Here is a 113,754-nt window from a genome sequence, read left to right as displayed (position 1 = left end):
CCGGCAAGCTATAGCAGCGCCGCCAGAGCTCCAGGTAGGTGCGCTCTTCTTCATGCCAGCGCCCATCGTCCCAGCCCAGTCGCGCCTGGCACAGCGCGCTGATGGCCGGCAGTTCGCCGGCGCCGCCGTTCGCCAGCAGCAGGCCCAGGCGCGTGCGGCGCAGCAGTAGGTCGTCCAGGTGCAGCACCAGCTCGCCTTCGGCGGCCCAGGCCAGTTCGGCCCACAGGCAGTCGCTGTCGCCCACTCGCCCGCTGCCGACTTCCGCCAGCAACCTGGCCAGTTGCGGCAGGTTGCGGCCGTGGCGGCCGGCCAGGCGCCGCCGCTGCTGCGGGCCCAGGCCGGGCAGGTCGACCTCGGGCACTGCGGCAAAAATTGCTGAGCCGCTATCCTCCAGCGTCTTGCCGAGCATGGGCGCGCAGGCCTGCAGCACCTCCAGGGCCAGGAGACGGAAGGTGGTCAGCTTGCCGCCGGCCAGGGTCACGCAGCCGGGCTCCTGCCACAGGGCGTGCTCGCGCTTTTCGTCCGAGGGTTTCTTCCGCGCCGCGCCGCTGCTGACCACCGGGCGCACCCCGGCCCAGGTCGAACGGATGTCGGCCCGGCCGATGCGTGCGGCGGGGAACTGCTGCGCGCAGGCGGCCAACAGATAGTCGACCTCTTCGTCGCTGATGCGGGCATCGCTGTCCAGGCCGTCGCCATGGTCCAGGTCGGTGGTGCCGACCACGCTGGCGCCTTCCCAGGGGAAGACGAACACCGGGCGCCGGTCCGCCGCGTGCATGAAGCTGAAGGCGTGGGCCACCGGCAGGCGCCAGGCTGGCAGCAACAGGTGGCTGCCGCGCAGGGGGCGGATGTGCTCGTCGCCTTCCCTGCGGCGCAGGCCGTCGGCCCAGGCGCCGGTGGCCAGGGCCACCACGCCGGCGCGCAAGGCGAAGCGCTCGCCGCTTTCCCGGTCCTCGGCCAGCAGGCCGGTCACCCGGCCGCCTTCCCGGCTCAGTTCCAGCACGCGCAGGCCGTTGAGCGCCTCGCCGCCGTCGGCGCGGGCCTCGTCCAGCACGCGCATGACCAGGCGGGCGTCGTCCACCACCGCATCGGCGAAGCGCGTGCCGCCCAGCAGGCCGTCCTCCTTCAGCCCCGGCGCCAGGTAGCGCAGTTGCTGCAACGGGTAATAGAGGTGGTTGCGCTTGCCGGCCAGGGCGTCGTACACGGCCAGCAGGCCGCCGAACACCTTCGGCCCGGGGAAGCCGCCGCGGTAGTGCGGCATGATGAAGCTCAACGGCTCCACCAGCCCCGCCGCCTCGCCGAGCAGGCGCTGGCGCTCGCGCACCGAGTCGCGGGTCAGGCCGAACTGGCCCTTGGCGATGTAGCGCAGGCCGCCGTGGACCATCTTCGAGGAACGGCTGGAGGTGCCCCAGGCGAAGTCGCGCTGCTCCAGCAGCAGGCAGCGCCATCCTCGCCGGGCCGCCTCACGGAGGATGCCGGCGCCGGTGATGCCGCCGCCGACCACGATCAGGTCCCAGTCGCGCCCGGCCAGTTCGGCCAGCGCCTGCCGACGCCAGGCGGCGTTCCACATGGCGTCAGTCCTGCAGCAGGGTGCCGGGGTTGAGCCGGCCCGCGGGGTCGAAATGGCCGGCCAGGGCGCGCAGGGTGGCCATGCCCAGTTCGCCCTTCTCCAGCGCCAGGTACGGCGCGTGGTCGCGGCCCACGCCGTGCTGGTGGCTGATGGTGCCGCGGTTCTCGACGATCGTCCGGCTGGCGGCCTGCTTGAGTCGGCGCCAGCGCTCATGGGTGGCGGCATAGCTGGACGCCGGGCGGAACACGTAGGTGGTGTAGATGCTGGAGCCTTCGCCATAGACGTGGGACAGGTGGCTGAACACGTGCACCCGCTCGCCTTCCGCCGCCAGGCCGTCGCGCAGGCTGGCCTCGATGCGCTGCATCAGGTTGTCGACGTTGCTCCAGTCGGTGGCGGTCTCCAGGGTGTCCACCACGTAGCCGGCCTGCCAGAGCGTCTCGCGCAGGTAGGGCGAGCGGAAGCGGCTGGCTTCCCACTTGCGCCCCAGCAGGGTGCCGGTGAACACCCCGCCGAAGCCCTTCAGCTGACGCCGCGCGAGCTTCAGCGAAGCGGCGTTCTGCGCGCGGCTGCCGGTGACGCCGAAGGTCAGCATGCACTTGCCCTCGCCCGCCCCGCGCCACTTCAGGTAGCGCTCCAACCAGGCGATCTGCCCGGGATGGCCGGCCAGGGTCAGCTGGGTGCGGGTTTCCACCGCGTTGGACAGGCGCAGCATGGACAGCTGCACCCGCGCCTGGGCCAGGCTGCGGATGGCCGCCAGGCCCTGTTCCCAGGACGGCAGGAAGACCACGTAGAAGCGCTCCTGCTCGGCCAGCCGCGAGACGCGCACCTTGACCGAGGATATGACGCCGAAGCGGCCCTCCGAGCCCAGCACCAGCTCGCGCAGGTCGGGACCGGCGGAGGATGCCGGGAAGGTGGGGATTTCCAGTGGCCCGGCGAAGGTCTCCAGGGTGCCGCCGGCGAACAGCTGCTCGATGCGCCCGTAGCGCAGCGACTGCTGGCCGCTGGAACGGCTGGCCACCCAGCCGCCGAGGGTCGACAGTTCCCAGGACTGCGGGAAGTGGCCGAGGGTGTAGCCGCGGGCGCGCAATTGGCTTTCCACCTGCGGGCCGTTGGCGCCGGGGCCGAAGGTGGCCACCAGGCTTTCCTCGTCCAGCTCCAGCAGGCGGTTCATGTGCGCCAGGGAAACGGTCAACACCGGCTTGTCGGAGGCCGGCGGGTTGATGTGCCCGGCCACCGAGGTGCCGCCGCCGTAGGGGATCAGCAGGCAATCGGTGCGTTCGGCATAGCGCAGCAGTTCGCGGATCTGCTCGGCGCTCTGCGGGTAGGCCACGCCGTCGGGGAAGCGGCCGAACTCGCCCTCGCGCATGGCCAGCCAGTCCGGCAGGCTCTGGCCGCGGGCGTGCAGCAGGCGGTCCATGGGCTCGCGCAGCAGCAGCGGGTGCTCGGCCAGGCGCGAGGCCGGCACCTTGGCCAGCACGGCGTCGAGGCTGGCATCGGGCAGCGCGAGGCCAGGGCCGATCTGCTCGGCGAGAAAGGTCCGGCCCGAGCCGGGCAGTTCCATCGAAGTGCTTTCCTCACCCCAGCCATTCCAGCGTCGCATGCCTGCCGTGCTCCTGTTCCGGTCGCTCGCAATGGCTGCCTATACTAGTCGGCCGCTCGGGCCTGTCACTGTCGGATCGGGCCAGCGCCAGTCGCCAATAGAGCCACCAGAACAAGAGCGCACCATGCACGCCCTCGGCTATACCTCCGTACCCGCCCTGCTCAAGTACCTGCGCCAGGCCGAGCACCTCGGCCTGGACGTCGACGCCGCCCTGCGGGCCGCCGACCTCACCCGCGCACAGCTGGCCGACAACAGCCAGCGCCTGCCCAGCGAAGCCCACGAACGCCTGCTGGGGTATTTCTGCGAACACGCCAATGATCCGCTGTTCGGCCTGCACGCCGCGCGCTTCGTGCAGCCGGGCTCGTGGAGCGTGCTCGGCTACATCACCATGAACTGCGCCACCCTGGGCGAGGCGATGAACCGCATCATTCCCTACGAGAAGCTGGTGGGGGACATGGGCGTGAGTCGCGTCGAGCCGGGCGACGGCCATGTGCGCCTGGTCTGGAACTGCCGCCACCAGGCCGCCGACATCCGCCGCCACATGGTGGAGAACGTGCTGGCCTCGTGGCTGCTCTATGCGCGCTGGATCGCCGATTTCGAAGGTTCGCCCGAGGAAGTCTGGTTCGAGCACGCACAGCCGGCCGGCACCGAGCTGGCCGAGTACGAGCGGCTGTTCGGCTGCCCGGTGCGCTTCGAAAAGCCCTGCAGCGCCCTGCTGGTGCCGCTGCCCCTGCTGGCCTTCCCGCTGCGCCAGGCCGACGCCAACCTCCTGCGCACCCTGGAAGAACACGCCCTGGCCATGATGGCCGAACTGGACGACGACGAACCGCTGCCGCTACGGGTGAAGAACGCCCTGCGCCTGCTGATGAAGGACGGCCTGCCGCGCAAGGAGCGCGTCGCCGAGCGCTTCGACATGACCGTGCGCACCCTGCAGCGCCACCTGCAGCAGGCCGGCACCAGCTACCAGCAGATCCTCGACACCCTGCGCCAGGAACTGGCCGAGCACTACCTGCTGCACAGCGACCTGCAGATCCAGGACATCGCCCAGTACCTGGGTTTCACCGAATCGCGCTCCTTCCACCGCAGCTTCAGGGCTGGACCGGGGAGACGCCGGGGGAATACCGCCAGCGCCATCGGCCGGCGGCGGGGTGAGTAGATTCGCGGGCAAATGCCGGGAGGCACGGCATGTCCCCTGTAGGAGCAACTGTCTTGCCGGCCGCGCCGGGGTGCTCTTCGTAGGATGGGTCGAGCTTGCGAAACCCATGCGGTGGCGGTGATGGGTATCGCTTCGCTCAACCCATCCTACGGGGCCTTGTGTTTACCGGAGGTGTAGGAGCGGGCCCTGCCCGCGATTCGCGCGCAGGGCGCGCTCCTACATGGAATGGTGCGGGTGGGGCGGCGTAGGAGCGGATCTTATCCGCGAATCGCGCCGGGGGTTCCGGCTATCGCGGACAAGGTCCGCTCCTACATTACCGGCGAGCACGGCGCAGCCGGCAAGACAGTTGCACCTACAACAGCACTTCGCTCAGGGGAATGAAGGGCACCGTCTCGCCCTCTTCCAGCGTCCGCCCTTCGCGCACTTCCACCAGGCCGTCGGCCCAGGCGGCGCTGCGCAGCACGCCGGAGCTCTGGTTCGGGTAGATCAGCGCGCGGCCGTTCTCCAGGCGCGCGCGCAGGTATTCGCGGCGGTTGCCGGCGTGCTTCCAGGCGAAGCCGGCGGGCACCTCGAAGCGCAGCGGCGTCACCGCGTCCACGCCCAGGCGGCGCAGCAGGTAGGGGCGCGCCAGCAGGGCGAAGGTGACCAGGGTGGAGGCCGGGTTGCCCGGCAGACCGATCACCGGCGTCCCCTGGTAGTGGCCCAGGGTCAGCGGCTTGCCCGGCTTGATCGCCAGCTTCCACAGCGCCAGCTCGCCGGCCTCGCGCAGGGCCGCGCCGAGGAAATCGGCCTCGCCCACGGAGACGCCGCCGGTGGTCAGGATCAGGTCGGCGCCGCCCAGCGAGCCAAGCACTTCGCGGGTCTTCGCCAGGTCGTCGGGGAGGATGCCGGCATCCCGCACCTCGCAACCGGAGCGCAGCAGCCAGGCCTTCAGCAAGGCGCGGTTGCTGTTGTAGATCTGCCCGGTGCGCAGCGGCTGGCCCGGCTCCACCAGCTCGTCGCCGGTGGACAGCAGCGCCACCCGCGGCTTGCGCCGCACGTTCAGCATGGCCTGGCCGAGCGAAGCGGCCAGGCCAAGCTCGATGGCGCCCAGGCGCGTGCCGGCCGGCAGCACCTGGTCGCCCTGGCGGGTCTCCTGGCCCTGCGGGCGGATGTGCTGGCCGAAGCGCAGCGCTTCGAGGAAGCGCACGCGGCCGTCCGCCAGCACCTCGACGTTTTCCTGCATCTCCACGCAATCCGCGCCATGGGGCACCGGCGCGCCGGTGAAAATGCGCGCGCAGGTGCCGGGTTGCAGCGGCGCGGGGGCGACGCCGGCGAAAATCTTCTGGCTCACAACCAGCGGCTCGCCCTGCCAGTCGGCCAGGCGCAGCGCGTAGCCGTCCATGGCGCTGTTGTCCCAGGGCGGCAGGTCGAAGCCGGCCTGCAGCGGCGCGGCCAGCACGCGGCCCTCGGCCTCGGCCAGGGGAACCTGTTCGACTTCCTCGATCGGCGCCTGGGCCGCCAGCGCCATCAGCCGCGCCAGGGCCTCCTCGACCGGCAGCAGGCCGGGCTTGCCGGGGCCGCTCATCCGCGGCTCTCGCAGGGCGCGGCCTGCTTCAGGTGCGGCACGAAGTTGCACGGGCGGTGACGGGCGTCCAGCTGCTCGGCGAGGATGCCGTCCCAGGCGGTGCGGCAGGCATTGGTGGAGCCCGGCAGGCAGCACACCAGGGTGCCGTTGGCCAGCCCGGCCAGGGCGCGGGACTGCACGGTGGAAGTGCCGATGTCGGCCACCGAGATCTGCCGGAACAGCTCGCCGAAGCCGTCCACCAGCTTGTCCAGCAGGCAGATGACCGCCTCCGGAGTGCTGTCGCGGCCGGTGAAGCCGGTGCCGCCGGTGACCAGCACCACCTGCACCTGTTCCTCGGCGATCCAGGCGGCGACCTGGGCGCGGATGCGATAGAGATCGTCCTTCAGCAGCACCCGCGCGGCCAGGTTGTGCCCGGCGGCGGTCAGGCGGTCGACGAACAGCTGGCCGGAGGTGTCGGTCTCCAGCGTGCGGGTGTCGCTGACGGTGAGCACGGCGATGTTCAGCGGCACGAATGCGGGCGTGGCCAAATGGCTCATGGACGGTGTCCTTGCTTGAGAGACGGGGATGCCGGTGTTATATCACAGGCCCGTTCCGGAGACCTCGCCATGCCTGACGCCACCCTGCCGCCCTGTTCCGTCCTGTTGCTCGCCGGGGGGCGCGGCCAGCGCATGGGCGGGCGCGACAAGGGCCTGCTGGAATGGCGCGGGCGGCCCTTGATCAGCTACCTGCACGAACGCGTGCGCCCGCTGAGCGACGACCTGATCATCTCCTGCAACCGCAACGCCGACATCTACCGGGCCTACGCCGACCAGCTGGTGCACGACGACACCCCGGACTACCCCGGCCCGCTCGCCGGCATCCGCGCCGGCCTCCAGGCCGCCCGCCACCCCTGGCTACTGGTGCTGCCCTGCGACGCCCCGCTGTTCGACGAAGACCTCATCGAACGCCTGCGCCAGGCCGCCGCGGCGCAGCCACAGGCGCCGCACATGCTGCACGACGGCGACCACTGGGAACCGCTGTTCTGCATCCTGCCCAAGGCCCTGGCGCCGCAGCTGGAAGCCGCCTGGCGGCGCGGCGAGCGCAGCCCGCGCCAGGTCCTGCTGCCCCTGGGCGCGCGTCCGGTGGCCTGCGCCAAGGGGGATCCCCGCCTGGCCAACCTGAACTCCCCCGAACTGCTGAACGGCCCGGGCTAGGCAGCCGATACACTGTCTTCCGAGAATTTCCCGGGAACTTTGCCACTACCCTCCCAGTCGGAAACTCCGAACAAACTTCGATTCGTACAGGAGATATACGAATGATCAATCGCGCGCTCCCAGCTTTCCTGCTCGTCCTGGGCCTTGGCGCACTCGCTGGCTGCTCCAGCCCCAGCGTCATCACCCTGAACGACGGCCGCGAGATCCAGTCCGTCGACACGCCCAAGTACGACGACGACACCGGTTTCTATGAATTCGAACAACTGGACGGCAAACGCGTACGCGTGAACAAGGACCAGGTGCGTACCGTCAAGGATCTCTGATCCCCGACCGCCAGCACCCGGGCGCCCCGCCGGACTCAGAGTCCCGCGGGGCGTCGGCTTTTTCGGGGGGCGGAAAATATTTCTGAAAAAATTTTCGCTAACCCCTTGTGCATCAAAAGTTTTTCGGTAGAATGCGCGCCATCAAACGGAGCGTAGCGCAGCTTGGTAGCGCGTCTCGTTCGGGACGAGAAGGTCGCTGGTTCGAATCCAGTCGCTCCGACCAAATCCCGAAAAACCCGCCTTAACCGGCGGGTTTTTTATTGCCTGCGATTTTTCCCGGCAGGCATTTCCCCACCCGCGAATCACGCACTGGGCGCGCTCCTACATGCTGTCCGGGAGAGCGTAGGAGCGGATTTATCCGCGATTCCACCGGCAAGGCCGGCGTTCATGCCATCGCGGACGGAGTCCGCTCCTACACGTGTCTGGCTTCAGGCCTGCCCCGAACGGCGCATCGCCACCTGCGCCAGCGCCGCCCAATCCCGTTCGCCGTCGCCCTGGGCCACCGCTTCCAGCAGGTTGTCGCGCAGCACGCTGGCGAACGGCAGCGGCACGTGGCGGCTCTGCCCCGCCGCCAGGGCCAGGCCCACGTCCTTCAGGCCGAGCACCAGGCGGAACGCCGCCGGCTCATAGCGCTGCTCGGCGATCAGCGCGCCATAGTTGCGGTACACCGGCGCGTTGAACAGGGTGCTGCCCATGATCTCCAGCAACTGCGCCGGCTCCACCCCGAAGCCCTTGGCCAGAGCCGAGGCCTCGCCCATGGCCTCGATGGCGCTGGCGATCATGAAGTTGCCGGCGATCTTCACCGCCGCCGCGCTCAGCGGGTCGTCGCCCAGCGGCCAGGTCTTCTGCCCCATCAGGTCGAGCAGCGGCTGCACTTCGGCGATGGCCTCGGCGGGCCCGGCGGCGAGGATGTTGAGCTTGCCGGCCGCGGCCACGTCGGTGCGGCCGAACACCGGCGCGGCGATGAAGGCGACGTCGCGCTGGCGATGGCGCTCGGCCAGCTCGCCCACCAGGGCCACCGACAGCGTGGCCATGCTCAGGTGGATCAGCCCCGGCCGCGCCGAGTCCAGGGCGCCGCTGTCGAGGAGCACCGCACGGGTCGCGGTGTCGTCGGCGAGCATGGAAATCACCACGTCGGCATCGAAGGCCGCGACCGGGTCGGCCGCCGCCAGGCCGCCCAAGGCCAGCAATGGCTCCAGCGCCGCCGGCGAGCGGTTCCACAGGTGCACCTGGTGGCCGCCGCGGATGAGGTTCGCGGCCATGCCGGCGCCCATGCCGCCAAGGCCGAGGAATCCGATTTTCATAGTGCTGTCTCCAACGAAAGGGTACGACAGCGCAAGACTGACACAGGGCAGCGCCAGGCGCAGAAACGTCGGAGGAAAAATCAGCAGCGCAAGAAAGCAGCTACCTGTTCGGCGTCGAACGGCCAGTTCAGCTCCGCCCCCGTGTCGCAACGACGCAGCACCGGGATGCTGAGGCCGTAGCGCTCGACCCAGTCCTCGCGGTCGGCGATGTCGACCAGTTCCACCAGCAGGCCGTGCTCGACGAAAGGCATCAGCACCGCCTCAGCCACCTCGCACAGGTGGCAGCCCAGGGTTCCGAACAGTTGGCATTCAGGGCCCATCGTCTCCTCCCCCGTCAATGGCCGGCCTGGCGCAGCAAGGTTTCCGCCACCTCGCGCGCTTCCAGGGCCTGGTCGGCCGGACCGTGCATGTGCGCCATGACCAGCACCCCTTCCAGCAAATATTGCAGCTGCCGCGCCAGCTTGCCCGGTTCGTGCACGCCGAGGTCCTCCAGTTGGCGACGGAAGAACGCTTCGACGAAGCCCTTGTGCTCGGCGGCCTGGCGGTGGATCGGGTGGCCGCGGTCATGGAACTCGGCGGCCGCGTGGATGAAGGCGCAACCGCTGAAGCCGTCCTCGTGCAGGTAGCCGTGCAGGTTGTCGAAGACCGCCAGGATGGCCTCGCGCGGCGCCCGCCGCGGCGCATCGCCGAAACGCCGCAAGGTGCGCGCATGGCGTTCCTCCAGGGCGGCCATGATCAGCTCGTCCTTGGACTTGAAGTGCTTGTACAGGGTCATCTTGGCCACCCCGGACTCGGCCAGGATGCGGTCGATGCCCGTGGCGTGGTAGCCCTCGCGGTAGAACAGCTCGAGGGCGGTATTGAGCAACTGCTCGCGCTTGCTGGAAGCCTTGCTGGACGTCATGGGCACCTCCTGGGCGGTCATTATGCGCGAGGCGTCGGCGCTCTTGAACCGGCGGGCACGGGATGGCCGTATTTCGAGCTTGAACTATACAGACTTGTCTGTCTAATATTTGCCGAAGCCGTTCCCGACAACGACACCCAGCAGGAACACCGCCATGAAACTGCACGACATCCCGCTCTCCGGAAATGCCTACAAGGTCCGCCTGTTCCTCAGCCTGATCGGCCAGAGCGCCGAACTGGTCAACGTCGACCTGCGCAGCGGCGTGCACAAGCGCCCCGCCTTCCTCGCCATCAACCCGCGCGGCCAGGTGCCGGCCCTGGAGGACGGCGATTTCGGCCTGGGCGACTCCCAGGCCATCCTGGTCTACCTGGCGCGCCGCTACGCCGAGCCGTCCTGGTACCCGCTGGACGCCGAGCCCCAGGGGCGCATCGCCCACTGGCTGAGCTTCGCCGCCAACGAGATCCAGCACGGGCCGGCCCAGGCGCGGGTCATCCAGCTGTTCAAGCGCCCCGGCGACCTCGGCGCAGCCCAGGCCAAGGCGCGCCAGGCCCTGGAACTGCTCGACGGAGAACTGTCGCGGCAACCCTGGCTGGCCCGTACGGCCGGGCCGAGCATCGCCGACATCGCGGTCTACCCCTACGTCGCCCTGGCCCCCGAAGGCGGCCTGGACACCACCGCCTACCCCCACGTGCAGGCCTGGCAGGAACGCATCCGCGCCCTCCCCGGCTACCTCCCCCTGCCCACGCTCTGAGCCGTCGAAAAGGATGCCGAACATGCGCCTCGCCAGATGCTTCCTCGCCCTGCTGCTGGGGTTGGCCAGCCTGCCCGGCCACGCCGACGGACTGCGCTTCGCCCTGGTGCGCACCTCCGGGCTCACCACCCTCGACGCCCTGACCCTCGCCGACGGCGACTGGACGCGAAAGGTGCGCGTCAACCACACCGCGCTGCTCATCCAGCACCACGCGGCCACGCTGCTGTTCGACACCGGCCTGGGCAGCCAGGCGCAGGCGCAGTTCGCCCGGGACATGCCCTGGTGGGACAAGCCGCTGTTCCGCTTCGGCGAGGTGCATCCGGTGCGCGAGCAACTGGCCGGCAGCGGCATCCACATCGACCGCATCTACCTGTCCCATGCCCACTGGGACCATGCCTCGGCACTGGTGGACTTCCCCGAGGTGCCGGTATGGGCGCCCTATGCGGAGATCGACTATGCCCACATCGCCACGCCGCCGGCGGTGTTCCCCAGCCAGTTCAGCGCGGCGACGCCCTGGCGGCCCTACGCGTTCTCGCCCACGCCCTTCCTGGCCTTCGACGAGAGCCTGGACCTGTTCGGCGACGGCAGCCTGGTGCTGGTGCCGATGCCCGGCCACACGCCCGGCTCGGTCGGCCTGTTCCTCACGCTGGAGGATGGCCGCCGGTTCTTCTTCAGCGGCGATACCAGTTGGCGCCTGGAAGGCTTCACCGGCCCGCGGCAGAAGTTCTGGGTCAGCAGCCGCCTGGTGGACCGCGACCGCGGGCAGACCCTGGCGCAACTGGCGAAGGTCCACGAAATGCTCCTGGCACACCCGGAAATCATCGTGGTCCCGGCCCACGACGCGCAGGTACAGGACCGCCTCGGCTACTACCCGCACTGGGTGCAATGAAAGGCCCTCCTTTGGTGCAGAGCGCAGGGGGTAGGCCAATTCCAGGCAAATCAGCGGGATAACTCGGAGAACAGCGACTAAGGTCTAAGAGTCGGAAAAAGCCTGTAATGATTTAGTAGGCAGGCTGTAACAGATCGACATGCCGGCGTAGTCCAGGCATCACCGAACTGCTCAAAGCGCTCGAGGAGACAATAACAATGAGCAAGACTCCGATCGCCCGCGCCGTGGCCATGGCCACGCTGGGTTCCACCTGCATCATCCCCGCCCTGGCTCACGCCGACTTCATCTCGGACAGCAAGGCCAGCGTCGAACTGCGCAACTTCTACTTCAACCGCGATTTCCGCACCTCCACTCCGGCCCAGCAGAGCAAGGCCGAAGAGTGGGCGCAGGGCTTCATCCTGCGTTACGAGTCCGGCTATACCGAGGGCACCATTGGCGTGGGGGTAGACGCCATCGGCATGCTCGGCCTGAAGCTGGATTCCAGCGCGGACCGCACCGGCACCGGCCTGCTGCCCAAGACCGCCAGCGGCGATGCCGCCGACGACTACAGCAAGCTGGGCATGACCGCCAAGCTGCGCTACGAGAAGAACACCCTGAAGGTCGGCACCCTGATCCCGAAACTGCCGGTCATCATGCCCAACGACAGCCGCCTGCTGCCGCAGGTGTTCCTGGGCGGCGCCTTCAACTCCACCCAGCTCGACGGCCTGACCTTCGACGCCGGCCGCCTGAACCAGACCAACCTGCGTGACTCCTCCGACTACCAGGAGATGACCATCACCGGCGGCGGCAAGAAGAACATCAACGTCCGCACCGGCACCACCACCAACGAATTCGACTTCGCCGGCGGCACCTACGCCTGGACCAAGAACTTCAGCACCGGTTACCACTACGGCCAGTTGGAGGACTTCTACAAGCAGCACTTCCTGACCGCGACCTACGTCCTGCCGATCACCGAGGGCCAGTCGCTGAAGACCGACCTGCGCTGGGCCAAGTCCAACGACGACGGCACCAGCAACGTCGACAACAAGGCGCTCAACGCCATGTTCACCTACAGCCTGGGCTACCACGCCTTCGGCCTCGGCTACCAGAAGATGAGCGGCGACACCGGCTTCGCCTACATCAACGGCACCGATCCCTACCTGGTGAACTTCGTACAGATCAACGACTTCGCCAACAAGGACGAGAAGTCCTGGCAGGCCCGCTACGACTACAACTTCGCCGGCATCGGCATCCCCGGCCTGACCTTCATGACCCGCTACGTCAAGGGTGACAACATCGACCTGCTGACCACCAGCGGTGAAGGCAAGGAATGGGAACGCGATACCGACATCGCCTACGTGTTCCAGGACGGTGCGCTGAAGGGCTTTGGCGTGAAATGGCGTAACGCGACCACCCGCAGCAACTTCAGCCGGAACTCTGCTGCCGGCAATGCCGCGGACGAGAACCGTCTGATCCTCAGCTACACCATGCCGCTCTGGTAGCGGACTGCCGGCGGGGGCCATGCGTAGTGGCCTTCCGGCCTGGTGCCAGTGGCCTTGGCGGTAATCTTGGCCACTCATGAAAATGCCGTTTCTCTCCCTGGGGGAAACGGCATTTTCATGTGGGCTATACGAGTTTGCTCTGTGGCGCCCAACTCATCCCCGCCATTCCCGCGAACGCGGGACGCGGCTCCATCGCGAACAGCGCTTGCGCTGGCCCGAAGGGGAATAACCCAGTGGCGTGGGGGCTTGGTGTAGCGCGCCGCTCCGAGTCTGCCCGACCGTCTTGTTTCGCCCCCTCGGGCGAGTCCCTTTTGTCAGTCGGTGGAAGGCCACCCCCGCAAAAAGGAACCAAAAAGGCTTGCCCCGCCATACGGGCCCGATGGAGCCGGGCTACCCTCGCGAATTCCCCCGCCACGGAGGCCCGCCCCGAGGGTACGTCCCTGTAGCCCATCGGGGCTCTCGCGACATCCATGTCGCATGACCTCCTGAGCGCCGGTTTCGCTCGGCCTTCTGAAGGGGCGTTTCGGTGCGCTCGGACGTTTCTCTGGAAGTCCAAGAGCAAACGCGCTTTTGCTTTTGCTCTTCGTAGGAGCGAGCTTGCTCGCGAACTGGCCGGTGACATCCGCGCACGGGTTCAACTCCGCCCCTCTCCCTAACCCTCGGCTGCGCGCCCCGCCCTGAAGGGAGAGGGAACCGTTGGGCAGGGCTTGATGTTATGGCGTTAGCCGGCAGCCTCGGTGATGCCCGGCTGGAGCCAATTCTTTTCTCGGCACGGACTGCCCCCCTCTCCCGCTTGCGGGAGAGGGTTGGGGAGAGGGCACTCTTGAACCCCAACACCTGCACCAAGGCGTTTTTCGTAGGATGGGTTGAGCACGGTCGCAGGAGCGCATTCACCGGCCACGCCGGACGCCCCCGTGGCACGGACAGCGCTCAGTCTTGACTGATCGCCCCGATCTTGTGGATCGACAGGTCCGCGCCGTAGTACTCCTCCTCCTGGCTCAGGCGAATGCCCACCACCGCCTTGATCCCGCCGTAGACCAGCAGCCCGCCGGCGAAGGCGATGACCACGCCCAGCAGAGTGCCCAACACCTGGCTGACCAGGCTCACCCCTCCCAAACCGCCCAGCGCCTGCTGACCGAAGATGCCACAGGCAATACCGCCCCAGGCGCCGCACAGGCCGTGCAGCGGCCACACGCCGAGCACGTCGTCGAGCCTCCAGCGCGTCTGCGCCGCGGTGAACACCCAGACGAACAGCGCGCCGGCTACAAGGCCGGTGGCCAGGGCGCCCACTGGGTGCATCAGGTCGGAACCGGCGCATACCGCCACCAGCCCGGCCAGCGGGCCGTTGTGCAGGAAGCCGGGGTCGTTGCGCCCCACCAGCAGCGAGGCGATGGTGCCGCCGACCATGGCCAGCAACGAGTTCACCGCCACCAGGCCGCTGGCGTGGTCCAGGGTCTGCGCGCTCATCACGTTGAAGCCGAACCAGCCGACCACCAGGATCCAGGCGCCCAGGGCCAGGAACGGGATGTTCGACGGCGCGAAGGCCACCAGCCGGCCCTCGCGGTAGCGGCCGTTGCGCGGGCCCAGCAGCAGCACCGCGGCCAGCGCCAGCCAGCCGCCGAAGGCGTGCACCACGACGGAGCCGGCGAAGTCATGGAAAGGCGCGCCGAACTTCAGCGCCAGCCAGGCCTGCAGGCCATGGTTGCCGTTCCACGCCATGCCCTCGAAGAAGGGGTAGACGAAGGCCACGATCAGCGCCGTGGCGCACAGCTGCGGGGCGAATCTGGCGCGCTCGGCGATGCCCCCGGAAATGATCGCGGGGATGGCGGCGGCGAAGGTCAGCAGGAAGAAGAACTTGACCAGCGCGTAGCCGTTCTCCGCGCTCAGCTCACTGGCCGGCTTGAGGAAATCCACGCCGTAGGCGATCCAGTAGCCAATGAAGAAATACGCCAGGCTGGACACGGCGAAGTCCGAAAGAATCTTCGACAGCGCGTTGACCTGGTTCTTCAGGCGCACCGTGCCGACCTCGAGGAAGGCGAAGCCGGCATGCATGGCCAGCACCATCACGGCGCCCAGCAGGATGAACAGGGTGTTGGAACCGTGGATCAGGGTTTCCACGGCACTGTTGAGGTTTTCCATGAATCAGGCAGCCCCGGCTCAGACCGAAAAAGCACCAAAACAGCTCATCGCCCCGGCGTGCCGCACCAGCATGAAGCGCAGACGCACCGATAAGGTCCACCCCACTGCTCCACACAGCACACGAGGATGCGCGGGGGCACCTCTGTTTTTTTGATTTTTCTTTTGTCTTTCATATGGTTAATGGATTTTCCGGCGGTCTTCGGACGTCCCTGAACGCCCCTCTCTGGGGCACTCGCACCGGATGACGCACCATGGCGTTGCAAGCGGCATACCATGCGTGAAACGGGCGAAGCGGCGCGGACTGGTCTTCAATGAACGGGCCTGGGCCCTGCTCTGCATCGCCGCTTCGCCGGCGATTTATGGGAAACTTCCCAACGCCACGGGGCTCAGAAACCAGTGAACCCCTCGCAAACACAAGGAGCCTCACAATGCCCCGCAAGAGCACCGCGAATACCACCAAGGACGAACTGCTGGCCGAATTCCAGGCCCTGGTGGCCGATACCGAGAAACTCCTGCAGACCTCCGCGGAACTGGCCGGCGAGGAAGCCGACGCCCTGCGCGAGCAACTGCGCTCCGGCCTTGGCCGGGCCCGCGAACGCATCGATGCGGCGCAGAGCGCCGTGCGCGACCAGGGCCGCGCCGCGGTGGACGCCACCGAGGACTACGTCGGCGAACATCCCTGGCAGGCCGTGGGCGTGGCTGCCGGCGTCGGCTTCCTGCTCGGCCTGCTGGTCGGACGGCGCTGACCGATGAGCGACGCCACGGACGCCCCGCAACACCATGGCCCTTCCGTGCGGCGCTTCGGCGCCGCACTGCTGGGCCTGCTGCATGGCCATGTCGAACTCTTCGGCCTGGAACTGCAGGAACAGAAGAGCCGTACCCTGGCGCTGCTGCTGTTCGCCGGGCTGGCGTTGCTGTTCGCCCTGCTGCTGATACTGGGCCTGTCGCTGCTGGTGCTGGTGCTGTTCTGGGACAGCGACCGGCTGGCCGCGGTGCTCGGCCTGTGCGCCTTCTATGCACTGGGCGGCGGGCTGTGCGCCTGGCGCCTGTACCAGTTGGTGGACGACGACAGCTCGCCGTTCAGCGCCACCCTGGAAGAACTGGCCCGCGACCGGGAGCAACTGCTGCCATGAGTGAACTGCCGCAACTCTCCCCCCGCCCCTCGCGGCGGGAACTGCGCAAGGCGGTGCTGCGCCTGCGCCTGGAAGTCCAGCGCCAGCAACTGCGCCAGGAAAGCGAGAAGCTCCTGCAGCCGCTGCGCCAGGCCCGCGACCTGGGCCAGGGCGTGCGCCAGCAGTTTAGCGGCGGCGCCTCCCTGTGGGCCGCCGGCGGCGCAGCAGCCGCGGCCGCCCTGATGCTGCGTCGCAAACGCGGCCTGGTGCGTCTGCTGCGCCTGGCCGTGGTGCTGGCGCCCCTGCTGCTCAAGCTGCGGCAGACGGCGGGCAAACCGGCGAAACCGACTGCGGACCAGGGCGGCTGAGCGCCCTGGCTGCATTCTTGCTAGGAGGCAATCCCGGGCCGGCGGCAACGCCTTCCTTTTCCTCCCACTAAGGATGTGTCCCTTGATCGACGGGCAACCGATCGCCTGCTTCCAGCCCTTCATCGATACCGCCACCGGCCTCATCGCCGGGGTCGAAGCCCTCGGCCGCATGCGCCAGGCCGACGGCCAGTTGCTCTCGGTGGGCCCGCTGTTCGTCGATCCGAAGATTCCCCCGGCCACCTTGCGCCGCCTCGACCGGCAGATCCGCGACGACGCCCTGGCGCGCCTGCCGGAAGCGCCGGCGGACTGGTTCCTCAGCCTGAACATCTCGCCGCGCTGGATCAGCCGGCTGCGCCCCAACCAGCCGCTGCCCAGCCTCAAGCAACTGCAACAGCACGGCGTCGACCCGCACCGGGTGGTCTTCGAGATCACCGAGCTGGGCGGCGGCAACCAGCGCCTGCCCGAGGTGGTGGCGCGCTACCGCGACGCCGGCGCGCGCATCGCCATCGACGATTTCGGCGCCGGCTACTCCCAGCTCGACCGCGTGCTGGCGCTGCAGCCGGACATCCTCAAGCTGGACATGCGCCTGTTCCAGCAGGCCGCCCGCGGCGGCCCCAGCGGCGAGGTGGTCAAGGCGCTGGCGCAGATGGCCGAGAAGACCGGCTGCTGGATCATCGCCGAAGGCGTGGAGACCGAGGCGGAACTGGACTTCGCCCTGGAATGCGGCGCGCGCTTCGTCCAGGGCTACCTGTTCGCCCGCCCGGCGCTGGACTTCCCCGCCAGCGACGCCTATCTGGACGCCTTCGGCCAGTGGCGCGACCGCTACGTGCAGCGCAAGCTGAGCGAACGCGCCCGGCTGGTGCAACTGCGCCAGCAACTGGCCGAGCTGGTCGCCAACCTGCGCCCCTGGGCCGAGGGCGGCGCGCGCCTGGCCAGCCTGCCCACGCCCGACGGCTTCCCGCGCCTGCTGCGCGTCTACCAGTGCGACCGCCACGGCACGCAGATCTCGCCCAACCTGGAATGGAACGGCCTGTTCTGGAAGGAGGACCGGCGCTACGTCGGGCACAACTGGTCCTGGCGCCCCTACTTCTACCAACTGCTCGCCGAGGGCTGGGAAGAACGCCGATTGACGCTGTCCAACACCTACCGCGACGCCACCTCCAACCAGTACTGCATGACCGCCGGGCAGTTCATCGACCAGGGCCGCCGCCTGCTGCTGATCGACATCGACGCAGAAGGCCTGTAGGCCGCGATTGAGATTGCCGCGGGCAAGGGGTAGCGTTGGCTGCACCACGAGCAATCGGACGAGCGAATGGACTGGCATACCCTGCTCCCCCGCGAGCGCCTCGGCAAACCCGTGCACAGCAGCGCGGAACTCGGCCGCAGCGCTTTCCACAAGGACCACGACCGCATCATCTTCTCCGGCGCCTTCCGCCGCCTGGGGCGCAAGACCCAGGTCCACCCGGTGTCGAGCAACGACCACATCCACACGCGCCTGACCCACTCCCTGGAGGTCGGCTGCGTCGGCCGTTCGCTGGGCATGCGCGTCGGCGAGATGCTGCGCGGCGAACTGCCGGAATGGTGCGACCCGAGCGACCTCGGGGTGATCGTGCAGTCGGCCTGCCTGGCCCACGACATCGGCAACCCGCCCTTCGGCCATTCCGGCGAGGACGCCATCCGCCACTGGTTCCAGCAGGCCGCCGCGCGCGGCTGGCTGGACGCCATGGACGCCGACGAGCGCGCCGACTTCCTCAATTTCGAGGGCAACGCCCAGGGCTTCCGGGTGCTCACCCAGCTGGAGTACCACCAGTTCGACGGCGGCATGCGCCTGACCTACGCCACCCTGGGCAGCTACCTGAAGTACCCCTGGACCGCGCGCCACGCCGACTCCCTCGGCTACAAGAAGCACAAGTTCGGCTGCTACCAGAGCGAGCTGCCGCTGCTGGAACAGATCACCGAGAAGCTGGGCATGCCCAAGCTCGACGACGAGCGCTGGGCGCGCCACCCGCTGGTCTACCTGATGGAGGCGGCGGACGACATCTGCTACGGCCTGATCGACCTGGAAGACGGCCTGGAAATGGAATTGCTCGACTACCCCGAGGTGGAAGCCCTGCTGCTCGACCTGGTCGGCGACGACATCCCCGAGACCTACCGCCAGCTCGGCCCCAGCGATTCCCGCCGGCGGCGCCTGGCGATCCTCCGCGGCAAGGCCATCGAGCACCTGAGCAATGCCGCCGCACGAGCCTTCGTCGAGCAGAAGCAGGCCCTGCTGGACGGACGCCTGGGCGGCGACCTGGTCGAGCACATGAGCGGCCCGGCCAAGCGCTGCGTGCAGCAGGCCAAGGCCCTGGCGCGGCAGAAAATCTTCCAGGACAAGCGCAAGACGCTGCACGAGATCGGCGCCTACACCACCCTGGAAATCCTCCTCAATTCCTTCTGCGGCGCGGCCCTGGAACAGCATGGCGGGCGCAGCCCGTCGTTCAAGAACCAGCGCATCCTCGACCTGCTCGGGCACAACGCACCGGATCCCGACTGGCCGCTGCACAAGGCCTTCCTGCGCGTCATCGACTTCATCGCCGGGATGACCGACAGCTACGCCACCGAAATGGCGCGGGAGATGACCGGGCGCTCCAGCCCGGTGTGAGGCCCAATGCCGTTCATTTAAGCGATGCTTTGAGTTGGCGAAGGCAGGAGCGTAGGGCGCATGACCTCCACCGCCATCCGTGCCGCCGGGATTTCCGGCGTGGCCGGTGAGCCCAATCGCGGACGGAGTCCTACGTCCGTGCCTTCCTGGAACTGTAGGAGCGGGCCCTGCCCGCGATTTCGCGCGCAGGGCGCGCTCCTACATGGGAATGGTGCGGGTGGGCGGCGTAGGAGCGGCTCTCATCCGCGAATCGCGCCGATATATCCGGCTATCGCGGACAGGGTCCGCTCCTACGAAGAGCCCCACGGCGTGGCCGGCAAGGCAGCCCCGTAGGATGGGTTGAGCCTGCGAAACCCATGCGGTGGTGGCACGGGGTGTGGTGTTTACCGGGGGTAGGAGCGAACTCTGTCCGCGATTCGGCTGGGCTCCCGAACCACGCCATGAGCCCAAATGAAAAATGCCGTTTCTCCCAGACGGAGAAACGGCATCCTTACGGCGCTAGGCCGGATCGTCCTCGGTGGCCGACTGCGCCGGGCGGATCTGGCCTTCCTCGTCCAGTCGCTTCAGGTGGCCATGCAGGCTGGCCTGCAGCGCATCCAGCGCCCTGCGCAGTTGCTCCACGGCACTGCGCAAGGTCGAGAACTCGGCGCGCTCGGTGCAGACCTTCTCCAGCTCCGCGCAACGATCATGCAGGGCCATGGCACCTACCAGCCGCGCCGCGCCCTTGATGCGGTGGGCCAGCTCGGCCAGGCGCCGCCTGTCCTGGGCGTGCAGCAAGGGTTCGAGCTGTTCGGCGTCCGCCTCGTTGCTCGACACCAGCTCGGCCATCAGGTTGCGCGTCAGCTGGGCGTTGCCGCCGGTCATCTCCAGCAGGGCGCCGATGTCCAGGTCGCCCTCCTCCTGCGGGTGTTTTTCAGGAACCGGCTCCGGCGGCATGATCTCGCCGCGCTGAAGTTGCTCCAGCTGCTCACGCAGTTGCTCGATGCTGATTGGCTTGAACAGGCAGTCGTCCATGCCGGCCTCCTTGCAACGAACGATTTCGTCGGGCTGGGCATTGGCCGTGAAACCGAGGATGGGGGAACGCGCCGCGCCGCTCTCCCGCTCGATCTCGCGGATTCGCCGGGCCAGGCTGTAGCCGCTGAGCACCGGCATGTTGCAGTCGGTGATGACCAGGTCGAATTCGCCGGGCCGCCACATCTGCAGCGCCTCGCCGCCGTCCGTAGCCATGGCCACGGTGTGCCCGAGGTGTTCCAGCTGCTGCGCCAGCAGCAGGCGGTTGACCGGGTGATCGTCCACCACCAGTACGCGCAGCGTCCTCTGCACCACCGCACTGCGCAGGATGATCGAATCGTCTTCCGGCGCCAGGGGCTCCAGCACCTGCAGCACCAACCTGACGTGCACCTTGGTGCCCATGCCGGCTACGCTCTCCAGGCGCACCGAGCCCCCCATCATTTCCGCCAGCTTGCGGCAGATGGTCAGCCCCAGCCCCGTGCCGCCATGGTTGGTGCGCCCCTCGCGCTGCACCTGGCTGAAGGGTTCGAAGAGCTGCTTCTGGTCTTCCTCGGCGATGCCGATGCCGCTGTCCTCGACACACACCTCCAGCGCCAGCCGCTCGTTCGGCAGCGGCTCGCCCGACACCCGCACCCAGACGCTGCCCGCATCGGTGAACTTGATGGCGTTGCTCACCAGGTTGGAGAGAATCTGCTTGAAGCGCAGCGGGTCGATGAGTACGTCGCAGGCGGCCTCGGTTTCGATCTCCAGTTTCAGCAGCAGGCCCTTCTGCCGGGCCAGGCCGTCGAAGACACGGGCCACCGATTCGATCAGTTCACGCAGGCGCGCCCGTTCGGGCAGCAGCGTCAGGCGGCCGGACTCGATCTTGGCGACGTCGAGGATGTCGCCGATCAACAGCAGCAGCGACTTGGCCGACTCGTAGGCCACCTCGATCGGCCCCTGTTCGCCACAACCGCCGCAGCGATTGCGCGTCAACGCCAGTTCGAGCATGCCGATCACCGCATTCATCGGCGTGCGGATCTCGTGGCTCATGGTCGCCAGGAAGGTGCTCTTCGCCCGGCTGGCTTCCTCGGCCTGCTCCTTGGCGATCTCCAGTTGCTGGAGCAGGCGCTCGCGCTCGGTGACGTCAACCCAGCCGGAAACCACGCCGCGGAGCTTGCCGGACGCGCTGTGGTAGGGCGTGAGCCAATGGTGCACCTGGCGCGTCTCGCCGTTGATCTCCAACATGCGGTCGACGGCGACCGGCTCCCCGCTGGCCATCACCTGGAGGTATTCCCGGTGCAGGCCCTCGGCCTGTTCCGCCGAGAGCCAGGTGCAGTCCGTCAGCTGCGAGCCCACCGCCAGGTCCTCCGGCAGCCCGGTGGCCTCGCGGAACGCCCTGTTGCAGGTGATCAGGCGCCCATCGGCGTCGCGCACCGAGACCGGCTGGGGAATGCCGTCGATCAGTGCGCGCTTGAACGCCAGGCGGTCCTGCAGCTCCAGCTCGGCGCGGCGGCGCGCGCGCATCCGCAGGAGCAGGTACCAGTTCCACAGCAGGATCAGCCCGAGCAGCGCCAGCCCGCCCCACAGCAGCCAGAAGAACTGCGAGCGGTAGCCTTCCCAGACGCTGTCCGGCGACGCGCCGCTGGTGGACCAGCGGCTGATGATACTGGCCATGTCTTCCGGCGAGATCGCCAGCAGGGCCTTGTTGAGGATGCTCAGCAGCTCCGGGTCGGCCCGCGAGACGCCCAGGGATATCTGCGCCGGCTCCAGGTCCAGGGTCGCGGCGATGCGCAGGTCGCGGTAGTAGCGATTGACCAGGAAGGTGGCGGTGAGCATCGGCTGCAGCGCGGCGTCCGCCTTCCCCTCCTGCAGCAACGGCAGGGCATCGCTGTAGTTGTCCACCTCGACCAGCTTCACCCGCGGGAACTGCTCGCGCACGTAGGACACCAGCGAGCTGCCATGGGCCACCGCCACGCGCTTGCCGTTGAGGTCCGCGAGGTTGTTCAGCCGGGTGTTGTCCTTGTGCGTGAGCAGCACGAAGGAGGTACTCAGGTAAGGTCGGGTGAAGTCTACGTGCGCCTCGCGCTCGACGGTGGGCGACATGGTGGCCAGGGCATCGACCTGGCCCCGGCGAACCTGGGTGAACATGCCGGAGATCGACGAGGTCGGCACCACCTCGAACTGCAGGCCGGTACGGGTGCGAATCAGATCCAGCAGGTCCGCGACTATGCCGCGGAAATTGCCCTGGGAGTCGAAGAAGGTCAGCGGGGCCAGCGACTGGTCGATGCCCAGGCGCGGCCGCCGGTTGTGCTCCAGCCAGCGAAGCTCCTGGGGCGTGAGGTTCAGCCGGTGGTTGGAGATGGAGAACACGCCGCCCACGCTCCAGCGCCGCTGGATGGACAGGTGTTGCTGGGCGCTGATGTTCTGCAGCACTTCGTTGACGCTGTAGAGCAGCGGGCTGCCGTCCTTGCGCGCGGCGAAGGAAAAGCCGACGCCGTTGAAGTTGGCGAAGTTCAGCAGCTTGAGGTTGACCAGGTAGCCCTGGCTGATCAGGTACTGCGCGCTCAGGGCGTCGCCGACGTAGGCGTCCACCTGCCCGAGGGCGACGGATTCCAGGGCGCGGCGCAGCGAGTCGAAATGCACCACCTCGGCATCGGGGAAATGGTCGGCCAGCTCCTTCGGCGAGAAGTAGTCGCCCACCACGGCGAGCCGCCGGCCGGCCAGTTGCAGGTCGCCTTCCAGGCGCATGTCCTGCTGCCCGACGATCACCGGCTGGTTCAGGGAATACGGGCGCGACAGCAGCAGGTCCGGGATCTCGGCCTCGAAGCCGGTGGCGCGGCCGATCAGGTCGATCTCGCCATCCTGCAGCGCCTGGATGGTCTGGCGCCGGGACGGGTAGCGGCGCATCTCGATGCGGACGTTGAGCGCTTCGCTGACCAGCCCGAGGTAGTCGGCGGTGACTCCCTCCAGCTCGCTGCCGCTGACGGTGACGATCAGTGGCGCATAATCCGGCGCGGCCACCCCCACCACCAGCGTGCGCTTCTCGCGCAGCCACTGCCAGTCCGACTCAGGCAGCTCGACCCGCGGCCTCTCGGGAAGCGCCGCGGTACGGGCCAGCAAGGCGAGTTGCGTCCAGGGCGCGGGGGCCTGGACCTCTGCGGCCCAGGCCCCCATCGCCAGCATCGCACCGAGAACGGCACCCAGCAGCGCCCTGCACTTCGAGCCCATGGCGACTGTCTCAGACCAGTGCGTTGCGCTTGGCGAACTCGATCAGGTCGACCAGCGAATGGGCATTGAGCTTCAGCAGCAGGCGCGTCTTGTAGGTACTGACGGTCTTGTTGCTGATGAACATCTGCTCGGAGATGTCCTTGTTCGAATAACCATTGGCCAGGTATTGCAATACCGACATTTCCCGGTCGGAGAGGCGCTGGATGAGTTCATGGTCATCCATGCTGCCGTTGTTCTTGCGCGCCGGGCGCACGGCCGTGCTGGGGAAATAGTTGTACCCGGCGATCACCGCATTGACCGCGCTGATCAACTCGGCCAGCCCGCCCTGCTTGCAGACGAACCCGGAGGCCCCGGCCTGCATGCAGCGCATGGCGTAGAGCGAGGCGCTCTGGCCGGTCAGCACGAGGATCTTCAGGGGCAGGTTGAACGCGGTCAGACGGCTGATGACTTCTAGCCCGTCCAGCTTGGGGATGCCGATGTCCAGCACCACCAGCTCCGGCAGCAGATCCTTCACCAGGGACAGGGCGTCCACGCCGTTGTCGGTTTCCCCGATGATGGTATGACCTTCCTTTTCCAGCAGAACGCGCATTGCCATCCGTATCACCGGATGATCATCGACGATAAGAACCTTGCTCAATTTTCAATCTCCGACAGACTTCCCAAGAGTGCGCCGTAAGATATCGTCTAGGAAATCAGTGTCGAGATTAACTGGTGCCACTTTTAACATCTTAAGTAAATTCCCATACATCAAAGTATAAATTCCTACACAAACTTGATCGACCAACTTCCGTTAACTTTCAAGCCGGACTTTTTCAACACCTCCTAATGCAATTTCCTACAACGGAAATGGAAGTTTTTTAAATAAATGGCACCCGCCAGCCGGCACACTGCGGCCGTTATCCAATTCGGTACGCGCGACCATGAACATATCGATCCCATCCAGCCTGCTGGTGCTGGAGGACCATGCATTTCTGCGCGAGGCCACCGTGCACGGCTTGCGGGTCCTCGGCTACGAGCAGGTCCTGGCCGCCGGCGACGGGGACAGCGCCATCGAACTGCTGAGGCAGAAGGGCGGAGTCGACATCTGCATCTGCGACGTGCTGCCGCCGGGCATGGACCTGCTCGGGTTCCTGCGCCTGGCGGCCCAGGAGAAGCTGCTGCGGGCGATCATCGTGGTCAGCGAGGTCCCCGCCGACCTGCGCCGGGCCATCGCCCACATCGCCACGCTGTACGGCCTGTCGGTGCTCGGCGAGCTGACCAAGCCGCTGCAGATGTCCAGCCTGCAGGCACGCCTGCGCCACTACAGCCCTGCGCCCGCCGCCGCCCCGCCGCTGCCGCGGCCGACGCCATCGGCGCTGGAGGTCTGGCAGGCCATGCGCAACCGGGAGCTCAGGGCCTACTACCAGCCCAAGGTCGACCTCGACACCCTGCAGGAGATCGGCGCCGAGGTGCTGGTGCGCTGGGACCACCCGGTCCACGGGCTGTTGCGCCCGGCCTACTTCCTCGCCGCGATCCGCCGGATGAAGCTGCTGCCCGACCTCTTCGACCTGGTCCTGGACCAGGCCCTGGATTTCGCCCGGCGCGAGCTGCGTCACGGCACCCAGCGGGCGCTGTCGATCAACATCGACCTCGAGGTGCTGCAGCAGCGCGACCTGGCCGGCCACCTGAAGGAAAAACTGCGGCAGACCGGCGTCGACCCTGCCAGCCTGACCATCGAGATCATCGAAGGGGGGCTGGCGACCACGCCCCTGGCCAGCCTGGAGAACCTCACCCGCCTGCGCCTGCTCGGCTGCAACGTCGCCATCGACGACTTCGGCACCGGCTACTCCTCGCTGCAGCGCCTTTGCGACCTGCCCTGCAACGAAATCAAGCTGGACGCCTCCTTCATCCGCGACATGCAGCACAACCCGCGCACCCACGAGTCGGTCGCCAGCACCCTGGTGCTGGCGCGCCACCTGCAGTTGCGGGTGATCGCCGAGGGCATCGAGACCTACCAGCAACTGCAGCGCATGCGCGAACTGGGCTGCCGGTTCGGCCAGGGCTTCCTGTTCGCCCGGCCGATGTCGGAGGACGCCTATCGCCACTGGACGGGCGTCGACCTGCAACCGCCGGAGACGGAAGCCGGCTCCGCGCTGGAGTTGGAGGGCGCGCAGAACCCACCGGGCTGAACCCGGGGCGGGCGCCCACCCTCAGCCCGTTCTCAGCCAGGCTGGTGAATGGGCTGCTCCGGATACCAGGCATCCTGCAGGGGGCTGACCGAACTGCCGCTCAGCTCGCCCTGCTGCTTCAGCCAGTCCTCCACGGCCTTGCGCTGCTCCTCGGTGACCGAGCCGCGGCGCGCCAGGCACACGAAGCCGAAATCGTCGCAACCGGTATAGGCCAGGCCGTTGGCGGTAATGGCCTGCTCCACGAAGCGCTTCAGGAAGGCCTGCTGCTCCTGTTCGGGGAGCCCTTCGCGATAGTCGAGCGACAACTCGAACCCCAGTTCCTGGAATTCATCGACGCAGAGTTTCTTGCGCAGACGACGGGAACGGTTGCTGGCCATGTGGCGGATCTCCTCGATTGATGACGGCATGCGGGGCTGGGCGGGAGCCGCCCCGCACAGACTCTAGCAGCTCGGGCGCGGCGCTCCCACGCGCATCGGCTCACAAACCCCAGCGCATCCCGCAACGGCTTGCGGCATAATGCGCCGGCGCGTTGCCGCGTCACTGGCGCAATCGTCTATCGTCAGTGTCTTCTTTCGTCACCTTCGTCATGTCAATGCCCTGAACCGGGATTTCACTTCAAATATGTTCAAGTCACTGCGTGTTCTCGCCTTCGCCACCCTGCTGCCCTTCGCCCTGCCCACCCTGGCCGCCCCGATCAAGTCCGCCCTGCCCGAACGGGTGGAGAAGGCGCTCAAGGCCAGCAAGCTGACCAACGACGCCCTGTCGCTGGTGATGATCCCCCTGGATGGCCCGGGTACGCCCACCTACTTCAACGCCGACGTCTCGGTGAACCCGGCCTCGACCATGAAGCTGTTCACCACCTATGCCGCCCTGGAGCTGCTGGGCCCCACCTACCAGTGGAAGACCGAGTTCTACACCGACGGCAAGCTGCAGGACGGCGTGCTCAACGGCAACCTCTACCTCAAGGGCGGCGGCGACCCCAAGCTGAACCTGGAAAAGCTCTGGCTGATGATGCGCGACCTGCGCGCCAACGGCGTGCTCAAGGTCAACGGCGACCTGGTGCTGGACCGCAGCTACTTCAACCAGCCGCAGCTGCCGGTGTTCAACGATGACGGCGGCGACGACAACAAGCCGTTCCTGGTCGGCCCCGACGCCGCCATGGTCAACCTCAAGAGCGTGCGCCTGGTGGTGCGCAGCGAAGGCAACCAGGCCTCGGTGATGATGGACCCGCCGCTGGCCAACGTGCGCCTGGAGAACCAGATCAAGGTCAGCGGCCCGGCCAACTGCCCGGCCTGGCCGAAGCTGCGCTTCGTGCCGGAAACCCGCGCCGAGGGCACCGTGCTGGTGGCCGCCGGCGAGATTCCGCGCGGCTGCAGCGCGCAGACCTACATGTCGCTGCTCGACCATCCGGGCTACACCGCCGGCGCCATCCGCGGCATCTGGCAGGAACTGGGCGGCAGCATCAGCGGCGCCGACCGCCAGGGCACCGTGCCGAAGAACGCCACCCTGCTGGCCCGCGCGCTGTCGCCGGACACCGTGGACATCATCCGCGACATCAACAAGTACAGTAACAACACCATGGCCCGCCAGGTGTTCCTCAGCATCGGCGCGCAGAACCGCACCAGCGCGGACGCCAACGATGGCCTGGCGGCACAGCGGGTGATCCGCCAGTGGCTGGCGCGCAAGGGCATCACCGCTTCGCACCTGGTGATGGAGAACGGCTCCGGCCTGTCCCGCGACGAGCGCGTCAGCGCCCGCGAGATGGCTGCCATGCTGCAGGCCGCCTGGCACAGCCCCTACGCCTCGGAGTACATCTCCTCGCTGCCGATCGTCGGCGTCGACGGCACCATGCGCAAGCGCCTGCGCCACACGCCCATGACCGGCGAGGCCCACGTCAAGACCGGCACCCTCAACACCGTCCGCGCCCTGGCCGGGTTCAGCCGCGACGCCCGCGGCAACAACTGGGTGGTGGTGGCCATCCTCAACAGCAACCGGCCGTGGGGCGCTTCGTCCATCCTCGACCAGGTGCTGCTGGACCTCTACGCCTCCACCCGCGGCCAGTGAAACCGGCCGCGGGGCCCTGGCGAATCAGCGAGCGCTGATGCGCCAGGCCCGGTGGATCTTCGGGTTGCGGGCGAAGTCCGGGTCGAGGGTCTGGGCGCTGATGTCCTCGACCTGGTAGCGCGCCGCCAGGCTCGGCTCCAGCTCGAACTTGCGGAAGTTGTTGGAGAAATACAGCACGCCGCCCTTGGCCAGGCGCGTCATGGCCAGGTCGATCAGCTCGACCTGGTCGCGCTGCACGTCGAACACCCCCTCCATGCGCTTGGAGTTGGAGAAGGTCGGCGGGTCGATGAAGATCAGGTCGTACTCGCCGCGGTCCGCCCGCAGCCATTCCATGACATCGCTCTGCACCAGCTTCTGCTTGTCGGAGAAACCATTGAGCGACAGGTTGCGCCGCGCCCAATCCAGATAGGTCTTCGACAGGTCGACGCTGGTGGTGCTGCGCGCGCCGCCCTTGGCCGCATGCACAGTGGCGGTGGCGGTGTAGCAGAACAGGTTGAGGAAGCGCTTGCCGGCGGCCTCGCGCTGCAGGCGCAGGCGCATCGGCCGGTGGTCGAGGAATAGCCCGGTGTCCAGGTAGTCGGTGAGGTTGACCAGCAGGCGCACGCCGCCCTCCTCCACTTCCATGAAGCGGCCTTCGCTGTTCTGCCGCTCGTACTGCTTCCTGCCGGCCTGGCGCTCGCGGCGCTTGATGACGATGCGCTCGCTGGGGATGCCGAGGGCCTGCGGCAGCGCCGCCAGGGCGTCGAGCAGGCGGGCCTGGGCCTTGGCCGGGTCGATGGACTTGGGCGCGGCGTATTCCTGCACGTGCACCCAGTCGCGGTACAGGTCCACGGCCAGGGCGTACTCGGGCATGTCCGCGTCATACACGCGGTAGCATTCGATCTTCTCGCGCCTGGCCCATTTGCCCAGTTGCCTGAGGTTCTTCTGCAGGCGGTTGGCGAACATCTGCCCGCCCTCGCTCAGGCGCGCCGGCTCCGCCGGAGCTTGCACGGCGCCGTCCTGGCGCGCCTCGGCACCGCGCTCGCCGGTGACGAACTGGCGCGGCTCCACCTCGAACATCAGCAGCTTGCACGGCAGTGCGCCGTTCCAGAAGGCGTACTGCTTGTGGCTACGGATGCCCATGCGCTTGCCCAGCTCCGGCGCCCCGGTGAAGACCGCGGCGTTCCAGCCCAGGCAGGCCTGGCGCAGGCGCTCGCCCAGGTGCTGGTAGAGGTACAGCAGGCTGGCCTCGTCGCCCAGGCGCTCGCCGTAGGGCGGGTTGCAGATCACCAGGCCGCGCTGGCCCTTGTCCGGGCGCGGTTCGAAGGTGGCCAGCTCGCCCTGGTAGACCTTCACCCATTCGCCCAGACCGGCGCGCTCGATGTTGTTGCGCGCCGGCTGGATCAGCCGCGGGTCCGCCTCGTAGCCGCGGATCCACAGCGGCGGCCGCGCCAGGCCGACGGCGGCGCGTTGCTCGGCCTCGGCCAGCAGCTTGCGCCAGAGGACCGGGACGTGGCCCAGCCACTTGTCGAAGCCCCAGTGCTCGCGTTTGAGGTTGGGGGCGATGTCGGCGGCCATCAGGCCGGCCTCGATCAGGAAGGTGCCGACGCCGCACATGGGGTCGGACAGCGCCCCGCCCTCGGCGGCCAGCTGCGGCCAGCCGGCGCGGATGAGGATGGCCGCGGCGAGGTTTTCCTTCAGCGGCGCGGCGCCCTGCTGCAGGCGGTAGCCGCGCTGGTGCAGGCTGTGCCCGGAGAGGTCCAGGGACAGCACCGCCTGGCCGCGGTCTAGGTGCAGGTGGACGCGGATGTCCGGGTTGACCTTGTCCACCGTCGGCCGCCGGCCGAACTCGGCGCGCAGGTTGTCGACGATGGCGTCCTTGACCTTGAGCGCGCCGAAGTGGGTGTTGTCGATGCCCGAGCCCTTGCCGCTGAACTCCACCGCCAGGCTGCCGCCGGGGTCCAGGTGATCGCTCCAGTTGACCGCGTTCACGCCCAGGTAGAGTTCCTCGGCGTTGGCCACCGGGAAGCGCGCCAACACCAGCAGCACGCGGTTGGCCAGGCGCGACCAGAGGCACAGCCGGTAGGCCGTCTCCAGGTCGCCGCGGCCGCGCACGGCGGACACCTGCGCGCGGGCATCGCTCAGGCCCAGCGCCTGCGCCTCGTCCAGCAGCAGGCCATCGAGGCCCTTGGGGCAGGTGAGGAAGAGTTCGTAGTGTTCCGACATCGCCATTCCCGGGCCGCAGCCCTTTCCAGAGGGGCCTCGGCCCCTGTTGAGCGGATGCCGCGTGAAAACGCTGGCACCCGGCCATGGTTCATTTCAAAAGGTTTCACAAAACCTGCGACCCGAGGTCGCAGGTACTTGCCCGCTCGTCGGGATGAGAGAACCTCTCAATTTCCTGGCAGTTCGCCAGGCTGCCTCGCACAAGCCCCTGAACATGCGGTTTCGGGCAATTTGCCCGACCCGCCCGGGGGAAAAACTTATGGCTTGAACCCATAAGAGTTAAGTCTTTATGACAAATTGGTTGTTCACAGGCTCGAAGCCCATGGTTTAGAACTCAGCTTAACCCGTCGCCGCAAAGGTGTCGGGCGGGGTCTGTCACGCCGGCAACAGGCCCCTTTTTGGCGGAACTGTCCGCCAGGCCTCCCCAGGGGGCCAACGGGACATAACAGTCAACAAGTGAGGGCAACACCCTATGAGAAGACTCAAGCGTGATCCGTTGGAAAGAGCCTTTATGCGCGGTTACCAGTACGGCATCAGTGGCAAGTCTCGCGATCTCTGTCCTTTCACCCATCCCACCACCCGGCAGTCCTGGCTCAATGGCTGGCGCGAGGGTCGCGGCGACAACTGGGATGGCCTCACCGGCACCGCCGGTCTTCAACGTCTGAATCAGATGCAACACGCCACCAGTTGACCAAAGGATCACACCGATTTCCCCAAGGCACGCCCCATCCGGGCGGCAGGGCGTAAGCCCAAGGGCTCCGAAAGGAGCCCTTTTTATTTGCCCGCGCGCTGCGCCTGGGCGATGGCGTCCACCGCCTCGCGGATCAGCGCCGGCCCCTTGTAGATGAAGCCCGAGTAGATCTGCACCAGGCTCGCGCCGGCGGCGATCTTCTCCGCCGCGTGGGCGCCCTCGGTGATGCCGCCGGCGGCGATGATCGGCAGGCGGCCGCCCAGTTCGCCAGCCAGCACCTTGACCGTGTGGGTGCTCTTCTCGCGCACCGGCGCGCCCGACAGGCCGCCGGCCTCGTCACCGAACGGCAGCCCCTCGACGCCTTCGCGGCCCAGGGTGGTGTTGGTGGCGATCACCGCATCCATCCCCGCCTCCACCAGCGCCGCGGCGACCAGGGCGGTTTCCTCGTCGGTCATGTCCGGGGCGATCTTGATCGCCAGCGGCACGCGGCGGCCATGCTGTTCGGCCAGGTCTTCCTGGCGCTGGCGCAGGGCCTCCAGCAGTTGCTTGAGCGAGTCGCCGAACTGCAGGCTGCGCAGGCCCGGGGTGTTCGGCGAACTGACGTTGACCGTGACGTAGCTGGCGTGGGCGTAGACCTTGTCCAGACAGATCAGGTAGTCGTCCACCGCGCGCTCGACCGGGGTATCGAAATTCTTGCCGATGTTGATGCCCAGCACGCCGCGGTACTTCGCGGCCTTGACCCGCTCCACCAGGTGGTCGACGCCCAGGTTGTTGAAACCCATGCGGTTGATGATCGCGGTGGCCTGCGGCAGGCGGAACAGCCGCGGCTTGGGGTTGCCCGGCTGCGGGCGCGGGGTGACGGTGCCGATCTCGACGAAGCCGAAGCCCAGCTGGGCGAAGCCGTCGATGGCGTCGCCGTTCTTGTCCAGGCCGGCGGCCAGGCCCACCGGGTTGGGGAAGTCGATGCCCATGACCTGCACCGGCAGGCTGGCCGGCTTCGGGCAGAACAGGCCGTTGAGCCCCAGGCGGCCGCCGGCGCCGATCAGGTCGATGGACAGCTCGTGGGAGGTTTCCGGGGAGAGTTTGAACAGCAGCTCGCGGGCCAGGCTATACATGGTCGGGCATCGGTCGGCAAAATGGGGCGCTAGTATAGCCGGCCGGCCTGTCCCTAGGCGAGGCGCGGCCGCGGCGGGCCCCGGCATGGCGCCCGCCCTTGAAAGGAAGGAAGCAACATTTGTCACTGCCCGGAAGCACAACCGCGACTGGCTTACCTATGCTTAGGGCTGTCGGCCGGGCATCGGGAGTTTGCCTTCGATCATGAATCCACCCCGCAACATGGCCCAGCGCCTCGCGGCCATCGCCCAGCGCCTGGGGCTCGGCAACGCCGACCTGCACAAGGTCTCGCAGCGCACCCGGTCCCTGGCCCTGAGCTTCAGCGCCCCGGCGAGCCCGCCCAGCGGCATCGGCTGGCAGTCCGGCGCGCCGCTGTACCGCCTGATCGACCTGCCGCGCGGCGCCCTGTCCGGGCCGGTGCAGGAAGACAAGGCGCGCGCCCATGCCGCACTGAAGAAACTGGTCGGCTCCCGTCTGCTGGAGCTGCACGATGTCGACCTGCGCGAGGTGGACGGCCTGTGCACCCGCGGCCCCCTGGCGAATTCGGCGCTACCCGACTTCGAAGCCGTGGCGGCCGGCGACGCCGGACGCAAGGTGCGGATCATCAGCTACCGGGATTTCGGCAAGGCGCTCGGGCAGGCCCTGCCCGGCTTCGAGCGCGGCGTGGAGCTGCAATTGCGCCAGGCCGACTGGCATGGCCAGCGGCTGTTCCTGGAGCTGGACAACCACACCGAGGCGTTCGCCTGCGCGGTGGCCTATGCGCGCCGCCGCGGCCTGGAACTGCGCCTGCCCGGCAGGGTGCGCCAGTTCAGCCTGCAGGGCAGCGCCCTGGACGACCTGGAGCGGCGCTACCACATGCTGGCGATGCCGACCCAGGCCTGGAGCGATGCCGGGTTCATGGGCCTGCTGCTGGACACCGGCCTGCCCTATGCGCGCTTCGGCCTGTTCAACAGCGAAACGCCGGAATCCCTGCTGCTGCCCAAGGACCACCCGCAAGCCGACGAATTCGGCGCCGGCCTGCGCAGCATCGGCGCCCCGGACCTGCTGGGCTACCTGCGCGGCTGCGTCGCCTAGTCCCGCGTCTCTTCTTCGGACTCGTCGTCATCGTCGTCGGTCTCTGCGACGAGCTCGCGCCCCGGCTCATGGCGCAGGCGCTCGAGCACGTCGTGGTGGCGGTTGCGCCACTCCTCCAGGCTGAGGCTGCTGCTCTCCAGCAATGCGGGGTTCTGCTCCACCAGGTAGACGGCGGCGGACTGCGCCGAATCGGCGATCTCCCAGGCCACCGACGCCGAGTCGATGGGCCCTTCGTAGGTGATCCAGCGGGCGAAATCCGGATAGACGCTGCAGACCTTCTCGAAATCCTCGTCGCGCATGCGCTGGCGACCGAACTCGATGTTCTCCACCGTCTTGGCCTTCATGCCGACGATCTTGGCGAATTCCGGGCGTTTGAGCCCGGTCAGCTCACGCAGGCCACGCAGTCTTTCCCCAGCGGTAAAAAGGAAACGTTTCTTCACGATCTGTAATCCATTTCCGGACATTCGAAGCACCATACAAAAACACTAATATTTAGTGTATTGTCTCGAGAGAGTCATTTAGTCTCCCTCCCCTAATAGCGCAGGCCATGGTGCAGGACACCACATGAAAGTGGAAGAACCCTTCTCCCCCGCTCCCGAGGACGAAACCTATTACCTGAGCCTCGAGCGTTTCGCCGAATTGCTCGGGATGTCCGATCAGCCGGAGGTTCTGGAGGAATGGATCGCCAACGGCAAGCTGCCGACGCGGGTAATTGCAGGACATCGCCTGGTTGACCTCAGAGCATTCCTACGCTCGGACGGGAAGCCAAAGCCCTGAACACGCCGGAACTCCCACATTTATAAGCAGCCCACCGGGAACAGGTGCGCGGTCATCCGCCATGCCTGGAGAATAGCCAGGGCGTTTTTCCCTGGCAGGGGCCGCCGGAAGGACGGCGGCCGAGGGGGCATCACTCTTCCCGGCTGGCCTCGACCAGGCGTTCGTAGGCCGGCGCCGCCGGAATGCCGATTTCCAGGCACAGGGCCATGACCCTTTCCAGGTCGCAGCGGTACACCAGCACCGCCTGCAGTTCGTCGTCCAGCGGTTCGCTGAAGTCCAGCAGCACGTAGCCGCCCTTTTCCGGATAGAGCGCGCCGAGCTGCACCTGGATGCGCTTCAGCGCGGCGAGCGGCTCGGCCTTGTGCAGCTGCTTGGCCTGCAGCACGAAGTTCACGCTGGCGTCGAACGAGGCGCGGATGCCTTCGAACAGTTCCTTGTAGTCGTCGCCCTGGAACAGCACGATGTCCGGCAGGCTGCCGACCACCACCCACTCGCCCAGCGGGATGGGGAAGCTGTCGTCGTAGTTGATGTCCGGGTTGGCGGCGAGGAAGGCCTCGGGGTCGGCGTAGGCCGCGGCGGCATCCTCGGCGATCTGGCGGATTTCCTCCGCGCCCATGCAGCCGGAGCTGATCAGGGTAAGGAGTTCGACGAGCTGTTCTTTCATGGCGCGGTCCCGGGAAGTGGCGAAGGCCGCGAAGGATAGCCGGATTCGGCCCGGCTTGCTGGGCCGCCGGAACCTATTGGCGCTCCCGGGTGTCGGAAGCCGGCTCGGACGATAGCGACTATCGACCGGGATGATTTCCCTGGCCGGCCGCTCATCGCTAGCCTTTGCCCATCCCCACTATCCATGCCCCGGGTGAACCCGCCATGTTCCGATCCCTTTCCAGCCTGGTGCTGGCCGTCCCCGTGCTGGTGGGCTGCGCCGCGCAACCGGCAGCCACCGAGCCCCAGCGGGCGTACAGCGACGCCGAGGTCAAGGCCTTCGCCCTGAAGATCCTCAGCGCCAGCAACATGGACAGCGACCTCTACGCGCGCTACCGCCGCGCCCTGACCGAGCCGCACCACGGCAACAGCGGCAGCTGAGGCCGCTCAGGGCGTCTCGACTTCCATCTCCGCCGGGTTCTCCACCCACACCAGGTTGCCATGCTCGTCGTTGTGCAGGGTCACCACCTGGGCCCCGTGCAGGCGGGCCAGGGTATCGCCACTGATGTTGAAGCTGCGCGACAGCGCCTGCCGGGACAGGTCGGGCATGCGTGAGCGGCGTTCGTAGCGCGCCGCGCGAATCTGGTTGTAGCGGGCCCAGGACACCAGCAGCGCGGCGATCAAGGCGCTGCACAGCACATAGACCATCAGCGTATCGAGCGTCTGCAGGAACTGCCCGCCCCAGTCCAGGCGCGGCCCTCGCCAGCCGCTGGCGAGCAGGCTGGCGATGCCGCGCTCCATCAGCCAGACGAAGATCGCCCAGGCGCACAGGGTCAGCAGAACGTCCAGGCTCCGGGGCAGCCAGTGCTGCGGTGTCTTGATCAGGTTCATCACGAACTCCTCTTGATGCCACGGTCGGGGCTGGTCCAGCGCGCCCGGGCCTGGCGCGTCTTGAGCATGACCTTGGGGAAACTCACCAGGGTGGTCAGCAAGGTGACCAGCCAGAAAGCGAAGGGGTACCAGATCACCCAGAACAGCGAACTCGCCAGGTGACGCTCATAGCGCCTTTCGATCAGCAGGCTCAGGGCGAACTGCAGCAGGCACACGCAGGCCAGCAGCAGCCCGGTGAAGGCCGGCGGCACTATGTTGGCGACGCGCAGGCTGGGCGGCATCTCGACCACCAGGCCGAGCGCCCAGAGCAGGACCGACAGCAGGAAGGTGAAGGCCCAGGCCGCCGACAGGCTGAACTCGATCAGCAGCGGCCACATGTAGCGGTAGCGCCAGGTCCAGATGCTGCGGATGTTCTTCAGCAGCACCTCGGCCCCGCCCTGCGCCCAGCGCAGGCGCTGCTTCCACAGACCGCGCAAGGTCTCGGGCATGAGGATCCAGCACAGCGCGCGCGGCTCGTAGAAGATCGACCAGTGATCCAGCTGCAGCTTCCAGCTGATGTCGATGTCCTCGGTGATCATGTCCGTGCTCCAGTAGTCGACCCGCGCCAGGGCCGTGCGGCGGAACGCGGCGACCACGCCGGAGACGGTGAAGACCCGCCCGTAGACGCGCTGGGTGCGCTTGATCAGGCCGATGATGGAAGAGAACTCGCCGACCTGGACGCGGCCGATCAGCGTCGAGCGCGTGCGGATGCGCGGGTTGCCGGTCACCGCGCCGACCCGCGGGTTGTCGATCAGCGGGGCCACCAGGTAGGCCGCGGCGTTGGCGTCGAGCAGCGCGTCGCCGTCGATGCACACCAGGTACTCGCTGCGCGCGGCCAGCGCGCCCATGCGCAGGGCCACGGCCTTGCCCTGGTTCTGCGCCAGGTGCAGCACGCGCAGCCGCGGCTCGCCTTCGGCCAGGGCATCGAGCACCTGCGCGGTGTTGTCGGAGGAACCGTCGTTGATGGCGATGACTTCGATGTTCGGATAGTGCTGCGCGAGGGCCGCGCCTATGGTGTCGGCGGCGTTGTCGCCCTCGTTGAAGCAGGGGATCAGGATCGACACCAGCGGCTCGCCGGCGAGATGCGGGACGTCCTCCGGCCAGGCCCAGTGGCGTTCCCAGTGCGCCCAGAAGTAGATGCCGCCGGCCATCCACAGGGCCGACATGAACAGTGGATAGAAGAACACGAAGTTCAGCAGTATCTCGCCGGTGAGGACGATGGCTACGCCGATCGGGCCGCCGAGCAACAGCAGCAGGACCAGCAAGGCAACGATGCGATCGATCATGGCTCGGGGTACCAGGCGTTGGAGATGGCCGGACGCAGCGCCTTGAGTTCGGGCTGGTCGTTGACGAAATCGTCCGGGTAGTAACCGAAGCTGCGCACGCCCTCCCACTGCAGGCGGTGCATCCAGCGCCGCAACTGCGCGGCGTCGATGGGCGCCTCGCGCCCCTCGCGCCAGTCGCGCGCCTGCAGTTCGAAGACGCTGCGCTGCAGCGCGCCGGGGCGCTTGGCCACTTCGCGCACCAGGCGCTGCAGCCAGGCCTCGGACTGCTCCAGGGGCACGCCCTCCATCAGCGGCATGGCCATGGGCGCGGTCCAGTCGTAGGCGGCCAGGAAGTCGTCCAGGTTCTGCGCGAACCAGGCTTCGCTCTGCGGTTCGAGGATCGGCAGCGCATAGATGTTGCGCGCCGTCTGCACCTGCGGGCCGCGGATGGCGCGCACGCGCTCGGCGAGCTGGCGGGTGAAGTCGATGAGGTAGCGGCTCTTGAAGCGCGTCCAGCGCTGCAGCGTCTGCGCATCGCCGCGCAGGCTGGCGATGTCGCCCGGCAGGCCGGCCGCGCGATAGGCCGCCAGCGCCTGGGGCCCGGCATCCTCGAAGTCGGAGAACAGCGCGTCGTCGTGGAACAGCAAGCCGGCGAAGGCGGCGTGCCCGGCCAGGTCCTCGTAGATCTCGGTGATCTGCCGGCGTACTTCGGGGTCGAACGGCGACAGCCGCCGGTACTGCTGCGGGTCGATCTCCAGGCGCCCGCTGTGCGGGTCCCAGCGCTGCACCCGCGGCAGCTGCGGCGACAGGTCGAAGGCCAGCACCGGCATCCAGGCGAACACTTCCACGCCGGCGCGGGTGCGCAGCTGCCAGGCGGCGCGGTTGAACAGGTCGGCGCGCATCGGCAGGTGCCGGTTGGGGAAGTACAGCGCTTTCACCGTGCCATCGCCCAGCGGGTCGGCATAGGCCTGGAGGAACACGGTGTTGATGCGCAGGTCGGCTATGCGCTGCACCAGCTGCCCGAGGTTGGCCTCCATCTGCTGCGGGTCGGGGTCGTAGACGTAGTCCAGGTCGACGTGGGCGACGCGCAGGTTGTCCTGCGCCTGGACGCGGCTGATGGCCGAGGTGAAGTGATGCAGGTCGGGGTCGCCGTTGAGCAGGAAGCGCGGCAGGTTGTCCAGGTGGTCGATGCTGCCCAGGCCATCCTCGAGGGTCAGGGCCAGGGCGTAGCCGTCGTCGCCGACCACCTGCAGGGCGGTGCCGCTGGCCGCGCCGTAGGGCCACACCCACACCCGCGGCGCCTTGCCGGTGATGCTTTGCAGGGTGCGGCTGATGCGCTTGACGTCGATGCCCACGCGGTTGCGGTATTCGGCCTCGGTTTCGTAGCGCCCGGCATTGGCCAGGTACAGGCGGTTGGCCGCTGCCGGCAGCTGACTGCCCTGCGGGTTGCCGGGGCCGCCGAAGTGCAGGGCCTCGGTGTGCGCGCCTATTTCCACCAGGCCGGACCGGGCGATTTCCGCGAGCTGCTGGCGGGTGAGGAAGCGCCGGCGCTCCACCGCCAGGCCGCCGAAGTCCACGCGCTGCTGGTCCGGGGTATCCAGCCAGACGCCCACCGGCGCCATGATCGCCGGCCAGTCGTAGGCCTTCAGGATCGGCAGCACGCGCTGGTAGAAGCTGCTGTAGCCGTCGTCGAAGCTCAGCAGCAGCGGTTTCTCCGGCAGGCTGCCGCGGCCGGCGCGGGCGGCCAGCAACTGGTCCACGGAAATCGCCTGGAAGCCCTGCTCGTGCAGCCAGGCCAGCTGGTCCACCAGGTTGGCGGTGCGCACGGTCATGAAGGCCTGGTTGGCGTCGCTGTCGGCGATCTCGTGGTAGGCCAGGGTCAGGATGCGCCCCGACGGCCAGGGCTTCTCGTTGGCGGCGAGGGTGCGTTGCGCCGGCTCGACGAAGGGGGGCGCCTCGCTGGCGCAAGCCCCGATCAGCAGCGCCAGCCCCAACAGCAGGAAACGGTAGGTGGCTCTCATGTTCGGGTCCTAGAAGCGGTAGCTGAGGTCGAAGACCAGGCGGTAGTCCAGTTCGCGGTCGCCGTCGTAGGGGCGGCTGACGGCGGACAGGTTGAAGCCTGCGTCGAATCGGTCGTCCAGGCTCAGGCGCTGGCCGTAGCCGAGCAGGCCGACGGCGCCGGTGCCGTGGTGCTGCTGGCTGTAGCTGCCGGCGCCGAGCTGGCCCTGCTGGGTCCAGCGCGTCTGGTAGCGGCGGTAGAGGGTGTGCTCCAGGTTCAGGCTGGGCAGCAGCAGCAGGTCCGACTTCGGGTTGAAATAGGGGACGTCCTCCGACTTGCTGTTGCGGCTGCCGGAAACCTCCAGGCCGAGGTCCGCCACCAGGTAGGGCGAGCTGTAGACACGCTGGCTGCCGGTCAGGGCGAGTTCGTGGCGCATGTTGCCGTCGCTGAAGTGCGAGGGCGAATAGGCCAGGCGCCATTCGCGCTGCTCGTTCTGGCGCCAGCGCAGGTAGCCGTCCAGGCGGTCGGAGCGGATGCCGCTGTTGAGCGCCCGCAGCGTCGTCTCGCGGGACAGGCGCGCGGCGCTCCAGCCGTACTGCCATTGGTCGTCGATGTCGTGGACGCCGGACAGCCGCAGGCCCAGCTTGTCGCCGTCGCCGTAATCGTTGTGCGACACCTCCGCCTCCAGCGTGGTGTTGCGCCCGGTCCATTCGCTGCCGACGCGCTGCCAGCGGTAATGCCCGGTGCCTTCCTCGAAATCGCCGGTGGCGTAGCCGGCGCCGCCGAACAGCCGCCAGTGGTCGGCGATGGGCGGGCTGTAGAGCACGCTGTCGAAGCCCAGGTCGCGGCTGCCGTTGACCTCGCCGCCGTTGGCATGACCGCCGTAGGCGCTGATGCGCAGCTCAGCCATGTGGTGGACCTGGCGCAGGTAGTCCAGGCGCTGGGCCTGCAACTGTTCGGGGAAGCGCTGGATGACGTCGTCGGCCAGCAGGTCCAGCTGCCGCCATTCCTGCAGCTCGCGCGCCACCATGCCCTGCTCGGTTTCCAGGGCCACGCCGCGTGGGTCGGTGCTTTCGGCGATCTTCAGCTGGTCTTCGGCGCGCCGCGGCCAGCCGCGGGACAGGTAGGTGCTGGCCAGGCCGGTGCGCAGCCGCGAGTTGTCCGGCGCGCTTTCCACCAGGCTTTCATAGTCCTGCTGCGCCGCCGGCAGGTCGTTGCGGTACAGCCGGCCGTTGGCCTGCAGCAGGCGGGCCTCCAGCCAGTCGTCGTTGGGCAGGGCCACGCCCATGCCCGGCGGATGCAGCCGCATCGGCTGCTGCGCCACCAGGCCATCGCTCAGGGCAGGCACCTCGTCGAGTCGTTCGCTTTCCACCAGGGCGTAGAACAGCCCCTGGTGGTCGTCCATCCAGTCGCTGTCCTTGTCGTTCTCGCTGGCGATCACCTGGCGGTAGAGTTCCGCGGCCCGCTCCGGCTGGCGCTGGTACAGGCTGGCGCCGGCGACCCAGCGCAGGGCATAGGGCGGCAGCTCCACGCCCTCGGCATGCAGCCGTTCGTATTCCTCGACCACCTCGGCCATGCGCGCCCGGGCATAGAGGCCGCCCAGGCGGTCGATGCGCACCCGGCGCACCTCCTGCGCCGCGGCCGGGTCACTGGCCCATTGCGCGAGCGACTGGTCGGCCAGGGCGATGGCCCGGTCGGCGACCACGAAGCGCTCGCTGTCGCGCAGGGGCGACACTTCCGCCAGACGCACCAGCTCGGCGACGCGGTCGGCCTGCAGGCTGCGCTGCTGCGCCGCCGACAGCACACCGGGGTGGCGCTCGCCGAAGGCCAGCGCCTGGCGCGGCAGGCCGGCGGCCTGCAAGGCATCGACGTATTCGCTGAGCACACGGCTTTGCTGCGGGGCCAGTTGGCGGGCCTGGTCCACCTGGAACAGCGCCGCATAGGGCTCGCCCATCTGCTGGTGGACATAGGCCAGGGCCAGGCGCCGCTCGGCATCGCGCGGCGCGGCGGCGACCAGGGCCGCGGCCTTCTGCAGCGCCTCGGCGCCACGCCCGGCATCCACCAGGGTCATCGCCTGGCCTTGCTGCAGGGCCTGATCGCCGGGGTAGGCGGCCAGGCCGCGACGGTAGGCCTCCAATGCCTGGGGCCAGCGCTTGAGGTTGCGATAGGCCCGCGCCACCGAGGCCCAGGCGCCGCTGGACAGCCGCGCCTGGGGATGGCGCTGGTAGGTCTGCAGCACCTCCTCGTCCAGCCCCGCCCAGCCGGCGATGATCAGGTGATCGTCGAGGCGCGCGGGGTCGTCGGGGTTCTGCCGCAGGCGCTGCAAGGCCGGCTGGTAATTGCCGGCGCGGGCCTCGCGCACCAGTTGGTCGTAATCCTCGGCGGCCTGGGCCCAGGCGCTGCCGAGCAGCAGCACGGCCAGGCAACCGCCCATGGGGAGCCGTCGCTGGAGAAGCTGCGAAGCGAGAAAGGACAAGGAGGTCTTGGACAGCACGAAGCAATCATCCCTAACTGCATGGAAGCCGCGCGAAAGCCGACACTCTGTCGATAACTGACGCAGCCGCCGCATGCCGGTTTATTGACATTGAGGCGAGAAGAAAAGCTTTCCGTCAGAATTTAGTCAACTGCCGTTCGCGAAAAAACGCTGACGTCCTACGACGAACCACTCATCTCGGCCAAGAAGAAGACAATAAATTGACGAATACAGCCAAAACCTGGCAGCGCGATTTTTTGACGGAGGTGCGCTACGACTTCACAAGAGAGGCCATTCGGGGGCCTTAATACCGATAAATATCGACATTTATTCTTGTTTATCGGGAAACCCGTCGATGGATGGCCAATAGCCATTGGCCATAGTCGGTTCTTCTGAAGGATCGAAAATAAAAGTAACAAGATATTTCATAACTACCTCCTGTCCGAAAAGGATCCTGTGGGTGGAAGGAGGAAGGCAGGGTGATGGGGAAAGTGTCGGTATCAGGCTCCCTCGACGTCGCGCCATTCTTCTGAACGCTGTCGATGGGGACAGTGAGAATAACGGCGTTATTTTCTCGGCATATTCATGATTATGTTGCCGTATTAAATATACGGCCCTTCTTTTGAACTCCAGCCACTTCCTCCGAATAGTTCTCAAGTCTTGCCCAGCAAAATATCCACGCACCCATTACCCCATATATTTCGCAGCTGCCCCCATCAGAACAAGAAAGTTCTCGGTTGATCCCTGGCGAGTGTCTGGTATTTGAGGAGCATGGCCCTCGATATTCTTTGCCGCGGCTCAAGATGAGCCGTACTTGAAGCATTCAAGCTTTTATCTAAGGGATATCGGTCCAATGAAACCTTTCAAACTCCTGCTGCTGACTTCCGCCACCTGCCTGATGGCGAACCATGTGCTGGCCGCCGACGGCGTCATCAATTTCACCGGTGAAATCACTGCTGCTTCCTGCGTCGCTTCGGGAGGCGCCGGCGCCTCCGTCAGCGGTAGCAAAGGCAATCAGATCATCGACGTGAACCTCGGCAAGGTCAGCATGGACGCCCTGGGCGGTTCCGCCGAAGCGGGCCTGGCCGCCGGCACCGCGATCAACCTGAACCTGGACTGCGGCAACACCGCCGCCGGCCTGAGCACCGTCAAGTTCGGCTTCGACCCGCTGTCCGGCTCGGGCGTCGACCCGAAGAACAACAGCCTGCTGAAGACCACCGGCACCGCCAGCGGCGTGGGCATCGGCATGTTCGATGCGGACAGCCACCTGATCAACCTGTCCGCCAACGAAACCTACGTCGCCCCGCTGATCAAGACCGGAGAAGGCCAGGACGCCCAGTACAGCGCAACGCTGAACATGCGTGCCTCCTACGTGGCCAACGGCAACCAGCTCCAGCCCGGCACCGCCAACGGCACCCTGCCCTTCACTCTGACCTACGAGTAAGCCACCGAACGGGAGCGCCCAGCGCTCCCGTCACCCTGCGAGTCGAACGATGAAACCCAGGTTCCTGTTTCGCACCAGCCTGTTGCTGGCGCTTTGCTCCCTTTCCGACCTGTGCCTGGCCGCCATCCAGGTCGGCGGCACGCGGGTCGTATTCCCCGCGACCGACCATGAAGCCTCCATCCAGGTACGCAACGAAGGCACCGAGGACATCATGATCCAATCCTGGATCGAAGCCGCGCCGGGCCAGTCGGAAAGCGACCTGCCCTTCGCCATCACTCCGTCGCTGGCGCGCCTGGGCCACAAGAAGCAGCAGATGCTGCGCATCTTCTACCAGGGCAAGGGCCTACCGGAGGATCGCGAATCCGTGGTCTGGCTCAGCGTCCAGGAGATTCCCCAGGTCTCCAGGACCGAGAACAGCCTGCAGGTCGCCTTCCGCCAGCGCCTGAAAATCTTCTACCGGCCGAAGGGGCTGCCGGGCACGGCCGACGAGGCGGCGAACAAGCTGAGCTGGAAGGTCCTGGAAACTGCCGACGGGCTGGTGCTGCAGGCCGCCAATGATTCGGCCTTCCATGTTTCATTCGGCCAGGTGAAGGTCATTGCCGGGCAGAAGGAATATCCGGTCCAAGCCGCGATGATAAGTCCGCAGAGTAGCGAAAAGATGAAGATCGAAGGTCTTCCGAAAACGTTTAGAGATAGCGCGGAAGTTCACTGGGAATCCATAAATGATTATGGCGCCCTGATAAAACACAAGGCTTCGATTCAACTCTGACGCGTTTTTGAATCCTCTCCACACACTCCTCATGTACTTCGTGGGATATCACGCCCATGGGGCTTCCTGCGCAGAAAAACACTGTTCCGGCAGGGCGCCCACTCCTTTCGAGAAAGATGAAAAACATCAGGAAGAAACCGAGCAGAAAGGACGCCAGGATGCGTTTCAACAAAGGATTCCCTTACTTGGCCGCCGTCAGCCTGCTGGGTGCGACCTCGGTATCCGCCACGCAATTCAACCCAATGTTCCTCAAGGACAAGGGTGCCCAGGTCGATCTGCGTTTCTTCGAGAAAAGCAACGGCATGCTGCCGGGGACCTACAGCGTCGACCTCTACCTGAACCAGCGCCTGGAGCGCCGCCAGGACATCGCCTTCAAGACCGACGAGAAGGCCGAAAAAGACGATGCGCAACCGGTCCTGAGCCTCGGCCTGCTGCGCGAGATCGGTGTGGACGTGGAGCGCCTGAAGAAGGAAGGCATCGTTCCCATTGATAGCGGCGACGCCGAACCGGTCGCCCTGCTGCGCATCGAGGGGGCGTCCGTCGAAATGGACGTCTCGAAACTCGCGCTGTATCTCAGCGTGCCCCAGGCCTATATCAAGCGCCACTCGCGCGGCTACGTCGACCCGTCGCTGTGGGACGACGGCGTGGCCGCGTTCTTCAGCAACTACCAGTTGAACTTCAACCGCAACAGCGGCGACGGCAGGCGCAGCGACTATGGCTACCTGGGGCTGCGCAACGGCTTCAACCTCGGCCAGTGGCACCTGCGCAACGAGTCGTCGATCAGCCAGAGCACCGGCGTATCACGCAACTTCTCCAGCAATCGCACCTACCTGGAGCACGACGTCACCGCCCTCAAGGGCCGCTTCGCCATCGGCCAGCTGTACACCAGTGGCGACATCTTCGACAGCAGCCGCTTCCGCGGCGTCCAGCTCGGCTCGGACGTCGGCATGCTGCCCGACAACGAGGCCGGCTATGCGCCGGTGGTGCGTGGCATCGCCGAAAGCCACGCGACCGTGGAAGTGCGCCAGAACGGCTACGTGATCTATTCCACCAGCGTGTCCCCGGGCGCCTTCGAGATCCGCGACATCTACCCCGGCGGCTCCAACGGCGACCTGGAAATCACCGTCATCGAATCCGACGGGCGCAAGCGCAAATTCACCCAGGCCTATTCCTACCTGCCGGTGATGGTCCGCCGCGGCACCTTCCAGTACAGCCTGTCGCTGGGCAAGTACGACAACGACGGCTCGGAATCGCCGCAACTGATGCAGGGCACGGCGGTCTACGGCGCGACCGACAACCTGACCACCTACGGCGGCATGCTCGGCGCCGACGGCTACACGGCATTCAACTTCGGCCTGGGGCTCAACACCCCCCTGGGCGGGACCTCGCTGGACGTGACCAACAGCCGCTCGCGGCCCGACCGCGGCAAGGCCGCCAGCGGCCAGAGCGCGCGTTTCCTCTACTCCAAGACGCTCAACAGCACCAACACCACCTTCACCATGGTCGGCTACCGCTATTCGACAGTGGGCTACCGCACCCTGAGCGAACACATCCAGGAAATGGGCGAGGTCGACCACCAGAGCTTCGCCAGGGGCCGCCCGAAAAACCGCCTCGATCTCAACATCAACCAGACGCTGGGCGGCTACGGTTCGCTCTTCCTCAGCGCCGGCGAAACCAACTACTGGGACCGCAGCGGCAACACGCGGCGCCTGCAACTGGGCTACAGCGGCAACCTCGGCGAGGTCAGCTACAGCATTTCCGCCTCGCATACCCGGAGTGCGGGCGGCTGGGCCGACACGGACAATCAGTTGTCCTTCTCGGTGAGCATTCCCTTCGGCTCAACGCGCTCGCAACGCCTCTACAGCAGCTACACGAGCAGCAGCCGCGGCGACGACAGCCTGCAGGCCGGCGTTTCCGGCTACCTCGACGACGCCAACACCCTGTCCTACTCGGCCCAGACCGGGCGGTACGGCAGCGAGCACTCGGGCAGCGTCGGCCTGGCCTGGGACGCGCCCTCGGCCAAGCTCGCCGGCAACTATTCGAAGTCCGACGACTCGCGCCACCTGGACCTCACCGCCTCCGGCTCCATGGTGGCCCATAGCGGTGGTGTGACCTTCAGCCAGCCCGTGGGCGAAACCTTCGCGCTGGTGGAAGTGCCCGGGGTGAAAGGCGTGGGCATCGGCGGCTCGACCGCGCGCACGGATGGCGCCGGCTACACCGTGGAAGGCTACGTGCAGCCCTACCGCTACAACTACCTGGACCTCGACACCCAGACTCTGGGCGTCGACGTGGACGTCGACGAGACCTCGCAACGCGTGGTGCCACGCCGTGGCGCGGTGGTCAAGGCACGTTTCGCCGCCGCCTCCGGCCGCCGCGTACAACTCGACCTGAGCCTGGCCGACGGTAGCAAATTACCCTTCGGCGCCCAGGTGTCCGACGCCAGCGGCAAGCTGCTGGCGGTGGTCGACAACCAGTCCCGCGCCCTGGTGTTCGGCCTCGAGGACCAGGGCCGGCTGACCGTCAGTTGGGCCGATGGCAGTTGCTCGGCGCCCTACGAACTGCCGAGCAGGGACGCATCCCTGACCTACGACCAGGTGCAACTCGTCTGCGGCGTTCCATCCAGCGACGGAGCAAATCCGTGAAGAAACTCGCTCTCCTTCCCTTGATCATCCTGGGCGCGGCAGGCATCGATACAGCCCACGCCGCCGACCTCTGTTACTGGTACCCCAACATGAATGACCAGCAGACTCGTATCGAGAACGCTAGGCTGCCCGCCTCAACGCGTCTGTATGAGGCAGCTATCGGCAAGTCGATGGCGGTTATCGATGTATCTATCACGCCCCTCATCGGCGATATAGAGAAAGTCAAATGTGCCATGAGCGTTCCTCGTGTCCGCTGGCAATATTCGGACGACGGGAAAGGGACCAACGTAGGACTCTACGATAATGTGCATAAGACCAACTTGCCCGGAGTGGGTATTCATATCGCTTGGGAGCGGGGGCTGTCTGGGAGCGGTGAATACGAGAACTCACCGACTTCAACAGTCTCTCTCTCGAGGACGGCCAGGCTCGTGTTGGTCCGTACCGCTCGTGAGGTGGCGGGAGGCAACCTCCAGCTGAACCACTGGGTGAAGTTCGTGGTGAACGGCTGGACTGCCGCGGAAGTTGGGCTCGTCGGCCAGATCAACCTGATCAACAATGGCTACTTTTCCGGCTGCACGGGCGTCAAGATGCTCGATCTCCCCATGGGGCGGGTTATGGCCAGCGAGCTGGGCCAGCAGGAGGCGGCCCAGAACTTCAACCTCGACGTATTGTGCAGTGGCTTGCCTGCCGGCTCGAAGCTACCGGTCAAGGTCTATTTCGAAGGCAGCTCGGATGGCCCTGGCCGCCTGAACCTGACGCCGGGCGGCGCCAAGGGCGTGGAGATTGCGCTGACCACCGACAACCCTGGCGTGAAGCTGCCTTTCACCAAGGCTGACGCGTTGGGCATGAAGTGGATCCGCAGCGAACCCAAGGGCGAGCTCTTCCGCCTGCCGATCAGGGCGCAATACGTACGCAAGGGAAAGGAGCCGGTCGGGGGAGGCAAGGCCAACGCCGTGCTCAATTACATTCTCGAATACAACTGAAACGCCTGCGCCGGGCCATGTCCTGCGCCTCTTCCGCCTACTCAGGCAGCAAGGAATCCAAACCGAGCCCCCTCCCCTGGGTTGCCTTGCCCATCCGTCCAACGAAAGAAGATGCCCCCATGAAGATGTCCATTCTTGCGCTCCTCCTGACAGCCCTGGCCGCCGCAAGCATCGGCACAGCCCACGCCCTTCCCATGTGTGGCTGGCCCCGAGACCCCCAGTTCCGCCAAACCAAGACCGAGTTGCCGCCTAGCCTAATAGACCTGGACAATGTACCAATCGGTCAGCCGATGGCCACCGTCATCCTGTTTGTCTATCAGGACAACCTGGGACAGGGGCTTGGTACAAGTTGGCCCTATTGCTCCTCCTTAGTGGACTACGTCTATTGGCGCTTCACGCCAACGAATGCCTCTCTGGCGCCAGGCTACTCGGATGTGTACACGACCAACGTGCCCGGGCTGGGCGTTCGGTATTTTCTGCACCCCTACAGGATGACAAGCGGGGAATATGGGAACTATCGCGGGGCGCACGTCCCGATCCCGCCCACGATCGACATCGAGCTCATCCGTACCGGGCAGAAGGTAGCGACCGGCGATAACATCTACCTGACCTACCCCTCGCTGGGGCTCTACGTAAACGACGAGTATATCCTGGAGATCAGGACCCCCCTCACGTCGCAACTGGCCAGCCGCGGCTCCTTTTCCAGCTGCGTGGGCAGCAAATTTCTCAGCATTCCCTTAGGGCGGGTAACGGCGGACAGGCTGGGCCAGCAGGAGGCCTCCCGCGACTTCGACATCGACGTACTCTGCACGGGCGTGCCGGCGGGCTCGCAGTTGCCGGTCAAGGTCTATTTCGACGGCAACTCGGACGGCCCCGGCCGTCTCAACCTGACGCCGGGCGGCGCCAAGGGCGTGGAGATCGCGCTGACCACCGACTGGGGCCTGAAGCTGCCCTTCGCCAAGGCCAGCGCGCTGAACATGAGCTGGATCAGGACCGAAGCCACGGGCGAGCGCTACCGCCTGCCGGTCAAGGCGCAATACGTGCGCAAGGGCGCGGATCCAGTCACTCCAGGCATGGCCAATGCCGTGCTCAACTACATTCTCGAATACGACTGATCCTCCTGCGCAGGGCCACGTCCCTGCGCCGGTTCATCGATCTCAGGCGGCGAAGCCCGCGCCCTGCAACTTCAGCCAGCTTTCCAGAAGATCCGCCCTCAAGGGTTCGGCGCGCAGGTAACCCTGGCCGGTGCGCACGCCCATTTCCACCAGGCAATGACGCTGCGCCTCGGTCTCGATGCCCTCCACCACCAGTTGCATGCCCAGCTCGCCGGCCAGCGCCAGCACGTGGCGGGCCACGCTGCGGTAGTGCTCGCTGTCGGCGATCTGCCGGGTGAACTCGGCGGCCAGCTTGATCTCGTCGAAGGGCAACTGGCACAGGCGCAGCAGCGAGGAATGCTGGGTGCCGAAGTCGTCGATGGACAGCCGCACGCCCAGCAGGCTGAGCTGGATGAGGTTTTCCACGCAGGTCGCACCAGCGCTGGCCGGGCCGTCTTCGGTGATCTCGAAGGTCAGTTGCGACAGCGGCAGGGGATGCTGCCGCAGGCGCTCGACCAGGCGCTGGATCAGCGCGGCGTCGCTCGCCTGGCCCAGGCTGAGGTTGAAGGCGAACGCCAGGTCGTGGCCCTGGCGATGCAGCTCGAGCTGGCAGGCCAGGCCCTGTTCCAGCAGGTCGAACAACAGATCGTCGAGCAACCCCTCGCGGCTCATCAGGGGGATGAAGCTGGCCGGCGCGAGCAGGCCACGGAAAGGATGCTGCCAGCGCGCCAGGACCTCCACCGCCCGCACCGCACCGCTGCGCAGGTCGAACTTCGGCTGCACGTAGGCCTGGAACTCCCGATGCCAGAGCCCCAGGCGCAGGTCCTCGGCGCTGGGCGGTTCGGCAACGACATCGGCATCCAGCATGCCCAGCGCCGGCGAATAGTCGGCCAGCCGATCGATCAGCGGAATCCCCCGCAGTTGCGCCCAGTGGCGCATGCCACGCTCGATGGCCGGGTTGCCGGCGAGCAGCAGCAGCGAGCGGAACTTGCGCCCGCGCCGCGCCTGCTGGAGGAAGGCCAGTCGCTCCGGATTCGGCTGCGCCTCGCACAGGGCGACGTCGACCGGGCCGAACTGCTGCAGCAATGCCCGGGCGTGCTGGCAGTCCCTGGCGCTGAGGATGAGCGCGTTGGGGCATTCCCGGCGCAATTGCGAGGCGTAGGCGCGGCGGCTGGTTTCGCTGCTCAGCAGCAGGGCGCTCAGTGAATGCTGGGGCATGACGGCTGGAACCTCGCTTCGAATCACCCGGAAAGCTTATGCGAGCGGTCTTCCGCACCCTCACAGACGCATCGGGGGTTCGACCGGGGCTCTTCCCGAGTCGGAACGAGACTTTTCCCGCCCGCGGGATTCAGCTCGTGCGCAACGCGCGATCGATCTCGCCCAGGGTTTCCAGCAGCGCGGTTATCGCCTCGCGCAGGTCGTCGGACAGCACGTTGGCGGCGCACAGATCCTCGACCTCCACGCACTGTTCCAGCAGCTTCTGATGGTTCAGCAGGTAGGCAGTGCCCTTGAGCTTGTGGGCGATGCGCCTGATGGCCGGCAGGTCGCCGCCATCCAGCGCGTGGCCCATGGCCGCGCGCTCGCTTTCGTTGCTGCGCACCACCTGTTCGGCCATGGCCGCACGGATGCCGTCCATGCGCGACGGCATGCCCGCGGGTTGCGGCTGGCCTGCGCCGAACTTGGGAATCAGGCGGTTGAGCCCGGCCAGGTTGATCGGCTTGGCCAGCGCATGGTCCATGCCCGAGGCGCGGCAACGCTCCAGTTCCTCGCGCTGGGCGTCGGCGGTGAGGCCGATGATCAGGCAGGGACGAATCCCCTGCCCCTGCTCCAGGCGGCGGATGGCGCGGGTCATCTCGTGGCCGTCCATCTCCGGCATGTTGCAGTCGGTGATGACGATGTCGACCTCATGCTCGCGCCACGCGGCCAGCCCTTCCAGGCCGTTGCTGGCGGTCAGCGCCCGGTGGCCGAGGTAGCTGACCTGCTGGTACAGCAGGTACTGGCTGGGCAGGTGGTCCTCGACGATCAGCACCGTCAGCGGCCCCTCGGCGCCCTGCCCTGCCTCTTCGCCTTCGGTGGCCCTGGGCTGGGCAGGCTCGGCGATCACCCGGTCCAGGCTGACGCTGAAGGTCATCCTCGTACCGACGCCCACTTCGCTGCGCACGTCCAGGGTGCCGCCCATCAGCAGGCACAGCGACTGGCTGATCGCCAGGCCGAGGCCGGCGCCGGCGTTGGGATCGTTCACCGCGCCATCGGCCACGAAGAACGGCCTGAACACCTGGTCCAGCTGCGCCGCAGGAATCCCCGCACCGCTATCGACGACCTCGATCACAAAGCGCAGCGCCGCCCCAGCCGGCGCTACCGTGCAACGAACGTCGACGCCGCCTCGTTCGGTGAACTTGATGGCGTTGCTCACCAGGTTGGAAAGGATCTGCTTGACCTTCAGGCCGTCGACCCACACCAGCTCGGCGGCCAGCGGGTCGATGTCCAGGCTCAGGCGCAGCTGTTTCTGCCGCGCCAGGGCCGAGAACACGTTGCCCACCGACTCCAGCAGCTCCTTCATCCGCGCAGGCTCCGGCACCAGCGTCAGCTTGCCCGACTCGATGCGCGAGATGTCCAGGATGTCGCCGATCAACGCCAGCAGGCCGATGGCCGACTCGTAGGCGATGTGCACCGACTGCGCGTTCAGTTCGGCGTCGTCCCTGCGCGTCAGCACCAGCTCCAGCATGCCGATGATGGCGTTGAGCGGCGTGCGGATTTCATGGCTCATGGTGGCGAGGAACACCGACTTGGCGCGGCTGGCCTTTTCCGCCGACTCCTTGGCCCGCCGCAGTTCGTCCAGCAGCAACTGGCGTTGCTCCAGGTCGCGGCGCTTGCGGCGGATGCGCCCGCGCTGGACGAGGATCAGCAGAGCCGCCACCACCAGCAGCACGCCGAGCACCTCGAAGGAGCGCTGGATGTACGAGGCCACGCCTTCCCAGTACTTATCGTCGGTGGCCGAGTTGGCGCGCCAGCGGCCGACGATCTGCAGGTACTGGCGGGGCGTGATTTCCAGCATCGCCTTGTCGAGGATCGAGATCAGCTGTGGCTGCCCATTAGGCGCGGCGAACACGATCTGCGCCCCGGGGCCGTCGAAGATGCCGCCGATCTTCAGGCTGGTCTCGTATTTGTAGGACAGGTAGTAGCGCGCCACGTTGGCCGGCGCCAGCACGATGTCGGCGCTGCCGTCGCGCACCAGCTTGAAGGCCTCGCCCATGGTCTCGGTCTGCTTGAACGCCAGGTGCGGATAGTGGCTGGCAAGCATTTCCGGCAGCAGGTAGCCCCTGGCGATGGCCACCGTCGCCCGGCTGCCGGCATCCAGCGCGCCCTGGCCGGCATCCTGGCGCATCACGAACAGGTAGGGCGCGGTGGCGACGGGCTGGGTATGCAGGTACGGCGGCTGGCGCGGGGTGATTTCCGGCAGGATGCTCAGGCTCGCTTCGCCACGGTCCAGCAAGGCGTCGGCCTCGCTCAGCGAGCTGACGCGGACGATCTTGAAGCGCATGCCGGTCTTGCGCCGGATGATGTCCAGCACATCCGAGGCGATGCCGTTGAAACGCCCGCGGCTGTTGAAGAAGGCGTAGGGCGCCAGGTCCTCGCTGACGGCCAGTTGCACGGTGTCGGCGCGCTCCAGCCAGGCCCGCTCCGACTCGCTCAGGCGGCTGCGGAAATCGTTGAGTTCGCAACCCTCGAGGTCGCCCCAGAGGTACTGCGCGTTGACGGTCTGGCAGCGCGTGAGGCCGCCGAGGGCACGCTGGAAGATACCCTGCAGCAGCGTATTCCCCGGCTCCAGGGCAAAGCCCACCGCCAGTTCGGGCAGTTGCGCGCTCTGGTTGATCGCCAACTGGTTGCTGAACAGCTGGCTGGACAGGTAGTGGGTGGACAGCGTGTCGCCCAGGAAGACGTCGGCATCGCCGGTGAGCACCGCGGCCATGGCCACCAGCGCCGAGGGATAGCGCTGGATGATGCCGCGTCCGCCGGCGGCGCGGTACATGTCCAGCATGACGTCGTTGGCCACGGCGATGCGCGTCTTGCCATCGGTGGTGCTGTATTCGCGCAGGTCGCCGCCCTCGGCGAACAGCGCCAGTTCGGTCAGCGCGTAGGGCGGCGTCAGCACCAGCCCACGGTGCTGCGCCATCAGCGGGGTGACGTTGCTGACCAGGTCGATGCTTCCGGCCTGCAGCGCGTCGTACATCGCGTCGCGGCTGTGAAACGGGCGCACCCGGATCGGCACGCCCAGCTCGCGCTGCAGGGCCACCAGGTAGTCGGCCATGATCCCTTCCAGGCCCTGCCGCTCGACGAAGATGCGCAGCGGCGGCAAGGGGTCGTGGAGCACGCCGACCACCAGCGTCTTCCTCTGCGCGAGCCAGCCGCGCTCCTGCTCGGTGAGCCGCACCTTCAGCTCATCCAGCGACTGCCGCGCGATGGGCGTGAGGTCCTGCGCCCAGGCCCCGCCCGTGACGCCGCAGAGCACGAGCGACAGCCACACGAGGCAGCGCAGAAGGATCGGCAACGGCTTCACCGACGGCCGGTCAGATGAGGTTGTGCTGGCGGGCGATATCGGCCAGCTCCACGATCGAGGTGACGCTGAGCTTGGTCAGGATGTTGACCTTGTGGCCGCTGACGGTCTTGTTGCTCAGGCTGAGCTTGTCGGCGATCTCCCGGTTGGAGAATCCCTCCGCCAGCAGCTTGAATACCTGCAACTCGCGGTCGGTCAGGTCCTCCAGGTCGCCCACCGCGCCGTCGCCGCCGCCGGGCAGCGGCATCGCGTCCCTGGGGAAGAATACGTAGCCTTCGGCGATGGTCTCGATCGCCTTCATCAGCTTGCCGATCGGCTCGCTCTTGCTGACGAACCCGCTGGCGCCCGCCTGCAGGCAGCGCGTGGCGTAGGTCTCCTTCGTCTGCGAGCTGTACACCAGCACGCGGGTGTCGAGGCGCTCCCGGGTGATGCGCTTGAGCACCGTCAGCCCATCCAGCTTCTCCAGGCCGATGTCGAGGATCACGATGTCCGGCTTCAGGGTTTCGATCATCCGCAGCGCGTCCACGCCGTCGGCCGTCTCGCCCAGCGTCTCGAAACCGACGGAGGCCAGCGCCTGGCGTATGGCCTGGCAGATCAGGGGATGGTCATCGACGATCAGTACAGTCTTGCTCATGAGTCTCGGGCAACCTGGGTGGGAGGAATGCAAGAAGCGCGAGCCATGCGGCCTGCGACGCCATGTGACGTCGTATGAGCCAGCCTGGGCACGACCGAAATTTCTCGTTTTCCGCAGCGCATTTCCTGCTATTTCGCAAGAAAGTTTGCAGGCAAGGCATCACGAAGACATCAAGCCGCTTGCCAGGAATTTTCCTGATTTTTCTCACCATGGTAGGAGACTTTTCTTGGTCGTACCTCGCCCTCCCCCGCCGAGCCCCATTCCAGACGATCCCCGGAGGAAATCGGGAAGCCTCCCGTGTTGCCCCACGCCTTCCCGCACTACGGTACTTCCCATTTACCGGGAGCCCAGGGGTGCACGAGAAAGGAAAGATCGCGGTGCTCGGAATACACCCCGGCTCGCTGCTGAACTACTGGAGCGCCCTCAACGAACTGGGGCATTACAGCGTCGTCCTCAGTGGCTCGGTGGAAGAGCTGGTGGAGCTTCTGGAGCGAGGCGAACGATTCGAACTGCTGCTCGTCGACGACCTCGGCAAGAGCCTCCATACCCGCTCGCTGGAGCTACTGGCCTGGTATGAGGCCATAGGCTCGATCATCGCGGTGGCAGACGCCAACTCGCAGGAGCGCCAGGCGCTGTTCCGCTGGGCGAGAGCGCAACGCATCCCGTTGCTGGGCGTGCTCCAGGCGCCTTTTCGGCCCAAGGAGCTGGCCAGGCTCATGAGCCTGGGCGGCGATGGCGAAACCGAGCCAAGGGAAATCTTCGGCGGAACCGGCCGATAAGCCCCACCCGCCCCCGTAGGAGCGGGCCCTGCCCGCGATTTCGCGCGCAGGGCGCGCTCCTACAGGTGGATTCGGAGGTGGGCGTGGCGTGTCCGCGAACCGCGCCGATATACCCGGCTATCGCGGACAAGGTCCGCTCCTACGAGAAGCCGTGCCCGGACTCTGCCCGCAATTCGCGCGCAGGGCGCGCTCCTACATGGAAATGGCGTGGATGGGGCCGTCGTAGGATGGCGTTGAGCGAAGCGATACCCATCGCCATGGCCGCATGGGTTTCACCAAGGCTCAACCCATCCTACGAAAAGCGGCAAGGCAGCTCCACGCCTGACGTCCGGGCAAAAAAAGCCCCGCACAAGGCGGGGCTCGGGAACAACGACCGGCTCAGCCGGCGGGCGTCAGGCAGCGACGCTCGCGCCGTGCTGGCTGCTCTGCGCCAGGTCCAGCAGTTCGCGGTTGGCCACCGCGTACATGGCGTAGTCGGTGCTGGTGGAGGCACGCAGCTCCACCAGCATGGCGCGCCAGCGCTCGGCCATTTCGCGGTGCTGGTCGATCCACAGCGCCACGCGCTCGCCCATGTCCTGCGGGCCGTCCTGCATCTGCAGCACCGAGACGGTGATCGCCCGTTGTTGCCAGTCGAGGTCGTCGCGGAAGGCTTCGCGGGCCAGCGCCTGCCAGTTGTTCTCCACCGGCAGGTTGCTGATCTGCTGCAGGTACCAGGTCAGCTCCAGCTCGCTGCCGATGGCGAAGTAGGCGCGCGCCACTTCGGCCGGGTCGCGGCCGGTGACGTCCGCCGCCTCGATGATCGGCAACAGGGTGTAGAGGTGGCTGGTGCCGGCGACCATGCGCGCCAGCAGTTCCGGCACGCCGGCGTCGACGTAGGCCTGGTAGCGCGCCTGCCACAGCTCGCGGGTCGGGCCTTCGAGCAGTTCGTTGAGCTTCAGCCCCAGCGCCGCGATGCGCGGGCCGAAATGGGCCACGTCGCGGGCGGCGTCCTGCTCGTTGCGGCGGCTGCGCAGGAACCAGCGGGTGGCGCGGCGGCCCAGGCGCATCAGTTCGTCCATCAGGGTCAGCTGGACTTCCGCCGGTACCTGGTAGTCGAGCTGCTCGATCTGGCGGAACCAGTGCGGCAGGTGGAACACGTCGCGGACGATCACGTAGGCGCCGGCGACATTCGCCGGGGTCATGCCGGTGGACTCCTTCAGGCGCTGCACGAAGGTGATGCCCATGTGGTTGACCAGGTCGTTGGCGATCTGCGTGCTGACGATCTCGCGCTTCAGCCGGTGCCGGCGCATGGCCGTGCCGAACTTGGCCACCAGGGTCTGCGGGAAGGCGGTTTCCATGTCGCGGGTGAGGTAGTCGTCGTCCGGCACCAGCGACTTGAGCAGCGATTCCTTGAGGTCGATCTTGCTGTAGGAGATCAGCACCGACAGCTCGGCGCGGGTCAGCCCCTGGCCCGCGGCGATGCGTTCGGCCAGGGCCTCGTCGGTGGGCAGGAACTCCAGGGCGCGGTCGAGCTTGCCGCGCGCCTCCAGGTCGCTCATCAGCCGCTTGTACTCGGCGATGCGCTCGCGGGCGCGGCGTTCGGCCAGGCTCAGCGCCTGGGTCTGCTTGTAGTTGTTGCCCAGCACCAGGTCGCCGACCTGCTCGGTCATCTCGGCGAGCAGGGCGTTGCGCTGCTTGCCGGTCATGTCGCCGGCGGCCACCACCTCGTTGAGCAGGATCTTGATGTTGACCTCGTGGTCGGAGCAGTCCACGCCACCGGCGTTGTCGATGAAGTCGGTGTTGCAGGCGCCGCCATTGAGGCCGAACTCGACGCGGCCCAGCTGGGTCACGCCCAGGTTGCCGCCCTCGCCCACCACCTTCACGCGCAGCTCGCGGCCGTCCACGCGCAGGGCGTCGTTGGCCTTGTCGCCGACGTCGGCGTGGCTTTCCTTGCTGGACTTGACGTAGGTGCCGATGCCGCCGTTCCACAGCAGGTCCACCGGCGCCTTGAGCAGCGCGTTGATCAGCTCGGTGGGGGTCAGGCGCTCGGCCTGGATGTCGAAGCGCGCGCGCACCTCGGGGCTCAGGGTGATGCTCTTGGCGCTGCGCGGGAACACGCCGCCGCCGGCGGAGATCAGCGAGGCGTCGTAGTCCGACCAGGCCGAGCGCGGCAGGTTGAACAGGCGCTGGCGCTCGGCGAAGCTCACCGCCGGGTCCGGGTTGGGGTCGAGGAAGATGTGCAGGTGGTTGAAGGCGGCCACCAGTTGCAGCTTGTCGGACATCAGCAGGCCGTTGCCGAACACGTCGCCGGCCATGTCGCCGATGCCGATGACGGTGACGCTGTCCTTCTGCACGTCGATGCCGCGCTCGCGGAAGTGCCGCTGCACCGAGACCCAGGCGCCGCGGGCGGTGATGCCCATGCCCTTGTGGTCGTAGCCGGCCGAGCCGCCGGAGGCGAAGGCATCGCCCAGCCAGAAGCCGTACTCGGCGGCGATGCCGTTGGCGATGTCGGAGAAGGTCGCGGTGCCCTTGTCGGCGGCCACCACCAGGTAGGGGTCGTCCTCGTCGTGGCGGACCACGTTGGCCGGCGGCACCACCTCGCCTTCCTTGAGGTTGTCGGTGATGTCCAGCAGGCCGGAGATGAAGATGCGATAGCAGGCGATGGCCTCGGCCTGGATTTCGTCACGGCTGCCGCCCACCGGCAGGCGCCGCGGGATGAAGCCGCCCTTGGCGCCCACCGGGACGATCACCGCGTTCTTCACCTGCTGGGCCTTGACCAGGCCGAGCACTTCGGTGCGGTAGTCCTCCTCGCGGTCGGACCAGCGCAGGCCGCCGCGGGCGACCTTGCCGCCGCGCAGGTGCACGCCTTCCACCCGCGGGCAGTAGACGAAGATTTCGTACTTGGGCACCGGCTTGGGCAGCTCGGGGATCGCCCTGGGGTTGAACTTGAAGCTGAAGTAGCTCTTGTTCTGGCCGGCGGCGTCGGGCTGGTAGAAGTTGGTGCGCAGGGTGGCCTTGATCAGGTCCAGGTAGCGCCGCAGGATGCGGTCCTCGTTGAGCACCTGGACGTCGTCCAGGGCGCTGAGGATCGCCTGTTCGAGCTTCTGCTGCTTGTCTTCCAGGTCCTCGGCGGTGAGCTTGCGGGCCAGGTAGAAGCGCGTCTTGAACAGCCGCACCAGTTCGCGGGCGATGTCCACGTGGGCGTTCAGCGCGCTGGCGATGTAGCCCAGGTCGAAGCCCAGGCGGATCTGCTTGAGGTAGCGCGCATAGGCGCGCAGCAGGGCGACGTCGCGCCACGGCAGGCCGGCGGTCAGCACCAGGCGGTTGAAGGCGTCGTTCTCGGCGTCGCCGTTGACGATGTGGACGAAGGCGTCCTGGAGGGTCTCGTTGAGCTGCTGGATGTCCACGTCCAGGCCTTCGGCGTAGGTGAAGGCGAAGTCGTGGATCCAGTATTCGCGGCCGTTGGCGTGGCGCAGGCGGTAGGGGAACTCGCCGAGCACGCGCAGGCCGAGGTTCTCCAGGATCGGCAGCACGTCGGACAGCGCCAGCGGCGCGTCGGCGTGGTACAGCTTGCAGTGCAGCTGCTGTTCGCTCTGCGCCAGCGGCTGGTAGAAGCTCATCACCAGCGGGCGGGCGTCGGACAGGCTGAGCAGGTGCTGCAGGTCGACCACCGCGAAGTGCGGGGCGAAGCGCTCGCGGTAGCCGGCCGGGAAGCCCTTGGGGAAGTCCTCGAGGATGTTGGTGCCCTGCCCTTCGCCGAAGTTCTCCACCACCAGCGCGGCGTAGTCGTCCTGCCAGGAACGGCAGGCCTGGATCGCCTCTTCCTCGAGCAGCTTGGTGTCGATGTCGATGCGCGTCTTCGGGTCCACCCGCAGGATGAACTGCACGCGGGCCAGGGTCGATTCGGAGAAGAAGGTCCAGAACTCGCAGTCGCTGGCCTTCAGGCGCTCGCGCAGGACCTGCTCGATCTTGATCCGCGTCTCGGTGGAATAGATGTCGCGCGGCACGTAGGCCAGGCAGTAGGCGAAGCGGCCGTACGGGTCCTTGCGCAGGAACAGGCGGATCTTGTTGCGTTCCTGGATCTGCACGATGGCCATGGCAGTGGCGAACAGCTCGTCCACCGGGGTCTGGAACAGGTCGTCGCGCGGCAGCACTTCCAGCACCTGGGCCAGTTCCTTGCCCAGGTGGCCGTTGGCGTCGAAGCCGGAGCGGCGCTCGACCTCGGCGACCTTGCCGCGGATCGACGGGATCTGGCTGACGCTCTCGTTGTATACCGAGGAGGTGAATAGGCCCATGAAGCGGAATTCGCGCAGCACCTTGCCCTTGGCGTCGATCTCGCGGATGGACACGTAGTCCGGGTAGGCCGGGCGGTGCACGCGGCTGGGGTGCGAGGCCTTGGCGAAGGACAGCAGCAGCGGCTCGCGCAGGTAGGCCACCGCGTAGTCCTCGATGTGCAGCTCTTCCTTGCTCAGGCCGGTGCGCAGCAGCTTGGTCACGCCGAGGAAGGATTTCTCGTCGTAGTTCACCCGGCCGCCGTCGGCCTCGTCGACCACGGTGAACTCTTCGTAGCCGAGGAAGGTGAAGTGGTTGTCCAGCAGCCATTCGAGGAAGGCGCGCACCTCGGCGGTCTCCTCGGCGCGGGCCTTGGCCTTGGACTTGCCGAGCCAGGCCAGCAGCTCCTCGGCCTTGGCGCGCATGGCCGGGAAGTCGGCCACCGCCAGGCGCACCTCGCCCAGCACTTCCAGCAGGGTCTTCTCCAGGGTGCGCAGCTCGCCGACGTGGGAGGCGCGGTCGATCTCCAGGTACATCAGCGACTCATGGCGCACGTCCTTGCCCTGGCTGTTCTTCGGCAGCACTTCCAGCAGCTCGCCCTTGGCGTTGCGGCGCACGCTGACCACGGTGGTCTGCAGGGTGTGGATGCTGTAGCCGCGGCGGTTCAGCTCCATGCGCACCGAGTCGACCAGGAACGGCTGGTCCGGGTGCAGCACCTGCACGGCGGTGTGCGTGGACTGCCAGCCGTGCTTCTCGTAGTCGGGGTTGTACACGCGCACTTCCGGCTCGGCCGGGTCGAAGCGCTCCAGCAGGCGCCAGGAGGACAGGGTGCAGCCGACCAGGTCGGACAGGCGGCGCTGGGTCAATTCGTCGAGGGAGATGAGGCTGAAGAACTGTTCGGCGAACAGGGCTACTTGTGGCAGCACCTTTTCGCCGACGTGCTGCGCCAGGGCCGATTGCAGTTGCTGCTGGAAATCGGCTTTGCTGGCCGCGGTGAAGAACGCCATGGTCAATGCTCCGCTTGGCTTGTCATTGGGTGAAGCAAGGGCTTTCTCGAGCTGCGAATCGCCCCGGGAGTGGCGCCGGGCCACCGTCTTCCGATGAAGTTCAGCAGATGCTGGGCATTAATCCAGGCAGGGGAAGCATCCAGGTAGGCGGCCGGACCGCCCGGTCACGATTCACTTGCGGAGCTTAACGAGACGGCGCGGCAATGGGATTACCAAGCCGCGACATATTCGTTCATGCAGGGGTAACGAGGCGTGCCGGCCGCCGGCCGGCACGCCCGTCGCGGCGGGCTCAGCGCTCCCAGTCGGGCTTCTGCAGGCGCAGGCCGTGGAGACCGTCGTAGGCCGCGCGCTGCGGCGGCTGCCAGCCTTCGAGCAGGGCCGGTTCGACGCGGTAGATCTCCACGCCCAGCGGGCGGCAGACGCTCAGCGGGTCCTGCGCCTCGGGGCCCCACATGGGCAGCGACAGGTCGCCGCCCGGGCAGGTGGACAGCGCGCAGAGCACGTCGATCTCGGCGAAGAACTCCAGGTAGTCGCCCTGCTTCGCCGGGCAGGCCTTCATGAAGTACATGTCATCGTGGTTCAGGCCGGTGCACTGGAAGATGTTCAGCACGTCGTGCACGTCGAACTCGGTGAGGCCATGGGGCAGCACCGCGCGGGTCAGGTTCGAGTGGCAATGGTGGTGGAAGTCCTCGCCGGTGAGCATCTTGTTGACGTAGGGGTCGCAGCGCGTGCCCAGCAGGTCGTGCACCCGCCCGCCGTGCTCGTCGATGCCGTAGGCGGCCAGGCTGTCGTCGGTGATGGTCAGCAGCGGGCGGAGGAACGGCAGGTTCGACCACAGGCGGTCGTAGGTGGTGACGTGGGCGCCCTGCAGCTGGCGGGTGCGCGCGGCCCACATGCGCTCGCGCGGGTCGTTGGCGTTCCACACGTTGAAGTCGCCGACCTGCGGGCCCACCGGGGTGGTGACGCGGAACAGGTGCCCGGCCGGCACCTTCCAGGCGCGGCCGGTGCGGATCGGCACCTCGAACTGCTCGATGAGGCTGCGCGCGCCCTTGTCCTCGCGCAGGCGGTCGTAGAACGCCTTGTCCACCTGCAGGGCGGAACCCTTGTTGGCCTGGTAGGCGGCGGGATAGTCCTTGTACATGTTCGGTGTCTCCTGGTTCAGAGGGAGTGGGGCGTGCCGAGCAGGTCCAGCAGCGCGTTTTCGGAATCCTCGAGGTAGCTGGCCATGGCCTCCGCCGCCTCGTGCTTGCGGCCGGCGCCGAGCAGGTCGTGGATGTGCCGGTCGCGGTCGATCCAGGGGCGCTGGAAGTTCTCCTCGTTGGGCGCGAGGGAGAACACCAGGCGCATCTGCGCCGCCACGTTGGCGAAGAACTCGTCGAACAGCGGGCTGCGCATCAGCCCGACGATGTGCTGGTGGAAGTGCAGGCTGTGGGTGCCGAAGGCCTGCCAGTCCTCGCGGTCCTGGGCCAGCTCGGCGGCCTCTATGGCCTCCAGCATGCGGTCGGACTGGTACTCGCGCAGCGGCTTGCTGGCGAGGATCGCCTGCAGCTCCAGGGTGCGCCGCACCAGGAAGATGTCGCGCACCTCGGCCAGGCCCAGGCGGCGCACCATCACGCCCTTGTTGCGCACGTAGGTGGCCAGGCCCTCGCGGCCGAGCTGGTGCAGGGCCTCGCGGATGGTGTTGCGCGAGGCGTTGTAGCCCTTCACCAGCTCGCTCTCGATGAGCGCCATGCCCGGCAGCAGGCGCCCGCCGATGATGTCCTCGCGCAGTTCGTTGGCGACCTGGGCCGACAGCGACAGGCCGCCGGCGTCTTTGTTTTTCATCTGCGGCCCTCCTCAGGCCAGTTGGACGTCCTTGAGGAACCGCCCCATGCGCTCGCTGCGCTGCTCCAGCAGCTCGCGCGGCGGCCCGGCCTGGACGATGCGCCCGGCCTCCATGAACACCACGCGGTCGGACAGGCGGAAGGCGAAGTTCATTTCGTGGGTGACGATGACCATGGTCATGCCCTCCTTGGCCAGCTCCTCGATCACCGCCAGCACGTCGCCGACCAGCTCCGGGTCCAGCGCCGAGGTCGGCTCGTCGAACAGCATCACCGCCGGGCGCATGGCCAGCGCGCGGGCGATGGCCACGCGCTGCTGCTGGCCGCCGGAGAGCTGGTGCGGGTACTTGCCGGCGTGTTCGAGCATGCCCACCTTGTTCAGCAGCGCCAGGCTCAGCTGGCGCAGCTCGGCGCTATCGGCGTGGCCGTGGTGGTGCGGGGCGAGCATGACGTTCTCCAGCACGGTCTTGTGCGGGAACAGGTTGAAGCCCTGGAACACCATGCCGACCTGGACGATGCCCTGCATGTGCACCTTGTTGCCCAGCGGCCCGCCCGGCTCGCGCGCGCCGCGCAGGAACGGCTTGCCGCAGAGAGTCACCTCGCCCTGGTCGAGCGCTTCCAGGCCGTTGAGGGTGCGGATCAGGGTGGTCTTGCCCGAACCCGAGGGGCCGATGATCGACACCACCTCGCCCTAGCGCACGTCGAGGTCGATGCCCTTGAGCACCTCCAGTTGGCCGTAGTGCTTGCGCGCCCCGCGCACCTGCAGGGCGAAGGCGCCCTGCCCGGCGCTGGCCCCGCTGCGCCGCGAAACCACCGCCGGCAGCTCGCCGACCGGCACCGGGCGCGGCTGCCGGCGGGTGACGTCGAGGTGGTTCTCCAGGCGCCGCAGCAGGTAGCTGAACACGGTGACGATGAACACGTAGTAGAAGGCCACCGCCAGCATGGTCTCCATCACCAGGAAGTTCTGCGTGTAGAGCTGCTGGCCGACCAGCAGGATTTCGCTGAGGGAAATCACCGAGACCAGCGAGGTCAGCTTGACGATGGTGATGTACTCGTTGGCCAGGGTCGGCAACGCCACGCGCAGCGCCTGGGGAATCACGATCAGCCACTGCACGCCGCGGTAGCCGATGCCCAGCGCCTTGCCGGCCTCCAGCTGGCCCTTGGCGATCGCCAGCAGGCCGCCGCGATGGATTTCCGCGATATAGGCCGTCTCGCTCAGGACCATGGCGATCAGCCCGGCGCTGTATGGGTTGGAGAGCAGCGCGCTGGTGCCGGGGAAGACCTGCGGCAGGTTGTAGACGAAGATCAGCAGCACCAGCAGCGGCAGGCTGCGGAAGAACCAGATGTACAGCGCCGCCGCGTCGCGCAGGTAGCGCCGCGACGATTGCCGGGCCAGGGCCACCAGGAAGCCGAGGACGATGCCCAGCAGCCAGGTTTCCAGGCTCAGCTCCACCACGGTGCCCACCGCGCGCCAGAAATCGGCGTTCCACAGCAGGCCCAGGGCATAGTGCCAATCGAAATGCATGTTCTTGCTCCGTATTGCTCGGCCGGTCGTCGGTTCAGTTGCCCAGCGCCTGGGCGACGTCCGCCGCGCTCGGTTCGGCGAGGTTGTAGCGCGCCAGCAGGGCCTGGTATTCGCCGTCCTGCTTCATGGCCTCGAAGCCCTGGCGCAAGCCGTCGAGCAGTTCGCCGTTGCCCTTGCGCACGGCCAGGCCGATGACCACCGGGTAGATCAGCTCGCGGGAGGCGATCTGCAGGCGGCCCTGCAGCTTCTCGGCGGTGATCTTGGCCACCGCGGCGTTCTCGAACTGCACGTCCACCGCCTTGGCCAGCAGGGCCTGGGCCGCTTCCGGCGAGGTGGGGAATTCCCGCGACTGGATCGCCGGCTTGCCCTGGGCCTCGCAATACTGGCGGGACACCTCCAGCAGCCTGGGAATCCACGAACCGCCCTTGATCGAGGCCACGCGCTTGCCGCACAGGTCCTCGGCGCGCTGCGGGCGGAAGTCGTCGTCGCTGCGCACCATCAGCGAGGCGCCGCTCTTCAGGTAGGGCAGGAAGTCCACCTGGCGGGCGCGCTCGGGGGTGACGTAGAGCGCCGAGGCGACCACGTCGAAGCGCCGCGCGTTGACGCCCATCACCAGGTTGGCGAAGCGGGTGTCGCGGAACTCCGGCTGCAGCTTCAGCTGCTTGCCCAGCGCCCTCATGAACTCCGGGTCGAAGCCGGCGGGCTGGCTCTGCTCGAGGTAGGCGTAGGGTGGGTAGGTGAGGTCCGAGCCGATGCTCAAGCGGCCCTCCTCCAGGGTGCCGGTTACCGCCGCCATGGCCGGTGCGGCCAGCGCCAGTACGCCGGGCAACGCCAGTGCCGCCAGCCAGCCCGCCTTGCCTGCAAATCGCTGTTTCATGGTGAAGCCCTCGCACGGTGATTGTTCAACAATCTTTTCGTTACGAGTAATCAAACTTGATGCCAATTAATAAGAAGGCCGACTGAAAATGGCGTTGGGAAGGAAAAAATCCGTTCTTTCGGGGGAAGTGCCGGCCCCCACATGCCCTACTACGGGGCGGGCGTTACCAAATGGAGCAGCGTGCTAGCGAAAGGCTACCCAGCGCCCCGGCGGTAACAGCGACAAACCAGGCAACGAGCAGGCTGCACGGCCTAAGGTGGCCGGTAACACGCCGGGAAACGCTCCGTTATCCGTGCCGCCTGCGGGCTGGGCCAGGCGTGGATGGCCTGGCGCAGCGCCTGCGCGGTAGCGGGCATGCAAGGGCAGCAGGGGCGCCCAGACAGCCGAGCTTCCCCCGCAACAGGCGCACTGGGCGCGGGACTCAGAGCTGGCCGTAGAGCAGGTCGCTGACCAGCATGCAGCCTGGCGCATGGGTGATGAACAGCTCCGGCTCGGCCTCGGCCAGCACCGCCTGCGGGGTGACGCCGCAGGCCCAGAACACCGGCAGTTCGTCGGCGGCCAGGGCCACCGGCTCGCCGTAATCCGGCGCTTGCAGGTCGGCGATGCCGATCAGCGCCGGGTCGCCGATGTGCACCGGGGCGCCGTGGGTCAGCGGGAAACGCCCGGTGATCTGGCTGGCGCGCACCGCGTCGGCGGCCTTCAGCGGGCGCATCGACACCACCATGTGGCCGGCCAGGCGCCCGGAGGGGGTGTTGGCGATATGGGTGCGGTACATGGCCACGTTGCGCCCCTGCTCGATGTGGCGCAGGGCTATGCCTTCGTCCTGCAGCGCCTGCTCGAAGGAGAAGGAGCAGCCGATGGCGAAGGCGACGAAGTCGGCCTCCCACAGCTCGCCGATGTCGCTCGTTTCGCGGTGGGGCTGGCCGCGGCGATACACGCGGTACAGCGGCACGTCGCTGCGCACGTCGATGTCGACGCCGAGCTTGTGCAAGCGCGGCGAGCCGGGTTCGGTGACGTCCAGCAGCGGGCAGGCGCGCGGGTTGAGCACGCAGAAGCGCAGGAACTCGTCGGCCCAGGAACGCTGCAGGATCACGATGTTGGCCTGCAGGTGGCGCTGGCCGAGGCCGCTGGTGTGCCCGGCGTAGTCGCCGCGGCGGATCAGCCGGCGCAGTTCGAGCGGGCTCAGGGAGGCGAGATCGTGGGGCTGGGCCGGGGGCATCGGCGGTCTCCTGATGGTGGGCAAGGCCCCCGTTCTAGTCGGCCGGCGCCGAGGCCGTCCAACAAATAGTTTCCGCCCCCGGGCATCGGAAAAATTGATTCAGCGGCCCGCCGGCAGCAGCACGATGCGCGACTCGCCGGCGCCGGCCGCGTAGTTGGCGAGCACCGTCCGGCTCATTTCCACCACCTGCTCCACCAGCTCCAGGCCGCTGCCGCCGCGCCAGGAGGCCACCAATGGCAGCTCCGGCGGCGACGGCTCCACGTCCAGCGCCCGCAGTTCGCCGCGCTCCAGCTCCTGGACCACCAGGGCCGGCGGCAGCGCGCCTATGCCGAAGCCATCGCGCACCAGGCGCGTCATCGCCGCCACCGAGTTCACGCAGTTCAGCCGCGGCAGGCTGACGTCGCGGGCCTGGAGCATGGTGAGCAGGTCCAGGTGCGGCCGCGAATGCTTGGAGAAGGTCAGCACACGCTCGCGGAACAGGTCCTCCAGCCCCGTGTAGTCGCGGTCGTAGGGCGAGCCCCGGGGCACCACCCAGCGCAGCGGGTAGCTGCCCAGCTCCAGGTTGAGCACCGATTCGTGGCGGATGGCGTCGGTCTGGAAGATCAGGTCCAGGTAGCCCTTGCGCAACTGCTCGGCGAGGTTGATCGCGGTGTCCGCCATCAGCTCGATCTCGAGGTCCGGGAAACGCTCCATGCCACGCGCCACCAGGGGGCTGAGCCAGGTGTGGATGACCGTGTCCATGGCGCCGATGCGGATACGCCCCTGGCCGACGCGGCCGGCGTCTATGGCCTGGCGCAGCGACTGCGCGGTGTCGAGCATGCGCTCGGCGTACTCCAGCACCTGGTGGCCCTCGGGGGTCAGGGTCACGCCGCGGGAATCGCGAACGAACAGCTTCACGCCCAGATCGCCTTCGAGCACGGCGATACGGCTGGAAATGGCGGCCTGGGTGCTGAAGAGCTTCTCGGCGGTGAGGCGGAAGCTCTTCAGGCGGGCGACCCAGACGAAGGTCTCGAGGAATTTCAGGTTCATGGCCGGTACCGGACGGGGACGCGCAAGCATAACCCCACCCCGCCGGCACCGCGAATTCCGCGCCAGGGGCGGGTATCGGAAATTCTTGTCACCGGCGACCGCATAAATTAGTTGGACGCATGCCCCCGGGCCTCGAAGAATCCGGGCCCAGGCGACGGCGAGATGTGGTACCGGCCGCTAGAACAATTCCAAGAACGCAAGAGCGGAGATCCCCCATGGAAAAGCAGGCGAGCCCGGCCGTCCCCCTCGACGTGAGCAGCGGCAGCTATTTCGGCTGGTACCGTGACCTGGACAAGCAGGAACGACGGACCTTCTGGAGCTGCAAGATCGGCTACGGCCTGGACGGCATGGATACCCAGATGCTCAGCTTCGTCATTCCCACGCTGATCGCCCTGTGGGGCATCAGCACCGGCGAGGCGGGCCTGATCCACACCCTCACCCTGCTGGCCTCCGCCGCCGGCGGCTGGGTTGCCGGCATTCTCTCCGACCGCATCGGCCGCGTCCTCACCCTGCAGTTGACGGTGCTGTGGTTCGCCTTCTTCACCTTCCTTTGCGGGCTGGCGCAGAACTACGAGCAGTTGCTGATCGCGCGCACCCTGATGGGCTTCGGCTTCGGCGGCGAGTGGACCGCCGGCGCGGTGCTGATCGGCGAGGTGATCCGCGCCCGCGACCGCGGCAAGGCGGTGGGCCTGGTGCAGTCCGGCTGGGCGCTGGGCTGGGGCGTCACCGCCCTGCTCTACGCCCTGCTGTTCAGCGTGCTGCCGCCCGAGTACGCCTGGCGCGCGCTGTTCCTCCTCGGCCTGCTGCCGGCGCTGTTCGTGCTGTTCGTCCGGCGCCTGGTCAAGGAGCCGGAGGTCTACCAGCGCGCCAAGGCCCTGGAGAGCGGCGAAAAGACCAGCTTCCACGAAATCTTCGCCCCCGGCATGCTCAGCATCACCCTGCGCGCCTCGCTGCTCACCACCGGCGCCCTGGGCGGCTACTACGCCATCACCTCCTGGCTGCCGACCTACCTGAAGACCGAGCGCCATCTCAGCGTGCTCGGCACCGGCGGCTACCTGGCCATGGTCATCCTCGGCTCCTACGTCGGCTATGTGGTCAGCGCCTTCCTCACCGACCTGCTGGGGCGCAAGAAGAACTTCATCCTGTTCGCGGTCGGCTCGTTCATCGTGGTGCTGCTCTACACCCAGCTGCCGATCGCCAACGCGGCCATGCTCTGGCTGGGCTTCCCCCTGGGCTTCTTCGCCTCGGGCATCTTCAGCGGCATGGGCGCCTTCCTCACCGAACTCTTCCCCACCCGCATCCGCGGCTCGGGCCAGGGCTTCTGCTACAACGCCGGGCGCGCCATCGCCGCGCTCTTCCCCATGCTCATCGGCATGATCAGCCAGCACGTGCCGCTGGGCCTGGGCATTGGCGGCTTCGCCGCGGTGTCCTATGGCGTGGTCATCCTCGCCGCCCTGAGCCTGCCGGAAACCCGCGGCAAGCAGTTGGAACCCTGAACCGCAGCGACCTACGAGGACGACCATGCACCTCCCCCTGCTCAACTGCGACATCGGCGAAAGCTTCGGCGCCTGGAAAATGGGCCTGGACGCCGAGGTCATGCCGTACATCGACTGCGCCAACATAGCCTGCGGCTACCACGCCGGCGATCCCGGCAGCATGCGCCGCACCGTGGCCCTGGCGCGGGAGCACGACGTGCGCATCGGCGCCCACCCCGGCTACCCCGACCTGCTCGGCTTCGGCCGTCGCTCGCTGGACTGCAGCGCGCAGGAGATCGAGGACATGCTGCACTACCAGATCGGCGCCCTCGACGGCATCTGCCGCGCCCAGGGCGCCCGGGTGAGCTACGTCAAGCCGCACGGCGCGCTGTACAACGACATGATGCGCAAGTCCGAGCAACTGCGCGCGGTGATGCGCGCGGTCGCGGCCTACGACCGCGGGCTGCCGCTGATGCTGCTGTCCATCCGCGACAACCAGGGCGCCCTGGCCATGGCCGCCGAGTTCGGCCTGCGCCTGTGGTTCGAGACCTTCGCCGACCGCGCCTACACCGCCGAAGGCCACCTGGTCTCGCGCCAGTTGCCCGGCGCGGTGCACCACGACAGCCGCCAGGTGATCGCCCAGGCGCTGACCCTGGCCCGCGGCGAGGCGCTCGGCACCAGCGACGGCAGCGCGCTGCGCCTGCGCACCGACAGCATCTGCGTGCACGGCGACAACCCCGGCTCGGTGGAGGCCGTGCGCCAGCTGCGCGCCGCCCTCGGCGCCCTGGTGCCGGCATGAGACCGCGCCTGGAAGTGGTCGCCCTGGACAGCTACATGCTGCGCCTGTTCGACGCCATCGACGAAACCAACATGCCCTGGCTGCTGGCCGCCGCGCAGCGCCTGCGCGCGGTCTTCGGCGACGAGCTGCTGGAGCTGGTGCCCTCCTATACCACCCTGATGCTGCGCTTCGACCCACTGCGGCTGGAGCCGCTGGCGATCCGCGAGCGCCTGTTCGCCGCCCTCGACGGCCTGCGGCCGCTGGCCGGCGAGAACAGCCGCGAGCAGGTGCTGCCGGTGTGGTACGACCCCAGCGTCGGCCCCGACCTGGCGCGCCTGGCGCGGCACAGCGGGCTGGGCGTGGCCGAGGTGATCCGCCGCCACAGCGGCCGCGCCTATCAGGTGTTCGCCCTCGGCTTCGCTCCGGGCTTCGCCTTCATGGGCCTGGTCGAGCCGGCCCTGGCCACCCCGCGCCTGGCCACCCCGCGGCAGCGCGTCGCCGCCGGCAGCGTCGGCATCGCCGAGCGCCAGACCGCCGCCTACCCGCTGGCCTCCCCCGGCGGCTGGAACCTGCTGGGGCGCACCCCGGCGCGCCTGTTCGACCGCGGGCGCGACGGCTACAGCCTGCTGCAACCCGGCGACCGGGTGCGCTTCGAGGCCATCGACCACGCCGAATTCATCCGCCTGGGCGGCGACGACACGCCCATGCCCGCCGAGGAGGGCCAGGCATGAAAATCCTCCACGTGGAAAAGAGCACCCCGCTGGCCCAGTTGCAGGACGGCGGCCGCTTCGGCGTGCGCCACCTGGGCGTGACCCAGGGCGGCGCCCTGGACTGGGAAGCCCAGGCCTGGGCCAACTGGCTGCTGGGCAACCGCCTGGACGCGGCGGTGCTGGAGATTCCCCTGGGCGGCGTGACCCTGCGCGCCCATGCCGACGTGCGCCTGGCCCTGGCCGGCGCCGACCTGGCGGCGGAAATCGACGGCCAGCCGCTGGCGCCCTGGCAGGCCTTCGAACTGCGCAGCGGCCAACGCCTGGCCTTCCACCAGCCGCGCAGCGGCGTGCGCGCCTACCTGGCGGCGCCCGGCGGTTTCCTCGGCGAGACGGTGCTGGGCAGTTGCGCCACCGTCGTCCGCGAAGGGCTCGGCGGCCTCGACGGCCAGGGCAAGCCACTGATGGCCGGCGACGAACTGCGCGCCGCCGGCGGAACGCCCCCGCAGCGCCATATGCAGGCCCGGCAGCAACCGCGCTACGACGGCCCGGCGGAGCTGGAACTGGTGCTCGGCGCCCAGGCCGGCGACTTCGCCGGGCAGAGCCTGTTCGACGCCTTCGACGCCACCTGGACCCTCGACCAGCGCGCCGACCGCATGGGTATGCGACTGCTTGGCCCGGCGTTGCAGTACCTGGGCCGGCCGATGATCTCCGAGGGCATTCCCCTGGGCGCCGTGCAGGTGCCGCCGGACGGCCAGCCGATAGTGCTGCTCAACGACCGCCAGACCATCGGCGGCTACCCGCGCCTGGGCGCCCTCAGCCCCAGGGCCCTGGCGCGCCTGGCGCAATGCCTGCCGGGCGCTGAGCTGCGCCTGCGGCCCAGCGTGCAACCCGCGGCGCTGGCGGCGCACCGGCAGTTGCTGGCGCAATGGCGACAGGTCGACTGAAGCCGGCCAACGATAATGGCACAATGGCATCCCCGACATCACGGAGGATGCCATGCAAGCCGTTCCCCCGTTGCAGCGCCCGCTGCTGCGCCACCTCGCCAACCTGCTGGTCACCGCCCTGGGCCTGCTCCTGCTGGGCCTGGCCTGGCTGCTGCAGCCGCTGTTGCTGCAATACCTGCTGGCCGGCGCCCTGCCGGTGTACCTGGGCGTGCTGCTGCCGCAACTGGTCGGCCGCCGCGAGCGCCTGCGGCGCGTGCGTGCCGCGCGGGCAACCTCGGTGGAGCGCTGGGGCTTCTGCAGCCGCGACAGGCCCGGCCCCTGGGTCAACTACATCGACTTCCCGCTGACGGTGTTCTGCGAAGAGGCCCGCGGCCGCTTCTTCTATAGCGAATGGCTGGTGATCCACGACGGGCGCATCATCGTCAACCCCGGGCACAGCGAGGTCGACCTGGCCCGCGGCGAGGTGCGTTACCACTTCGACCGACCGCGCACCTACGCCTGGGATGGTTGTTCGCCGAAGGTGCCCTTCTACTGGCTGGCGATCTTCGGCACCCCGGACTGGTGGGAGCACCTGGAAGACGTGGCCTGCATCCGCGACGGCGAAATCCGTCGCAGGCAGGTGTTCTGGCCCGTGGCGCACCATGCCAGCCTGGTGCACGACGCGCTCTACCAGTTCCTCAACGTCTCGCCGCTGGGCAAGGCCAGCGCCGACCGCCTGTTCCTGCGGATGCTGCGAGATGCCGGCATGCCCCGCCCGCTGGCTTGGGTCTATTACCTGGCGGTGGTGCTCGGCGGCGCGCCGAAGATGCGCCAGGTGCGCAACGGCAACAGCCCGCTGCGCTGCCTGACACCGATCCCCGGCGCGGCCGCCGAGCCAGTGGGGGAAACCCGGCTCGGGGCGCCTGATGCGGTTCATTCGGGCAAGGGCTAAGCGTCCCTTTCCGGGGCCCCGTCACCCCAACCCTCTCCCGCAGCGGGAGAGGGGGCCGTTCGTGCCACCGGGGTGTCCGGCGTAGCCGGTGAATCCAATCGCGGACGGAGTCCGCTCCTACGCCCGTGCTTCCCTGCAACTGTCTTACCGGCCGCGCCGAGGGGCTTTTCGTAGGATGGGTTGAGCTTGCGATACCCATCGGGCCAGGGTGATGGGTATCGCTTCGCTCAACCCATCCTACGGGGCCGCTTCTCCCGGGCAGAGAAACGGCATCAGGCTCGGAGTCCCGATCTAGAGCGTCCAACTCCAGGGAATATGCGACTCCACATCGCCATTGCTGAACATGTTCCCTTCATCCTCCAGGCTGCCCACGTCCAGGTACAACTCGGAGCCGCTGCCCAGCACCCCGTAGTTGACCAACCGCCCGGCATTCAGCCAGATCTCGTCATAGGCCAGGAGCGTGCCGTGGTTGACGAGCGCGTTACGGATGTCGAGCTGGGCATACATCCCGCTGATCAGGCTGCCACCACGCTCCAGTTCCAGGGAATCGGCACTGATCCTCAAGCCATCCTGGCTGAGCAACCGGCCGCTGCCGCTGTAGCGCCCGCTCAGCTCCAGCGACAACCCGGACTCGCTGGCGATCAGCCCGGCATTGCGCCAGTCGTGGCCGCTGCCGCGCACGCCGAGGGTGCCGTTCAGGCGCCCGCTGGCGCCCTGCTCCAGCTCACCCACCTCCAGGATCAGCTCGCGGGCCTGCAGGCTGCTGTTGTTCAGCCAGTGGTCGCGCTTGATGTGCAGCACGGAACGGGTGACGAAGCGGCCGCCGGCCAGGCCCAGTTGCGCCAGGTCGATGCCGAAGCGGCCGTTGCCGCCGTGCCAGACCCAGCCGTTGTCGTTGAGCAGGCTGCCGCTGCGCAGGTCGAGGTCGCGGGCGTAGGTCTCCAGGCTACCGTTGCGGTTGTCCAGCACGCCGCCGATGCCGATGTCGGTGCCGCCCTCCCAACCACGGGCGCGGATGCGTCCCTGGCCGTTGCTCAGGGACGCGGCGTGCAGGCGCAGGCCACCGCGGCTTTCGATCAGCCCCCGGCTGTTGTCCAGCGCCCCGGCCAGGCTGAGGTCCATACTCTGGGCGCGCAGCTCGCCGCCCCGGTTGACCAGGCCGCCGCCCAGGCGCATGAACAGGCCGCCGGCGCTGTCCAGGCGGCCCTGGTTGGTCAGGCTCCCGGAAGCCCACAGCTCGGTGTCGCCCCCTGCGCCGACCGGCCCCGTCAGGTGCATGTCCCCGGCCTTCAGGCGCACGCCGCCGGCGCTCTGCAGGCGCGCCAGCTCCAGGCGGCCGTTGGCGTCGATGCGGATGTCGCCGGCGCTGGCGGCCAGTTCCCCGGCCAGCTTCACGCCCACGCCCTGCTCGGTGCCAACCAGGCGGATGGCGTTGGCGTACATGCCGCCCAGCGCCGAGCTGTCGATGGCCAGGCGCGGCCGCGGGCGGCCATCGTCGGCCTTGGCGCTGGCCGCCAGGCTTTCGCCGTCCACGCGATTGCGCCCGGCCACCACGTCGAGCTGCTGCGCATGCAGCGCGGCGTTGAGCGTGGCACTGCGGGTGATCAGCTCGAAGCGCCCCACCTCGCGGGCATCGAGCCCGGCGCCTTCGATGCCGATGTGCCCGCCGTCGACGTCGTAGCCCGCCAGGCGGTTGCCATCGAATATCGGCTTGCCGGTGGTCAGGGTGGCCCGCGGCATGTTGATGAAGCCGCAGCCGTTGCAGGTCACCCCGTGGGGGTTGGCGAGGATGAAGTGCGCGCCCGGCCCGGCGACCTCGATGACGCCCAGCAGCTGCGAGGGGCTGCCGCCGGTGACCTCGCCGAGGATCTTGCGCGCCGCGCCCTTGCCCAGGTTGGGGTTGCCGGCGATGGCGCCGCCCAGCTGCGACTGCGCCCCGCCCGGCGAGTTGTTGAGGATCAGGCCTTCGCGGCCGACGTTGAACTGGCCGAACCTGTTGTGCGACAGGCCATTGGCGTTGGGGCTGGCGATGTTGACGACAGGCACGCCGTTGCCGGCGGAACCCAGGCCGGCGTTGCCGGAACCGGGGGCCAGGCTCAGCGGCGCGGCCGCGGCGTGCGGGTGAGCGAAGAACAGCAGGCCGGCCAGGACGGCCGGGAAATGCAGAGCATTGCGTTCCATGTCCATCTACTCCACGTTGTCCATGAGGAGCTTCCCAAATTAGTGGGAGTGCGCTTCGGAAACGCGTCCTTGTGCCGTGGGAAGCCTCCTCGTCGGCCCGTGGAACCAGGGAGCCGCGCGGCGGCGCCACGCCACCCTGCACGCGCCTGCGCCGATGCAGTAAAGTAATGCCCCCGGCGGCCCCGGCACGCCACCTTCCCCACTCCAGGAACCCGCATTCGATGGAACACCGTGAGTCGCTCCTCGCGTTGCGACATTTCCTCTCCAGCCAGATCCTCGGCCAGGAAAAGCTCGTCGAGCGCCTGCTCATCGCCCTGCTCGCCGACGGCCACCTGCTGGTGGAAGGCGCGCCCGGGCTGGCCAAGACCAAGGCCATCAAGGACCTCGCCGAAGGCCTGGAGGCCGAGTTCCATCGCATCCAGTTCACCCCCGACCTGCTCCCGGCGGACATCACCGGCACCGAGATCTACCGCCCGGAAAACGGCACCTTCTGCTTCCAGCAGGGGCCGATCTTCCACCACCTGGTGCTGGCCGACGAGATCAACCGCGCCCCGGCCAAGGTACAGTCGGCGCTGCTGGAAGCCATGGCCGAGCGCCAGGTCAGCATCGGCCGCAGCACCTACGACCTGCCGCCGCTGTTCCTGGTGATGGCCACCCAGAACCCCATCGAGCAGGAAGGCACCTACCCGCTGCCGGAGGCCCAGCTCGACCGCTTCCTGATGCACGTGAAGATCGGCTACCCGGAAGCCTCGGTGGAGCGCCGCATCCTCCAGCAGGCCCGTGGCGAGGCGCTCAACGGCGAGACGCGGCCGGAACGCCAGGTGACCCAGGAATCGATCTTCGCCGCGCGCAAGGAAATCCTCGGCCTGTACATGGCCGACGCGGTGGAGGAATACCTGGTGCAGCTGGTCATGGCCACCCGCACCGCGGCCAAGTTCGACGCCGAGCTGGCCGAGTGGATCGCCTACGGCGCCAGCCCGCGCGGCTCCATCGCCCTGGACCGCTGCGCGCGGGCCCACGCCTGGCTGGCCGGGCGCGATTTCGTCAGCCCCGAGGACATCCAGGCGGTGCTGTTCGACGTGCTGCGCCACCGCCTGATCCTCTCCTTCGAGGCGGAAGCCGCGGGGATCGACCAGGACCGCGTGGTCCAGCGCATCCTCGACGTGGTCGCCGTGGCCTGATGCCGGACACCGCCAGCAACGGCGTGACGGTCAGCCTGCAAGAGCTGATCGACATGCGCCATCGCCTGCGCGAGGTGCAGCTGTTCTCCACCCCGGCCCGGCGCAGCCCGCTGATCGGCCTGCACCACTCGCGCCTGCGCGGGCGCGGCGTGGACTTCGACCAGGTACGCGTGTACCAGCCCGGCGACGACGTGCGCACCATCGACTGGCGCGTCACCGCGCGCTCCCAGGAGCCGCACACCAAGCTGTTCCACGAGGAGCGCGAGCGCCCGGTGTTCGTCCTTGTCGAGCAGAGCCGGCGGACCTTCTTCGGCTCCGGCCTGTGCCTGAAGTCGGTGCTGGCCGCGCGCGCCGCGGCCCTGCTCGGCTGGGCCGCGCTGGCCCACAACGACCGCATCGGCGGCCTGGTGCTGAGCGACCACGACACCCACGAGATCAAGCCGCGGCGCAGCAAGCAGAGCCAGCTGCAGCTGCTCAACCTGATCGTCCGCGCCAACCACGCGCTGCTCACCGACGGCGCCGCGGCGTCCTCCGGCGACAACTTCGGCCTGGCCCTGCGCCGCGCCCGCGAGGTGCTGCGGCCGGGAAGCCTGGTGATGATCGTCTGCGACGAACGCGCCCTCGCCCACTCGCCCCAGGGCGACCTGGCCGAGCAACAGCTGGGCCTGCTGGCGCGGCACACCGACCTGGTCCTGCTGCCGGTCTCCGACCCGCTCGACCACGCCCTGCCGGCCGCCGGGCTGATGCGCTTCGCCGAAGGCCAGGCCCTGCTCGAAGTGGACACCCACGTCGACGAACAGCGCCTGGCCTACCGCGCCCTGGGCGAGGCGCGCCGCGAGCGCTGGGCGCGAGTCAGCCAGCGCCTGGGCGTGCCGCTGCTGCCGCTGAGCACCCAGCTGGACCTGGTCGAGCAGCTGCTCGACCAATTCGAACAGCCCGCCGCGGGGAAACGCCCGTGAATCCCCTCGACGCCCTGGAACCGCTGATCCAGCCCGCCGCCGTGCCCTGGTGGCCGCCGGCGCCGGGCTGGTGGCTGCTGGCCGCGCTGCTGCCGCCGCTGGCCTGGGCGCTGTGGCGCTGGCGCCACCGCCTGCTGCCGCGCCGCCGCGCGCCAGTTCCGGCGGAAGCGCCGCTGGAGCCTATCCGCGTCGCCGCCCTGGAAGAACTGGCGCGCCTGCCGCGGCCCTACGGCGGCGCCCCCGCCGGCCCCTGGCTGCAGGCGCAGAACGCCCTGCTCAAGCGCCTGTCGCGGGCGCGCTGGCCGGACGACAGCTGCCACACCCTGAGCGGCCGCGCCTGGCTGGCGTTCCTCGACAACCGTTGCCCGGCCGCCGGCCTGACGCGCTGGATGATCCTCGTGGAAGGCGGCTACCGCGCCGAATGCAAGCTCGACGACAAGGCCATCGACGGCCTCGCCGCCGCCGTGGAAACCTGGGTGCGCAAGCATGTTTGAGTTCGCCTGGCCCTGGGTCTTTCTGCTCGCCCCGCTGCCCTGGCTGCTGCGCGTGCTGCTGCCGCCGGCCGACAGCGGCGAGGCGGCGCTGAAGGTCAGCTTCCTCGCCGAACTCGAAGGCCTGGCCGGCCGCCGCGCCCGCGCGCAACTGCCGGCCTGGCGCCTGCAGGCGCCCTTCGTGCTGCTCTGGCTGCTGTTGCTGCTGGCGGCGGCGCGCCCGCAGTGGGTCGGCGAGCCGCTGCCGATCCCCGCCAGCGGCCGCGACCTGCTGCTGGCGGTGGACGTCTCCGGCTCCATGGACACCGCCGACCTCACCTGGCAGGGCAGCGAGATCAGCCGCCTGAACCTGGTGCAGAAGCTCTTCGGCGACTTCATCGAAGCGCGCCGCGGCGACCGCGTCGGCCTCATCCTGTTCGGCAGCAAGGCCTACCTGCAGGCGCCGCTGACCTTCGACCGCCACACCGTGCGCGTCTGGCTGGACGAGGCGCTGATCGGCATCGCCGGCAAGGACACCGCCCTGGGCGACGCCATCGGCCTTGCCGTCAAGCGCCTGCGCCAGCGCCCGGCGCAAAGCCGCGTGCTGGTGCTGATCACCGACGGCGCCAACACCGCCGGCGAGATCCCGCCGCTGACCGCCGCGCGCCTGGCCGCCGAGGAGAGCGTGAAGATCTACACCATCGGCATCGGCGCCGACCCGCAGCCCGGCGGCGTGCTCGGCATGCTCGGCCTCAACCCCGGCCTGGACCTGGACGAAGCCACCCTGAAGGCGATCGCCGGCCTCACCGGCGGCGAATACTTCCGCGCCCGCAACGGCGCCGAGCTGGAGGCCGTCTCCAGCACCCTGGACAGCCTCGAACCGGTGACGCAGAAGCCCACCCAGGCGCGCCCGGCCCTGGCGCTCTACCACTGGCCGCTGGCCGCCGCGCTGCTGCTGAGCCTGCTGCTGGTGGCCGCGGAACTCTGGCCGACGCAGCACTGGCGCTGGCCGTGGAGGCGCCCATGAGCCTCTGGCCGCACCTGCTCTACCCCGGCTGGCTGCTGCTGTTGCCGCTGCTCGCCTGGCTGCTGTGGAAGCTGCTGCACCGCCAGCGCCGCGCCGGGCGCTGGCAACTGCTGCTGCCGGCGGCCTTCCACCCCTGGCTGCTGCAGGGCGGCAGCGGCCGCCCCGACCGCCGCCCCTGGCTGTACCTGGGCCTGGCCTGGCTGCTGGCGGTGCTGGCGCTGCTCGGGCCGAGCTGGGAACGCGTCGAGCAGCCGGCCATGCAGCGCAGCGACCCGCTGGTGGTGATCCTCGAACTGACGCCGCGGATGCTCGCCGGCGACCTGCCGCCCAGCCGCCTGGAACAGGCCCGGCGCAAGCTCCTCGACCTGCTGCGCGCGCGCCCCGACGCGCAGACCGCCATCGTCGTCTACGCCGGCAGCGCCCACACCCTGGTGCCGCTGTCCAACGACCTGTTCACCGCGCGCAACCTGCTCGATGCGCTCAAGCCGTCGATCATGCCCGAGCCGGGGCAGCGCGCCGACCTCGCCGTACAGCAGGCGCGCCGCCTGCTCGACCAGGGCGCCCAGGGCAACGGGCGCCTGCTGCTGCTCACCGGCGGGCTGGAGGAAAGCGAACGGCAGGGCATCCGCCAGGCCCTGCACGGCCACGGCCGGGACTTCGCCATCCTCGCCGTGGGCACTGCCGGCGGCGCGCCCATCCCGCAGGAAGACGGCACCTACCTGAAGGACGACCAGGGCGGCATCCTCCTGCCGCGCCTCGACGAGGCCGGGCTGCGCCAGTTCGCCGCCAGCCTCGACGCCGGCTACCAGCGCCTGGGCGCCAGCGACCGCGACCTCAGGGCCCTCGGCCTGCTGGACGCCAACCGCGGCCTGGAAGCCGCCGGCAACGACGCCGTGCTGCACCTGCAGCGCTGGGCCGACCAGGGCTACTGGCTGCTCCTGCCGCTGCTCTTGCTGGCCGCCTGCGCCGGGCGCCGCGGCTGGCTGTTCAGCCTGCCATTATTGCTGCCGCTGTGGCTGGGCGCGCCGCAACCGGCCATGGCCTTCGAGTTCGCCGACCTCTGGCTGCGCCCCGACCAGCAGGGCCAGCGCCTGCTCGCCGAGCAGCGCCCGGCCGACGCCGCCCGGCATTTTGCCGACTTCCGCTGGCGCGGCCTGGCCCTCTACCAGGCCGGCGACTACGACGGCGCGGCCCGCGCCTTCGCCCTGGGCGACAGCGCCGCCGACCACTACAACCGCGGCAACGCCCTGGCCCACGCCGAGCAGTACGAGGCCGCCATCGACGCCTACGAGCGGGCGCTGGAACTGCAGCCGGACCTGCAACAGGCCCAGCGCAACAAGGCGCTGCTGGAGGACCTGCTGCGCCAGCGCGAGCAGGACGCCGCCCAGCAGCGCCCCAATGCCTCCCAGGCCAGCCGCAGCGGCGAAACCGAAGCGGCGCCAACGACAGCGGCCAAGCCTTCGCAGCAGCAGAACCTGGAAGAACGGCCCACGCGCCCCTCCGCGGCCCTGCAGAACCGCCAGCAGGCCAGCGCCGAGCGCCTGCAGGCCGCCGGCCCGGACGACGAGCCGCCCGCCGATTCGACGGAACTCCCCGCCCCCACGGCGGACGAAGGGAAGCTCAGCGACGAAAGCCGCCAGGCCCTGGAACAGTGGCTGCGGCAGATTCCCGACGAACCCTCCGAACTGCTGCGCCGCAAGTTCTGGTACCAACAGCAGCAGCGCCAGGAAAACCTGCCATGAAACGGATGATCTGCCTGATCCTGCTCAGCCTGCTCGCGTTCCAGGCGCAGGCCAGCTTCACCGCCAGCGTCGACCGCGCGCGCCTGACCGAGGGCGAGAGCCTGGACCTGACGCTGGAGTCCGACGACCCCACGCAGTTCGGCAAGCCGGACCTCACGCCCCTGGGCGACGCCTTCGAAATCCTCGGCACCCGCCAGGTCAACCGCCTGACCACCCTCGACGGCCAGGCCCAGGCCACCACGCGCTGGATCATCACCCTGCGCCCCACCCGCAGCGGCGCCCTGCAGATACCGGCGCTGCGCATGGGCAACAGCCAGACCCAGCCGATCGGCCTGCAAGTGCTCAAGGCCGAGGACGCGGACGAGCAGCAGAAACTCTCGCCAGTGTTCATCGACGCCAGCCTCGACCACGAGTCGGTCTACGTGCAGGCCCAGGCCATCCTCACCCTGCGCATCTACCACTCGGTGTCGCTGTACGACGACAGCAGCCTCAGCCCGCTGCAGATCGACGACGCCAAGGTCGAGCAGCTCGGCCAGCCGCGCACCTACGAGAAGGAAATCAACGGCGTGCGCCACGGCGTCATCGAGGTGCGCTTCGCGATCTTCCCGCAGCACAGCGGCGAGCTGACCATCCCGGCGCTGAACTTCAGCGCCACCCGGGTGGCACGCAGCAACCCCGGCGACGCCTTCGGCGTGCTGCCCGGCAAGCGCCTGCGGGTGAGCTCGCCGGAGATTCCCCTGGAAGTGAAGCCCAAGCCCGCCGACTACCCGGCCGACGCGCCCTGGCTGCCGGCCCGCGCCGTCAGCCTCAGCGAAAGCTGGGCGCCGCAGCCGGAGCAGGCCAAGGCCGGCGAAGCCCTGACGCGCAACCTGATGCTGCGCGTGGAAGGCCTCTCCAGCGCCCAGCTGCCGCCGCTGCCCCAGGCCCTGCCGGCCGGGCTGCGGCACTACCCCGACCAGCCGCAGCTGGCCGAGGAACAGGGCGACCAGGGAGTGATCGGCAGCCGCGAGGAACGCCAGGCCCTGATCCCGGAGCAGGCCGGCCAGCTGAGCCTGCCGGACATCGAGATCACCTGGTGGAACACCCAGGAAGACCGCCTGGAGCACACCACCCTGCCCGGCCGCAGCCTGGACGTCGGCGCCAACCCGCAGCTGGCGGCACCGCCCCCGGCGCCGCTGGAAGGCGCCGTGAGCAGCGACGGCCAGCGCCTCTGGCCATGGCAGCTGGCGACCCTGCTGCTGGCCCTGACCAGCCTGCTCGGCTTCGGCCTCTGGTGGCGCGCCCGGCGCCAGCCGGCCATCGTCCGCGCCGCGGCCAACGCGCCCAGCGCCCGCACCCTGCTCGACGAACTGCGCCGCTGCTGCCAGGCCAACGACCCCCACGCCACCCGCCAGGCCCTCGACGCCTGGGCGCGCCAGCAGCCGGAAACCCTGGCCGACATGGCGGCGCGCTTCGTGCCGCTGTCCGACGCCATGGACGGCCTCAACGGCGCGCTCTACAGCGACAGCGAGGGCGGCCACAACTGGGAAGGCGAGGACCTCTGGCGGGCGATCCGCACCCTGCCCGCCGCGGAAGGCGGCAGCGCGGCGACGGCCGAGGGCAACAGCCTGCCACCGCTCTACCCGCGCTGAGCCACGCCGGCCAGGCTGAGGAAAACTCCCTGGCAAGAGGCAGACCCATGGCCGAACGCCCATGGCGGCTCGCCACCCTGCCGCTCTGCGGCCTGCTGGCCCGCGGCGCCCAGGCCGGCCCCGGCGGCTCGCGCCTGGCCCACGCCGACCTGCGCTCGCCCGGCGAGCCCATCCGCATCGACGAACCGCCGCGCCGCCGCGTGCGCGGCTGAAGCGCGGCCGGTCCATCCGTAGCACCCAGCCCGCTCAGGGCTTGCCCACGCCGCGGTCTTCCAACTGGTCGGCCTCGAACAGCGTCTCCAGTTCCTGGCGCGCCTCGCGGGCGGTCTGGATCACCGCCGCGGCGTCGTCGTAGACCTTGTACTGGGCCATCAGCACTTCCTCGTCGTGGCGGCGGAAGCGGCGGATGCGCGCCAGCGCCTGCTCCTCGGAAAGGCCCATTTCCACCAGCACCCGCCGGCTCATCTCCAGGCTGGAGTGGAACAGCTCGCGCACCGGGCTGGCCCCGGCGTCGAGCAGGTGGTAGACGTGCTGGCGGTTGCGCGCCCGGGCGATGATCTTCACGTGCGGGTAGAGCTTGCGCACCAGGCGCGCGGTGTCGATGTTGGTCTGCGGGTCGTCGGTGGCGACGACGAAGAACTCGGCCTTGTCCACCTGGGCCGCGCGGAGGATTTCCGGGCGCAGCGGGTCGCCGTAGAAGATCGGGATGCTGCCATAGCTGCGGCTCAGCTCGATGGTGTCCACCGAGGTGTCCAGGGCGATGAAGGGCACGCGCTGGGCGCGCATGATCCGCGCGACCACCTGGCCCATGCGGCCCATGCCGGCGATCACCACCCGCGGCGCGTCGCCCTCGATGCGCTTGTACTCCTCCGGCGCCTCGCGCACCGGCACGGGCTCGGGCTTCATCAGGCGCGCGGCCAGCAGCACCAGCAGCGGCGTCACCGCCATCGACAGGGTGATGCACAGCACCAGCAGGCTGTGCAGGTTGGCGTCCAGCAGCCCTTCGGCGCGGGCCAGCTTGAACACCACGAAAGCGAATTCGCCGCCGGCCGCCAGGACGATGCCCAGGCGCAACGCCGAATGGCCGTCGAGGCCGCCGGTGAGGCGCCCGAGCAGGTACAGCAGCGGCAGCTTCAGGCCGATCAGCAGCAGCGTCAGGCCCAGCACCAGCAGCGGCGAATGCAGCAGCAGGCCGAGGTCGGCGCTCATCCCCACGCTGATGAAGAACAGCCCCAGCAGCAGGCCCTTGAACGGCTCGATCTGCGATTCCAGCTCGTGGCGGTATTCCGAGTCGGCCAGCAGCAGGCCGGCGAGGAAGGCGCCCAGGCCCATGGACACCCCGGCCAGCTCCATCAGCCAGGCGGTGCCCACCACCACCAGCAGCGCGGTGGCGGTGGACAGGTCGGCCATGCCGGTGCGCGCCACCGTGCGGAACACCGGGCGCAGCAGGTAGCGCCCGCCGACCACCACCACGGCGATGCTTCCCACCACTTCCAGGAAGTGGCGCCAGTCGCCGCCCGGCGCGGCCTCGTCGGCGCGCGCGCCGAGCAGCGACACGGCGGCGATCAGCGGGATGGCGGCGATGTCCTGGAACAGCAGGATGGCGAAGGCCAGGCGGCCGTGGGGGCTGGCCAGTTCCTTGCGCTCGGCGAGGATCTGCAGGCCGAAGGCGGTGGACGACAGCGCCAGGCCGCCGCCGAGCACCACCGAGGTATTCAGCGGCAGCTCGAAGGCCAGGTGCGCCAGCACGCCGATCACCAGCGCGGTGAGCAGCACCTGGGCCAGGCCGATGCCGAACACCGCCTTGCGCATCACCCACAGGCGCTTGGGCGACAGTTCCAGGCCGATGATGAACAGCAGCAGCACCACGCCCAGCTCGGACAGGCTGGCGACGCTTTCCGGATCGTCGATCAGGCGCAGCACCGAAGGCCCGATCAGCACCCCGGCCAGCAGGTAGCCGAGCACCGCGCCCAGTTGCAGGCGCTTGGCCAGCGGCACCATGAAGACGGTGGCGATGAGGAAGACCACCGTCGATTGCAGATAGTTGGAACCATGCTCCATGCCGGAACGCTCCTTGGCAGGATGAGGCCCGGCGCGCGGCCGGGCGGGTGGAACGGAAAGGGTGTCGATCAGACCGGCGGCAGGCCCTGGTCGATCAGGTGGCGCTGGAACTGCCCGGCGAGCGCTTCGACCTGCTGCCAGGGCTGCGCGTGCCGTTCGTCCAGCGCGACGTGGCTGGTGCCACGGATATCGGCCGGCAACTCGACGGCGCGGTAGAAGACGTTGACCACCTCGGCCATGGCCTCGCGCTGGTTCTCCATGAGGATGGCGCCGTGGGCCAGCACCACGTAGCGCCCGTCGCTCTGCCGGCGGCGCCAGCGCTGGGCGGTGCCGACCAGCTTGCGGCCGCCGATGTTGACGTTGTAGCGGCCGTCGCAGAAGGCGCCGTCGACCTCGCCCACGCCGGCGTCCAGGCCCATGGCCGCGAGCCAGTCGCAGAGCGGCTGGCACAGGCGCAGGTAGGCGGTGTCGATGCGCGTCTGCTCGTTGTCGCCATCGGGCACCGCGTAGCACAGGGCGACGTTGAGCACCGCCGGCGACTGCGGCACCGGCTCGCCGCCGGTGTCGCGCAGGGCGATCGGCCAGCCGAGTTCGGCGCAGCGCGCCTCGGCCTCGGCGAAACCGGCCAGGCGGCTGAGCCGGCGCGGCATCACCAGCGCCTGCTGCAACGGGCGCCAGAACAGCAGGCGGCTGTCGGCCTGGCCGCTGAACACCTGGTCCAGGGCGGCGCGTTCGGCATCCAGGCCGTCCTGTGCGGAAAACCGCAGTACCCGTTCGCCCATGTCCTACTCCTTTCGCCGTGCTGCCTGACAGGTAGCGGACTATGCCCAGCCGCCACGCCAGGCTGCAAGCGAAAAGCCGCGCGATCCCGGCAGGCGGCGGGACAGCCTGGCGGCATATGGCTATGCTCATAGCCGGATGCCATCGCGCACAGGACGAGCCCCGTGTCCCAGCCGTTCCCGCAACGCCTTCGCCAGCAATTCCGGCTCGCCCGCGCCCTGGCGCGACCGGTGGCCACCGAGAACCTCAGGCGCCTGGCCTGGCTGGCGCTGCTGGCGGTGCCTTTCGGCCTGGTGCACATCCTGGTGTTCTGGCTCAACCTGCAGGGCAGCCTCCCGGAGTTCGACGGCTGGCGCCAGCACATCATCCTCACCCACGCGGTGGTGGCCGTGCTGCTGCTCGGCCTCGGCCTGCTCGCCTGGCAGGCCCGCCAGCGTCCGCAGGCGCCGCCGCCGTGGTACTGCGAGCTGCTGGCGCTGCTGGGCGCCGGCGTGCTGCTGGGCTTCGGCCTGGTCATCACCTGCTTCGACCAAGAGGTGACCAGCAGCATCACGCCCTTCCTCATGGGCGCGGTGGCCACGGCGCTGATTCTGCTGCTGCGCCCGGTGTTCGCCACGCTGCTCTACGTCGTGCTGTTCGTCGCCTTCGAGCTGGCCATGGAAATGGTCCAGCCGGACCCGCAGCTGCGCCTGTCCAACCAGATGGGCGGCCTGACCATCTGCGGCATCGGCCTGCTGCTGTCGCAGATCCTCTGGTTCGGCCACCTGCGCAACCTGCGCCAGCGCCAGCACCTGCGCCGGCAGCGCAAGGAACTGGAAGAGAAGAACCTGCAGCTGGAATACCTGGCCGGCCACGACCCGCTGACCGGGCTGTTCAACCGCCGCCAGTTCGACCAGTTGGTGAAGCAGGAACTGGCGCGCTGCGACCGCCAGCCGATGCCGGTGAGCCTGCTGATGATCGACCTGGACCACTTCAAGTTCATCAACGACCGCTACGGCCACCCGCTGGGCGACGAGGTGATCCGCCACACCGCCACCCTGCTGCGCAAGCACACCCGCAGCAGCGACAGCGTGGCGCGCCTGGGCGGCGAGGAGTTCCTCCTGCTGCTACCGGACACCGCCGCGCCCCAGGCCCGGGTGATCGCCGAGAAGCTGCGCAAGCTGCTGGAAGACACCCCGCTGCCGATGAAGGACGGCCTGCTCTACCTCACCGCCAGCTTCGGCATCGCCGGCCTGGCCAGCGGCGTGTCGAGCACCTACGAGAGGCTCTACAGCACGGCGGACCAGGCCCTGTACCGGGCCAAGGCCAGCGGGCGCAACCGGGTGGAAGTGATGGATGCCGCGCCCCATGGGACCTTGGAGTGAGCTTTTGTGTAGGAGCGAGCTTGCTCGCGAACAGCGTTTCCCGGTGGCTGCGGTGTTTGGGGTTGACTCCGCCCCCTCACCCCAGCCCTCTCCCAGAGGGAGAGGGGGCCGTTCGGAGCGGGCGGTAAATCCGGAGTCATCCTGAAGCTCCCATCTATTCCCGCCATTCCCCTGTCCGCGGTTATGCGCCCTACGGGCTGGCAGTCCCAAAGCAAGAACTGGCACGGCTCTTCGTAGGAGCGAGCTTGCTCGCGAACAGCGTTTCCCGGTGGCTGCGGTGTTTGGGTTGACGCCGTTCCCTCACCCCAGCCCTCTCCCAGAGGGAGAGGGGGCCGTTCGGAGCGGGCGGTAAATCCGGAGTCATCCTGAAGCTCCCATCTATTCCCGCCATTCCCCTGTCCGCGGTTATGCGCCCTACGGGCTGGCAGTCCCAAAGCAAGAAGTGACACGGCTCTTCGTAGGAGCGAGCTTGCTCGCGAACAGCGTTTCCCGGCGGCTGCGGTGTTTGGGGTTGACGCCGTACCCTCACCCCAGCCCTCTCCCAGAGGGAGAGGGAGCTGTCCTGAGCGGCCTGGAAGTCAGGCGCCATCCTCATACCCTGTCGTGACTGCCAGCCCGTAGGGCGCATAACGCCTACGGCGTTATCCGCCGATATCGGTGGCACCGGTGTTCCAGCCAACGGCGGATAACCGCGAACGGTTATGCGCCCTACGGTTCCAGGGAGGCCGTGGTGATGGGTATCGCTTCGCTCAACACCATCCTACGATGGTGTTCCTACCAGCCATGTAGGAGCGGACTCCGTCCGCGATTGGATTCGCCGGCCTCGGCGGCGGGTAGCCGCGTAGGCGTTTCAGGATGACTCCAGATTGATCGCTCGCTCCGAACGGCCCCCTCTCCCTCTGGGAGAGGGCTGGGGTGAGGGTACGGCGTCAACCCCAAACGTCGCAGCAGCCGGGAAATTCATTCGCGAGCAAGCTCGCTCCTACGAAAATCCCCGGCCTCAGGGCTGTGCGTAGCGGCGGCTCAACCCCGGCGGCACGCCGTTGGCGTCGGTGGCGGTCCAGGGGCCCTGCGGGCTCACGCCCCAGTACCAGGCGCCGTCCCAGTGGTAGTAGGTGCGCTGGCGGTAGTACAGGTCCTTCTGCCCCTGGATCACGTAGACGCCCAGGTTCGGGTCCCAGCGGCCCTTGCCGCCCGGCGGCGGGGCGAACTGGGTGTGGGTGCTGCGGGGCTTGTTCGAAGGATTCTGCGGGTTCGGCGTGATGGCCGAGCGCGGCGCCGGCTTGTTCGACGGCAGGGCCGCCGGCGGCTGGCCGCTGGCGCCGGGTTGCGGGGCCGGCGCCGGGGCTTGCGTGTGGGGCTGCTGGCCGGCGCAACCGGCCAGGGCGAGCAGGGCCGCGAGGGCGAGGATTCGGCCTTTCACGGGCGCACCTCCAGGAAGGGTTCGGTCAATGCTGGTCCGGGCTGTCGATGGTCACCGCCTGATCGCCCGCGCCGGCAGTAGACAACGGCTGGCTGCGTCCGATCCATTCGCCGCTGATGGCATTGCCGGCGCGCGACACCCGCGCCACCAGCTCCACCTGCGGGAAGGCCGACAGCTTCAGTTGCGGCATCATGGCGTCGGCATCGCTGAGCGACACCTCGTCCGGCAGGTCGGCCACCTTCAGGCGCTTGACCGCCAGCGGCATCGGCGGGCCGTTCACCGCGCGGGCGAAGACGAACACGCTGTCGTCCGGCTTGACCTGGCCCTTCACCGCGTCGCTGAGGTCCACCCGCACCTTCAGCGTCACGCCGGCAGTGGCTGCCGCAGCCGGCGCTTCCGGCAGCTTCTCGCCACGCTCGACCAGATGCTGGCGGGCGCGCTCGATACCGCTCTGGATGGCCGCGCGCGACGGGTCGTCGGCCGGCAGCGCGGCGACCAGGCGTTGCCAGTAGCCGACGGCATCGGCGTAGCGCTGGTCTTCGAAGGCGGCGATGCCCATCAGGCCGAGGGTGGTGACCTCCTCCGGGTTCTGCTTGAGCGCCTCGTCGGCCAGGGCCTGGGCGGTGCCGGCCATCTTCTTGCCGTTGGCGAAGTACAGCGCCTGGGCCCACTGGCCGAGCACCTCGGACTGGCGCCCGGACAGGTTGGCGGCGCGCTCGAAGGCCTTGGCGGCATCCTCGAAGCGCTCCTGGGTCATGTAGGTGCGGCCGAGGAAGTACCAACCCTCGGCGGAATCCGGCTGGGCCTGCACGGCCTTCTCCAGGCGCTCGGTCATCTCCGCCATGGAGTGCGGCGGCTCGGCTAACTCGCGGGACAGCGCCAGCTTCTCGCTGGCGCCCCAGTGCAGGTACAGGCCCAGGCCCAGCAGCGGCAGCAGCACGGCCGCCAGCAGCGGCGCGGCGCGGCCCAGGCGCGAGCGGCGCTCGCCCTCGCCTTCGGTGTCGGCCAGCAGTTCGCGGGCGGCCTCGGCGCGCCCGGCCTGCAGCTGGGCGTCGTCCAGGGTGCCGGCGGCGTGCTGGGCGTCCAGCTCGGCGAGGCGTTCCTGGTACAGGGCGACGTTGAGGGCGGTGCGGTCTTCCTCGGCCTGGGCGCGGCGGCCACGCAGCAGCGGAATCAGCAGGAAAGCCATGGCCACCAGCGCAAGCAGGCCGGCGGCGAGCCAGAAGTCGATCATTTGTCTTGGTTATCCAGCAATTGATTCAGGCGGGCCTGTTCCTCGGCGGACAGGCTGGCGGACGGACCGGCGGCGCTGCGGCGGCGGCGCGCCACCAGCACGCCCACCACCAGCACACCCAGGCCCAGCAGGGCCGCCGGGCCGAACCAGAGCAGCCAGGTGCGAGCGTTGACCGGCGGCTTGTAACGCACGAAGTCGCCGTAGCGGTCGACCATGTAGTCGACGATCTGCTCGTCGCTCTTGCCCTGCTGCAGCTGCTCGTAGATCTGCTTGCGCAGGTCGGCGGCGATGGGCGCGTTGGAGTCGGCGATGTCCTGGTTCTGGCACTTCGGGCAGCGCAGCTCGGTGGTCAGGCTGCGGAAGCGCTGGCGCTCGGCCTCGTTGGGGAATTCGTAGGTGTCGATGGCGGCGTGGGCCACGCCGGCGAGGCTCAGGCCCAGCAGGGCCGCGGCGAGGAATCGTTTCATTTGCCCCCCGCCTCGTCCACCAGGCGCTGGTAGATCGGCGCCAGCTGCTCGCGCCAGACCTTCTCGTCGACGGCGCCGACCAGCTTGTGGCGGATGATGCCGTCCTTGTCGATCACGTAGGTCTCCGGCGCGCCGTATACGCCCAGGTCCAGGCCCAGGGTGCCCTGGGCATCGGCGATGTTCAGCACGTAGGGGTCGTGCAGGTCCTGCAGCCATTTCTGCGCGGCGGCGTTGTCGTCCTTGTAGTTGATGCCGACGATCACCACGCCCTGCTCGGCCAGCTTGGCCAGCACCGGGTGCTCGAAGCGGCAGGTCGGGCACCAGGTGCCCCAGACGTTGACCAGCGCCGGGCGGCCCTTGAGGTCGGCCTGGGTGTAGGTCTTGCCCGGCTCCAGCACGCCGGGCAGGGCGAAGGCCGGGAACGGCTTGTCGATCAGCGCCGAGGGCAGCTCGCTGGGGTCGAGCCACAGGCCGCGGAACAGGAACACCGCGACGACCAGGAAGATCGCCAGCGGCAACAGCAGGATCGCACGCTTCACACTCAGGCTCCCTGTCCGGCGGCGAGGCCCAGCGCCTCGCGCACCTTGGTTTTCACTTTCAGCCGGTAGCGCCGGTCGCAGGCCGCCAGCACGCCGCCCAGGGCGGTGAGCAGGCCGCCCAGCCAGATGAAGCGGACGAACGGCTTGATGTGCAGGCGCACGGCCCAGGCGCCGTTATCCAGCGGCTCGCCCAGGGCGACGTAGAGGTCGCGGGTCAGGCTGCCGTGGATGCCGGCCTCGGTCATCATCGAGCGCTGCACGCTGTACAGGCGCTTCTCCGGATGCAGCACGGCCACTTCGCTACCCTTGCGGGTGACGCGGATGGTGCCCTTGTCGGAGGTGAAGTTGGGGCCTTCGAAGTGCCTGGTGCCTTCGAAGGCGAACTGGTAGCCGCCCAGCTCCACGCTCTCGCCCGGGGCCATGCGCAGGTCGCGCTGGGCGCTGAACTGGCTGGTGAGGACGATGCCGATGGCGCACACGGCGATGCCCAGGTGCGCCACCTGCATGCCCCAGTAGCTGCGGTTGAGGCTCGCGGCGCCGGCCACCAGGCCCTTGTGGCGGACCTTGTCGAGGAAGTCGCGCACGCCGCCGAGGATCACCCAGAAGGCCAGCAGGAACACCGCCAGCACCGGCCAGTGCAGATCGCCGTAGAGGAAGGTGGCGACGCCGCCGAGCACCACGGCGCCGATCAGCACCGGCGTCAGCATGCGCAGCAGCCACTGCGTCGGGGTGTCCTTCCAGCGCACCAGCACGCCCACGGTCAGGGCCAGCATCATCCCGGTCATCAGCGGCACGAACAGCGCGTTGAAGTACGGCGGGCCGACCGACAGCTTGGCGCCGCTGATGGCGTCGAGCACCAGCGGGTAGAGGGTGCCGAGCAGGATCATCGCGGCGGTCACCACCAGCACCACGTTGTTCAGCAGCAGCAGGGTCTCGCGCGACCACAGGGCGAAGCCGACCTGGCTCTTGACCACCGGCGCGCGCAGGGCGAACAGCGTCAGCGAGCCGCCGACCACCACCAGCAGGAAGGCCAGGATGAACACCCCGCGCTCCGGGTCGGAGGCGAAGGCGTGCACCGAGGTCAGCACCCCGGAACGGACCAGGAAGGTGCCCAGCAAGCTGAGGGAGAAGGCGGCGATGGCCAGCAGCACCGTCCAGCTCTTGAACACCCCGCGCTTCTCGGTCACCGCCAGCGAGTGGATCAGCGCGGTGCCCACCAGCCAGGGCATGAAGGAGGCGTTCTCCACCGGGTCCCAGAACCACCAGCCGCCCCAGCCCAGTTCGTAGTAGGCCCACCAGGAGCCGAGCACGATGCCGATGCCGAGGAAGGTCCAGGCCACCAGGGTCCAGGGCCGCGACCAGCGCGCCCAGGCCGCGTCGAGGCGGCCGCCGAGCAGCGCGGCGATGGCGAAGGCGAAGGCCACCGAGAAGCCGACGTAGCCCATGTAGAGCATCGGCGGGTGGATGATCAGGCCCGGGTCCTGCAGCAGCGGGTTGAGGTCGTTGCCGTCGGCCGGCGCCTGCGGCAGCAGGCGGCTGAAAGGGTTGGAGGTGATGATCAGGAACAGCAGGAAGCCGGTGCTGATCATCCCCATCACCGCCAGCACCCGCGCCAGCATGGGCTCGGGCAGCTCGCGGGAGAAGATCGACACGGCGAAGGTCCAGCCGCCGAGGATCAGCGCCCAGAGCAGCAGCGAGCCCTCGTGGGCGCCCCACACGGCGCTGAACTTGTAGTACCAGGGCAGCGCGCTGTTGGAGTTGCTGGCCACGTAGGCCACGGAGAAGTCGTCATGCAGGAAGGCCCAGGCCAGGCAGGCGAAGGCGAACGCCAGGAAGGCGAACTGCCCCCAGGCCGCCGGGCGCGCCAGGCTCATCCACTGGCGGTCGCCGCGCCAGGCGCCGACCAGCGGGAAGAAGGACATCACCAGCGCCATGCACAGCGCCAGGATCAACGACAGGTGGCCGAGTTCCGGGATCATCGTCAGTTGCTCCCCTGGGCCGCGGCGCCGGGCTGGCCGCCCTGCTGGTATTCACCGAGCTTGCCGCTGTCCTTCAGCGCCTTGGTGACTTCCGGCGGCATGTATTTCTCGTCGTGCTTGGCCAGCACCTCGTCGGCGGTCAGCACGCCGTTCTGGTCGAGCTTGCCGAGGGCGACGATGCCCTGCCCTTCGCGGAACAGGTCCGGGAGGATGCCGCGGTACTTCACCGTGACTTCCTTGGCGAAGTCGGTGACCACGAATTCCACGTCCAGGGAGTCGGCCGAGCGTTTCAGCGAGCCCTTCTCCACCATGCCGCCGGCGCGGATGCGCGTGTCGTGCGGCGCTTCGCCGTTGGCGATCTGCGTCGGCGTGTAGAACAGGTTGATGTTCTGCTGCAGCGCCGACAGCGCCAGGGCCACGGCGACGCCGACGCCGGCGACGATGGCGAGGACGATGTACAGACGCTTCTTGCGGACCGGATTCACTTGCTGGCCTCCCGGCGCAGACGGCGCGCCTCTTCTTGCAGGTAACGCTTGCGCGCCAGGATGGGCGCGGCCACGTTGATCGCCAGCACCACCAGGCTGATGGCGTAGGCCGACCACACGTAGGGGCCGTGGTGGCCCATGGCGAGGAATTCGCCGAAGGAATGGAAACTCATAGCGCGCGCTCCACCTCAGCCTTGACCCAGGACGCGCGGGCTTCGCGCTTGAGCACTTCCAGGCGCATGCGCATCAGCAGCACGGCGGCGAAGAAGCAGTAGAAGCCGAGCACCATCAGCAGCAGCGGAATCCACATCTCCGGCGGCATCGGCGGCTTCTCGGTGAGGGTGAAGGTGGCCGGCTGGTGCAGGGTGTTCCACCACTCCACGGAGAACTTGATGATCGGGATGTTGACCACCCCGACGATGGCCAGCACCGCGCTGGCCTTGGCCGCGCTGTCGCGGTTGCCGATGGCCTGGCCGAGGGCGATGACGCCGAAATAGAGGAACAGCAGGATCAACATCGAGGTCAGGCGCGCGTCCCACACCCACCAGGCGCCCCAGGTCGGCTTGCCCCAGATGGCCCCGGTGACCAGGGCGACGAAGGTCATCCAGGCGCCGATGGGCGCGGCGCACTGCACGGCGACGTCGGCGATCTTCATCTTCCAGATCAGGCCGATGGCGCCGGCCACCGCCAGCATCACGTAGCAGGACTGCGCCAGGAAGGCCGCCGGCACGTGGATGTAGATGATGCGGAAGCTGTCGCCCTGCTGGTAGTCCGGTGGCGCGAAGGCCAGGCCCCAGACGAGGCCGACGGCCATCAGCAACGCGGCGGCGACGGCGAACCAGGGCAGCCAGCGTCCGCTGATCTCGTAGAACCACTTGGGCGACCCAAGCTTGTGAAACCAAGTCCAGTTCATCATCAGGCTCTGTGTGTCAGGGCACTTTTTTCTAGTGCCGGCGCCGCTCCAGCGGCACCGGCAGGCGTCATTCGCCCACGCTGATCTTCAGGCCGGCAGCGATGGCGAAGGGCGTCAGCGTCAATGCTAACGCCGTCAGGCTGGCCAACCAGAGCAGGTGCCCGGCGGTCGGCAGCCCCTGCAGCGAGGCCTGGAGGGCACCGCTGCCGAGAATCAGTACGGGGATGTACAGCGGCAGGATCAGCAGCGCCAGCAGCAGCCCTCCGCGCTTGAGCCCCACGGTCAGCGCCGCGCCGACCGCGCCGAGCAGGCTCAGCACCGGGGTGCCGAGCAACAGCGACAGCAGCAGCACCGGCAGGCAGCGTACCGGCAAACCCAGCATCAGGGCCAGCAGCGGCGACAGCAGGACCAGGGCCAGCCCCGAAACCAGCCAGTGTGCCAGCACCTTGGCCAGGACCAGAAGAGGCAGGGGGTGCGGCGAAAGGACCCACTGTTCCAGGGAGCCGTCCTCGAAATCGCTGCGGAACAGGCCGTCCAGCGACAGCAGCACCGCCAGCAGCGCCGCCACCCACACCAGGCCGGGCGAGAGGTCCTGCAGCATCCGGGTTTCCGGGCCGACGGCCAGGGGGAACAGGGCGATGACGATGGCGAAGAACACCAGCGGGTTGGCCAGCTCCGCCGGGCGGCGGAACTGCAGGCGCGCCTCGCGGGCCAGGAGCAGGCCGAAGACGTTGCTCATGCGCCCTCCCCGGCCGTTTCGCGGGCGTGCTGGCCGAGGTCCAGGTCGCGATAGCCGCTGGGCATGCGGCTCAGCGTGTGGTGAGTGGTGAGCACCACCAGGCCACCGTCCTCGCAGTGCCGCGCCAGGTGCTCTTCGAGCTGGGCGACGCCCTGCTTGTCGAGGGCGGTGAAGGGTTCGTCGAGGATCCACAGCGGCGGCGCCTCCAGGTACAGGCGCGCCAGGGCGACGCGGCGCTGCTGGCCGGCGGACAGGGTGTGGCAGGGCACGTCCTCGAAACCGCGCAGGCCGACCGCCTCCAGGGCGCGCCAGATCGCCGTCTTGCCCGCCGGCTGGTGCAGGGCGCAGAGCCAGGCGAGGTTCTCCTCGGCGCTGAGCAGGCCCTTGATGCCGGCGGCGTGGCCGATCCACAGCAGGTTGCGCGCCAGTTCGCCGCGCTGTTCCTCCAGCGGCCGGCCGTTCAGGCGCACCTGCCCGGCGGTGGGCTGCATCAGCCCGCAGAGCAGGCGCAGCAGGCTGGTCTTGCCGCTGCCGTTGGGGCCGACCACCTGCAGCATCTCGCCGGCGCCCAGGCGCAGGTCCAGGCGCTCGAAGAGCATGCGCCAGTCCCGCTCGCAGGCGAGCGCCACGGTTTCGAGAAGCGGGCTGGTCAAGGCATCGGCACCCATCGGGAAAATCGAATTCAGGCTAAAGTCGGTGCAGCGCAGGCCGCTATAGTGGCCACGGGCGGCGCATTATACACGCCTGTTTCCGGCCCCGGCGCCGGCAATTTCGACAGCTTGTTAAGGCTTTTCAGGCATTCGCCGCCCCCGCGACGATGCGCCGCAAGCCCTGAAGGACGCAGATGCCGAGCGAGATTGGCGCTTCCCGCCCGCTCCCCATGGCCACGGCCAGCCGCTCCGTGCAGAACGCCGCGCAGCTGTCGCTCACGCTCGCCCGCAGCCTGGGCGACCTGCTGCCGCCCGGGCAGAGCGCCCAGGCCGAGGTGCTGGGCGTGAAGCAGGCGGCCTACAACTTCCAGTTGCTGCTGCGCCTGACTCTGGCCGGCGGCCAGCAGACGCTGGTCACCGCCGAGAGCCCGCAGGCCCTGCCCCAGGGCAGCACCCTGAACATTTCCGCCCTGAGCGCCACCAGCCTGGCCGCCACCCTGCTCTCCAGCGCCCAGCAGGCGCTGGGCGACCTGCCGCCGCTGGACAGCCTCGACCTGGAACGACTGCCGGTGGGCAGCCTGCTGCAAGGCAAGGTGCTGTCCAGCACGCCCCAGGGCGGCACCCCGGCGCAGCCGGCCAGCTACCGGGTGCTGCTCAGCCTGCTCGGCGGCCCCCTGGCCGGCCGCCTGCTGGACATCGACTCGGCGCGCCCGCTGAAGGCCGGCAGCCTGCTCAGCGCCCAGGTCCAGGACAGCCGCGCCCTGCTCTTCCTGCCCCTGGCCGGGCGCCTCGACCGCCTGGAACTGACCAGCCAGCTGGGCACCCAGCAGGCCCGCCAGGCCTCGACCGAGGGCCTGCTCGACAACCTGCTGGCGCTAAAGGCCGGCAACCAGTTGCCCGAGACCCTGCGCGGCGCCGTCGAGCGCCTGCTCGCCGGCCTGCCCGACGTGCGCCAGCTGAGCGACGCCAAGGGCCTGGCCCAGGCCCTGCAACAGAGCGGCGGCTTCCTGGAAGCGCGCCTGCTGCAGGGCCTGGCGCCGCTGCCGGGCGACTTCAAGGCCAACCTGCTGCGCCTGCTCGGCCAGCTCCTGCCCGCCGAACAGGGCAGCGCCGCGCCGGGCCTGCTGGCGAACCTCGCCAACAACGCCGCCGCCAACCTGGCCAGCAGCCTGCCGGCCTTCGTCCGCAACGCCCTGGGCGCGCTCAACCAGAACGGCAGCCCGCGCCTGCAGCAGGCGGATTTCCCGCTGCCCTCGCGCATGCTGCAGAAGCTGGAAGACGAAAACGACCTGGAGTCCCTGCTGAAACTGGCCGCGGCGGCCGTGGCGCGGCTGCAGACGCACCAGTTGAGCAGCCTGGTGCAGAGCGAGCCGCTGCGTGGCGGCGGCCAACTGCACACCTGGCAGATGGAGGTGCCCATGCGCACCGAGGATTCGCTGGTGCCGCTGCAGGTGCGCATCCAGCACGAGGACCGGCGCGAATCCAACGACCCGGAACAGCCGCGGGAAAGCCTGTGGCGCATCGACCTGGCCTTCGACCTCGACCCGCTGGGGCCGCTGCAGGTCCAGGCCACCCTGGCGCCGCTGGGACTGAGCAGCCAGTTCTGGGCCGAACGCGAAAGCACCGCGAGCCTGATGGAAAGCGAACTCGGCTACCTGCGCCAGCGCCTGCAGGACGCCGGCTTCACCGTGCGCGAACTGTGCTGCAACAAAGGCCGCGCGCCACAAGGCGCACGCACCGCGCTGGAACAACGCTGGGTGGACGAAAAGGCATGAAGAAACAGACTGCGCCGCGCCAGGCCATCGCCCTCAACTACGACGGGCAGAACACCCCGACGCTGAGCGCCAAGGGCGACGCCGAACTGGCCGAAGCCATCCTCGCCATCGCCCGCGAACACGAGGTGCCGATCTACGAGAACGGCGAACTGGTGCGCCTGCTGGCCCGCCTGGAACTGGGCGACGCCATCCCCGAGCCGTTGTACCGCACCCTGGCGGAGATCATCGCCTTCGCCTGGTACCTCAAGGGCAAGAGCCCGCCGCCGCGAGCGCCGCAGGACGCCGCGAAGGCCTTGATGTTGCGGCCCTAGAGAAACAACGAAGGCACTTCGGGGTGAAGTGCCTTCGCTATCGATAGCGCGGCTTTGCGGACGTCGGCGAACCGTTGCCCTATCCGCGCGCCGGCCACTCCGGCATGCCGTGGACCGGCTTCAGCGACGGGGCTTCGCTGGGAACCAGCGGATGGGCACCCGGGAAGCTTCCCTGGTCGGCTTCGGAATAGTCGACGAGGCTGGCGACCACCGCGCGCAGCTGGCCGAGGCTGAAGGGCCGCTCCAGCACCTGCAGCAACGGCACGTGCTGGTTCCAGGCCCAGTCCAGCAGTTCGCGGCGCTGCGTGTCGCTGAAGCTGCCGACCAGCAGGAACTGCTGGATCTGCGGGTTGCGGCTCAGGTGCAGCAGGGTCGCGAGGTCGTCCTCGCAAAGGCTGAACTTGTCATAGATGAACAGGTTGTAGTGCTGCCCGCCGGACAGCGCCTGGTCCACCTCGGCCAGGCTCACGCACAGGCTCAGGTGGAAGACTTCCAGGCGGTTCAGCAGGATGCCGTACTGCTGCAGACAGCCGGGATGCGGGCAGAACACCAGGGTGCGGCGCGACAGCGGCAACATGGCGATTTCCTCGAAGATGGCGACAGCAGCCACTGTAAAGACAGCTTCTGAGGAAAGAGATCGGACAAATCCGAAAAGCACCTAAGGGTATACCGAGCGGCCGCCCGGCATCATTCCTCGGGCTTGTGGCCGCTGTGCAGGCGGGTGATCAGCTCCGCCTCGGCCTGGGACAGCCCGCAGGCCTGGGCCAGGTCGGCGGCCGAGGCGCCCATCCCGGCCAGGCGCGCGGCCTGGCTGAAGGACAGGCTGGTGGGGTCGCGCTGCTCCAGGCGCGCCAGGCGCTCGGGCAGGTTGGCCAGCTGCTTGCGCAGCTCGCCCAGTTCCTCGCCCATGCGCACGTTGACGCGCTGGTAGGCCTCGCTGCGCTTGGCCAGCTCCTTCAGGCGCTGTTCCAGGGCGGCCTGGCGCGTGGCCTGCTCGGCCAGTTGCGCGGCCTGGCGGCGCTGCCCCTGCAGCAGCCAGGCGCAGAAGCCGCCCAGCCCAAGGCAGGCGACGGCGAGCAGGATGACGAGTTCGAGCACCTCAGATGCTCTCCAGCTCCGACCACTCTTCCTCGGTCATCATCTTGTCCAGCTCGACCAGGATCAGCAGCTCGCCGTTCTTGTTGCACACGCCCTGGATGAACTTGGCCGACTCGTCGTTGCCGACGTTGGGCGCGGTCTCGATCTCCGACTGGCGCAGGTAGACCACCTCGGCGACGCTGTCGACCAGGATGCCCACCACCTGCTTGTCCGCCTCGATGATGACGATGCGGGTGTTGTCCGAGACCGGCGCCGGGGCCAGGCCGAAGCGCTGGCGGGTGTCGATGACGGTGACCACGTTGCCGCGCAGGTTGATGATCCCCAGCACGTAGCTGGGCGCGCCCGGCACCGGGGCGATCTCGGTGTAGCGCAGCACTTCCTGGACCTGCATCACGTTGATGCCGTAGGTCTCGTTGTCCAGACGGAAGGTGACCCACTGCAGGATCGGATCCTCGGCACCTTGCGCAGACGTCTTGTTCATATCCCTAGCCTCTCGTGTTCGGCCACGCTTGAAGGGTAGCGCGGCGGTTGTCGTTCAATTGCGTTGCCGGCCCGTCAGTGACGGGCCTGGCTGCGGAGCGCGCCGCTGTCGATCAGCCCGGCCAGGGCCGAGACGTCGAGCAGCGCGCACATCTGTTCGATCACCGTGCCGGCCAGCCACGGGCGTTGCTGGCGCTGGCTGCGCCATTTCACCTCGGACGGGTCCAGGCGCACGGAACGGCTGACCTGGTGCACCGCCAGGCCCCATTCGTAGCCCTGCACGGAAATCACGTACTGCAGGCCCTCGCGGTAGTCGTCGCGGTAGCGCTCGGGCATCACCCAGCGCGCGGTGTCCAGCACCTTCAGGTTGCCCGACTGGCTGGGCAGGATGCCGAGGAACCAGTCCGGCTGGCCGAACAGCGGCGTCAGCTCCTTGCCGGCCAGCGGGTAGATCGAGCCCAGGCACACCAGCGGCACCGCCAGGGTCAGCCCGGCGACGTCGAACAGCAGGCACTCGAAGGGCTCGGCGGCCCACTCCGGGCGGCCGTCGTCGAGCAGCGCCAGCGGCGCCGGGGGCATCTGCGCGCTGCCCGGGCGGTGCAGGTCGATCACCTCGTCGGCAGCCTCCACCGGCGGCGCGGCTTCGACCACCGGCGCGACGGGCAACGGCGCCTCGGCCAGCGGCAGCGGGACAGCGGCGCGGGCGACGCGGTGGGCATCGCGCACCTGCTCTTCGAGCACCGCGGCCTCGAACTCGTCGAGGCTGACGCTGCTCACGGGCTCGGCGACCGGCGCCGGCGCGGGAGCCGGCACGGCGGCCAGGGCCGGGGCGGCCGGCGCGGGGGCCGGCGCCTCGACCTCGTAGTCGTCGAATGTGGCCTCCTGCAGCAGCGCGTCCAGGTAGGACTGCAGCGCGAGCTGGGGGCGTGTGGCGGTAGCGGAGCGGCTCATGCAGAAAATCCGCGCAAAGGGTTCACCCAGTCTATCGGCTGGACCGGGCCCGGACTTGAAGGCAGCCGTCGGAAAAACATCGCTCAGGCCACCTGGCTCGCCGGCACCTGGCCGAGCAGGTGCTTGAGCAGCGCGCGGTAGGCGATCACCCCGCGGCTGTTGGCGTCGTGGCGCGACGGCACCACGCCGTGGCGGCTGGCGTCGCGCAGGCGGGTGTCGATCGGGATGAACGCCGGCCAGAGGGTCTCCGGGTAGGTGTCGCGCAGCATGCGCAGGGCGCCGATGGAGGCCTGGGTGCGGCGGTCGAACAGCGTCGGCACTATGCTGAAGGGCAGCGCCTGGCGCCGCGAGCGGTTGACCATGTTGAGGGTATTGACCATGCGCTCCAGGCCCTTCAGGGCGAGGAACTCGGTCTGCACCGGGATCACCAGGTGCTGGCTGGCGGCCATGGCGTTGACCATCAGCACGCCCAGCAGCGGCGGGCTGTCGATGATGGCGTGGTCGAAGTCCTGCCACAGCTGCGCCAGGGCCTTGGAGATCACCAGGCCCAGGCCGTTCTGCCCGGGCGACTGGCGTTCCAGGGTGGCCAGGGCAGTGCTCGACGGCAGCAGGGCGATCTTCTCGTGGCTGGTGGGCAGCAGCAGTTGCCGCGGCAGGCCCTCGGGCACCGCGCCCTGGTGCTGGAACAGGTCGAAGACGCTGTGCTCCAGGGTGTCCGGATCGTGCCCGAAGTAGCTGGTCATGGAGCCGTGGGGGTCGAGGTCGACCACCACCACGCGCTTGCCGGCGTCGGCCAGCAGGCCGGCCAGGGCGATGGACGAGGTGGTCTTGCCGACGCCGCCCTTCTGGTTGGCTACCGCCCAGACTTTCATGCTGCTCTCCCCGGTCCGTATGCTCGGTTCATGTACTTCATCTTTCTCAGCTTCCAGGCGCCGGCGCCGGCGGCGGGGAATTGACGCCGCCGGCCTCGGGCGCACCACTGGCAGCCACCGGTGCAGGTTGCGTGCCAGCCTGGCGCAGGGCGCCGTCGGGCTGCGCCTTGGCGCTGCCCACGCCGCTCACGCTGCGGCGCACTTCCAGGTTGCGGGAGATCACCAGCACCACCCGGCGGTTGCGCGCGCGGCCCTCGGCGCTGGCGTTGTCCGCCACCGGCTGGAACTCGCCGTAGCCCACCGCGGCCAGGCGCGAGGGGGCGACGCCGTCCTGGGCCAGCAGGCGGACTATGCTCGCTGCCCGCGCCGTGGACAACTCCCAGTTGGTGGGATACTGGGCGTTGTGAATGGGCACGTTGTCGGTGAAGCCCTCGACGTGGATGGGGTTCTGGTAGGGCGCCAGAATCCTGGCGACCTTCTCGACGATGCCGAAGGCGGCGTCCGCCGGCATGGCGTCGCCGCTGGGGAACAGCAGGCTGGAGTTGAGGGTGATCTCGATCCACAGTTCGTTGCCGCGCACGCTCAACTGGTCGCTGCCGATCAGGTCGCCGAACTGCTCGCGCACGGCGTCGGCGATCTGCGTCAGCGGGTCGCCGTCGACGTTGTCGTCGCCGCCCTGCTGCATGGCGTCGTTGGGCTGCTGGGTGGTGCGCGGGCGGTCGTCGCCCACCGGGATCGGCTTGATCGAACGGTCCGGCTGGTTGAACACGCCGGTCAGCGTCTCGGAGAGGATCTTGTACTTGCCCTCGTTGATCGAGGAGATGGAGTACATGACCACGAAGAAGGCGAACAGCAGGGTGATGAAGTCCGCGTAGGACACCAGCCAGCGCTCGTGATTCTCGTGCTCCTCGCGGGGCGGTCGACGGGCCATGGCGCAGCGCCCCTCAGCCGACGAAGCCTTGCAGCTTCAGTTCGATGGAGCGCGGGTTCTCGCCTTCGGCGATGGACAGCAGGCCTTCCATGAGCATTTCGCGGTAGCTGGACTGGCGCAGCACCAGGCTCTTGAGCTTGTTGCCCACCGGCAGTAGCAGCAGGTTGGCCATGCCCACGCCGTAGATGGTGGCGACGAAGGCCACGGCGATGCCGTTGCCCAGTTGGCTGGGGTCGGCCAGGTTGCCCATCACGTGGATCAGGCCCATGACCGCGCCTATGATGCCGATGGTCGGCGCATAGCCGCCCATGGCCTCGAACACCTTGGCGGCCTGCAGGTCGCGGCCTTCCTGGTTGAACAGGTCGACTTCGAGGATGCTGCGGATGGCCTCCGGCTCCACGCCGTCCACCAGCAGCTGCAGGCCCTTGCGGGCGTAGGGGTCGGGCTCGGCGTCGGCGATGGTCTCCAGGCCCAGCAGGCCTTCCTTGCGCGCGGTCATGCTCCAGCCCACCACGCGGTTGATGCCGCCGGCCAGGTCGACCTTCGGTGGCAGCACTATCCAGCGCAGCAGGCTCAGGGCGCGCTTGAGCACCAGCACCGGGGTCTGCACCAGGGCCGCGGCCAGCGTGCCGCCGACCACGATGAGCGCCGCCGGGCCGTTGGCCAGGGCGCTGATGTGCCCGCCCTCGAGGAAGTTGCCGCCGATGATGGCGACCAGCGCGAGGATCAGGCCGACCAGGCTCAGCACATCCATCAGCCACAGGCCTCGGAGAGGTGCCGGCCGATGTCGTCGAGGCTGTACACGGCGTCGGCCAGGCCGGCCTTGGCGATGGCCATGGGCATGCCGTAGATCACGCAGCTGGCCTCGTCCTGGGCCCACACCTGGCTGCCGCTCTGCTTGAGCATGCGCGCGCCCTCGCGGCCGTCGGCGCCCATGCCGGTGAGCACCACCGCCAGGACCTTGTCGCCGTAGGCCTTGGACGCCGAGCCGAAGGTGACGTCGACGCAGGGCTTGTAGTTCAGGCGCTCGTCGCCGGGGAGGATGCGCACCACTCCGCGCGAGTCGATCATCATCTGCTTGCCGCCGGGCGCCAGCAGGGCCAGGCCGGGGCGCAGGTGGTCGCCGTCCTCGGCTTCCTTGACGCTGATCTTGCAGAGCTTGTCCAGGCGCTCGGCGAAGGCCTTGGTGAAGGCCGCCGGCATGTGCTGGATGAGCACCAGCGGCGCGGGGAAGTTGGCCGGCAGCTGGGTCAGCACCCGCTGCAAGGCTACCGGCCCACCGGTGGAAGTACCGATGGCGACCAGCCGGTAGGGCTTACGCTTTGGCGCCGCAGAGGCCGCCGGGGCCGCCGGGGCCGAGGCAGGCGCCGGCTGTGTGAAGGCGCGCGGCGCGCTGCTGGCCGGCGCCGGGGCGCTGGCGCTGCTGCTCGGCGCGCCGAGGACCGAGGCATAGCGGCGGTTGGCGCGGGCGATGCTGTGGACCTTCTCGCAGAGCAGCTGGCGCACCTTCTCGGGAGTGCGCGAGATGTCCTCGAAGTTCTTCGGCAGGTAGTCCACCGCGCCGGCGTCCAGGGCGTCGAGGGTGACGCGGGCGCCTTCGTGGGTCAGCGAGGAGAACATCAGGACCGGCGTCGGGCAGCGCTGCATGATGTTGCGCACCGCGGTGATGCCGTCCATCAGCGGCATCTCGTAGTCCATGGTGATGACGTCGGGCTTGAGCGCCAGCGCCTGCTCGATCGCCTCGCGGCCGTTGGTGGCCGTGCCGACCACCTGGATCTGCGGGTCGGCGGAAAGAATCTCCGAGACGCGGCGGCGGAAGAATCCCGAATCGTCCACTACCAGGACTTTGACAGCCATAAACACTCCTGATTAAAGCCTTGCGGGCGCGCGGGCGTCCCCGCGCGCCGGATCAGATACGCCGCGCGTAGCGCTTGAGCATGCTCGGCACATCGAGGATCAACGCGATGCGCCCGTCGCCGGTGATGGTCGCCCCGGCCATGCCGGGGGTGCCCTGGAGCATCTTGCCCAGGGGCTTGATCACCACTTCTTCCTGGCCCACCAGTTGGTCGACCACGAAGCCGATGCGCTGGGTGCCCACCGAGATGATCACCACGTGGCCCTCGCTGGATTCGTCGCATTCGGCGCCCGGCACCAACCAGCGCTTGAGGTAGAACAGCGGCAGGGCCTTGTCGCGGACGATCACCACCTCCTGGCCGTCGACCACGTTGGTGCGCGACAGGTCGAGGTGGAAGATCTCGTTGACGTTGACCAGCGGGAAGGCGAAGGCCTGGTCGCCCAGCATCACCATCAGCGTCGGCATGATCGCCAGGGTCAGCGGCACCTTGATGACGATCTTCGAGCCCTGGCCCTTGGCCGAGTAGATGTTGATGATGCCGTTGAGCTGGGAAATCTTGGTCTTCACCACGTCCATGCCGACGCCGCGGCCGGACACGTCGGAAATCTCGGTCTTGGTCGAGAAGCCCGGGGCGAAGATCAGGTTGTAGCAGTCGGACTCGCTCAGGCGCTCGGCGGCGTCCTTGTCCAGCAGGCCCTTCTCCACCGCCTTGGCGCGGAGGATGTCCGGGTCCATGCCCTTGCCGTCGTCGGAGATCGACAGCAGGATGTGGTCGCCCTCCTGCTCGGCGGACAGCACCACCCGGCCGCCACGCGCCTTGCCGGAGGCCTCGCGCTCCTCGGGCGACTCGATGCCGTGGTCCACGGCGTTGCGCACCAGGTGCACCAGCGGGTCGGCCAGGGCCTCGACCAGGTTCTTGTCCAGGTCGGTCTCCTCGCCCACCAGCTCCAGGTTGATCTCTTTCTTCAGGTTGCGCGCCAGGTCGCGCACCAGCCGCGGGAAGCGTCCGAAGACCTTCTTGATCGGCTGCATGCGCGTCTTCATCACCGACATCTGCAGGTCGGCGGTGACCACGTCGAGGTTGGCCACGGCCTTGGCCATGGCTTCGTCGCCGCTGTTGCTGCCCAGGCGCACCAGGCGGTTACGCACCAGCACCAGCTCGCCGACCATGTTCATGATCTCGTCCAGGCGCGCGGTGTCCACGCGCACCGTGGTTTCCGCCTCGCTGGCGCTCTTTTCGTGGGCCGGCGCGGGAGCCGCGGCCGGGCGCGGGCTCTCCGCGGGCTTGGCGGCCGGCTTGGGCGCGGGCTTGGGCTTGGCCACGGCAGCCGGCTCGACGGCCTTGGCCGGCGCGGGGGCGGCTTGCGGGGCCGGCGCGGCAGCGGCGTCGGCACTGAACTTGCCCTTGCCGTGCAGTTGGTCGAGCAGCGCTTCGAATTCGTCGTCGGTGATGTTGTCGCCGGCGGCGGCGGGCGCCTCGGCTTCGGCCGGTGCAGCGGAGGCGACAGGCGCGGCGGGTTCTTCCGCCGCACCGCCGAACTTGCCCTTGCCGTGCAGCTGGTCGAGCAGCGCTTCGAATTCGTCGTCGGTGATCTCGTCGCCAGCGGCCGGCGCTTCGGCCGGAGCGGGCGCGGCGGCGGCCGGCTCTTCCGGCTGGCTGCTGGCGCCGCTGAACTGGCCCTTGCCATGCAACTGGTCGAGCAGGGCCTCGAATTCGTCGTCGGTGATCTCGTCGCCGGTGCCGGCGGCCTCGGCCTGTGGCGCTTCAGCCTGCGGCGGCTGTTCGGCCGGCGCGGCCTGGCTGCCCGGCTGCAGGGCGTCGAGCAGCTGCTCGAACTCGGCGTCGGTGATGTCGCCATAGGCGGCCGGTTCGGCGGCGGGCTGCGGCGCGGCGGCTTCTTCCTGTTCCTGGGGCGCGGCTTCGACGGCGTCGTCGTCGCCCGGCTCGGCCAGGCGCGCCAGCGCGGCGAGCAGCTCCGGGGTGGCCGGGGTCGGCTCTTCCTGGTCGCGGACCTGGGCGAACATGACGTTGACCGTGTCCAGCGCCTGCAGGACCACGTCCATCAGCTCGGAGGTGACGCGGCGTTCGCCCTTGCGCAGGATGTCGAAGACGTTCTCCGCGATGTGGCAGCACTCCACCAGGGCGTTCAGCTGGAGGAAGCCGGCGCCGCCCTTGACGGTGTGGAAACCACGGAAGATGGCATTGAGCAGGTCCATGTCGTCGGGCCGGCTTTCCAGCTCGACGAGTTGCTCGGACAGTTGCTCGAGAATCTCGCCGGCCTCCACCAGAAAGTCCTGGAGGATCTCATCATCGGCGTCGAAGCTCATTCGGTGCTCCCCACGGTGTGTTCACACACCTCAAAAACCAAGGCTGGACAACAGGTCATCGACATCGTCCTGACCGGATACGACGTCCACTCTCTTATCGGCAGCAACCTGCGGACCTTCACCCTTGGACGATCTTTCTTTTTCCACGGCCGTGCGCAGGCCCTCGTGGTCGTGCTCGATGCCGGCGTAGCGATCCACCTGCCCGGCCATCCAGACCAGCTTGACCAGGTTGCTCTCCACCTCGGTGACCAGCCTGGTGACGCGCTTGATCACCTGCCCGGTGAGGTCCTGGAAGTCCTGCGCCAGGAGGATGTCGTTCAGGTGCGCGGAGAGCTTGCGGCTGTCCTGGGCGCTGCTGTAGAGGAAGGCCTCGACGCGCTTGGCCAGCTCGCGGAAGGCCTCCGGGCCCAGCTCGCGGCGCATGAAGCGCGACCACTGTTCCTGCAGCTCCTTGGCCTCGCCCTCGATGTGGCCGACCAGCGGCGTGCACTCTTCCACCAGGTCCATGGTGCGGTTGGCCGCTTTCTCGGTCATCTGCACCACGTAGGACAGGCGGTCGGTGGCGTCGGCGATCTGCGACATTTCCTCGGCGTGGCGCGAGCGCGGGTCGATCTGGAAATTGACGATGGCGTTGTGCAGCTCGCGGGTGAGCTTGCCGACCTCCTGGTAGAGGCCGCGGTCACGGGCTTCGTTGAGCTCCTGGATGAGCTGCACGGCCTGCTGCACTTCGCCGCGCTCCAGGCTCTCGACCAATTCGCGCGCGTGTTTCTTCAGGGTCGACTCGAAGTCGCCCCCCTTGGATTCGTTGACGAGATCCATGACGCCCTCTTGGTCGGCTTCAGCCGCCGACCCGCTCGAATATCTTCTCGATCTTCTCTTTCAGCACCTGGGCGGTGAAAGGCTTGACCACGTAGCCGTTGACCCCGGCCTGGGCCGCTTCGATGATCTGGTCGCGCTTGGCCTCGGCGGTGACCATCAGCACCGGCAGGTGCTTCAGGCGCTCGTCGGCGCGCACCGCGCGCAACAGGTCGATGCCGGTCATGCCGGGCATGTTCCAGTCGGTGACGAGGAAGTCGAAGTTGCCGCTGTGCAGCATGGGCAGCGCGGTGGTGCCGTCATCGGCTTCCGCGGTGTTGGTGAACCCCAGGTCACGCAGGAGGTTCTTGATGATGCGCCTCATCGTGGAGAAGTCGTCCACGATGAGAATTTTCATGTTCTTGTCCAAACCTGCCTCCGTCCAGTCCCGGCGCGCCGTGGCGGGCGCGCCTTGAATACCCTTGGGCGGGCGCCCTTGGCGGCGCCTGCCGTGTTGCTTGTCGGTGGCGGGGTGCCCCGCCCTTTTCGCCGCCCTCATAGCAAAGGGCCAGCAGCGTCGAACCGACGGGATTCTATACGCCCCGCCGGAAAAATCCGTTACTTCCTTGCGCCCACCGGTCGCTCAGTGCGCCCGCCACTCCGAAAGCCGGGCCCGCAGGCGCGCGGCGCACTGGCTGTGCAGCTGGCTGACGCGCGACTCGCTGACCCCGAGCACCTCGCCGATCTCCTTGAGGTTGAGCTCCTCGTCGTAGTACAGCGCCAGCACCAGGCGCTCGCGTTCGGGCAGCTTGGTGATGGCGTCGGCCAGCGCCTGCTGGAAACGCTCGTCCTCCAGGCCGTGGGAGGGCTCGTTGTCCAGGTGCGTGGTGTCTTCCGCCGGGCCCTGGGCGCCTTCCTGCAGCAGGTCGTCGAAGCTGTACAGGCGGCTGCCCTGGGTGTCGCTCAGGATCGCGTAGTAATCGTCGAGACTCATATTGAGTTCGGCAGCGACCTCCTGATCTTTAGCATCGCGTCCGGTCCGCGCCTCGATGGTGCGGATTGCGTCGCTGACCATGCGGGTGTTGCGGTGCACCGAACGCGGCGCCCAGTCGCCCTTGCGCACCTCGTCGAGCATGGCCCCGCGGATGCGGATGCCGGCATACGTCTCGAAGCTGGCGCCCTTGCCCTGGTCGTACTTCTTCGCCGCTTCGAGCAGGCCGATCATCCCGGCCTGCATCAGGTCTTCCACCTGCACGCTGGCCGGCAGCCGGCCCAGCAGGTGGTAGGCGATCCGCTTGACCAGCGGCGCGTAGCGCTGGATCAGTTCTTCCTGGGCATTGCGCGCCTGCGTCTTGCTGTACATAAGCGCTCCGGAGCCGCTCATCATACGGTCGAACCCGTGGTGGGATGCTGCACCAGGCGCTCCACGAAGAACTCCAGGTGCCCGCGCGGGTTGGCCGGCAGCGGCCAGCTGTCGACTTTCTGGGCGATGGCGCGGAAGGCCAGCGAGGCCTTGCTGCGCGGGAAGGCTTCATAGACCGAGCGCTGCTTCTGCACGGCCTTGCGCACCGACTCGTCGTAGGGGATGGCGCCGACGTACTGCAGCGCCACGTCGAGGAAGCGGTCGGTGACCTTGGTCAGCTTGGCGAACAGGTTGCGCCCTTCCTGCGGGCTGTGCGCCATGTTCGCCAGCACGCGGAAGCGCGTCATGCCGTAGTCGCGGTTCAGCAGCTTGATCAGTGCATAGGCATCGGTGATCGAGGTCGGTTCGTCGCAGACGACCAGCAGCACTTCCTGGGCCGCGCGGACGAAGCTGACCACCGAATCGCCGATGCCGGCGGCAGTGTCCACCAGCAGCACGTCGATGTTCTCGCTGATGTCGCTGAAGGCCTGGATCAGCCCGGCGTGCTGCATGGGCGAGAGCTGCACCATGCTCTGCGTGCCCGAGGCCGCCGGGACGATGCGGATGCCGCCGGGGCCCTGGAGGATGACGTCACGCAGGTCGCATTCGCCTTCGATGACGTCGGCCAGGGTGCGCTTGGGCGAAAGCCCCAGCAGCACGTCGACGTTGGCCAGGCCGAGGTCGGCGTCCAGCAGCATGACGCGGCGGCCGAGGTCGGCCAGCGCCATCGCCAGGTTCACCGAGACGTTGGTCTTGCCGACGCCACCCTTGCCACCGGTGACCGCGATTACCTGAACGGGATGCATACCCATAGTCTTACCTTGTCTCTTCATCGTCCCCGGCGCGGCTGGCGCCTGGGTCTGCCGGTCGCGGTGCTCTCCCGCCACCAGCGCTTACGGATCTGCTCGAGCATCCGTATCCGCCTGGCGCCCCCGCGTGCGGGAGCGCCCCTGGAATCCGTCAGCCGACGTGTCGCGCCGGCTGCTGATAGAGGCCGGCGAACATGCCGGCCATGGTGTCTTCGCACGGCTCCTCCGGAGCCTGCAGGCTGACCGCGCGGCTGACCAGCTGGTGCGCGCGCGCCACCTGCAGATCATCCGGAATTCGCGGCCCATCCGCCAGATAGGCAACCGGCAAGCGTTGTGCTATCGCCAGCGCCAGGGCCTCGCCCAGGCTGCCCGCCTCGTCCAGCTTGGTCAGTATGCAGCCGGCCAGGCCGCAGCTGCGATAGGCGTGCAAGGCAGCCTTGAGCACCTGGCTCTGGCTGGTCGCGGCCAGCACCAGGTAATTCTTCACGTTCAGGCTCTGCGCCGCCAGGGCTTCCAGCTGCATGCGCAGCGCCGGGTCGCTGGCCGGCAGGCCGGCGGTGTCGATCAGCACCAGGCGCTTGCCCGCCAGCGGCGCCATGGCCTGCAGCAGCGACTGGCCGGGGTCGACCAGGGTCACCGGCACGTTGAGGATGCGGCCCAGGGACTTGATCTGCTCCTGGGCGCCCAGACGGAAGCTGTCCATGCTGACCAGCGCCAGGTTGTGCGCACCGTACTTGAGGACGTAGCGCGCCGCCAGCTTGGCCAGGGTGGTGGTCTTGCCCATGCCGGCCGGGCCGACCAGGGCGATCACCCCGCCCTGCTCCAGCAGGTCTTCGTCGGGGGTGCGGATGGCGCGCGCCAGGTGAGCCAGGAGCATGCGCCAGGCCTGCTTGGGCTCGGCGATGGAGGCCACGCGTTCGAGCAGCTGGCGGCTCAGGTCCGCCGGCAGGCCCATGCGCTGCAGGCGGCGCCACAGGCCGGCCTGCTTCGGACGCTGGTGCTGCAGCTGGCCCCAGGCGATGGAGCCCAGCTGCACTTCGAGCAGTTCGCGCAGGCCGTTGAGTTCGAAGCGCATGGCGTCCAGCGCCTGCTGGCTGACGGCGGCCGGCGCGGCGGCGGGCGCCGGGGCGGCCATGGCCTCGGCCAGGCTTGGGCGTTTGGCTGGCTCGGCGCCGTACAATTGACGGTCCTTGCGCGCGGTGGCGGCGGCGCGCACCGGGCTGTCCAGCTCGGCGCGGGCCTGGGCGATGCGCGCCTGGGTCTGGCGCAGCTCGGCCTCCAGCGCCGGGTTCGGCTTGCTGGCCGCTGCCGGCGGTTGATAGTCCAGCGCCGCGGTCAGCTCGACACCGCCGGCGACCCGGCGGTTGCCGATGATGGCGGCATCCGCGCCCAGCTCGTCACGGACCAGTTTCATGGCCTGACGCATATCGGCGGCGAAGAAGCGTTTAACCTGCATGGCGCTGTCCTTCAGTTCTGTCCAACGGTGGCGACGATGGTGACTTGCTTGTTATCCGGAATTTCCTGGTAGGCCAGCACGCTCATGCTCGGCACCGCCATCCGCGCGAAACGCGACATCATCGCGCGGATCGGCCCGGCCACCAGCAGGATCGCCGGCTTGCCGAGCATTTCCTGGCGCTGCGCGGTCTCGACCAGCGAGCGTTGCAGTTTTTCCGCCATGCCCGGCTCCAGCAGAATGCCGTCTTCCGAACCTTGCCCGGCCTTCTGCATACTGTTGAGCAAGATCTGTTCCAACCTGGGTTCCAGGGTGATCACAGGCAGCTCCGGCTCTAGTCCCACAATGCCTTGGACGATTGCGCGGCTCAGCGCCACGCGTACCGCTGCCACCATGGCGGCGGGATCTTGACTCTTGGCGGCAACGTTGGCGATGGCCTCGGCAATGGTGCGGATGTCGCGCACCGGCACCTGCTCCTGCAGCAGGTTCTGCAGGACCTTGAGCAGGGTGGACAGGGAAATCAGCCCCGGAACCAGTTCTTCCGCCAGCTTCGGCGAGGTCTTGGCCAGCAGTTGCAGCAGTTGCTGGACTTCCTCGTGGCCGAGCAGCTCGTGGGCGTGCTTGTGCAGCACCTGGTTGAGGTGGGTGGCGACCACGGTGCTGGCGTCCACTACGGTGTAGCCCAGGGACTGCGCCTGGTCGCGCTGGCCGGGCTCGATCCACACCGCTTCCAGGCCGAAGGCCGGGTCCTTGCCGGCGATGCCGTTGAGGGTGCCGAACACCTGGCCGGGGTTGATCGCCAGTTCGCGGTCCGGGTAGATCTCCGCTTCCGCCACGCTGACGCCCATGAGCGTCAAACGATAGGCGTTGGGCAGCAGGTCGAGGTTGTCGCGGATGTGCACCGAGGGCATCAGGAAGCCCATGTCCTGGGACAGCTTCTTGCGCACGCCCTTGATCCGCGCCAGCAGCTGGCCGCCCTGGTTGCGGTCCACCAGGGGGATCAGCCGGTAGCCGACCTCCAGGCCGACCATGTCCACCGGGGTGACGTCGTCCCAGCCCAGCTCCTTGGTTTCCTGGCTGCGCTGGGCCGGCAGCAGTTCCTGCTGGCGCTGGGCTTCCTGGACCTCGGCCTGGGCGGCCTTGCGCTGGCGCTGGACGATCATCCAGGCGCCGCCGGCGGCCACGGCGCCGAGGCCGATGAAGGACACGTGCGGCATGCCCGGGACCAGGCCCATGGCGATGAGAATGGCGGCGGAGATGGCCAGCGCCTTGGGCGAGGCGAACATCTGCCGGTTGACCTGCTGGCCCATGTCCTCGGAGGAAGACACGCGGGTCACCATGATCGCCGCGGCGGTGGACAGCAGCAGCGACGGCAGCTGCGCCACCAGGCCGTCGCCGATGGTCAGCAGGGCGTAGACCTTGCCGGCGTCGCCGAAGGACATGGCGTGCTGGATCACACCGATGGCGACACCACCGATCAGGTTGATGAAGAGGATCAGCAGGCCGGCGACGGCGTCGCCGCGGACGAATTTCGAGGCACCGTCCATGGAGCCGTAGAAGTCGGCTTCCTGGGCCACCTCGGCGCGGCGCTTCTTGGCCTCGGCCTGCTCGATGAGGCCGGCGTTGAGGTCGGCGTCGATGGCCATCTGCTTGCCGGGCATGGCGTCGAGGGTGAAGCGTGCGCTCACCTCGGAGATCCGCCCGGCGCCCTTGGTGACCACCACGAAGTTGATGATCATGAGGATCGCGAAGACCACGATGCCGACCACGTAGTTGCCGCCGATCACCACCTCGCCGAAGGCCTGGATCACCTTGCCGGCGGCGGCGTGGCCGTCGTGGCCGTGGAGCAGCACCACGCGGGTGGAGGCGACGTTCAGCGCCAGGCGCAGCAGGGTGGCGACCAGCAGGATGGTCGGGAACACGGCGAAGTCCAGCGGGCGCAGGGCGTACACGCAGACCAGCAGGACGACGATGGACAGGGCGATGTTGAAGGTGAAGAGCACGTCCAGCAGGAACGGCGGGATCGGCAGGGTCATCATGCCCAGCATCGCCAGCAGCAGCAGCGGCACACCCAGGTTGCCACGGCCCAGGCCGGCCAGGTTGCTGCGCACTGCTCCGATCAATTGCGTACGATCCACCCCGAACTCCCCTACCCTGCTACAACGAATTTTTGACGCCGAGAGTGGCGCCGACAGGGTATTTGCAGGAAGTGTTCCAACTTTTCCGGAGCCAGGTGTGGCGCGGATTTCAGACGAAATCCCGGGGGGCGGCCAAGGCCAACGGCGGATAACCGCGAACGGTTATTCTCCCTACGGCGGGAGTGGCGACGTAGCCAGGAGGAGTATCAGGATTGCTGCGGATTTTCCGGCCGCTCAGGACAGCCCCCTCTCCCGCTTGCGGGAGAGGGTTGGGGAGAGGGCGCTCTAAAGCCCAGCACCTAAAGTCCCCTGCAAACCCCGTTCGCGAGCAAGCTCGCGCCTACGAAAAGCATCTCGGCAGCGCTTCCTTGTAGGAGCGCGCCCTGCGCGCGATTCGCGGGCAGGGCCCACTCCTACACATCCGGATATTTTCCGTCTGTGGATCCGCCGTCGCCCCGACGGGCAAAAAAAACCGCGGCCGGAGCCGCGGTTTTCTGGGTCACGCCAGGATCAGTGGACCAGGATCGAGGCCTTCTTCGCCCGGACCTTCTCCGGGTTGATCAGGAAGCGGGCCAGGGCCGGCAGCAGCCAGAGCGCGCCGAACATGTTCCACAGCAGCATGAAGGTCAGCATCAGGCCCATGTCGGCCTGGAACTTGATCGCCGAGAAGATCCAGGTGGCCACGCCGATGGCCAGGCACAGGCCGGTGAACAGCACGGCCTTGCCGGTGGACTTCAGCGTCTCGTAGTAGGCCTCCTGCAGCGACAGGCCCTGGCGCAGGAAGGTCTCCAGGCGGGTGTAGATGTAGATCCCGTAGTCCACGCCGATGCCCACGCCCAGCGCGATCACCGGCAGCGTCGCCACCTTCACGCCGATGCCGAGGGTGGCCATCAGCGCGTTGCCCAGCACCGAGGTGAGGATCAGCGGCAGGACGATGCAGAGGGTCGCGGTGAAGGAGCGGAAGGTGATCATGCACATGACCGCCACGCAGATGTACACCAGCACCAGGATGATCAGCTCGGACTGCTTGATCACCTCGTTGGTGGCCGCCTCGATGCCGGCGTTGCCCGCGGCGAGCTTGAACTTCAGGTCATCCTTCTCGTGGTCCTTGGCGAACTCCTGCACGGCGTGCACGGCGCGGTCGAGGGTCTCGGCCTTGTGGTCGTTGAGGAACACCAGCAGCGGCGCCAGCGAGCAGGCGCTGTTGTACAGGCCGTCGGCGCGGCTGATGGAGTTGTTCAGCACGTCCTTGTTGCGCGACAGGGTCTCCCACTTCAGGTTGCCCTCGTTCATGCCCTTGATCACCTGCTTGGACACGGTGACCAGGGAGATGGCCGACTGCACGCCCTCGGTGTTCTCCAGCTTCCACGACAGCTCGTCGATGGCCTGCAGCGTCTGGTGGCTGGAGCAGCCCTCGGCCGCCGACTCGACCATCACCACCAGCACGTCGGAGCTGGTGGAGTAGTTGCGGATGATGAAGTCGTTGTCCTGGTTGTAGCGCGAGTCCGGGCGCAGTTCCGGGGCGCCCTGGTCGAGGTCGCCGATCTTCAGGTGATGGCCCTGCCAGAGGCCGCCGGCGAACATCACCAGGGCGATCAGGATGGAGATGGGCGCCACCTTGGCGCTGGCGAAGTTGGACAGCAGGCGCCAGAACGGGTGCTCGCGCACCGCGTCCTTCTTGCTGCGCTCCACGGCGCGCTTGCTGATGCCGATGTAGGAGATCGCCACCGGCAGCAGGATCAGGTTGGTGAAGACGATCACCGCCACGCCGATGGAGGCGCCGATGGCCAGCTCGCGGATCACGCCGATGTCGATCACCAGCAGGGTGATGAAGCCCACGGCGTCGGCGAGGATGGCGATCATGCCGGGCAGGAACAGCTGGCGGAAGGTGCGCCGCGCGGCCAGCAGCGGGGTTTCCGCGTCACTGGACTGCAGGGCGATGCCGTTGATCTTCTGCACCCCGTGGGAAATGCCGATGGCGAAGATCAGGAAGGGCACCAGCATCGAGTACGGGTCCAGCCCGAAGCCGATGGTGTGCAGCAGGCCGAGCTGCCAGATCACCGCCACCAGGGTGGTGGAGAGCACGGCGATGGTGGAGCGCACGCATTTGGTGAACCACAGCAGCAGCACCAGGGTGATGACGAAGCAGATGCCGAAGAAGCCCACCACCATGACCAGGCCGTCGATCAGGTCGCCGACCTTCTTGGCGAAGCCGACGATGTGGATCTTCACGTTGGGGTTCTGCGCCTGGTACTTGTCGCGGATCTTCTCTTCCAGCTCATGGGAGAACTGGCGGTAGTCCAGCTTCAGCAGCTTGCTCTGGTCCTGGGCGTCGGGGTAGACCTCCAGCAGCGGCACGTCGACGATGCTGGACTTGAAGTTGTTCGCCACCAGGCGGCCGATCTGGCCGGACTTGAGGACGTTGTCGCGCAGCTTGTCCAGGGCCTTGGCCGAACCGTCGTAGGTCTGCGGGATGACCTCGCCGCCGGCGAAGCCCTCTTCCGTCACCTCGGTCCAGCGCACGCTGGGGCTCCACAGCGACTTCAGGCCGGAACGGTCGACGCCGGGGATGTAGAACACCTCGTCATGGATCTGCCGCAGGGTGTCCATGTATTCCTTGGTGAAGATGTCGCCGTTCACCGCTTCCACCGAGATGCGCACAGTGTTGCCGAGGTTGGAGAGGTCGTTGATGTGGCTCAGCATGTTCTGGATGAACGGGTGCTTGAGCGGGATCATCTTCTCGAAGCTGGTGGACGGCCGCACCTGGGTCGCCTGGAAGGCGAGGAACAGGGTCGCCAGCAGGCAGAGGATGATAACGATCGGGCGGTTGTTGAAGATCAGGCGTTCGAGCAGGGTCGCCTTGTCCTGGTGATGCGAGTTGACTGCGTTCATAGCGCTTCCCCGGCTCATTGTTGTTCTGTCAGCTCGGCGCCGGTCGCCGAAGCCAGGTGGATGCCGCCCTGGCCGACCAGCACCAGGTTGCCGTCGCCGGCCGCGCCGACCCCGGCCAGCGCCAGGCGGTCGGGCCGGTTGAAGATGTTGAAGGTGCGCCCGTCGTCCTTGCTCACCAGCACGCTGCCGCTGTTGCCGACCACGGCGATGCTGCCGTCGGGCAGCAGCGAGCCTTCGGCCAGGCCGAACTCCAGGGTGCCGTCACCGGCGATGGGCAGCGCCACCTGTTGCCAGGTGTCGCCGAAATCGGTGGAGCGGAACAGGTGCCCGCGCAGGCCGTAGATCAGCACGGTGCCGGGCTGGGCGGTGCCGACGGCGCCGAACAGCGAACCCTCGTAGGGGCCCTGCAGTTTCTCCCAGGTGGCGCCCCAGTCCTTGGAGCGGAACAGGCTGCCGGATTCGCCCACCACCAGCAGGCCGGAATCCTTCACCGCGGCGATGCCATTGAGGTGGAACTGGTCCTCGTTGTCCAGGCGCTCGCTGACGTCTTCCCAGCGCTTGCCGCCGTCGTGGGTTTCCAGCATGGCGCCGTAGGCGCCCACGGCCAGGCCGTGGTTCTCGTCCTGGAACCACACGTCCAGCAGCGGCGCTTCGCGCTTGAGGTCTTCGAACTGGCGCGTCCAGGTGGCGCCGCCGTCCTCGCTGGCGAGGATCTGCGCGTCGTGGCCGACCGCCCAGCCCTTCTTGTCGTTGACGAAGAACACCGCGGTCAGCAGCTGGCGGGTGGGCACCTTGGCCTGGGCCCAGGTCTTGCCGTTGTCGTCGGAATAGAGGATGTGCCCCCGATCGCCGACCGCCACCAGGCGCTTGCCGGCGTGGCTGACGCTCAGTAGCAGGCTGCTCGGGGCCTTGGCCGAGACGATGGCGTAGCCATCGGTGTCGCTGGCCGGCGCTTCGCTCGCGCCGGCATGCAGCGGCGCGGCCGCCAGCCACAGCAGCGAGAACGCGCCGAGCAGCGAAAGCGATTTGCGCAGGGGGGACGGGGTGGCGGAAACCGAGAGCCCGGACGAACGCACGGACAGCTCGCCGGTGGCGTGCCGCAGATGCTCACGCATATAGCCTTACCTCTTTGTTTTTATTGCAGGCGGATAGGGAGTGGTCGTTATATGCCAGCCTTTCTGCAGCCTGACAATTAAAGGCACGTTATCTTTTGTTAAGCGCAGCGGGAGTCATCCAAAAGGACTAGGGAAAGCTGCAGCCCAGTAGCCACGCGGCCTCCAGCGCACAGGAAAAAAGATACCGACGGTAACACTCCGGATATTTCCGGGTACCTGGAGGTGCTCGTGGGAACACTTGGGAATTTGCTGCGTGGCTTTCGCCGCGTGGGTGCTTTCCCGTAGGTGCGAGCTTGCTCGCGAATGGGGTTTGCCGGGGACTTTAGGTGCTGGGCTTTAGAGCACCCTCTCCCCAGCCCTCTCCCGCAAGCGGGAGAGGGGGCTGTCCTGAGCGGGTGGGGAGTTCGGAGTCATCCTGAAACGCCCCACCCTCATCATTCCCGCGAACGCGGGACGCGGCTTCATCGCGAACAGCGCTTGCGCCGGCCCGAAGGGGAATAACCCGGTGACTGCCGGGTTCGCGAGCAAGCTCGCTCCTATGTATGGACTCACCCCCACCGTCAACCCGCTTTTGAACATGAAAACCCGACTGCATCTATGTATTAGGCCTGTTCGAGGAAGCCACGTCGGGCTTCTGGCCAACA

95 protein-coding genes, 1 tRNA gene and 2 pseudogenes (1 of these 98 only partly in view) are annotated in these 113,754 nt (G+C 68.1%); 39 read left to right on the top strand and 59 right to left on the bottom strand.

The genetic code is table 11. The features are described 5' to 3' along the window. Window positions 1-1,567, bottom strand: partial view of a glycerol-3-phosphate dehydrogenase/oxidase gene (locus QSJ95_RS23230; RefSeq protein ID WP_285645565.1) — the 5' portion only. The gene continues 11 nt to the left of window position 1, outside the view; 1,567 of the gene's 1,578 nt are visible here — the first part of the coding sequence; its start codon is at window positions 1,565-1,567; its stop codon lies beyond the left edge, outside the window. 4 nt (window positions 1,568-1,571) lie between these two features. Beyond that, entirely contained in the window at window positions 1,572-3,167 is a 1,596-nt protein-coding gene (locus tag QSJ95_RS23225; RefSeq protein WP_285645562.1) for an FAD-binding oxidoreductase, read from the bottom strand. A gap of 124 nt (window positions 3,168-3,291) precedes the next feature. Here QSJ95_RS23225 and gliR point away from each other — a divergent pair. Next, a pseudogene (gene gliR / locus QSJ95_RS23220) lies at window positions 3,292-4,319 on the top strand (AraC family transcriptional regulator GliR). 356 nt (window positions 4,320-4,675) lie between these two features. Here the strand turns inward: gliR and QSJ95_RS23215 are convergent. Both QSJ95_RS23215 and moaB read right to left on the bottom strand, forming a co-directional pair. Then, entirely contained in the window at window positions 4,676-5,890 is a 1,215-nt protein-coding gene (locus tag QSJ95_RS23215; RefSeq protein WP_285645561.1) for a molybdopterin molybdotransferase MoeA, read from the bottom strand. Then, window positions 5,887-6,426, bottom strand: a complete 540-nt coding sequence (gene moaB, locus QSJ95_RS23210; protein WP_285645559.1) for a molybdenum cofactor biosynthesis protein B — start codon at window positions 6,424-6,426, stop codon at window positions 5,887-5,889. Before moaB ends, QSJ95_RS23215 begins: the two co-directional genes overlap by 4 nt. Window positions 6,427-6,495: 69 nt before the next feature. Between moaB and mobA the strand changes: the two genes are divergently transcribed. The 3 genes from mobA to QSJ95_RS23195 all read left to right on the top strand — a co-directional run bounded on the left by mobA (window position 6,496) and on the right by QSJ95_RS23195 (window position 7,629). Continuing rightward, on the top strand, window positions 6,496-7,083 hold the full coding sequence (gene mobA, locus QSJ95_RS23205; RefSeq protein ID WP_285645557.1) for a molybdenum cofactor guanylyltransferase MobA: 588 nt from the start codon (window positions 6,496-6,498) through the stop codon (window positions 7,081-7,083). 101 nt (window positions 7,084-7,184) lie between these two features. After that, entirely contained in the window at window positions 7,185-7,406 is a 222-nt protein-coding gene (locus QSJ95_RS23200; RefSeq protein ID WP_009621327.1) for a YgdI/YgdR family lipoprotein, read from the top strand. A gap of 146 nt (window positions 7,407-7,552) precedes the next feature. Continuing rightward, window positions 7,553-7,629, top strand: a tRNA-Pro gene (locus QSJ95_RS23195). 205 nt (window positions 7,630-7,834) lie between these two features. Here QSJ95_RS23195 and QSJ95_RS23190 read toward each other — a convergent pair. The 3 genes from QSJ95_RS23190 to QSJ95_RS23180 form a co-directional block, all read right to left on the bottom strand. Further along, window positions 7,835-8,710: an NAD(P)-dependent oxidoreductase gene (locus QSJ95_RS23190; protein WP_285645554.1), complete on the bottom strand. Its 876-nt coding sequence runs from the start codon at window positions 8,708-8,710 to the stop codon at window positions 7,835-7,837. Window positions 8,711-8,790: 80 nt separating this feature from the next. Then, a complete protein-coding gene (locus QSJ95_RS23185) occupies window positions 8,791-9,030 on the bottom strand; it encodes a glutaredoxin family protein (RefSeq protein ID WP_009621323.1) in 240 nt (79 codons plus the stop codon). Between the two features lie 14 nt (window positions 9,031-9,044). After that, on the bottom strand, window positions 9,045-9,611 hold the full coding sequence (locus tag QSJ95_RS23180) for a TetR/AcrR family transcriptional regulator (RefSeq protein WP_009621321.1): 567 nt from the start codon (window positions 9,609-9,611) through the stop codon (window positions 9,045-9,047). 154 nt (window positions 9,612-9,765) lie between these two features. Here QSJ95_RS23180 and QSJ95_RS23175 point away from each other — a divergent pair, with 154 nt between their 5' ends. From QSJ95_RS23175 to QSJ95_RS23165, 3 genes are all read left to right on the top strand, one after another. Further along, on the top strand, window positions 9,766-10,362 hold the full coding sequence (locus tag QSJ95_RS23175; RefSeq protein ID WP_043319065.1) for a glutathione S-transferase family protein: 597 nt from the start codon (window positions 9,766-9,768) through the stop codon (window positions 10,360-10,362). Between the two features lie 22 nt (window positions 10,363-10,384). Beyond that, the gene (locus QSJ95_RS23170; protein WP_502945311.1) at window positions 10,385-11,251 is read left to right on the top strand and encodes an MBL fold metallo-hydrolase; all 867 of its coding nucleotides are present in this window, start codon (window positions 10,385-10,387) and stop codon (window positions 11,249-11,251) included. A gap of 197 nt (window positions 11,252-11,448) precedes the next feature. Further along, window positions 11,449-12,732, top strand: coding sequence for an OprD family porin (locus QSJ95_RS23165; RefSeq protein WP_064582496.1), 1,284 nt, complete (start codon window positions 11,449-11,451; stop codon window positions 12,730-12,732). A gap of 930 nt (window positions 12,733-13,662) precedes the next feature. Here QSJ95_RS23165 and QSJ95_RS23160 read toward each other — a convergent pair. After that, a complete protein-coding gene (locus tag QSJ95_RS23160) occupies window positions 13,663-14,871 on the bottom strand; it encodes an ammonium transporter (RefSeq protein ID WP_285645551.1) in 1,209 nt (402 codons plus the stop codon). Window positions 14,872-15,299: 428 nt separating this feature from the next. Between QSJ95_RS23160 and QSJ95_RS23155 the strand changes: the two genes are divergently transcribed. From QSJ95_RS23155 to QSJ95_RS23135, 5 genes are all read left to right on the top strand, one after another. Beyond that, window positions 15,300-15,617, top strand: a complete 318-nt coding sequence (locus QSJ95_RS23155; RefSeq protein WP_009621315.1) for an ElaB/YgaM/YqjD family protein — start codon at window positions 15,300-15,302, stop codon at window positions 15,615-15,617. A 3-nt stretch (window positions 15,618-15,620) separates the two neighbouring features. After that, window positions 15,621-16,004 (top strand): phage holin family protein, encoded by a 384-nt coding sequence (locus QSJ95_RS23150; RefSeq protein WP_009621313.1) that lies wholly within the window; start codon window positions 15,621-15,623, stop codon window positions 16,002-16,004. Next, complete coding sequence (locus QSJ95_RS23145; RefSeq protein ID WP_043319073.1) at window positions 16,001-16,351, top strand: hypothetical protein; 351 nt, start codon at window positions 16,001-16,003, stop codon at window positions 16,349-16,351. The genes QSJ95_RS23150 and QSJ95_RS23145 overlap by 4 nt, the downstream gene beginning before the upstream one ends. Window positions 16,352-16,433: 82 nt before the next feature. Beyond that, complete coding sequence (locus tag QSJ95_RS23140; RefSeq protein ID WP_024128783.1) at window positions 16,434-17,597, top strand: EAL domain-containing protein; 1,164 nt, start codon at window positions 16,434-16,436, stop codon at window positions 17,595-17,597. Window positions 17,598-17,663: 66 nt separating this feature from the next. Then, window positions 17,664-18,995, top strand: coding sequence for a deoxyguanosinetriphosphate triphosphohydrolase (locus QSJ95_RS23135; RefSeq protein WP_061561084.1), 1,332 nt, complete (start codon window positions 17,664-17,666; stop codon window positions 18,993-18,995). Between the two features lie 498 nt (window positions 18,996-19,493). On the opposite strand, the gene QSJ95_RS23130 is transcribed toward QSJ95_RS23135, so the two are convergent. Continuing rightward, the gene (locus QSJ95_RS23130; protein WP_064582493.1) at window positions 19,494-23,216 is read right to left on the bottom strand and encodes a transporter substrate-binding domain-containing protein; all 3,723 of its coding nucleotides are present in this window, start codon (window positions 23,214-23,216) and stop codon (window positions 19,494-19,496) included. A gap of 10 nt (window positions 23,217-23,226) precedes the next feature. After that, window positions 23,227-23,853, bottom strand: coding sequence for a response regulator transcription factor (locus QSJ95_RS23125; RefSeq protein ID WP_024128782.1), 627 nt, complete (start codon window positions 23,851-23,853; stop codon window positions 23,227-23,229). A 283-nt stretch (window positions 23,854-24,136) separates the two neighbouring features. Here QSJ95_RS23125 and QSJ95_RS23120 point away from each other — a divergent pair, with 283 nt between their 5' ends. Next, window positions 24,137-25,384 (top strand): EAL domain-containing response regulator, encoded by a 1,248-nt coding sequence (locus QSJ95_RS23120; protein WP_043319078.1) that lies wholly within the window; start codon window positions 24,137-24,139, stop codon window positions 25,382-25,384. Between the two features lie 32 nt (window positions 25,385-25,416). Here the strand turns inward: QSJ95_RS23120 and QSJ95_RS23115 are convergent, their stop codons facing one another. Beyond that, window positions 25,417-25,761, bottom strand: a complete 345-nt coding sequence (locus tag QSJ95_RS23115; RefSeq protein ID WP_058071976.1) for a YggL 50S ribosome-binding family protein — start codon at window positions 25,759-25,761, stop codon at window positions 25,417-25,419. Window positions 25,762-26,005: 244 nt separating this feature from the next. On the opposite strand from QSJ95_RS23115, the gene dacB reads away from it, so the two are divergent. Further along, window positions 26,006-27,448, top strand: coding sequence for a D-alanyl-D-alanine carboxypeptidase/D-alanyl-D-alanine endopeptidase (dacB, locus tag QSJ95_RS23110; protein ID WP_058071977.1), 1,443 nt, complete (start codon window positions 26,006-26,008; stop codon window positions 27,446-27,448). 24 nt (window positions 27,449-27,472) lie between these two features. Here dacB and rlmKL read toward each other — a convergent pair whose 3' ends face one another. Continuing rightward, on the bottom strand, window positions 27,473-29,653 hold the full coding sequence (rlmKL, locus tag QSJ95_RS23105) for a bifunctional 23S rRNA (guanine(2069)-N(7))-methyltransferase RlmK/23S rRNA (guanine(2445)-N(2))-methyltransferase RlmL (protein WP_285645549.1): 2,181 nt from the start codon (window positions 29,651-29,653) through the stop codon (window positions 27,473-27,475). Window positions 29,654-30,122: 469 nt separating this feature from the next. On the opposite strand from rlmKL, the gene rmf reads away from it, so the two are divergent. Then, window positions 30,123-30,341, top strand: a complete 219-nt coding sequence (gene rmf / locus QSJ95_RS23100; protein WP_009621292.1) for a ribosome modulation factor — start codon at window positions 30,123-30,125, stop codon at window positions 30,339-30,341. 83 nt (window positions 30,342-30,424) lie between these two features. Here the strand turns inward: rmf and QSJ95_RS23095 are convergent, their stop codons facing one another. Next, window positions 30,425-31,456, bottom strand: a complete 1,032-nt coding sequence (locus QSJ95_RS23095) for a quinone-dependent dihydroorotate dehydrogenase (protein ID WP_009621290.1) — start codon at window positions 31,454-31,456, stop codon at window positions 30,425-30,427. A 202-nt stretch (window positions 31,457-31,658) separates the two neighbouring features. Here QSJ95_RS23095 and QSJ95_RS23090 point away from each other — a divergent pair, with 202 nt between their 5' ends. After that, window positions 31,659-32,528, top strand: a complete 870-nt coding sequence (locus QSJ95_RS23090; protein ID WP_285645543.1) for a DUF6685 family protein — start codon at window positions 31,659-31,661, stop codon at window positions 32,526-32,528. On the opposite strand, the gene QSJ95_RS23085 is transcribed toward QSJ95_RS23090, so the two are convergent. Further along, window positions 32,525-32,968, bottom strand: a complete 444-nt coding sequence (locus tag QSJ95_RS23085; protein ID WP_310889450.1) for a helix-turn-helix domain-containing protein — start codon at window positions 32,966-32,968, stop codon at window positions 32,525-32,527. The two genes, QSJ95_RS23090 and QSJ95_RS23085, sit on opposite strands and share 4 nt — an antisense overlap. A 124-nt stretch (window positions 32,969-33,092) precedes the next feature. Here QSJ95_RS23085 and QSJ95_RS23080 point away from each other — a divergent pair, with 124 nt between their 5' ends. Further along, on the top strand, window positions 33,093-33,305 hold the full coding sequence (locus QSJ95_RS23080; RefSeq protein ID WP_058490704.1) for a helix-turn-helix domain-containing protein: 213 nt from the start codon (window positions 33,093-33,095) through the stop codon (window positions 33,303-33,305). A 130-nt stretch (window positions 33,306-33,435) separates the two neighbouring features. Here the strand turns inward: QSJ95_RS23080 and QSJ95_RS23075 are convergent, their stop codons facing one another. Next, on the bottom strand, window positions 33,436-33,969 hold the full coding sequence (locus QSJ95_RS23075; RefSeq protein ID WP_058071978.1) for a hypothetical protein: 534 nt from the start codon (window positions 33,967-33,969) through the stop codon (window positions 33,436-33,438). Window positions 33,970-34,172: 203 nt separating this feature from the next. Between QSJ95_RS23075 and QSJ95_RS23070 the strand changes: the two genes are divergently transcribed. Then, window positions 34,173-34,388 (top strand): hypothetical protein, encoded by a 216-nt coding sequence (locus QSJ95_RS23070; RefSeq protein WP_043319087.1) that lies wholly within the window; start codon window positions 34,173-34,175, stop codon window positions 34,386-34,388. A gap of 6 nt (window positions 34,389-34,394) precedes the next feature. Here the strand turns inward: QSJ95_RS23070 and pgaD are convergent, their stop codons facing one another. From pgaD to pgaA, 4 genes are read right to left on the bottom strand one after another with little or no spacing between them, the layout of a single operon-like run. Further along, the gene (gene pgaD, locus QSJ95_RS23065) at window positions 34,395-34,838 is read right to left on the bottom strand and encodes a poly-beta-1,6-N-acetyl-D-glucosamine biosynthesis protein PgaD (protein WP_009621281.1); all 444 of its coding nucleotides are present in this window, start codon (window positions 34,836-34,838) and stop codon (window positions 34,395-34,397) included. Further along, window positions 34,838-36,163 (bottom strand): poly-beta-1,6-N-acetyl-D-glucosamine synthase, encoded by a 1,326-nt coding sequence (gene pgaC, locus QSJ95_RS23060; protein WP_285645538.1) that lies wholly within the window; start codon window positions 36,161-36,163, stop codon window positions 34,838-34,840. The genes pgaD and pgaC overlap by 1 nt, the downstream gene beginning before the upstream one ends. After that, entirely contained in the window at window positions 36,160-38,163 is a 2,004-nt protein-coding gene (pgaB, locus tag QSJ95_RS23055; protein WP_285645537.1) for a poly-beta-1,6-N-acetyl-D-glucosamine N-deacetylase PgaB, read from the bottom strand. Before pgaB ends, pgaC begins: the two co-directional genes overlap by 4 nt. A 9-nt stretch (window positions 38,164-38,172) precedes the next feature. Continuing rightward, entirely contained in the window at window positions 38,173-40,575 is a 2,403-nt protein-coding gene (gene pgaA / locus QSJ95_RS23050) for a poly-beta-1,6 N-acetyl-D-glucosamine export porin PgaA (protein ID WP_285645535.1), read from the bottom strand. 892 nt (window positions 40,576-41,467) lie between these two features. Between pgaA and QSJ95_RS23045 the strand changes: the two genes are divergently transcribed. From QSJ95_RS23045 to QSJ95_RS23025, 5 genes are all read left to right on the top strand, one after another. Beyond that, window positions 41,468-42,058 (top strand): fimbrial protein, encoded by a 591-nt coding sequence (locus tag QSJ95_RS23045; protein WP_061561076.1) that lies wholly within the window; start codon window positions 41,468-41,470, stop codon window positions 42,056-42,058. 49 nt (window positions 42,059-42,107) lie between these two features. Further along, the gene (locus QSJ95_RS23040) at window positions 42,108-42,827 is read left to right on the top strand and encodes a fimbrial biogenesis chaperone (protein WP_285645532.1); all 720 of its coding nucleotides are present in this window, start codon (window positions 42,108-42,110) and stop codon (window positions 42,825-42,827) included. A 158-nt stretch (window positions 42,828-42,985) separates the two neighbouring features. After that, window positions 42,986-45,469 (top strand): fimbria/pilus outer membrane usher protein, encoded by a 2,484-nt coding sequence (locus QSJ95_RS23035; protein WP_285645530.1) that lies wholly within the window; start codon window positions 42,986-42,988, stop codon window positions 45,467-45,469. Beyond that, window positions 45,466-46,452 carry a fimbrial protein gene (locus QSJ95_RS23030; RefSeq protein WP_009621267.1) on the top strand — a complete coding sequence of 329 codons (987 nt, stop codon included), beginning with the start codon at window positions 45,466-45,468 and terminating at the stop codon, window positions 46,450-46,452. The genes QSJ95_RS23035 and QSJ95_RS23030 overlap by 4 nt, the downstream gene beginning before the upstream one ends. A 119-nt stretch (window positions 46,453-46,571) precedes the next feature. Then, complete coding sequence (locus tag QSJ95_RS23025; protein WP_009621266.1) at window positions 46,572-47,567, top strand: fimbrial protein; 996 nt, start codon at window positions 46,572-46,574, stop codon at window positions 47,565-47,567. Window positions 47,568-47,609: 42 nt separating this feature from the next. On the opposite strand, the gene QSJ95_RS23020 is transcribed toward QSJ95_RS23025, so the two are convergent. From QSJ95_RS23020 to QSJ95_RS23010, 3 genes are all read right to left on the bottom strand, one after another. Beyond that, window positions 47,610-48,764 carry an EAL domain-containing protein gene (locus QSJ95_RS23020; RefSeq protein ID WP_009621265.1) on the bottom strand — a complete coding sequence of 385 codons (1,155 nt, stop codon included), beginning with the start codon at window positions 48,762-48,764 and terminating at the stop codon, window positions 47,610-47,612. A 130-nt stretch (window positions 48,765-48,894) separates the two neighbouring features. Then, a complete protein-coding gene (locus QSJ95_RS23015; protein WP_285645529.1) occupies window positions 48,895-52,104 on the bottom strand; it encodes an ATP-binding protein in 3,210 nt (1,069 codons plus the stop codon). 10 nt (window positions 52,105-52,114) lie between these two features. Next, window positions 52,115-52,735 (bottom strand): response regulator transcription factor, encoded by a 621-nt coding sequence (locus QSJ95_RS23010; protein WP_009621263.1) that lies wholly within the window; start codon window positions 52,733-52,735, stop codon window positions 52,115-52,117. Window positions 52,736-53,088: 353 nt separating this feature from the next. On the opposite strand from QSJ95_RS23010, the gene QSJ95_RS23005 reads away from it, so the two are divergent. After that, window positions 53,089-53,514: a hypothetical protein gene (locus tag QSJ95_RS23005; RefSeq protein ID WP_145923866.1), complete on the top strand. Its 426-nt coding sequence runs from the start codon at window positions 53,089-53,091 to the stop codon at window positions 53,512-53,514. A gap of 392 nt (window positions 53,515-53,906) precedes the next feature. On the opposite strand, the gene QSJ95_RS23000 is transcribed toward QSJ95_RS23005, so the two are convergent. The 7 genes and pseudogenes from QSJ95_RS23000 to QSJ95_RS22970 form a co-directional block, all read right to left on the bottom strand. Further along, window positions 53,907-58,772, bottom strand: coding sequence for an NAD-glutamate dehydrogenase (locus QSJ95_RS23000; RefSeq protein WP_285645527.1), 4,866 nt, complete (start codon window positions 58,770-58,772; stop codon window positions 53,907-53,909). Between the two features lie 289 nt (window positions 58,773-59,061). After that, window positions 59,062-59,913, bottom strand: coding sequence for an urea carboxylase-associated family protein (locus QSJ95_RS22995; protein WP_285645526.1), 852 nt, complete (start codon window positions 59,911-59,913; stop codon window positions 59,062-59,064). 17 nt (window positions 59,914-59,930) lie between these two features. Next, window positions 59,931-60,596, bottom strand: coding sequence for a GntR family transcriptional regulator (locus QSJ95_RS22990; RefSeq protein WP_043267379.1), 666 nt, complete (start codon window positions 60,594-60,596; stop codon window positions 59,931-59,933). A 12-nt stretch (window positions 60,597-60,608) separates the two neighbouring features. Next, window positions 60,609-62,117 (bottom strand): annotated as a pseudogene (locus tag QSJ95_RS22985) (amino acid ABC transporter permease/ATP-binding protein). A gap of 34 nt (window positions 62,118-62,151) precedes the next feature. Continuing rightward, on the bottom strand, window positions 62,152-62,994 hold the full coding sequence (locus QSJ95_RS22980) for an ABC transporter substrate-binding protein (RefSeq protein ID WP_285645525.1): 843 nt from the start codon (window positions 62,992-62,994) through the stop codon (window positions 62,152-62,154). A gap of 421 nt (window positions 62,995-63,415) precedes the next feature. Beyond that, a complete protein-coding gene (locus QSJ95_RS22975) occupies window positions 63,416-64,213 on the bottom strand; it encodes a putative hydro-lyase (protein WP_285645524.1) in 798 nt (265 codons plus the stop codon). A 99-nt stretch (window positions 64,214-64,312) separates the two neighbouring features. Then, on the bottom strand, window positions 64,313-65,242 hold the full coding sequence (locus tag QSJ95_RS22970) for a LysR family transcriptional regulator (RefSeq protein ID WP_285645523.1): 930 nt from the start codon (window positions 65,240-65,242) through the stop codon (window positions 64,313-64,315). Between the two features lie 215 nt (window positions 65,243-65,457). On the opposite strand from QSJ95_RS22970, the gene QSJ95_RS22965 reads away from it, so the two are divergent. From QSJ95_RS22965 to QSJ95_RS22945, 5 genes are read left to right on the top strand one after another with little or no spacing between them, the layout of a single operon-like run. After that, complete coding sequence (locus QSJ95_RS22965; RefSeq protein ID WP_285645522.1) at window positions 65,458-66,738, top strand: MFS transporter; 1,281 nt, start codon at window positions 65,458-65,460, stop codon at window positions 66,736-66,738. A 25-nt stretch (window positions 66,739-66,763) separates the two neighbouring features. After that, window positions 66,764-67,516, top strand: a complete 753-nt coding sequence (locus QSJ95_RS22960) for a 5-oxoprolinase subunit PxpA (RefSeq protein WP_285645521.1) — start codon at window positions 66,764-66,766, stop codon at window positions 67,514-67,516. Beyond that, window positions 67,513-68,226: a 5-oxoprolinase subunit PxpB gene (gene pxpB / locus QSJ95_RS22955; RefSeq protein WP_285645519.1), complete on the top strand. Its 714-nt coding sequence runs from the start codon at window positions 67,513-67,515 to the stop codon at window positions 68,224-68,226. Before QSJ95_RS22960 ends, pxpB begins: the two co-directional genes overlap by 4 nt. Further along, entirely contained in the window at window positions 68,223-69,149 is a 927-nt protein-coding gene (locus tag QSJ95_RS22950) for a 5-oxoprolinase subunit C family protein (RefSeq protein ID WP_285645517.1), read from the top strand. Before pxpB ends, QSJ95_RS22950 begins: the two co-directional genes overlap by 4 nt. A 52-nt stretch (window positions 69,150-69,201) precedes the next feature. Continuing rightward, entirely contained in the window at window positions 69,202-70,080 is an 879-nt protein-coding gene (locus tag QSJ95_RS22945) for a DUF1353 domain-containing protein (RefSeq protein WP_285645514.1), read from the top strand. 291 nt (window positions 70,081-70,371) lie between these two features. Here QSJ95_RS22945 and QSJ95_RS22940 read toward each other — a convergent pair whose 3' ends face one another. Next, window positions 70,372-72,261: a filamentous hemagglutinin N-terminal domain-containing protein gene (locus QSJ95_RS22940; protein WP_285645512.1), complete on the bottom strand. Its 1,890-nt coding sequence runs from the start codon at window positions 72,259-72,261 to the stop codon at window positions 70,372-70,374. A 221-nt stretch (window positions 72,262-72,482) separates the two neighbouring features. On the opposite strand from QSJ95_RS22940, the gene QSJ95_RS22935 reads away from it, so the two are divergent. From QSJ95_RS22935 to QSJ95_RS22905, 7 genes are read left to right on the top strand one after another with little or no spacing between them, the layout of a single operon-like run. Beyond that, window positions 72,483-73,442: an AAA family ATPase gene (locus QSJ95_RS22935; RefSeq protein ID WP_009621155.1), complete on the top strand. Its 960-nt coding sequence runs from the start codon at window positions 72,483-72,485 to the stop codon at window positions 73,440-73,442. Then, window positions 73,442-74,401 (top strand): DUF58 domain-containing protein, encoded by a 960-nt coding sequence (locus tag QSJ95_RS22930; protein ID WP_285645510.1) that lies wholly within the window; start codon window positions 73,442-73,444, stop codon window positions 74,399-74,401. The genes QSJ95_RS22935 and QSJ95_RS22930 overlap by 1 nt, the downstream gene beginning before the upstream one ends. After that, window positions 74,398-74,895 carry a DUF4381 domain-containing protein gene (locus QSJ95_RS22925; protein ID WP_043313594.1) on the top strand — a complete coding sequence of 166 codons (498 nt, stop codon included), beginning with the start codon at window positions 74,398-74,400 and terminating at the stop codon, window positions 74,893-74,895. The genes QSJ95_RS22930 and QSJ95_RS22925 overlap by 4 nt, the downstream gene beginning before the upstream one ends. Then, complete coding sequence (locus QSJ95_RS22920) at window positions 74,888-75,898, top strand: vWA domain-containing protein (protein ID WP_285645508.1); 1,011 nt, start codon at window positions 74,888-74,890, stop codon at window positions 75,896-75,898. Before QSJ95_RS22925 ends, QSJ95_RS22920 begins: the two co-directional genes overlap by 8 nt. Beyond that, window positions 75,895-77,640: a VWA domain-containing protein gene (locus QSJ95_RS22915; RefSeq protein WP_285645506.1), complete on the top strand. Its 1,746-nt coding sequence runs from the start codon at window positions 75,895-75,897 to the stop codon at window positions 77,638-77,640. Before QSJ95_RS22920 ends, QSJ95_RS22915 begins: the two co-directional genes overlap by 4 nt. Further along, window positions 77,637-79,271, top strand: a complete 1,635-nt coding sequence (locus QSJ95_RS22910) for a BatD family protein (RefSeq protein WP_285645504.1) — start codon at window positions 77,637-77,639, stop codon at window positions 79,269-79,271. Before QSJ95_RS22915 ends, QSJ95_RS22910 begins: the two co-directional genes overlap by 4 nt. A 47-nt stretch (window positions 79,272-79,318) precedes the next feature. After that, a complete protein-coding gene (locus QSJ95_RS22905; protein ID WP_285645503.1) occupies window positions 79,319-79,483 on the top strand; it encodes a hypothetical protein in 165 nt (54 codons plus the stop codon). A gap of 34 nt (window positions 79,484-79,517) precedes the next feature. Here QSJ95_RS22905 and QSJ95_RS22900 read toward each other — a convergent pair whose 3' ends face one another. After that, window positions 79,518-81,332: a monovalent cation:proton antiporter-2 (CPA2) family protein gene (locus QSJ95_RS22900; RefSeq protein WP_058071997.1), complete on the bottom strand. Its 1,815-nt coding sequence runs from the start codon at window positions 81,330-81,332 to the stop codon at window positions 79,518-79,520. Between the two features lie 68 nt (window positions 81,333-81,400). Beyond that, entirely contained in the window at window positions 81,401-82,114 is a 714-nt protein-coding gene (locus QSJ95_RS22895) for a lipoate--protein ligase family protein (RefSeq protein WP_064582463.1), read from the bottom strand. A 162-nt stretch (window positions 82,115-82,276) separates the two neighbouring features. Here QSJ95_RS22895 and QSJ95_RS22890 point away from each other — a divergent pair, with 162 nt between their 5' ends. Continuing rightward, the gene (locus QSJ95_RS22890; RefSeq protein WP_285645499.1) at window positions 82,277-83,476 is read left to right on the top strand and encodes a GGDEF domain-containing protein; all 1,200 of its coding nucleotides are present in this window, start codon (window positions 82,277-82,279) and stop codon (window positions 83,474-83,476) included. Window positions 83,477-84,476: 1,000 nt separating this feature from the next. Here the strand turns inward: QSJ95_RS22890 and QSJ95_RS22885 are convergent. The 10 genes from QSJ95_RS22885 to ccmA form a co-directional block, all read right to left on the bottom strand. Beyond that, window positions 84,477-84,899 carry a hypothetical protein gene (locus QSJ95_RS22885; RefSeq protein ID WP_285645497.1) on the bottom strand — a complete coding sequence of 141 codons (423 nt, stop codon included), beginning with the start codon at window positions 84,897-84,899 and terminating at the stop codon, window positions 84,477-84,479. Between the two features lie 25 nt (window positions 84,900-84,924). Next, on the bottom strand, window positions 84,925-86,133 hold the full coding sequence (gene ccmI / locus QSJ95_RS22880) for a c-type cytochrome biogenesis protein CcmI (RefSeq protein ID WP_064582461.1): 1,209 nt from the start codon (window positions 86,131-86,133) through the stop codon (window positions 84,925-84,927). Then, window positions 86,130-86,600, bottom strand: coding sequence for a cytochrome c maturation protein CcmH (ccmH, locus tag QSJ95_RS22875; protein ID WP_009621135.1), 471 nt, complete (start codon window positions 86,598-86,600; stop codon window positions 86,130-86,132). Before ccmH ends, ccmI begins: the two co-directional genes overlap by 4 nt. Further along, window positions 86,597-87,139, bottom strand: a complete 543-nt coding sequence (gene dsbE / locus QSJ95_RS22870; RefSeq protein ID WP_009621133.1) for a thiol:disulfide interchange protein DsbE — start codon at window positions 87,137-87,139, stop codon at window positions 86,597-86,599. The genes ccmH and dsbE overlap by 4 nt, the downstream gene beginning before the upstream one ends. Window positions 87,140-87,141: 2 nt before the next feature. Further along, window positions 87,142-89,118, bottom strand: a complete 1,977-nt coding sequence (locus tag QSJ95_RS22865) for a heme lyase CcmF/NrfE family subunit (RefSeq protein WP_285645494.1) — start codon at window positions 89,116-89,118, stop codon at window positions 87,142-87,144. A 2-nt stretch (window positions 89,119-89,120) separates the two neighbouring features. Beyond that, window positions 89,121-89,603: a cytochrome c maturation protein CcmE gene (gene ccmE, locus QSJ95_RS22860; RefSeq protein ID WP_043313581.1), complete on the bottom strand. Its 483-nt coding sequence runs from the start codon at window positions 89,601-89,603 to the stop codon at window positions 89,121-89,123. Next, the gene (ccmD, locus tag QSJ95_RS22855; RefSeq protein ID WP_009621127.1) at window positions 89,600-89,776 is read right to left on the bottom strand and encodes a heme exporter protein CcmD; all 177 of its coding nucleotides are present in this window, start codon (window positions 89,774-89,776) and stop codon (window positions 89,600-89,602) included. The genes ccmE and ccmD overlap by 4 nt, the downstream gene beginning before the upstream one ends. Continuing rightward, window positions 89,773-90,519, bottom strand: coding sequence for a heme ABC transporter permease (locus QSJ95_RS22850; RefSeq protein WP_099049042.1), 747 nt, complete (start codon window positions 90,517-90,519; stop codon window positions 89,773-89,775). The genes ccmD and QSJ95_RS22850 overlap by 4 nt, the downstream gene beginning before the upstream one ends. A 64-nt stretch (window positions 90,520-90,583) precedes the next feature. Beyond that, window positions 90,584-91,255, bottom strand: coding sequence for a heme exporter protein CcmB (gene ccmB, locus QSJ95_RS22845; RefSeq protein ID WP_009621123.1), 672 nt, complete (start codon window positions 91,253-91,255; stop codon window positions 90,584-90,586). After that, a complete protein-coding gene (gene ccmA / locus QSJ95_RS22840) occupies window positions 91,252-91,923 on the bottom strand; it encodes a cytochrome c biogenesis heme-transporting ATPase CcmA (RefSeq protein ID WP_285645489.1) in 672 nt (223 codons plus the stop codon). The genes ccmB and ccmA overlap by 4 nt, the downstream gene beginning before the upstream one ends. A 176-nt stretch (window positions 91,924-92,099) precedes the next feature. Here ccmA and fliK point away from each other — a divergent pair, with 176 nt between their 5' ends. Together fliK and QSJ95_RS22830 are read left to right on the top strand one after the other, a co-directional pair. Further along, window positions 92,100-93,680, top strand: coding sequence for a flagellar hook-length control protein FliK (fliK, locus tag QSJ95_RS22835; protein ID WP_285645487.1), 1,581 nt, complete (start codon window positions 92,100-92,102; stop codon window positions 93,678-93,680). After that, window positions 93,677-93,991, top strand: a complete 315-nt coding sequence (locus QSJ95_RS22830) for an EscU/YscU/HrcU family type III secretion system export apparatus switch protein (protein ID WP_009621117.1) — start codon at window positions 93,677-93,679, stop codon at window positions 93,989-93,991. The genes fliK and QSJ95_RS22830 overlap by 4 nt, the downstream gene beginning before the upstream one ends. A 79-nt stretch (window positions 93,992-94,070) precedes the next feature. Here QSJ95_RS22830 and QSJ95_RS22825 read toward each other — a convergent pair whose 3' ends face one another. From QSJ95_RS22825 to QSJ95_RS22745, 17 genes are all read right to left on the bottom strand, one after another. Continuing rightward, window positions 94,071-94,601 carry a hypothetical protein gene (locus QSJ95_RS22825; RefSeq protein ID WP_051878429.1) on the bottom strand — a complete coding sequence of 177 codons (531 nt, stop codon included), beginning with the start codon at window positions 94,599-94,601 and terminating at the stop codon, window positions 94,071-94,073. A gap of 77 nt (window positions 94,602-94,678) precedes the next feature. Next, window positions 94,679-95,089: a DUF2802 domain-containing protein gene (locus tag QSJ95_RS22820; RefSeq protein WP_009621113.1), complete on the bottom strand. Its 411-nt coding sequence runs from the start codon at window positions 95,087-95,089 to the stop codon at window positions 94,679-94,681. 1 nt (window position 95,090) lies between these two features. Further along, on the bottom strand, window positions 95,091-95,570 hold the full coding sequence (locus QSJ95_RS22815) for a chemotaxis protein CheW (protein ID WP_009621111.1): 480 nt from the start codon (window positions 95,568-95,570) through the stop codon (window positions 95,091-95,093). Window positions 95,571-95,644: 74 nt separating this feature from the next. Continuing rightward, window positions 95,645-96,520: a CheW domain-containing protein gene (locus QSJ95_RS22810; protein ID WP_285645482.1), complete on the bottom strand. Its 876-nt coding sequence runs from the start codon at window positions 96,518-96,520 to the stop codon at window positions 95,645-95,647. Between the two features lie 83 nt (window positions 96,521-96,603). After that, on the bottom strand, window positions 96,604-97,392 hold the full coding sequence (locus tag QSJ95_RS22805; protein WP_009621108.1) for a ParA family protein: 789 nt from the start codon (window positions 97,390-97,392) through the stop codon (window positions 96,604-96,606). A 46-nt stretch (window positions 97,393-97,438) separates the two neighbouring features. After that, window positions 97,439-98,323, bottom strand: a complete 885-nt coding sequence (gene motD / locus QSJ95_RS22800) for a flagellar motor protein MotD (protein ID WP_285645480.1) — start codon at window positions 98,321-98,323, stop codon at window positions 97,439-97,441. A gap of 13 nt (window positions 98,324-98,336) precedes the next feature. Continuing rightward, a complete protein-coding gene (locus QSJ95_RS22795) occupies window positions 98,337-99,077 on the bottom strand; it encodes a flagellar motor protein (protein WP_069863802.1) in 741 nt (246 codons plus the stop codon). Beyond that, window positions 99,077-100,180: a protein-glutamate methylesterase/protein-glutamine glutaminase gene (locus QSJ95_RS22790; protein ID WP_285645478.1), complete on the bottom strand. Its 1,104-nt coding sequence runs from the start codon at window positions 100,178-100,180 to the stop codon at window positions 99,077-99,079. Before QSJ95_RS22790 ends, QSJ95_RS22795 begins: the two co-directional genes overlap by 1 nt. A gap of 52 nt (window positions 100,181-100,232) precedes the next feature. Further along, the gene (locus tag QSJ95_RS22785) at window positions 100,233-102,506 is read right to left on the bottom strand and encodes a chemotaxis protein CheA (RefSeq protein WP_285645474.1); all 2,274 of its coding nucleotides are present in this window, start codon (window positions 102,504-102,506) and stop codon (window positions 100,233-100,235) included. Between the two features lie 30 nt (window positions 102,507-102,536). After that, window positions 102,537-103,325 (bottom strand): protein phosphatase CheZ, encoded by a 789-nt coding sequence (locus tag QSJ95_RS22780; protein WP_009621100.1) that lies wholly within the window; start codon window positions 103,323-103,325, stop codon window positions 102,537-102,539. Between the two features lie 19 nt (window positions 103,326-103,344). Further along, window positions 103,345-103,719, bottom strand: coding sequence for a chemotaxis response regulator CheY (locus QSJ95_RS22775; protein WP_009621098.1), 375 nt, complete (start codon window positions 103,717-103,719; stop codon window positions 103,345-103,347). A 225-nt stretch (window positions 103,720-103,944) separates the two neighbouring features. Further along, window positions 103,945-104,688 carry an RNA polymerase sigma factor FliA gene (fliA, locus tag QSJ95_RS22770; RefSeq protein ID WP_043267440.1) on the bottom strand — a complete coding sequence of 248 codons (744 nt, stop codon included), beginning with the start codon at window positions 104,686-104,688 and terminating at the stop codon, window positions 103,945-103,947. Next, a complete protein-coding gene (gene fleN / locus QSJ95_RS22765; protein ID WP_370311049.1) occupies window positions 104,685-105,536 on the bottom strand; it encodes a flagellar synthesis regulator FleN in 852 nt (283 codons plus the stop codon). The genes fliA and fleN overlap by 4 nt, the downstream gene beginning before the upstream one ends. 127 nt (window positions 105,537-105,663) lie before the next feature. Further along, window positions 105,664-106,968: a flagellar biosynthesis GTPase FlhF gene (gene flhF / locus QSJ95_RS22760; protein WP_285645469.1), complete on the bottom strand. Its 1,305-nt coding sequence runs from the start codon at window positions 106,966-106,968 to the stop codon at window positions 105,664-105,666. Between the two features lie 11 nt (window positions 106,969-106,979). Next, a complete protein-coding gene (gene flhA / locus QSJ95_RS22755; RefSeq protein WP_285645467.1) occupies window positions 106,980-109,103 on the bottom strand; it encodes a flagellar biosynthesis protein FlhA in 2,124 nt (707 codons plus the stop codon). Between the two features lie 510 nt (window positions 109,104-109,613). Beyond that, the gene (locus QSJ95_RS22750; protein ID WP_009621088.1) at window positions 109,614-111,995 is read right to left on the bottom strand and encodes an efflux RND transporter permease subunit; all 2,382 of its coding nucleotides are present in this window, start codon (window positions 111,993-111,995) and stop codon (window positions 109,614-109,616) included. Between the two features lie 14 nt (window positions 111,996-112,009). Then, window positions 112,010-113,110, bottom strand: coding sequence for a YCF48-related protein (locus QSJ95_RS22745; protein WP_285645463.1), 1,101 nt, complete (start codon window positions 113,108-113,110; stop codon window positions 112,010-112,012). Between the last annotated feature and the right edge of the window lie 644 nt (window positions 113,111-113,754).

This window comes from Pseudomonas sp. NBRC 100443 (genome assembly GCF_030268185.1).
Lineage (GTDB): Bacteria > Pseudomonadota > Gammaproteobacteria > Pseudomonadales > Pseudomonadaceae > Pseudomonas > Pseudomonas citronellolis.
Note: the sequence above shows the minus strand (reverse complement) of the source record. Positions and strands in the feature narration are given on the sequence as shown.

Bases quoted from the DNA above. Each gene is read 5' to 3' on its own strand.
- QSJ95_RS23225 (WP_285645562.1), bottom strand. From the start codon at position 3,167: ATGCGACGCTGGAATGGCTGGGGTGAGGAAAGCACTTCGATGGAACTG.
- QSJ95_RS23215 (WP_285645561.1), bottom strand. From the start codon at position 5,890: ATGAGCGGCCCCGGCAAGCCCGGCCTGCTGCCGGTCGAGGAGGCCCTG.
- moaB (WP_285645559.1), bottom strand. From the start codon at position 6,426: ATGAGCCATTTGGCCACGCCCGCATTCGTGCCGCTGAACATCGCCGTG.
- mobA (WP_285645557.1), top strand. From the start codon at position 6,496: ATGCCTGACGCCACCCTGCCGCCCTGTTCCGTCCTGTTGCTCGCCGGG.
- QSJ95_RS23200 (WP_009621327.1), top strand. From the start codon at position 7,185: ATGATCAATCGCGCGCTCCCAGCTTTCCTGCTCGTCCTGGGCCTTGGC.
- QSJ95_RS23190 (WP_285645554.1), bottom strand. From the start codon at position 8,710: ATGAAAATCGGATTCCTCGGCCTTGGCGGCATGGGCGCCGGCATGGCC.
- QSJ95_RS23185 (WP_009621323.1), bottom strand. From the start codon at position 9,030: ATGGGCCCTGAATGCCAACTGTTCGGAACCCTGGGCTGCCACCTGTGC.
- QSJ95_RS23180 (WP_009621321.1), bottom strand. From the start codon at position 9,611: ATGACGTCCAGCAAGGCTTCCAGCAAGCGCGAGCAGTTGCTCAATACC.
- QSJ95_RS23175 (WP_043319065.1), top strand. From the start codon at position 9,766: ATGAAACTGCACGACATCCCGCTCTCCGGAAATGCCTACAAGGTCCGC.
- QSJ95_RS23170 (WP_502945311.1), top strand. From the start codon at position 10,385: ATGCGCCTCGCCAGATGCTTCCTCGCCCTGCTGCTGGGGTTGGCCAGC.
- QSJ95_RS23165 (WP_064582496.1), top strand. From the start codon at position 11,449: ATGAGCAAGACTCCGATCGCCCGCGCCGTGGCCATGGCCACGCTGGGT.
- QSJ95_RS23160 (WP_285645551.1), bottom strand. From the start codon at position 14,871: ATGGAAAACCTCAACAGTGCCGTGGAAACCCTGATCCACGGTTCCAAC.
- QSJ95_RS23155 (WP_009621315.1), top strand. From the start codon at position 15,300: ATGCCCCGCAAGAGCACCGCGAATACCACCAAGGACGAACTGCTGGCC.
- QSJ95_RS23150 (WP_009621313.1), top strand. From the start codon at position 15,621: ATGAGCGACGCCACGGACGCCCCGCAACACCATGGCCCTTCCGTGCGG.
- QSJ95_RS23145 (WP_043319073.1), top strand. From the start codon at position 16,001: ATGAGTGAACTGCCGCAACTCTCCCCCCGCCCCTCGCGGCGGGAACTG.
- QSJ95_RS23135 (WP_061561084.1), top strand. From the start codon at position 17,664: ATGGACTGGCATACCCTGCTCCCCCGCGAGCGCCTCGGCAAACCCGTG.
- QSJ95_RS23130 (WP_064582493.1), bottom strand. From the start codon at position 23,216: ATGGGCTCGAAGTGCAGGGCGCTGCTGGGTGCCGTTCTCGGTGCGATG.
- QSJ95_RS23120 (WP_043319078.1), top strand. From the start codon at position 24,137: ATGAACATATCGATCCCATCCAGCCTGCTGGTGCTGGAGGACCATGCA.
- QSJ95_RS23115 (WP_058071976.1), bottom strand. From the start codon at position 25,761: ATGGCCAGCAACCGTTCCCGTCGTCTGCGCAAGAAACTCTGCGTCGAT.
- dacB (WP_058071977.1), top strand. From the start codon at position 26,006: ATGTTCAAGTCACTGCGTGTTCTCGCCTTCGCCACCCTGCTGCCCTTC.
- rlmKL (WP_285645549.1), bottom strand. From the start codon at position 29,653: ATGTCGGAACACTACGAACTCTTCCTCACCTGCCCCAAGGGCCTCGAT.
- rmf (WP_009621292.1), top strand. From the start codon at position 30,123: ATGAGAAGACTCAAGCGTGATCCGTTGGAAAGAGCCTTTATGCGCGGT.
- QSJ95_RS23095 (WP_009621290.1), bottom strand. From the start codon at position 31,456: ATGTATAGCCTGGCCCGCGAGCTGCTGTTCAAACTCTCCCCGGAAACC.
- QSJ95_RS23090 (WP_285645543.1), top strand. From the start codon at position 31,659: ATGAATCCACCCCGCAACATGGCCCAGCGCCTCGCGGCCATCGCCCAG.
- QSJ95_RS23080 (WP_058490704.1), top strand. From the start codon at position 33,093: ATGAAAGTGGAAGAACCCTTCTCCCCCGCTCCCGAGGACGAAACCTAT.
- QSJ95_RS23075 (WP_058071978.1), bottom strand. From the start codon at position 33,969: ATGAAAGAACAGCTCGTCGAACTCCTTACCCTGATCAGCTCCGGCTGC.
- QSJ95_RS23070 (WP_043319087.1), top strand. From the start codon at position 34,173: ATGTTCCGATCCCTTTCCAGCCTGGTGCTGGCCGTCCCCGTGCTGGTG.
- pgaD (WP_009621281.1), bottom strand. From the start codon at position 34,838: ATGAACCTGATCAAGACACCGCAGCACTGGCTGCCCCGGAGCCTGGAC.
- pgaC (WP_285645538.1), bottom strand. From the start codon at position 36,163: ATGATCGATCGCATCGTTGCCTTGCTGGTCCTGCTGCTGTTGCTCGGC.
- pgaB (WP_285645537.1), bottom strand. From the start codon at position 38,163: ATGAGAGCCACCTACCGTTTCCTGCTGTTGGGGCTGGCGCTGCTGATC.
- pgaA (WP_285645535.1), bottom strand. From the start codon at position 40,575: ATGGGCGGTTGCCTGGCCGTGCTGCTGCTCGGCAGCGCCTGGGCCCAG.
- QSJ95_RS23045 (WP_061561076.1), top strand. From the start codon at position 41,468: ATGAAACCTTTCAAACTCCTGCTGCTGACTTCCGCCACCTGCCTGATG.
- QSJ95_RS23040 (WP_285645532.1), top strand. From the start codon at position 42,108: ATGAAACCCAGGTTCCTGTTTCGCACCAGCCTGTTGCTGGCGCTTTGC.
- QSJ95_RS23035 (WP_285645530.1), top strand. From the start codon at position 42,986: ATGCGTTTCAACAAAGGATTCCCTTACTTGGCCGCCGTCAGCCTGCTG.
- QSJ95_RS23025 (WP_009621266.1), top strand. From the start codon at position 46,572: ATGAAGATGTCCATTCTTGCGCTCCTCCTGACAGCCCTGGCCGCCGCA.
- QSJ95_RS23020 (WP_009621265.1), bottom strand. From the start codon at position 48,764: ATGCCCCAGCATTCACTGAGCGCCCTGCTGCTGAGCAGCGAAACCAGC.
- QSJ95_RS23010 (WP_009621263.1), bottom strand. From the start codon at position 52,735: ATGAGCAAGACTGTACTGATCGTCGATGACCATCCCCTGATCTGCCAG.
- QSJ95_RS23000 (WP_285645527.1), bottom strand. From the start codon at position 58,772: ATGGCGTTCTTCACCGCGGCCAGCAAAGCCGATTTCCAGCAGCAACTG.
- QSJ95_RS22995 (WP_285645526.1), bottom strand. From the start codon at position 59,913: ATGTACAAGGACTATCCCGCCGCCTACCAGGCCAACAAGGGTTCCGCC.
- QSJ95_RS22990 (WP_043267379.1), bottom strand. From the start codon at position 60,596: ATGAAAAACAAAGACGCCGGCGGCCTGTCGCTGTCGGCCCAGGTCGCC.
- QSJ95_RS22980 (WP_285645525.1), bottom strand. From the start codon at position 62,994: ATGAAACAGCGATTTGCAGGCAAGGCGGGCTGGCTGGCGGCACTGGCG.
- QSJ95_RS22975 (WP_285645524.1), bottom strand. From the start codon at position 64,213: ATGCCCCCGGCCCAGCCCCACGATCTCGCCTCCCTGAGCCCGCTCGAA.
- QSJ95_RS22970 (WP_285645523.1), bottom strand. From the start codon at position 65,242: ATGAACCTGAAATTCCTCGAGACCTTCGTCTGGGTCGCCCGCCTGAAG.
- QSJ95_RS22965 (WP_285645522.1), top strand. From the start codon at position 65,458: ATGGAAAAGCAGGCGAGCCCGGCCGTCCCCCTCGACGTGAGCAGCGGC.
- QSJ95_RS22960 (WP_285645521.1), top strand. From the start codon at position 66,764: ATGCACCTCCCCCTGCTCAACTGCGACATCGGCGAAAGCTTCGGCGCC.
- pxpB (WP_285645519.1), top strand. From the start codon at position 67,513: ATGAGACCGCGCCTGGAAGTGGTCGCCCTGGACAGCTACATGCTGCGC.
- QSJ95_RS22950 (WP_285645517.1), top strand. From the start codon at position 68,223: ATGAAAATCCTCCACGTGGAAAAGAGCACCCCGCTGGCCCAGTTGCAG.
- QSJ95_RS22945 (WP_285645514.1), top strand. From the start codon at position 69,202: ATGCAAGCCGTTCCCCCGTTGCAGCGCCCGCTGCTGCGCCACCTCGCC.
- QSJ95_RS22940 (WP_285645512.1), bottom strand. From the start codon at position 72,261: ATGGAACGCAATGCTCTGCATTTCCCGGCCGTCCTGGCCGGCCTGCTG.
- QSJ95_RS22935 (WP_009621155.1), top strand. From the start codon at position 72,483: ATGGAACACCGTGAGTCGCTCCTCGCGTTGCGACATTTCCTCTCCAGC.
- QSJ95_RS22930 (WP_285645510.1), top strand. From the start codon at position 73,442: ATGCCGGACACCGCCAGCAACGGCGTGACGGTCAGCCTGCAAGAGCTG.
- QSJ95_RS22920 (WP_285645508.1), top strand. From the start codon at position 74,888: ATGTTTGAGTTCGCCTGGCCCTGGGTCTTTCTGCTCGCCCCGCTGCCC.
- QSJ95_RS22915 (WP_285645506.1), top strand. From the start codon at position 75,895: ATGAGCCTCTGGCCGCACCTGCTCTACCCCGGCTGGCTGCTGCTGTTG.
- QSJ95_RS22910 (WP_285645504.1), top strand. From the start codon at position 77,637: ATGAAACGGATGATCTGCCTGATCCTGCTCAGCCTGCTCGCGTTCCAG.
- QSJ95_RS22905 (WP_285645503.1), top strand. From the start codon at position 79,319: ATGGCCGAACGCCCATGGCGGCTCGCCACCCTGCCGCTCTGCGGCCTG.
- QSJ95_RS22900 (WP_058071997.1), bottom strand. From the start codon at position 81,332: ATGGAGCATGGTTCCAACTATCTGCAATCGACGGTGGTCTTCCTCATC.
- QSJ95_RS22895 (WP_064582463.1), bottom strand. From the start codon at position 82,114: ATGGGCGAACGGGTACTGCGGTTTTCCGCACAGGACGGCCTGGATGCC.
- ccmI (WP_064582461.1), bottom strand. From the start codon at position 86,133: ATGATCGACTTCTGGCTCGCCGCCGGCCTGCTTGCGCTGGTGGCCATG.
- ccmH (WP_009621135.1), bottom strand. From the start codon at position 86,600: ATGAAACGATTCCTCGCCGCGGCCCTGCTGGGCCTGAGCCTCGCCGGC.
- QSJ95_RS22865 (WP_285645494.1), bottom strand. From the start codon at position 89,118: ATGATCCCGGAACTCGGCCACCTGTCGTTGATCCTGGCGCTGTGCATG.
- ccmD (WP_009621127.1), bottom strand. From the start codon at position 89,776: ATGAGTTTCCATTCCTTCGGCGAATTCCTCGCCATGGGCCACCACGGC.
- QSJ95_RS22850 (WP_099049042.1), bottom strand. From the start codon at position 90,519: ATGATGAACTGGACTTGGTTTCACAAGCTTGGGTCGCCCAAGTGGTTC.
- ccmB (WP_009621123.1), bottom strand. From the start codon at position 91,255: ATGAGCAACGTCTTCGGCCTGCTCCTGGCCCGCGAGGCGCGCCTGCAG.
- ccmA (WP_285645489.1), bottom strand. From the start codon at position 91,923: ATGGGTGCCGATGCCTTGACCAGCCCGCTTCTCGAAACCGTGGCGCTC.
- fliK (WP_285645487.1), top strand. From the start codon at position 92,100: ATGCCGAGCGAGATTGGCGCTTCCCGCCCGCTCCCCATGGCCACGGCC.
- QSJ95_RS22830 (WP_009621117.1), top strand. From the start codon at position 93,677: ATGAAGAAACAGACTGCGCCGCGCCAGGCCATCGCCCTCAACTACGAC.
- QSJ95_RS22815 (WP_009621111.1), bottom strand. From the start codon at position 95,570: ATGAACAAGACGTCTGCGCAAGGTGCCGAGGATCCGATCCTGCAGTGG.
- QSJ95_RS22810 (WP_285645482.1), bottom strand. From the start codon at position 96,520: ATGAGCCGCTCCGCTACCGCCACACGCCCCCAGCTCGCGCTGCAGTCC.
- QSJ95_RS22805 (WP_009621108.1), bottom strand. From the start codon at position 97,392: ATGAAAGTCTGGGCGGTAGCCAACCAGAAGGGCGGCGTCGGCAAGACC.
- motD (WP_285645480.1), bottom strand. From the start codon at position 98,323: ATGGCCCGTCGACCGCCCCGCGAGGAGCACGAGAATCACGAGCGCTGG.
- QSJ95_RS22795 (WP_069863802.1), bottom strand. From the start codon at position 99,077: ATGGATGTGCTGAGCCTGGTCGGCCTGATCCTCGCGCTGGTCGCCATC.
- QSJ95_RS22790 (WP_285645478.1), bottom strand. From the start codon at position 100,180: ATGGCTGTCAAAGTCCTGGTAGTGGACGATTCGGGATTCTTCCGCCGC.
- QSJ95_RS22785 (WP_285645474.1), bottom strand. From the start codon at position 102,506: ATGAGCTTCGACGCCGATGATGAGATCCTCCAGGACTTTCTGGTGGAG.
- QSJ95_RS22780 (WP_009621100.1), bottom strand. From the start codon at position 103,325: ATGGATCTCGTCAACGAATCCAAGGGGGGCGACTTCGAGTCGACCCTG.
- QSJ95_RS22775 (WP_009621098.1), bottom strand. From the start codon at position 103,719: ATGAAAATTCTCATCGTGGACGACTTCTCCACGATGAGGCGCATCATC.
- fliA (WP_043267440.1), bottom strand. From the start codon at position 104,688: ATGATGAGCGGCTCCGGAGCGCTTATGTACAGCAAGACGCAGGCGCGC.
- fleN (WP_370311049.1), bottom strand. From the start codon at position 105,536: ATGAAGAGACAAGGTAAGACTATGGGTATGCATCCCGTTCAGGTAATC.
- flhF (WP_285645469.1), bottom strand. From the start codon at position 106,968: ATGCAGGTTAAACGCTTCTTCGCCGCCGATATGCGTCAGGCCATGAAA.
- QSJ95_RS22750 (WP_009621088.1), bottom strand. From the start codon at position 111,995: ATGAACGCAGTCAACTCGCATCACCAGGACAAGGCGACCCTGCTCGAA.
- QSJ95_RS22745 (WP_285645463.1), bottom strand. From the start codon at position 113,110: ATGCGTGAGCATCTGCGGCACGCCACCGGCGAGCTGTCCGTGCGTTCG.